The sequence below is a fragment of the Achromobacter xylosoxidans genome (assembly GCF_014490035.1).
GTDB classification, from domain to species: domain Bacteria; phylum Pseudomonadota; class Gammaproteobacteria; order Burkholderiales; family Burkholderiaceae_B; genus Achromobacter; species Achromobacter bronchisepticus_A.
The window spans coordinates 2,193,833-2,307,987 of the sequence record NZ_CP061008.1 but is presented as its reverse complement, the minus strand read 5'-3'; the positions used below and the strand labels follow the sequence as shown (position 1 = coordinate 2,307,987).

The 114,155-nt window shown below is 66.8% G+C and carries 97 protein-coding genes and 4 tRNA genes (2 of these 101 running past the window's edge); 50 read left to right on the top strand and 51 right to left on the bottom strand.

The annotated features are described in order from the left end of the window. The 3 genes from IAG39_RS10855 to efp form a co-directional block, all read left to right on the top strand. Nucleotides 1-1,107, top strand: the 3' portion of a protein-coding gene (locus tag IAG39_RS10855) for a DUF2863 family protein (RefSeq protein ID WP_059372273.1). 96 nt of this gene lie to the left of the window's left edge; the window shows 1,107 of its 1,203 coding nt (coding positions 97-1,203); its start codon lies beyond the left edge, outside the window; it ends in the stop codon at nt 1,105-1,107. Between the two features lie 6 nt (nt 1,108-1,113). Beyond that, nucleotides 1,114-2,226, top strand: coding sequence for an elongation factor P maturation arginine rhamnosyltransferase EarP (gene earP, locus IAG39_RS10850; protein WP_187523971.1), 1,113 nt, complete (start codon nt 1,114-1,116; stop codon nt 2,224-2,226). 135 nt (nt 2,227-2,361) lie between these two features. Continuing rightward, nucleotides 2,362-2,922, top strand: a complete 561-nt coding sequence (gene efp, locus IAG39_RS10845) for an elongation factor P (RefSeq protein ID WP_006225610.1) — start codon at nt 2,362-2,364, stop codon at nt 2,920-2,922. Nucleotides 2,923-2,991: 69 nt separating this feature from the next. Here efp and IAG39_RS10840 read toward each other — a convergent pair whose 3' ends face one another. The 17 genes from IAG39_RS10840 to IAG39_RS10760 form a co-directional block, all read right to left on the bottom strand. Next, a complete protein-coding gene (locus IAG39_RS10840; protein WP_059372268.1) occupies nt 2,992-3,450 on the bottom strand; it encodes a DUF1178 family protein in 459 nt (152 codons plus the stop codon). Between the two features lie 138 nt (nt 3,451-3,588). Further along, nucleotides 3,589-4,293: a DUF2968 domain-containing protein gene (locus IAG39_RS10835; RefSeq protein ID WP_118935222.1), complete on the bottom strand. Its 705-nt coding sequence runs from the start codon at nt 4,291-4,293 to the stop codon at nt 3,589-3,591. 117 nt (nt 4,294-4,410) lie between these two features. Next, nucleotides 4,411-5,820 (bottom strand): sigma 54-interacting transcriptional regulator, encoded by a 1,410-nt coding sequence (locus IAG39_RS10830; RefSeq protein WP_118935224.1) that lies wholly within the window; start codon nt 5,818-5,820, stop codon nt 4,411-4,413. Between the two features lie 49 nt (nt 5,821-5,869). Further along, a complete protein-coding gene (locus tag IAG39_RS10825) occupies nt 5,870-7,912 on the bottom strand; it encodes a pilus assembly protein TadG-related protein (RefSeq protein ID WP_118935226.1) in 2,043 nt (680 codons plus the stop codon). A gap of 102 nt (nt 7,913-8,014) precedes the next feature. Further along, nucleotides 8,015-8,458 (bottom strand): DUF3613 domain-containing protein, encoded by a 444-nt coding sequence (locus IAG39_RS10820; protein WP_059372263.1) that lies wholly within the window; start codon nt 8,456-8,458, stop codon nt 8,015-8,017. A 22-nt stretch (nt 8,459-8,480) separates the two neighbouring features. Further along, nucleotides 8,481-9,350 (bottom strand): tetratricopeptide repeat protein, encoded by an 870-nt coding sequence (locus IAG39_RS10815; protein ID WP_118935263.1) that lies wholly within the window; start codon nt 9,348-9,350, stop codon nt 8,481-8,483. Then, nucleotides 9,350-10,345 carry a type II secretion system F family protein gene (locus tag IAG39_RS10810; RefSeq protein WP_187774096.1) on the bottom strand — a complete coding sequence of 332 codons (996 nt, stop codon included), beginning with the start codon at nt 10,343-10,345 and terminating at the stop codon, nt 9,350-9,352. Before IAG39_RS10810 ends, IAG39_RS10815 begins: the two co-directional genes overlap by 1 nt. Before the next feature lie 12 nt (nt 10,346-10,357). Next, nucleotides 10,358-11,281, bottom strand: coding sequence for a type II secretion system F family protein (locus IAG39_RS10805; protein WP_059372255.1), 924 nt, complete (start codon nt 11,279-11,281; stop codon nt 10,358-10,360). Beyond that, on the bottom strand, nt 11,281-12,642 hold the full coding sequence (locus tag IAG39_RS10800; protein WP_118935012.1) for a CpaF family protein: 1,362 nt from the start codon (nt 12,640-12,642) through the stop codon (nt 11,281-11,283). Before IAG39_RS10800 ends, IAG39_RS10805 begins: the two co-directional genes overlap by 1 nt. Nucleotides 12,643-12,675: 33 nt before the next feature. After that, entirely contained in the window at nt 12,676-14,004 is a 1,329-nt protein-coding gene (locus IAG39_RS10795; RefSeq protein ID WP_059372250.1) for a response regulator, read from the bottom strand. Continuing rightward, nucleotides 14,001-15,362 (bottom strand): type II and III secretion system protein family protein, encoded by a 1,362-nt coding sequence (locus IAG39_RS10790; protein ID WP_118935008.1) that lies wholly within the window; start codon nt 15,360-15,362, stop codon nt 14,001-14,003. Before IAG39_RS10790 ends, IAG39_RS10795 begins: the two co-directional genes overlap by 4 nt. Before the next feature lie 65 nt (nt 15,363-15,427). Further along, nucleotides 15,428-16,387 (bottom strand): Flp pilus assembly protein CpaB, encoded by a 960-nt coding sequence (gene cpaB, locus IAG39_RS10785; protein ID WP_118935006.1) that lies wholly within the window; start codon nt 16,385-16,387, stop codon nt 15,428-15,430. Next, nucleotides 16,384-16,875 carry a TadE/TadG family type IV pilus assembly protein gene (locus tag IAG39_RS10780; RefSeq protein ID WP_059372835.1) on the bottom strand — a complete coding sequence of 164 codons (492 nt, stop codon included), beginning with the start codon at nt 16,873-16,875 and terminating at the stop codon, nt 16,384-16,386. Before IAG39_RS10780 ends, cpaB begins: the two co-directional genes overlap by 4 nt. Before the next feature lies 1 nt (nt 16,876). Beyond that, nucleotides 16,877-17,338, bottom strand: a complete 462-nt coding sequence (locus IAG39_RS10775) for a TadE/TadG family type IV pilus assembly protein (RefSeq protein ID WP_118935004.1) — start codon at nt 17,336-17,338, stop codon at nt 16,877-16,879. After that, complete coding sequence (locus IAG39_RS10770) at nt 17,284-17,805, bottom strand: prepilin peptidase (RefSeq protein ID WP_118935002.1); 522 nt, start codon at nt 17,803-17,805, stop codon at nt 17,284-17,286. Before IAG39_RS10770 ends, IAG39_RS10775 begins: the two co-directional genes overlap by 55 nt. Before the next feature lie 141 nt (nt 17,806-17,946). Beyond that, complete coding sequence (locus tag IAG39_RS10765) at nt 17,947-18,147, bottom strand: Flp family type IVb pilin (protein ID WP_054453678.1); 201 nt, start codon at nt 18,145-18,147, stop codon at nt 17,947-17,949. Between the two features lie 128 nt (nt 18,148-18,275). After that, complete coding sequence (locus IAG39_RS10760) at nt 18,276-19,106, bottom strand: MHYT domain-containing protein (RefSeq protein WP_118935000.1); 831 nt, start codon at nt 19,104-19,106, stop codon at nt 18,276-18,278. A gap of 546 nt (nt 19,107-19,652) precedes the next feature. On the opposite strand from IAG39_RS10760, the gene IAG39_RS10755 reads away from it, so the two are divergent. From IAG39_RS10755 to IAG39_RS10745, 3 genes are all read left to right on the top strand, one after another. After that, nucleotides 19,653-21,314, top strand: coding sequence for a ShlB/FhaC/HecB family hemolysin secretion/activation protein (locus IAG39_RS10755; protein ID WP_118934998.1), 1,662 nt, complete (start codon nt 19,653-19,655; stop codon nt 21,312-21,314). A 348-nt stretch (nt 21,315-21,662) separates the two neighbouring features. Next, complete coding sequence (locus tag IAG39_RS10750) at nt 21,663-23,450, top strand: collagen-like triple helix repeat-containing protein (protein WP_187774095.1); 1,788 nt, start codon at nt 21,663-21,665, stop codon at nt 23,448-23,450. Nucleotides 23,451-23,478: 28 nt separating this feature from the next. Beyond that, entirely contained in the window at nt 23,479-24,024 is a 546-nt protein-coding gene (locus tag IAG39_RS10745; RefSeq protein ID WP_118933831.1) for a MarR family winged helix-turn-helix transcriptional regulator, read from the top strand. Between the two features lie 39 nt (nt 24,025-24,063). Here the strand turns inward: IAG39_RS10745 and IAG39_RS10740 are convergent, their stop codons facing one another. The 7 genes from IAG39_RS10740 to IAG39_RS10710 form a co-directional block, all read right to left on the bottom strand. After that, a complete protein-coding gene (locus IAG39_RS10740) occupies nt 24,064-25,761 on the bottom strand; it encodes an ABC transporter ATP-binding protein (RefSeq protein ID WP_118933832.1) in 1,698 nt (565 codons plus the stop codon). Further along, nucleotides 25,758-27,254, bottom strand: a complete 1,497-nt coding sequence (locus IAG39_RS10735) for an ABC transporter permease (protein ID WP_118933833.1) — start codon at nt 27,252-27,254, stop codon at nt 25,758-25,760. Before IAG39_RS10735 ends, IAG39_RS10740 begins: the two co-directional genes overlap by 4 nt. Nucleotides 27,255-27,259: 5 nt before the next feature. Further along, on the bottom strand, nt 27,260-28,237 hold the full coding sequence (locus IAG39_RS10730; RefSeq protein WP_059372223.1) for an ABC transporter permease: 978 nt from the start codon (nt 28,235-28,237) through the stop codon (nt 27,260-27,262). Further along, on the bottom strand, nt 28,234-30,471 hold the full coding sequence (locus IAG39_RS10725; RefSeq protein WP_118933834.1) for an ABC transporter substrate-binding protein: 2,238 nt from the start codon (nt 30,469-30,471) through the stop codon (nt 28,234-28,236). The genes IAG39_RS10730 and IAG39_RS10725 overlap by 4 nt, the downstream gene beginning before the upstream one ends. Nucleotides 30,472-30,592: 121 nt before the next feature. Further along, nucleotides 30,593-31,249: a thermonuclease family protein gene (locus tag IAG39_RS10720; protein WP_165867919.1), complete on the bottom strand. Its 657-nt coding sequence runs from the start codon at nt 31,247-31,249 to the stop codon at nt 30,593-30,595. Between the two features lie 116 nt (nt 31,250-31,365). Next, nucleotides 31,366-32,370, bottom strand: coding sequence for a magnesium and cobalt transport protein CorA (locus IAG39_RS10715; protein WP_059372212.1), 1,005 nt, complete (start codon nt 32,368-32,370; stop codon nt 31,366-31,368). A gap of 63 nt (nt 32,371-32,433) precedes the next feature. Further along, entirely contained in the window at nt 32,434-34,539 is a 2,106-nt protein-coding gene (locus tag IAG39_RS10710; protein ID WP_118933844.1) for an ATP-dependent helicase, read from the bottom strand. Nucleotides 34,540-34,658: 119 nt separating this feature from the next. On the opposite strand from IAG39_RS10710, the gene IAG39_RS10705 reads away from it, so the two are divergent. Beyond that, nucleotides 34,659-35,555, top strand: a complete 897-nt coding sequence (locus tag IAG39_RS10705) for a DUF72 domain-containing protein (protein ID WP_118933845.1) — start codon at nt 34,659-34,661, stop codon at nt 35,553-35,555. On the opposite strand, the gene IAG39_RS10700 is transcribed toward IAG39_RS10705, so the two are convergent. Next, nucleotides 35,541-37,061: a PLP-dependent aminotransferase family protein gene (locus IAG39_RS10700; RefSeq protein ID WP_353506935.1), complete on the bottom strand. Its 1,521-nt coding sequence runs from the start codon at nt 37,059-37,061 to the stop codon at nt 35,541-35,543. The genes IAG39_RS10705 and IAG39_RS10700 overlap by 15 nt on opposite strands. 95 nt (nt 37,062-37,156) lie before the next feature. On the opposite strand from IAG39_RS10700, the gene IAG39_RS10695 reads away from it, so the two are divergent. The 3 genes from IAG39_RS10695 (at nt 37,157) to IAG39_RS10685 (ending at nt 41,019) form a co-directional block, all read left to right on the top strand. Continuing rightward, complete coding sequence (locus tag IAG39_RS10695) at nt 37,157-38,422, top strand: 4-aminobutyrate--2-oxoglutarate transaminase (RefSeq protein WP_118933836.1); 1,266 nt, start codon at nt 37,157-37,159, stop codon at nt 38,420-38,422. A gap of 124 nt (nt 38,423-38,546) precedes the next feature. After that, nucleotides 38,547-40,016 carry an NAD-dependent succinate-semialdehyde dehydrogenase gene (locus IAG39_RS10690; protein WP_054453045.1) on the top strand — a complete coding sequence of 490 codons (1,470 nt, stop codon included), beginning with the start codon at nt 38,547-38,549 and terminating at the stop codon, nt 40,014-40,016. Nucleotides 40,017-40,164: 148 nt separating this feature from the next. Further along, complete coding sequence (locus tag IAG39_RS10685) at nt 40,165-41,019, top strand: inositol monophosphatase family protein (protein ID WP_059372208.1); 855 nt, start codon at nt 40,165-40,167, stop codon at nt 41,017-41,019. Between the two features lie 161 nt (nt 41,020-41,180). Here the strand turns inward: IAG39_RS10685 and IAG39_RS10680 are convergent, their stop codons facing one another. The 7 genes from IAG39_RS10680 to IAG39_RS10650 form a co-directional block, all read right to left on the bottom strand. Next, entirely contained in the window at nt 41,181-41,999 is an 819-nt protein-coding gene (locus IAG39_RS10680) for an NAD-dependent protein deacetylase (protein WP_118933837.1), read from the bottom strand. Nucleotides 42,000-42,052: 53 nt separating this feature from the next. Next, nucleotides 42,053-43,000: a serine O-acetyltransferase EpsC gene (epsC, locus tag IAG39_RS10675; RefSeq protein ID WP_059372204.1), complete on the bottom strand. Its 948-nt coding sequence runs from the start codon at nt 42,998-43,000 to the stop codon at nt 42,053-42,055. Between the two features lie 174 nt (nt 43,001-43,174). Beyond that, complete coding sequence (gene galE, locus IAG39_RS10670) at nt 43,175-44,224, bottom strand: UDP-glucose 4-epimerase GalE (RefSeq protein WP_059372203.1); 1,050 nt, start codon at nt 44,222-44,224, stop codon at nt 43,175-43,177. 8 nt (nt 44,225-44,232) lie between these two features. Next, nucleotides 44,233-45,900, bottom strand: a complete 1,668-nt coding sequence (gene pgi, locus IAG39_RS10665) for a glucose-6-phosphate isomerase (RefSeq protein WP_059372198.1) — start codon at nt 45,898-45,900, stop codon at nt 44,233-44,235. A 13-nt stretch (nt 45,901-45,913) separates the two neighbouring features. Further along, the gene (locus IAG39_RS10660) at nt 45,914-47,317 is read right to left on the bottom strand and encodes a phosphomannomutase/phosphoglucomutase (RefSeq protein ID WP_059372196.1); all 1,404 of its coding nucleotides are present in this window, start codon (nt 47,315-47,317) and stop codon (nt 45,914-45,916) included. Between the two features lie 20 nt (nt 47,318-47,337). Then, nucleotides 47,338-49,599, bottom strand: a complete 2,262-nt coding sequence (locus tag IAG39_RS10655) for a GNVR domain-containing protein (protein WP_059372194.1) — start codon at nt 49,597-49,599, stop codon at nt 47,338-47,340. A 62-nt stretch (nt 49,600-49,661) separates the two neighbouring features. Further along, complete coding sequence (locus IAG39_RS10650) at nt 49,662-50,798, bottom strand: polysaccharide biosynthesis/export family protein (RefSeq protein WP_059372191.1); 1,137 nt, start codon at nt 50,796-50,798, stop codon at nt 49,662-49,664. A 242-nt stretch (nt 50,799-51,040) separates the two neighbouring features. Between IAG39_RS10650 and IAG39_RS10645 the strand changes: the two genes are divergently transcribed. From IAG39_RS10645 to IAG39_RS10585, 13 genes are all read left to right on the top strand, one after another. Further along, on the top strand, nt 51,041-52,450 hold the full coding sequence (locus tag IAG39_RS10645) for an undecaprenyl-phosphate glucose phosphotransferase (protein WP_059372189.1): 1,410 nt from the start codon (nt 51,041-51,043) through the stop codon (nt 52,448-52,450). 46 nt (nt 52,451-52,496) lie between these two features. Further along, the gene (locus IAG39_RS10640; RefSeq protein ID WP_059372823.1) at nt 52,497-52,949 is read left to right on the top strand and encodes a GDP-mannose mannosyl hydrolase; all 453 of its coding nucleotides are present in this window, start codon (nt 52,497-52,499) and stop codon (nt 52,947-52,949) included. Nucleotides 52,950-52,954: 5 nt separating this feature from the next. After that, complete coding sequence (locus tag IAG39_RS10635) at nt 52,955-54,385, top strand: mannose-1-phosphate guanylyltransferase/mannose-6-phosphate isomerase (RefSeq protein WP_059372188.1); 1,431 nt, start codon at nt 52,955-52,957, stop codon at nt 54,383-54,385. A gap of 76 nt (nt 54,386-54,461) precedes the next feature. Further along, on the top strand, nt 54,462-54,824 hold the full coding sequence (locus IAG39_RS10630) for a VanZ family protein (protein ID WP_059372186.1): 363 nt from the start codon (nt 54,462-54,464) through the stop codon (nt 54,822-54,824). Nucleotides 54,825-54,834: 10 nt separating this feature from the next. Next, nucleotides 54,835-55,944 (top strand): GDP-mannose 4,6-dehydratase, encoded by a 1,110-nt coding sequence (gene gmd, locus IAG39_RS10625; RefSeq protein WP_013395110.1) that lies wholly within the window; start codon nt 54,835-54,837, stop codon nt 55,942-55,944. 6 nt (nt 55,945-55,950) lie between these two features. Next, nucleotides 55,951-56,904 carry a GDP-L-fucose synthase family protein gene (locus IAG39_RS10620; RefSeq protein WP_054453071.1) on the top strand — a complete coding sequence of 318 codons (954 nt, stop codon included), beginning with the start codon at nt 55,951-55,953 and terminating at the stop codon, nt 56,902-56,904. A 38-nt stretch (nt 56,905-56,942) separates the two neighbouring features. Continuing rightward, nucleotides 56,943-58,259, top strand: coding sequence for an oligosaccharide flippase family protein (locus tag IAG39_RS10615; protein WP_118933838.1), 1,317 nt, complete (start codon nt 56,943-56,945; stop codon nt 58,257-58,259). A gap of 20 nt (nt 58,260-58,279) precedes the next feature. Next, the gene (locus IAG39_RS10610; protein ID WP_118933847.1) at nt 58,280-59,182 is read left to right on the top strand and encodes a glycosyltransferase family 2 protein; all 903 of its coding nucleotides are present in this window, start codon (nt 58,280-58,282) and stop codon (nt 59,180-59,182) included. 27 nt (nt 59,183-59,209) lie between these two features. Further along, complete coding sequence (locus IAG39_RS10605; RefSeq protein WP_118933839.1) at nt 59,210-60,505, top strand: O-antigen ligase family protein; 1,296 nt, start codon at nt 59,210-59,212, stop codon at nt 60,503-60,505. Further along, nucleotides 60,498-61,628, top strand: coding sequence for a glycosyltransferase (locus tag IAG39_RS10600; RefSeq protein ID WP_118933840.1), 1,131 nt, complete (start codon nt 60,498-60,500; stop codon nt 61,626-61,628). The genes IAG39_RS10605 and IAG39_RS10600 overlap by 8 nt, the downstream gene beginning before the upstream one ends. A gap of 13 nt (nt 61,629-61,641) precedes the next feature. Continuing rightward, the gene (locus IAG39_RS10595; RefSeq protein ID WP_059372178.1) at nt 61,642-62,529 is read left to right on the top strand and encodes a glycosyltransferase family 2 protein; all 888 of its coding nucleotides are present in this window, start codon (nt 61,642-61,644) and stop codon (nt 62,527-62,529) included. Next, complete coding sequence (locus IAG39_RS10590; protein ID WP_059372172.1) at nt 62,526-63,086, top strand: putative colanic acid biosynthesis acetyltransferase; 561 nt, start codon at nt 62,526-62,528, stop codon at nt 63,084-63,086. The genes IAG39_RS10595 and IAG39_RS10590 overlap by 4 nt, the downstream gene beginning before the upstream one ends. Next, nucleotides 63,083-64,339, top strand: a complete 1,257-nt coding sequence (locus IAG39_RS10585; protein WP_059372821.1) for a glycosyltransferase WbuB — start codon at nt 63,083-63,085, stop codon at nt 64,337-64,339. Before IAG39_RS10590 ends, IAG39_RS10585 begins: the two co-directional genes overlap by 4 nt. A gap of 149 nt (nt 64,340-64,488) precedes the next feature. Here the strand turns inward: IAG39_RS10585 and IAG39_RS10580 are convergent, their stop codons facing one another. From IAG39_RS10580 to IAG39_RS10570, 3 genes are all read right to left on the bottom strand, one after another. After that, complete coding sequence (locus IAG39_RS10580; protein ID WP_059372171.1) at nt 64,489-65,154, bottom strand: response regulator transcription factor; 666 nt, start codon at nt 65,152-65,154, stop codon at nt 64,489-64,491. A 360-nt stretch (nt 65,155-65,514) separates the two neighbouring features. Continuing rightward, entirely contained in the window at nt 65,515-66,267 is a 753-nt protein-coding gene (locus tag IAG39_RS10575; RefSeq protein ID WP_059372168.1) for a response regulator transcription factor, read from the bottom strand. A gap of 564 nt (nt 66,268-66,831) precedes the next feature. After that, entirely contained in the window at nt 66,832-68,436 is a 1,605-nt protein-coding gene (locus IAG39_RS10570; RefSeq protein WP_118933841.1) for a hypothetical protein, read from the bottom strand. Between the two features lie 381 nt (nt 68,437-68,817). On the opposite strand from IAG39_RS10570, the gene IAG39_RS10565 reads away from it, so the two are divergent. The 10 genes from IAG39_RS10565 to IAG39_RS10520 all read left to right on the top strand — a co-directional run bounded on the left by IAG39_RS10565 (nt 68,818) and on the right by IAG39_RS10520 (nt 83,220). Then, nucleotides 68,818-69,483, top strand: coding sequence for a TetR/AcrR family transcriptional regulator (locus IAG39_RS10565; protein ID WP_059372165.1), 666 nt, complete (start codon nt 68,818-68,820; stop codon nt 69,481-69,483). A gap of 47 nt (nt 69,484-69,530) precedes the next feature. Next, a complete protein-coding gene (locus IAG39_RS10560) occupies nt 69,531-71,879 on the top strand; it encodes an acyl-CoA dehydrogenase (RefSeq protein WP_118933842.1) in 2,349 nt (782 codons plus the stop codon). A 29-nt stretch (nt 71,880-71,908) separates the two neighbouring features. Beyond that, nucleotides 71,909-73,204, top strand: a complete 1,296-nt coding sequence (locus tag IAG39_RS10555) for an acetyl-CoA C-acetyltransferase (protein WP_118933843.1) — start codon at nt 71,909-71,911, stop codon at nt 73,202-73,204. After that, complete coding sequence (locus IAG39_RS10550) at nt 73,201-75,159, top strand: 3-hydroxyacyl-CoA dehydrogenase NAD-binding domain-containing protein (RefSeq protein ID WP_187774094.1); 1,959 nt, start codon at nt 73,201-73,203, stop codon at nt 75,157-75,159. The genes IAG39_RS10555 and IAG39_RS10550 overlap by 4 nt, the downstream gene beginning before the upstream one ends. A 77-nt stretch (nt 75,160-75,236) precedes the next feature. After that, complete coding sequence (locus IAG39_RS10545; RefSeq protein ID WP_059372156.1) at nt 75,237-76,559, top strand: OmpP1/FadL family transporter; 1,323 nt, start codon at nt 75,237-75,239, stop codon at nt 76,557-76,559. Nucleotides 76,560-76,626: 67 nt separating this feature from the next. After that, nucleotides 76,627-79,017, top strand: coding sequence for a 3-hydroxyacyl-CoA dehydrogenase/enoyl-CoA hydratase family protein (locus tag IAG39_RS10540; RefSeq protein ID WP_118933700.1), 2,391 nt, complete (start codon nt 76,627-76,629; stop codon nt 79,015-79,017). 141 nt (nt 79,018-79,158) lie between these two features. Then, a complete protein-coding gene (locus tag IAG39_RS10535; RefSeq protein ID WP_059372152.1) occupies nt 79,159-80,358 on the top strand; it encodes an acetyl-CoA C-acyltransferase in 1,200 nt (399 codons plus the stop codon). A gap of 17 nt (nt 80,359-80,375) precedes the next feature. Further along, nucleotides 80,376-80,921: a PaaI family thioesterase gene (locus IAG39_RS10530; RefSeq protein ID WP_059372151.1), complete on the top strand. Its 546-nt coding sequence runs from the start codon at nt 80,376-80,378 to the stop codon at nt 80,919-80,921. Beyond that, complete coding sequence (locus tag IAG39_RS10525; protein ID WP_118933699.1) at nt 80,885-81,475, top strand: chalcone isomerase family protein; 591 nt, start codon at nt 80,885-80,887, stop codon at nt 81,473-81,475. Before IAG39_RS10530 ends, IAG39_RS10525 begins: the two co-directional genes overlap by 37 nt. Before the next feature lie 47 nt (nt 81,476-81,522). After that, the gene (locus tag IAG39_RS10520; protein WP_118933698.1) at nt 81,523-83,220 is read left to right on the top strand and encodes an AMP-binding protein; all 1,698 of its coding nucleotides are present in this window, start codon (nt 81,523-81,525) and stop codon (nt 83,218-83,220) included. A gap of 57 nt (nt 83,221-83,277) precedes the next feature. Here IAG39_RS10520 and IAG39_RS10515 read toward each other — a convergent pair whose 3' ends face one another. Together IAG39_RS10515 and IAG39_RS10510 are read right to left on the bottom strand one after the other, a co-directional pair. Then, nucleotides 83,278-84,846, bottom strand: coding sequence for a sulfatase-like hydrolase/transferase (locus IAG39_RS10515; RefSeq protein WP_118933697.1), 1,569 nt, complete (start codon nt 84,844-84,846; stop codon nt 83,278-83,280). Nucleotides 84,847-84,856: 10 nt separating this feature from the next. Continuing rightward, nucleotides 84,857-85,831 carry a Bug family tripartite tricarboxylate transporter substrate binding protein gene (locus IAG39_RS10510; RefSeq protein WP_118933696.1) on the bottom strand — a complete coding sequence of 325 codons (975 nt, stop codon included), beginning with the start codon at nt 85,829-85,831 and terminating at the stop codon, nt 84,857-84,859. A 166-nt stretch (nt 85,832-85,997) separates the two neighbouring features. Between IAG39_RS10510 and IAG39_RS10505 the strand changes: the two genes are divergently transcribed. The 6 genes from IAG39_RS10505 to IAG39_RS10480 all read left to right on the top strand — a co-directional run bounded on the left by IAG39_RS10505 (nt 85,998) and on the right by IAG39_RS10480 (nt 93,221). After that, on the top strand, nt 85,998-86,522 hold the full coding sequence (locus IAG39_RS10505) for a MarR family winged helix-turn-helix transcriptional regulator (protein WP_059372141.1): 525 nt from the start codon (nt 85,998-86,000) through the stop codon (nt 86,520-86,522). A gap of 321 nt (nt 86,523-86,843) precedes the next feature. After that, nucleotides 86,844-88,889, top strand: a complete 2,046-nt coding sequence (locus IAG39_RS10500) for a TonB-dependent siderophore receptor (RefSeq protein WP_223283453.1) — start codon at nt 86,844-86,846, stop codon at nt 88,887-88,889. A gap of 147 nt (nt 88,890-89,036) precedes the next feature. Then, nucleotides 89,037-90,062: a 2-keto-3-deoxygluconate permease gene (locus IAG39_RS10495; protein ID WP_082400881.1), complete on the top strand. Its 1,026-nt coding sequence runs from the start codon at nt 89,037-89,039 to the stop codon at nt 90,060-90,062. Beyond that, a complete protein-coding gene (dtnK, locus tag IAG39_RS10490; RefSeq protein WP_118933694.1) occupies nt 90,059-91,276 on the top strand; it encodes a D-threonate kinase in 1,218 nt (405 codons plus the stop codon). The genes IAG39_RS10495 and dtnK overlap by 4 nt, the downstream gene beginning before the upstream one ends. After that, on the top strand, nt 91,273-92,325 hold the full coding sequence (gene pdxA, locus IAG39_RS10485) for a 4-hydroxythreonine-4-phosphate dehydrogenase PdxA (protein ID WP_059372138.1): 1,053 nt from the start codon (nt 91,273-91,275) through the stop codon (nt 92,323-92,325). The genes dtnK and pdxA overlap by 4 nt, the downstream gene beginning before the upstream one ends. 5 nt (nt 92,326-92,330) lie before the next feature. Further along, nucleotides 92,331-93,221 (top strand): GntR family transcriptional regulator, encoded by an 891-nt coding sequence (locus tag IAG39_RS10480; protein WP_118933693.1) that lies wholly within the window; start codon nt 92,331-92,333, stop codon nt 93,219-93,221. Nucleotides 93,222-93,296: 75 nt separating this feature from the next. Here the strand turns inward: IAG39_RS10480 and IAG39_RS10475 are convergent, their stop codons facing one another. Next, nucleotides 93,297-93,965, bottom strand: coding sequence for a FadR/GntR family transcriptional regulator (locus IAG39_RS10475; RefSeq protein ID WP_059372134.1), 669 nt, complete (start codon nt 93,963-93,965; stop codon nt 93,297-93,299). Between the two features lie 188 nt (nt 93,966-94,153). Here IAG39_RS10475 and IAG39_RS10470 point away from each other — a divergent pair, with 188 nt between their 5' ends. Both IAG39_RS10470 and IAG39_RS10465 read left to right on the top strand, forming a co-directional pair. Next, the gene (locus tag IAG39_RS10470; RefSeq protein WP_059372132.1) at nt 94,154-95,023 is read left to right on the top strand and encodes a fumarylacetoacetate hydrolase family protein; all 870 of its coding nucleotides are present in this window, start codon (nt 94,154-94,156) and stop codon (nt 95,021-95,023) included. Between the two features lie 59 nt (nt 95,024-95,082). Further along, nucleotides 95,083-96,054, top strand: a complete 972-nt coding sequence (locus tag IAG39_RS10465; RefSeq protein WP_059372131.1) for a tripartite tricarboxylate transporter substrate binding protein — start codon at nt 95,083-95,085, stop codon at nt 96,052-96,054. A gap of 39 nt (nt 96,055-96,093) precedes the next feature. Here IAG39_RS10465 and IAG39_RS10460 read toward each other — a convergent pair whose 3' ends face one another. Genes IAG39_RS10460 through IAG39_RS10440 form a run of 5 tightly spaced genes read right to left on the bottom strand, consistent with a single transcriptional unit; the run spans nt 96,094 to nt 101,080 of the window. Next, entirely contained in the window at nt 96,094-97,590 is a 1,497-nt protein-coding gene (locus IAG39_RS10460; protein ID WP_118933692.1) for a class I adenylate-forming enzyme family protein, read from the bottom strand. Between the two features lie 9 nt (nt 97,591-97,599). Then, nucleotides 97,600-98,334, bottom strand: a complete 735-nt coding sequence (locus tag IAG39_RS10455; RefSeq protein ID WP_118933691.1) for a CoA-transferase subunit beta — start codon at nt 98,332-98,334, stop codon at nt 97,600-97,602. Next, the gene (locus IAG39_RS10450; protein ID WP_059372125.1) at nt 98,327-99,160 is read right to left on the bottom strand and encodes a CoA transferase subunit A; all 834 of its coding nucleotides are present in this window, start codon (nt 99,158-99,160) and stop codon (nt 98,327-98,329) included. Before IAG39_RS10450 ends, IAG39_RS10455 begins: the two co-directional genes overlap by 8 nt. 31 nt (nt 99,161-99,191) lie before the next feature. After that, nucleotides 99,192-99,914, bottom strand: a complete 723-nt coding sequence (locus IAG39_RS10445) for an enoyl-CoA hydratase/isomerase family protein (RefSeq protein WP_118933690.1) — start codon at nt 99,912-99,914, stop codon at nt 99,192-99,194. Further along, nucleotides 99,911-101,080 (bottom strand): CaiB/BaiF CoA transferase family protein, encoded by a 1,170-nt coding sequence (locus IAG39_RS10440; RefSeq protein WP_059372117.1) that lies wholly within the window; start codon nt 101,078-101,080, stop codon nt 99,911-99,913. The genes IAG39_RS10445 and IAG39_RS10440 overlap by 4 nt, the downstream gene beginning before the upstream one ends. A 284-nt stretch (nt 101,081-101,364) precedes the next feature. Here IAG39_RS10440 and IAG39_RS10435 point away from each other — a divergent pair, with 284 nt between their 5' ends. Continuing rightward, entirely contained in the window at nt 101,365-102,333 is a 969-nt protein-coding gene (locus IAG39_RS10435) for a tripartite tricarboxylate transporter substrate binding protein (RefSeq protein WP_118933703.1), read from the top strand. Further along, on the top strand, nt 102,330-103,970 hold the full coding sequence (locus tag IAG39_RS10430) for an FAD/NAD(P)-binding protein (protein WP_118933689.1): 1,641 nt from the start codon (nt 102,330-102,332) through the stop codon (nt 103,968-103,970). The genes IAG39_RS10435 and IAG39_RS10430 overlap by 4 nt, the downstream gene beginning before the upstream one ends. Here the strand turns inward: IAG39_RS10430 and IAG39_RS10425 are convergent. Both IAG39_RS10425 and IAG39_RS10420 read right to left on the bottom strand, forming a co-directional pair. Beyond that, entirely contained in the window at nt 103,879-104,643 is a 765-nt protein-coding gene (locus IAG39_RS10425) for an IclR family transcriptional regulator (RefSeq protein ID WP_118933688.1), read from the bottom strand. The two genes, IAG39_RS10430 and IAG39_RS10425, sit on opposite strands and share 92 nt — an antisense overlap. Before the next feature lie 61 nt (nt 104,644-104,704). Beyond that, nucleotides 104,705-105,331 (bottom strand): cysteine dioxygenase, encoded by a 627-nt coding sequence (locus tag IAG39_RS10420; RefSeq protein ID WP_118933687.1) that lies wholly within the window; start codon nt 105,329-105,331, stop codon nt 104,705-104,707. A gap of 167 nt (nt 105,332-105,498) precedes the next feature. On the opposite strand from IAG39_RS10420, the gene IAG39_RS10415 reads away from it, so the two are divergent. From IAG39_RS10415 to IAG39_RS10400, 4 genes are all read left to right on the top strand, one after another. After that, nucleotides 105,499-106,311, top strand: a complete 813-nt coding sequence (locus tag IAG39_RS10415) for an SIR2 family NAD-dependent protein deacylase (RefSeq protein ID WP_118933686.1) — start codon at nt 105,499-105,501, stop codon at nt 106,309-106,311. 109 nt (nt 106,312-106,420) lie between these two features. Next, nucleotides 106,421-107,023, top strand: a complete 603-nt coding sequence (locus IAG39_RS10410) for a helix-turn-helix domain-containing protein (protein WP_118933702.1) — start codon at nt 106,421-106,423, stop codon at nt 107,021-107,023. A 120-nt stretch (nt 107,024-107,143) separates the two neighbouring features. Next, nucleotides 107,144-107,371: a hypothetical protein gene (locus IAG39_RS10405; RefSeq protein ID WP_054453154.1), complete on the top strand. Its 228-nt coding sequence runs from the start codon at nt 107,144-107,146 to the stop codon at nt 107,369-107,371. Nucleotides 107,372-107,583: 212 nt separating this feature from the next. After that, the gene (locus tag IAG39_RS10400) at nt 107,584-107,814 is read left to right on the top strand and encodes a DUF3079 domain-containing protein (protein WP_118933685.1); all 231 of its coding nucleotides are present in this window, start codon (nt 107,584-107,586) and stop codon (nt 107,812-107,814) included. A 102-nt stretch (nt 107,815-107,916) separates the two neighbouring features. Here the strand turns inward: IAG39_RS10400 and IAG39_RS10395 are convergent. Further along, a tRNA-Arg gene (locus IAG39_RS10395) sits at nt 107,917-107,993 on the bottom strand. Between the two features lie 335 nt (nt 107,994-108,328). On the opposite strand from IAG39_RS10395, the gene IAG39_RS10390 reads away from it, so the two are divergent. From IAG39_RS10390 to IAG39_RS10380, 3 genes are all read left to right on the top strand, one after another. Next, nucleotides 108,329-109,018: a DUF3313 domain-containing protein gene (locus IAG39_RS10390; RefSeq protein ID WP_118933684.1), complete on the top strand. Its 690-nt coding sequence runs from the start codon at nt 108,329-108,331 to the stop codon at nt 109,016-109,018. A gap of 81 nt (nt 109,019-109,099) precedes the next feature. Further along, complete coding sequence (locus IAG39_RS10385; protein WP_118933683.1) at nt 109,100-110,542, top strand: DUF1254 domain-containing protein; 1,443 nt, start codon at nt 109,100-109,102, stop codon at nt 110,540-110,542. A 98-nt stretch (nt 110,543-110,640) separates the two neighbouring features. Next, entirely contained in the window at nt 110,641-111,417 is a 777-nt protein-coding gene (locus IAG39_RS10380) for a hypothetical protein (protein ID WP_059372074.1), read from the top strand. An 80-nt stretch (nt 111,418-111,497) separates the two neighbouring features. On the opposite strand, the gene IAG39_RS10375 is transcribed toward IAG39_RS10380, so the two are convergent. The 5 genes from IAG39_RS10375 to IAG39_RS10355 all read right to left on the bottom strand — a co-directional run. Next, nucleotides 111,498-111,574, bottom strand: a tRNA-Arg gene (locus IAG39_RS10375). A gap of 128 nt (nt 111,575-111,702) precedes the next feature. Continuing rightward, nucleotides 111,703-111,779: transfer RNA gene (locus IAG39_RS10370), tRNA-Arg, on the bottom strand. Between the two features lie 100 nt (nt 111,780-111,879). Then, entirely contained in the window at nt 111,880-112,944 is a 1,065-nt protein-coding gene (mnmH, locus tag IAG39_RS10365) for a tRNA 2-selenouridine(34) synthase MnmH (RefSeq protein WP_118933682.1), read from the bottom strand. A gap of 152 nt (nt 112,945-113,096) precedes the next feature. Continuing rightward, a tRNA-Ser gene (locus IAG39_RS10360) sits at nt 113,097-113,189 on the bottom strand. A gap of 86 nt (nt 113,190-113,275) precedes the next feature. Then, nucleotides 113,276-114,155, bottom strand: partial view of an aspartate kinase gene (locus IAG39_RS10355; protein ID WP_059372055.1) — the 3' portion only. It continues 386 nt past the right edge of the window; 880 of the gene's 1,266 nt are visible here — the last part of the coding sequence; its start codon lies off the right edge, out of view; it ends in the stop codon at nt 113,276-113,278.

Here is a 114,155-nt window from a genome sequence, read left to right as displayed (position 1 = left end):
CTCGAAGACGTGTTCTGGGAGAACCAGCTTGGCGTAGCGATTCCAAAGCTGCTCAAGGCGGGGCAGGACGCCCCCCTGGAAGCGGCCCTGGACCACCTCGCTCAGAACGACGTGGGCGCATACGAGATCCTGATCGAACAGGCCGAAACCCTGTCCGAATCGATGAAGATCGAGAAAAATGGCGTCCACTACGACATTTTGCTGGTCGTGGCCCCCATCGTCGCCTGGACCCGCTACGCCATTCCGACCGGCCCGATCGCCGCCGGCGCGCAACAGGCCCTGCTGGCGCAGCTGCATGGGCATGTCCTGTCCAGCAAGGCCCGCAGCTCGCTGATGCCGGTGTTGGTCAGCGTGGACCAGATGCCCCGCACCTTCTCCGAAACCTGGCAATGGCTGCAGCGCCTGGGCACCCAGGCGCTGGGCGCCGAAACCGCCAAGCCCGCCTTGAACACCGAGACCGAGACGGCCAACATGCTGGCCGACACGCGCTATATCGTGGCGGCCGTCGCGGTACCCGAAGGCGAGCCGATCTTCCGCTGGCAGGAACAGCTGGGCGAAGCCGACGCCAGCCGCGACGCCTGCCAGGAACAATGGGCGGCGCAGGCCCAACCGACCCTGGCCAACCTGCTGCCGGGCTGCGGTTTCGAAGCCCTGCTGCCCGACGCCTACTATGTCAGCAACCGCGAAGCCGACCGGCGGGTGCGCCCCTTGTCCCTGCGAGCGGCGGTCAGCTGGCTCGAAGGCGCGGTCAGCCTGGAGGCCTCCCAGTTGCGGGCGGTAGTGGCCGGCTGCGGCGAAAGCCGCATCGACGAATACCGCATCGGCTTCACGGCGCGCAGCAGCAACGACGTGTACTACGGCTGCGTCTGGCCGCTGTACGGGCGTGAGGAAGACCTGCCGTCCGACGAAGGCCAGCCCGACGTGGTGGACGAGATCGCCGCGCTGCTCAAGGAATACGGCGTCACCGAAGTGCGCCGCATCCCCGGCGTGCTGCCTCCCGAGTACTGTGAAGACTGCGGCGCGCCCTACTTCCCGAATCCGCTGGGCGAATTGGTGCATGCCGAACTGCCCGAGGACGCGGAGGCCTCGCCGGCCAAGTTCCACTAGGCCGCCATGCAAGCGGACATCTTCTGCCGGGTCGTCGACAACTATGGCGACATTGGCGTTTGCTGGCGCCTGGCGCGCCGGCTGGCGCACGGCCGCGGCTGGGATGTGCGCCTGTGGGTCGACGACCTGGCCAGCTTCGCCCGCATCCAGCCCGGGATTGCCACGGACAGCCCGCGCCAGCAACTGGCGGGCATCGACATCGTGCGTTGGTCCGAATCGCCGGATCCGGCGCTGGCCGCGCGGGACGTGGTGATCGAGGCATTCGCTTGCGACCCACCCGAGGCATTCCTGGAAAGCATGCGGCGCGTGCATCCGGCCTGGATCAACCTGGAATACCTGAGCGCCGAATCCTGGGTGGAAAGCTGCCATGGCCTGCCCTCGCAGCGGCCGGACGGACTGATCAAGCACTTTTTCTTTCCCGGCTTCACCCAGGCCACCGGCGGGCTGCTGCGCGAGCCGGGCCTGTCGGCCGAGCGCGACGCCCTGCAGGCATCGCCGCAAGACCAGGAAACCTTCCTGCGGTCGCTGGGCGTGCCTCAGGATCTGCTGTTGCGCCGCCGCGACGGTGCGCGCACCGTGTCCCTGTTTTGCTATCCGACTGCGCCGATCACGGCGCTGGCCGGGGCCCTGGCGGCCGACCCGCGCCCCAGTCTGCTGCTTGCCCCCGAAGGCGTAGCCCCCGGACTGGAAGCCGCCTGCGCGGCGCCGGGCGCGCCGTCGGTGGCCCGCCTGCCCTTCGTGGCGCAGCCCGATTTCGACCGGCTGCTGTGGTGCTGCGACCTGAATTTCGTGCGGGGCGAGGACTCCTTCGTCCGCGCCGCCTGGGCCGCGCGCCCGCTGGTCTGGCAGATCTATCCCCAGGACGAAAACGTGCACCTGGAGAAACTGGAAGCCTGGCTGGCACGCTATCCGGCCCCCGAAACCGCCCAGGCGCTGATCCGGGCCTGGAACCACCCGGAAACGGGCGCAACCGCTGCGGCGCTGTCCGCCGCCCTGGCGCCGGCCGCCTGGGCGGACTGGGCCGCCGCCGCGCGGGCCTGGGACGCCAGCCAGGCCGCGCTGCCGGATCTTGCCGAAAATCTGGCTGATTTTTGCGCAGACTTGGCCAAGAAACGTTAGAATAGAGAGTTTTCCGAGCGCCCTGTATTTGTCGGGCCTCAACTATGACGCCTCCCGGGGTGTGCATGAAGCCGCTGTCTGCGGCGGCTTTTTGCAAGCACGGCGAGTGCACCCATCACCCCCGGAGTTTTATCGATGAAAACCGCTCAGGAATTGCGAGTCGGCAACGTGGTCATGGTCGGCAAGGATCCCCTCGTGGTCCAGAAGGCCGAATACAACAAGTCCGGCCGTAACGCCGCTGTTGTGAAGCTGAAGTTCAAGAACCTGTTGACCGCCTCGGCCAGCGAATCGGTCTACAAGGCCGACGAAAAGTTCGAAGTCGTCCAGCTCGACCGCAAGGAGTGCACCTACTCCTACTTCGGCGACCCGATGTACGTCTTCATGGACGAAGAGTACAACCAGTACGAAATCGAAGCCGAAAGCATGGGCGACGCCCTGAACTACCTGGAAGAAGCGATGCCCGTGGAAGTGGTCTTCTACGACGGCCGCGCCATTTCGGTTGAACTGCCCACGACCCTCGTGCGCGAAATCACCTACACCGAACCCGCCGTGCGTGGCGATACCTCGGGCAAGGTGACCAAGCCCGCCAAGATCAACACCGGCTACGAGCTGAACGTGCCGCTGTTCTGCGCCATCGGCGACAAGATCGAAATCGACACCCGCACGAACGAATACCGCAGCCGCGTCAACAACTGATCCGGCAAGCAGGCAAGAAAAAGCCAGACCTTCGGGTCTGGCTTTTTTTATTGCCGCGGCGCGCTGGCGTTACTGCAGCCGCTCGTCGTCCAGGAAATCCGGCACCGCCATGACGTCGATGCCATCCTCGGCCAGCGATTCGCGTTCTTCCGGCGTGGCCGTGCCGCGGATCGGGCGGTCGTCGGCATCGCCTTCGTGGATGCGGCGCGCCTCTTCGGCGAAGCGCGGTCCGACGTTTTCGGTGTTGCGCAGCAAGGCGCGCACCTGGCGCATGACGACCGCCTGCAATGCGGCCATTTTTTCCGCGTCGGAGGCATTGGCCGGCAGCTGGGGCTGGGCGGCGGGCGCGTGCAGATGGGCGACGTTCAGGCGCGGCGCGGACAGCCGCTTGGTGATGCTGGCCGAACCGCAAACCGGGCACGTGACGAGGCCACGCGCCTGTTGCGCGTCATAGTCTTCGTGCGAACCGAACCAGCCCTCGAAAATGTGGCTGTGTTCGCACTGGAGGTCGAAAACTTTAAGTGCCATGGCGTCTATTTGGGGTGCAACTCCCAGAATACAAGAAAGCGCCGGCGACAGGCGCTTAGCCCCTGCGAGCGCAACACCTATTCCCGGCCGGCCAGCACAAAGCGGGCCCGCAGGCCCGCTTTTGCGCATGCCCGAAGGTCACTTGCCGCGGTTCTGGGCCGCCGGGTTCCCTACTTGCGCCTGCTGCGCCTGCAAGGCGTCGATCTGGCGTTGCAGGTCGCGCAGCTGCTGGCGCACGTCCTTCTGCTGGTCGGCCAGCGCCGTGGCTTCCTGGCGCGACTGCTCCTGGCGCGCAGCGACCTGCTCTTCCTGCTGCAGGCGCACCGCGCGATCGGCCTGCAGGGTGCTCAGTTCGGCGCTGCGGCTGGCCAGCAGCTTCTCGGCGTGCGCGTACTCGGCCTGCATCTTGATGCGCTTGATGTCCACCTCGGCCAGTTCGGCGGATTGGGCGACGAAGGCGCGGTAGGTGGCTTCGGCCTGCTTGTCCGACTTGGTCTTCACCACGCGCCAGAAGTCCTTTTGCTGGAACAAGGCGACGTAATAGGTCAGGTCGTCCGGCTTGAACAGCAGGCTGGCGCCGTAGGTGCCGTTGTAGGCCGTGCGCAGCTCCGACACCTGGCGGCTTTGGATCAGGCTTTGCAGCTCCGACAGCGTGGATGCGGGACGCGCGGCTGGCGGCGGCGCGGGGGGAGTCACGGGCGTGGCAGCCGCCTGCGTGTCCTCGACCTGTTTAACCGTGGCCCGGGGCGCTTCGGATTGTGCGCTGGCGCAAGCGGCCAGGCCGGACAGGGCCGTGCCCAGCAGCGCCATGCGGACGGCGCCACGGATAATCTGGACGTTCATGCCTTCCCCAAAAAAATCGTTGCGGAACTATAGCAATTTATTTCGGCCGGGACAGATACGCTTACATGCGCCGGCCGCGCGACTGTCGCCCCCTACGGGGCATTCCCTATTGCGTGTTCACATCGCCGTCTCGGCAATGCCATCGGCAGGCTCGCCTTGACCTGCTCCCAGCTGCAGCTTGCGCATTTTTTCCCACAACACCTTGCGGCTGATGCCCAGCATGTGGGCGGTATCCTGGCGGCGCCAGCCATTGGCGTCCAGCGCCGCCAGCACGCGTTCGCGTTCGGCGCGCTCGGCGTCGGTGAAAGCGGCGGGCTCGGCCCGCGCGGCGGCCGAAGCGGCGGCCGAAGCGGCGGCCGAGCGCAGCGGCTCGGCCAATTGGTCGAAGATGCGTTCGATGCGCGCCTGGTCCCAGACCTGGCGCTGGCGCCGCACAATCGCGACGCGCTCAGCCACGTTGGACAGTTCACGCACATTGCCCTCGTAGCGCGTGCGCGAGACGCGTTCCAGCAGCCACGGCGGCGGCTCGTCCTCCACGCCCAGGCGTTGCAGCAAGGCGCGGAAGATCGCCGCCTTTTCCTGCGGGCCGCGCTGTTCCAGGTTGGGAATGCGCAGTTCGATCACCGCCAGCCGGTAGTACAGGTCCGCGCGGAACTCGTCTTGCCCCACCAGCACGCGCAAATCCTTGTTGGTCGCGGCGACCAGGCGGAAGTCCACCGGCACTTCCACGGTCGAGCCCAGCCGCGTCACCGTGTTCTGCTCCAGGACCCGCAAGAGCTTGACCTGCTGGTACAGCGGCAGGTCGCCGATTTCGTCCAGGAACAGCGTGCCGCCGTTGGCCTGCTCGAAATACCCCTTGTGCGCGCCGATCGCGCCGGTGAACGCGCCCTTGGCATGGCCGAAGAAATGCGCCTCGAACAGGCCCTCGGGGATGGCGCCGCAGTTGACTGCAACAAAGGGGCCGTCGAACCAGGCGGCCTGCTCATGCAACAGGCGTGCGATGCGTTCCTTGCCCACGCCGGTTTCACCATGGATCAGCACGTTGCTGCGGCAGTCGGCGTACATGTCGGCTTCCGCCAGCAGATCCTGCATGGTCGCGGAAACGGCGATCAGCGGCTGCTCGCGCCGAGGCGCGGCGCGGTTGAGCTGGTTCAGCGTGCCCAGCAGCTCATACAGCAGCTTGCGCAGGTCCGCGGTGGTGAAGGTCAGCGGCAACGTGTAGGAGTATTCCGGCGGGTAGTAGCGCGGATCGCGTCCGCGCGCCTCTGCGGCCACCCAGATGACCGGCAGACCTTGCGCCGCCAGCCAGTCGTAGCCGCTGAAGCGCTTGTCGCCCATCACCGACACCGACACCAGGGCCACGGCCGGCCGCGCCAGGTCACGCGGCGGCGGAAACGCGGTGCCGGCGTCCGCGCGCAGCAGCGACACGTCCATGCCCGCCAGGCAACGTTCGGCGCGGCTGGCAATGTCGGAGGTGCCTTCCCAGACGTACACGTCGAATTCTTCGCGCGCGAAATTCTGGCTCATCGCTTGGACCATGCGGGAATGGAAGAGATAGGGGTCACGGGCTTCATCGTCAATACACCAGGCGGGGTTTGCCGCAATCCACGGAAATCAGCGATACGTCGGTCTGCCCCACGCTCAGGCCCAGCGCATTGAGCAGCTGCTGCAGCACCACGGACAACGAACTCAGCAAGGGATCCAGCAGCACCATGACGACCGACAGCACGCCGCCTACCTGCCCGCTGCCGTTCAAGGCCAGCGTGCCGACCGCGTTGACACGGCACTGCCGGATCGCGTCGGGCACCAGCGCCAGGGCGCAGGTCACATCGCTGAGCGGGGCAAACAAGAGCGAATTCAGGATGCCGCCGACCAGTTGCAGCGTACCGCCCAATACACCCGTCAAGCCGCCCGTCGTCAGGCGCGTGCCGAGCTGGTCCATCGCCGTCTTGGACCACTGCATGTCATTGACGACCTTGGAGATGGTCTTGCCGGCGTTGTTCTTGTCTCCGCCCACCAACTGCGTCGCCAGATCGGTGCGCTGCTTTTCTGTCAGCGGCGTGCCGTTGTTGAACAAGTCCCCCAGGATGCCTCCGATCAGCGCGTCCGTCAGGTTGCCGGCCAGTTTGGAGAGGTCCAGGTTGGTGGCATTGACGGTGGCGGTGGCGTTGGGCGATGGCGGCGCGGTCAGCGTCACCGACACGGGCGCGGAGGAACTGAACACCGGCAACGTGACCCGGGCGCTGAGCGGCAGTATGCCCAGCACGTTCAGTACCTGATAGCGGTCGACGGAGCCGAATGCGCTGGGCTCGCAGCGGTTCGTGAGCGATTGGAAGTTTTTGGATTTGATGTCGGTATTGGACTCCATGCCCGGAAAGCGTCCCAGGCAGACGCTGGCCGCGGCCGACGTCACGTCGATCACCGCCTGGTTTTCGGCCAAGGGGGCCTCGCACAGTTTGCGCAGCGTACCCGTGGATTGCGCCACGTCGATGATGATGGGCAGATCGACCTTGGTGTTCAGGGTGTTGGCCAGCAAGGGCCCGACCAGCGGGATGTTGCTGGTGTTGATGCGCAGATACACGCGGATGCCGGCGCTGACGGCCTGCACGCCCACGCCGCCGACAGCCACTGCAGGCGGCTCGACGATGCGCACCCCCGCATCCAGGCCCAGCAGCGGCACGCTCAGCCCCAGATTGATCAGATTGCTGCCGTTGGCGATGACCAGGCCGGTCTCCAGGATGTTGAGCGCATTGACCTGGGCCTGCAAAGCGGCGCTGGGGTCGCCGCCCACCACGTCCAGATTCAGCACGCCGCCGTCTCCGAACAGCTTCACAGGCAGGTTCAGCGGCATCAGGTCCAACACCGTATTGATGGCTGCGCTCAGCAGCCCGACATCGGCGTTGACGGTTCTCTGCTTGTCGATGAGGCTCAGCGTGGCGTGCAGGAGCTGACCCAGGGTCAGGTTGCTCAGCGCCGTCAATTGCTCGGGCGTACCCACGCCCGCCGCCACCGACAGCGGCAGGCCCAGCGCTTCCAGCAGGCCGGCCGGGGTGATGCCGACATTGGCCAGGCCGGCGGCGTCCAGCACGTCCAGCTGCGTGGGCGAGGCCCCCGCCGTGGCCAGCAGCTGCGACAGCAGGCCGCCGCGTTCCAGGCGCAATAGCCGCGATCCCACCGAGAAGGCTGCCACAGGCTGCGTGTTGGTCGCCACCGCCGCGACCGACGCCGTGACGCCGCCCACGCCGGGGATGAGATTGGCCAGCTGCTTGCGCGCCGCCACCCGCACGGCGTTATAGGCCTGCCCGCCGGCCGCGTCGAAGACGTGCATGCCGGAGGGGTCGGAACGCGTCGGATCCCATACCTTGCATTCCACCGTGAAATCGGCGGCCGTGAACGCGTCCAGGATGTTCGGCACATTGGCCAGCGCGGAAGCCCGGCCGGCGGCGGCGGCCCGGGTGCAATCCGCACTGGAGCCCAGGCTCAGCACCTGGACTGCCGACAGCGCCGCCAGGTCCGCCGCCTTCTGCATTTCGCGCTTCATGTAGAAGCCGTAGCCGAGCTGCAGCACGCCGAGCAGCACCACCCCCACCATCACCGCGAAGACGACGGCGACGGTCATGCTGCCGCGTTGCCGCGACGGCGGGGAAGGATGTGGACGGCCGGCTGACATGCTCTTGCGACTCCATACCCGCACGCGGCGGGGAACAGCAACGCTCCGAACCTATTGGACGTTGGGGATTTCCACATTCCGGTCGAACCACACGGGAATGGGATGCTTGAAGCTCTCCAGGTAGCGGTTCCAGGCCGCCGTGGACACCGGCCCCAGCACGGGCAAGGCATTGCCAGCGCGCCGCCCGTCGGCCTGCGCCGCCAGCAGGCCGCGCGTCACGTCGCCAAAGCCCTCTTGCGCCGCCGGCGCGGCGGCAGGCGCTTGCGGCAGCGGCGTCTGCACCTGCTGCACCACGGCCCGCTCCGGCATGGAGGCCGCGGACGCGGGTTCCGGCGCCGACGCGGCGGCGGGCGCCTGGGCGGGCGGCGCGCTGCTCGCGGCGCCCGACATGCTGCCCGTCAGCGGCGCATTGGATTGCGCCAGGGCGGCCGCGGGCGCCTGCGCCGCAAGCGCGCAGGCCAGGATGAACAAGGCGTGATGGGTCGATGGAGACATGGCAGTCTTCCTTAAAACGGAGTTAGCGCACGATGGGCCCGTTGCCCAGGCCGTCCATCAAGGGGCTCATCAACGGCATGACGGCCTGTTCGCCGCTGGACACCCGGGTGGCAGGCGCAAGGGAAGCGCCCGGCGCCGGGGCCAACTGGCCGCGGATCTCGGCGGCCAGGCGCAGAACCTGTCCGCGCGCCTCTTCGCCCAGCTGCGCCCGCTCCATCAGGCGCTGGGCCTTGAGCGGATCCCCCTCCACCAGCAGCAGCACCGCCAGGTTCGCCAGCACCTTGCCGCTTTCCGGCGTCAATTCGGCCGCCTGCCCCAAGGGCACGCGCGCGCCCGCCGGATCGCCCGCGCGCAGACGCGCATAGCCCAGGTCGCCCAGGATGCGCGCGTCCATGGGCGCCAGCTTGGCCGCCCGCGAGAAGTAATCGGCCGCCTGATCGAACTGCCCGCGCGAACCGGCGATCAGGCCCAGGCCATGCCAGCCCTCGGCCGCCTGGTCGGTGGCGGTCAGCGCGCGATAGGCCTGTTCGCTCAGCGCCGCCTGCCCGGTCTGGCGCAGCGCCTCGGCGCGCAGCACGGCCACGCGCGCGTCATTGCCGTACTTCTGCTGATAGCCGTCGATGTAGGCGAGCGACGCGAAATAGCGTTCCTGGCGTTGCGACTCGACGATCATGGACAGCATCATCTCGGGTTCCTTGGGCCGGCTCTTGCTCTGGGCCTCGTCTTCTTTCTGCCGCAGCAGCGCCTGTTCCTGCTGTTGTTGCTGGATCAGTTGCCAGGCGAATTCCGCGTTGTTGGTCTTGCATCCGCTCAAACCCGCGCCCGCCGCCAGCACCGTGGCGACGAGCGCCCAGCGCCATGCGCGCGAGCTGTTTTCCGTTGCGCCGTTCATTACATCCCCCCCATGCGCGACAAGCCGCGCAACACCGCGATAAAACCGGCCCCGCCCGTCACGATCAACAGCGCGGGCAATAGCGTCACGATCATGACCCCGGTCATCTTGACCGTGGTCTTGCCCACCTTCTCCTTCAGCTCCAGGCGCCGCTTGTCGCGCAGGCGTTCGCCGAAGCGGTTCAAGGGCTCCTGCACCGCGCCGCCGTGCTGGTCCACCTGCGCGATCAGGCGGCAAATGGCGGACAGGTCGTCGTTGTCGAAACCCGTGGCCATCCTGGCCAGCGATTGTTCGCGCGTGCGGCCACGCACATAGAGCTCGGACGCCAGCCGCAATTCGAATGACAGCACCGGCAGCACCTGGCCGAACTCCTTGACCAGCACCTGCAGGCTCTGGTCGATCGACAGGCCCACGCCCTGCAACAGGCGCAGCAGGTCGATCAGCAAGGGCAGCTCATCGGCCGCCTGCCGGCGGCGGCGCGCCAGGCGCCGCTGCACGATCCATTTGGGCAGCATGTAGCCGACCGCGAAGGCCACGAAGGCCGCGACCAAGGCGCCCAGCGGCATATCCGGCAGATGCTTGTGCCAGTCCAGCACGACCGCCGCCACGGGCAGCAGAATCGCCAGGCCGAACCGGATCAGGACGAAGCGCGAGCGCGCGGTGCCGGGGTCGGCATAGCCAGCCATGTCCACCAGCTTGCGGTCCTCGGCGGCCAACAGGGCGTCGGCCAGCCGGCCCTCGCTCAGGCGCTTGCCGAACGTGTCGGCCGCCCGCGCGGCGGCCGCCAGCCTACCCTGCCCGCCTTCGTTGCGCGCGGCCGCCGGCGCCTTCGCGCCGTCGCGCGCGGCCAGCGCCTGATCCACCACCTGACGGCTGCGGCCCTGGCTGCGCAGGCGCCGCGCCATGCCCAGGCCCAGCACCACCAGGCCGGCCGCCACCAGCATCAGCGCCATCGCCAGCACGGTGGAAGCGTTCCAGGATTGCAGGATGTGCATGCGCCCCCCCGGTCAGATGGCCTTGGCCATGCGATAGAGCCAATAGCAGCCGCCGATCTGCAGGCAGACCGCGGTCAGCAGCATCCTGAAGCCTTGCGGGTCTTGCCACAGCCCCATGAACAGGTTGTTGTTGGCGACGATGATGAAGCCCGCGATGCCCACGGGCAGCAAGGCCAGGATCCAGGCCGACAAGCGGACCTCGGCCGAGCTGGCGGTCAGTTCATTGCGCGCCTGCGCCACGTCGCGCATGAAGGCCGCCATGCGTTCCAGCACCTGGTCGCTGCGGCCGCCAAACCGCAGGGCCAGCGACACCACCGCCGCCACCATGTACAGCTCCTTCAACCCATACAGGCGCGACACGTGCGCCAAGGCCGCATCCAGCTCCTTGGAGCGGCTCAGGCTGGCCGCCGTCTCCACCACTTCGCGCAAGGGCTCGTCGGCTGCTGCGGCGGCGGTCTGGAAGGCGGCGCCCATGCTGTTGCCGATGGTAAGCAGGCGCACGATGTTGTCCAGGAACGCAGGCAGCTGCGAGATCATGCGCCGCTGGCGCTTGTCGGCCCGCAGCCACAGCAGGAAGTAGGCGAACACGGCCAGCAGCAGGAAGCTCACTGCGCCGGAAAGCGCCCCCAGGAAGATCCACGCCAGCGCCGCGCCGACCACGACGGGAAGCGCGATGCGCACATACAAGCCCGCGCTTTGCCGCAGGCCGGCCAGGCGCAGCAAGCGGTCCCAGCCGGAAAACCCGCTGCGGAACTGACGCGAGCTCTCGGCGAACGGCGCGTCGGCGGCGGCCGCGTCGCGGCCCCGCTGCAACTGGCTTTCCAGAAAGGCGGAGCTGGCCGCCCGGCGGGCGCTGCGGTCAGCGTGGCGCCACAGCAGCGCCGCCGCGATGGCCAGCACCGCGGCCAGGCTTGCAAGGACCAGGGCTTCGGGCATCAGCGCCTCCTGCTCCAGAATCCGCCGCTCCCGCCATCGCGGTCGTCCGGCGGGTTGTCGTTGGCGCGCGCCTCGTTGCGCAGCTTGGCCAGCTTGGGCGTGTGAGGATGGATGCCCAGCCAGTTCCAGCGATCCTTCTCCTCGCCGTCCGGCGTCGCATAGGATTCGTGGCGATAGAGTTCCTGCGTGGAGATCACGTTGTCGCCCATGCCAGTGATCTCGGTCACCGACAGCACACGGCGCTTGCCGTTGGACAGGCGGCCGATCTGCACGATGAAGTCCAGCGCGCTGGCGATCTGCCTGCGCAAGCTGTCCTCGCTGCCCTGGAAGCCGGCGAATCCGGCCAGCATCTCGATCCGATACAGGCATTCGCGCGGGGAGTTCGCGTGGATGGTCGCCATGGAACCCTCGTGCCCGGTGTTCATGGCCTGCAGCATGTCCATGACCTCGGCGCCGCGCACTTCGCCCACCACCACGCGGTCCGGCCGCATGCGCAGGCTGTTGCGGATCAGCTCGCGGATGCTGACCGCGCCGCTGCCGTCAAAACCGCCCTGGCGTGACTCCAGCCGCACCACGTGAGGATGGTTGAGCGACAGTTCGGCGGTGTCCTCGACCGTTACCACACGCTCCGTTTCCGGGATGAAGAACGCCAGCGCGTTCAGCAGCGAGGTCTTGCCCGAGCTGGTGCCGCCGGACACCAGGATATTGCAGCGGTTCTTCACCGCCTCGTTCAGCAGCCGGTAGATCTCTTCGTCGAAGCTGCCCAGGGTCAGCAGATCCGCGGGTTTGAGCGGATCCTGGCGGAACTTGCGGATCGACACCATGGGGCCGTCCACCGCCAACGGTTCGATCACCACGTTCAGGCGGCCGCCGTCGGGCAGGCGCGCGTCCACCATGGGGCTGGACTCGTCGAGCCGCCGGCCGATCGGGGCCAGGATGCGGCGCACGATGCGCAGCACGTGCTGGTTGTCGGTGAAGCGCAGCGTCTCGCGGGCCAGCACGCCGCGCCGCGAAACGAAGACATTGTCATAGCCGTTGATCAGGATATCCTCCACGGCCGGGTCCGCCAGCAGATCCTCCAGGGGACCCAGGCCGGCCAGTTCCTTGGTCAGCGCTTCGGCAATGGCGCGCATTTCCCCTTCGTTGATCGGCACCCGGCGCAGGCGCACGAAGCTCGCGACCTCGATGTCCACGAATTCCTGGATCGCCGACCTGGCCCAGCGGCCGAACTCCGCGCCCAGTTCTTCGATGCGGGACAGCAGGTGCTCGTAGGCCGCCGTCTTCACTTCCTGGTAGCGGTCCGACGCCGAAAAGCCTTTGTCGCCATCGCCGCCGAACTCTATCGTCGCTGTCATGATCATGTCGGATCCCGTAGCCGTCCGTCTGTCTGTCCGTCAACCGACCACCATGCGGCGGTGCACGCCGGGCAGCCAGGTGGCCAGCCAGCCTGCCCGCCCGCCAGGCGCGTTCTCTTCGGCGCACAGGCGTTCCGCCAGCGCCTGCACCGCCCGCACGTAGACATCGCGTTCGGCCTCTTCGTGCAGCAGATGGCCACGGTTCGTGCACACCATCAGCGGCAGCGTGCGGTCCGGCAGCGTGCCCACCAGTTCCAGCTGGAAGCGTTCGGCGATCTGCTGCGCCGTCATGCCGTAGCGTTCGTCATAACGGTTGACGATCAGGCCCAGGCTGCGCCGGTCCACGTGCTGTTGTTCCAGCTCCTGCAGCACGCCGGCCAGCGACACCAGCGCGCCGACGCTCTGGTCGGTCACGATCCAATTCAGCTGCGAGGCGCGCGCCAACCCCGACACGAATTCAGGGTTGCTGAAACCGCCCGCATCGGCCACCACGACCGAGAAGTGCTGGCGCATGCGCTCGAACACCAGCAGCGAATCCGACTGCGACACGTCGCGCATCTGGCCCAGATCGCGCGGCAGCGACAGCACGCTCAAGCCGTTGGCCGTATGCGCCATGGCCGACCCCAGCAGCGTCGAGTCGAGGCGGCGCAGGTTGCGGGCCGCCTCGGCGAAATCGAAGTCGCCGCCGATGTTCAGGTAGAGCTGGCAATCGCCTATGGGCCAGCCCAGGTCCATCAACGCAACGCGGCTGGACAGGGGTAGCGGTTCGCCGGCGGGCTTGGGCGTCTTGGCGCCGCTCGTGGCTGCGCGCTGGCCGTGCGCGAACTTCAAGCGGTCCTGCACCATCCCCGCCATATGCACGGCCAAGGTGCTGGTCCCCACGCCGGGCCGCGCGCCCAGCAGCACGACGCTGCGGCGCGTGCCGTCCATGCGGCCGTCGGATGGCCGGTCGAGCAGGCGCAGCACCACCTCCTTGATCTCCTGCGGCGCCACCGAAGGATCGACGAAATCGCTGACGCCTGCCCGCAAGGCGGCGATCGCCCCCTCCGGCTGGCTCAGGAAGCCGACCGCCACGCGCGGCAACGTCGGCGCGATGCGGGCCAGCAAGCGCGCCAGTTCGGCGGACTTGAACAGTTTGCCGGGTTCGTCGTCGCTCAGTGTGAAGTCCAGGAACACCACCTGCGGCGCAATCTCCGTCAGGCGCCGCGCCAATTCCTCGATGCGCGGCGCTTCCTGGGTCAGCATCCCCAGGTCGCCCAAGGCCTGTCCCAACTGTGCGGCAACCGCGTTGCCCTGGGAGCAGAACAGGAACCGCGTGCCGTTTTGCAGGCCCACCCATTCGCTGGCATGTGTCTTCATATTGCTCACCGTGAAAAGCCCGGCATCTGCTGGCCGCCCACCGGGCCGGTCAGGTAATAGCCCCAAGCATTGAACGCCGTATCCGTTTGCTCCTGCTTGGCTCCCGGCAGCGGCAGGGCCACGCCGCGCGCGATGGGGCGCACCAGGCGCGGCGTCACGACGATGACCAGCTCGGTGTCCTCTTGGGAATAGTCGACGCTGCGGAAAAAGGAGCCGATGATGGGCAGGTCGCCCAGCATGGGCACCTTGTTGACCATGGCCTTGGTCTGGCGCGATACCAGGCCGCTGATCACGAAGCTTTCGCCATCGCCCAGTTCCACCGTGGTGTCGGCGCGGCGCGTGCGCAGGGCGGGAATGATGGTGCTGGTATCCGCGCTGGTATTGATGGCGATGCCGTTGGTGTAGTCGAGTTCGCTGGCCTCGGGCGCGACCTTCAGTGAGATGCGGTCGCGCGACAGCACCGTGGGCGTGACGGTCAGGCCGATGCCAAAGGGCTTGAAGGTCACGTTGACCGTGCCCAGGCCGCCGGCCTGCGGAATCGGCAATTCGCCGCCAGCCAGGAAGCTGGCGCTCTGCCCCGTCAAGGCCACCAGGGTCGGCTCGGCCAGGACACGGGCCATGCCGTTGGTTTGCAGCAGCCGCAGCCGCGCCGAAAAATTGTTGGAGTCGTAAAACAGCGAAAAGCCGGATGCCAGCGCGCCGCCCAGGCTGGCCGGCATGGTGGAGCTGCCGCCGCTCCAGGGGCCGTTGCTGGCCGTGAAGCTGATGCCGGCCGCCTTCATCACCGAACGCGACACTTCCACGACCTTCACTTCCACCTGCACCACCCCGCCGCTGCCGGCGGTGGACATGTCCACCACGTTTTTTTCCCCGCCGACGGCGGATGCCGCCATGGTGGCCGACGCGATCTGCCCCAGCTGCGATTCGGCGTGTCCCGACACCACGGCATGGCCGTCGGCGATGTCCACGTTGGCGCCGCCGCCCAGGCCGCGGCTCGCCAAGGCGCCCTGCACGCTGCCGCCGACGCGGACGTTCCATATCTGCGGAGTCGCATTGTTGCCGATCCATACCTGCAGTTGCGTGGTGCCGGCTTTCTTGCCATAGAGCAGCACCGAGCCCGCGCGCTTGCCGGAGGCGGGCAATACCTTCACGTCCGCCACATCCGGGTCGCCGATGGCGATGCGCGTGGGCGCGCCGCCATCCAGCATGAGAGTCTGCTGCCCCTTCACCGCCATCGAGATGTCGCGGACCGGCGCGCTCGCTCCGGCCGCGGGCGCCGCGATCTGAGCCAGGCTGAGACCTGCGTGCGCCATCGCCGCCGCAGCCGACAGCAGGCAGATCATGGTGGTGCGCTGATGTTTCTTCATAGTGCTGGACCCGATGATGGAATAAGTCCGGCTGCGGTCAGCGCCTGGTCCGCCCGCAGCCCCGTTCAATAGCGCACGCGCTCGGATTTCTCTCCTCGGATGATTTCCACTGTCCGGCCGCCGCCGGAACCCTGGGGCCGGCTGGCGGCGCGGGTGGCGGGCGCCAACGCCGCGGCCGTCGTGCCGTCCAGTTGCACCAGGCTCTCGCCGGCGTAGGCGCGGTTCGGTCCCGTCAGCAGCGACTCGCGCTGCGCGGGGGTCAGGTCGGTGCGCACCGGCAGCACCGTGCCGCGCCGGGCGAACAACTGCGCATCGGGCATGCTGTCGTCGCCCACCGGGCGCAAGGCCAACTGCAGGCGGCCGGCGCGGCTGGCCAGCATCAGCTCATTGACGCGTTCGACCGGCACGGCCAGCACCGCGGTGCGCGCCGGCTGACCAGGACCGCCTTGCTGCAGCGCCGACTTTTCATCCGGGCCTTCCACCGTAGCCCTGCCATACGCCAGCACGCGCACCTGCGACTGCAGCAGGCGGGCCTGGCCGACGGCAACTTCAGCGCTTTTTTCGATCATGAAGAACACGTCCACCATGTCGCCAGGGACGATACGATTGCCGCCGCCGATCACTTCGTCCACCGCGATGGCGACGGCGCGCTCGCCCGGCTTGAGCTGGCGCGCCAGGCCTTGCGTCAGCAGGCTGGGCAAAATCGGATCGCCTGCGGCGATGTCGACCTTCGTCACCGCGCCCTCCAGCGGCGCGACGTCGGCAAACCCTCCGGACAGCGCGACCTGCCACTGCGCCACCGTCAGCATTCTTGCGCCGTCGATGCGCGAACCGGCCGGGATCGGCTCTCGGGCCACCACCACCGGATGGAGTTTGAGCGGTTCCGCGGGCGCCGCCGCGACAGGCGCAGGCGTCACGCTGGGCGGAGGACTCGCGGGCGCCGAGGCCAGCCGCCAGGCCACGAAGGCCAGCACCAGGCCCGCCACCAGCAACATGCCCGCGATGATCTTGCTCAGACTGCTCATGGTGTCCCCTGCGATATCTGCACGACAGCCTGCGAATGCAATCTGTTGGGTATCCAGTTCCGGTTCGCGCCCGGCAATGCCGTGATCAGCCCCCGCACGGTCTCCAATAGCGGCCAGGACTGCGTGTTGTAGGTCATGGCGACAGTGGCGCAATCGGCCGGCCTGCCGCCTGCCCCCGTCCAGGCACAGGGCGCGCGCGTGGCGCTGCACAGCACCGCGGAGCCGGCCGAAAACGTACCCATCGCCGCCAGACAGGCCGCCGCAGGCACATCGGCCTGACCACTGAAGCGGGCATAGACGGCCGCGCGCGCGCCATCGGCCGCGGCGGCGGCCAACTGCTGCTGCATCCAGAACAGCGCGCCGAACCCGACCACGCCGCAAATAAAGAGCAGCAGCAGGGTGAGCGTCAACGAAAACTCCAACGCCGCGATGCCGCGCTGGCGCTTGCGTGGCGCCTGGCTCCCAGGGCGTTGCGCATGGGCTCGCATCTCAGCCTCCCCCGCCCAAGGCATTGCCCAGATGCACCGTGGCGCGCGCGCTCAGCACGCTGGAGGCCGGCATCAGCGCCGCCTGCAGGAGCGGCACCGAAGGGATGAGCGGATGGGCGCCATATGCGTAGGACACGTAGACTTCGATCTGATCCTGCGCCAGGGGCATGCCGCTGCAGGCGCCGCCGGCCGCGCTGCTGAGCGCGCCCGCGCTGCCGCAGACCGCCACCTGGACCGGCGCGGCGGACATCGTGCTGATCCACTCCGCCTGGTACAGCGCCGAATCGCGGCCGGCGTTGGCCCGCGCCGTCAGCGACGCGGAACCCGCCTGCCACTGCAGCACCTTGCGGGCGCCATCCTGTGCGGCCAAGGTCACGGAATGCTGCGCGGCGACCACCAGGGAATACGTCAGGATCCCGTAAAACACCAGGAAGAACACCACGAATACCAAGGCGAACTCCACGGAATAAGAACCGCGATGCCGGCGGCGAGCCCCAGATACGCGGCATAGGGAATCTGGCGCGCCCGGTTGCTCAACGCCCAGACCCGGGACACCGCCAGATACAGCAGGCCATGCAAGCCGGCCAGCACGCTGGCCAGCGCCAGCGTCGCCATCAGCGGCGCGAAGCCCAGCAGCAGTCCGAGCACGGCAATGGCCTTGATATCCCCCGCCCCCATGAGACGCCTGCGCCACAGCGGCAGGAACGGCGCCGCGGCCAAAAAACCGGCCAGCGCCATCAACCATCCCGACCATCGCGGCGGATAGGCCCAGCCGGGCGCCAGCAAGGCTGCCAGCAGCCATAGCAATTGGCCCGCAAGTCCCGCGATGATCAGCCGGTTGGGGACGCGGCGATAGCGCAGATCGGCGTGGATCAGCGCCAGAATCCAGCATGCGAACAACAGCCACCACAGCACTACCCCTGGATACAAGGCTGGACCTTCTGAAAAAACGGATACGACGATGGGCGCGCCCGATAGGCGCGGACTCCTTCAATCAAGTGATGCCATGTTGCGGGTACGCGCCGCGGCGGCCGGGAACACGCCGCCGCCACGGCGCGGACGGGTTGCGGCTCAGGTCGGAGGCGGGGTAGTGGTACCGGTCTTGGCGTTGTCCAGCTTGGTGCCAAGTTCCTCGAACATGCCCTTCAAGGACCCGGTAAACGCCCCCACCGCGACAATGAGGGCTACCGCCACCATTCCCGCGATCAGCCCGTACTCCAGGGCGGTGATGCCGTCTTCGTCATTCCAGAACTGCGCAAGTGTCGCTTTCATGTCGAGCTCCATGGGTCTCGATTGATGACTGGGGCCGCTCTTCAATGTTCTTCAAGAAGCAGAGCCCCCTAAAGCCTGGAACCGCCCGCTCGCCGCTGTGATTCCCGCGGCGCGCGTCCAGGGTCCAGCTAACCCGGCCCCGGCGTGGCTCCGGGCAATCTGTCCGTAGCCGCGCCAGGGGCCGATTCAATGATCGAGTCGATGCGCTGCGCCGTGCGCGCGCGAAAGCGTTCGGAAGCGCGCTGCAAGTGCCAGCGCATGAGGAACAAGGTGACGATCGAGAGCGCGAAAGCGATGTAAGGCAGCTTGGCGCCGCCGATATGCAGGCCGACGGCGTCGTTCTGTGTTGTGCAGATGACCGCGCCGGCTGCGGCGCCGGTGTAATGCATGCCGCAAACCGCGATGGCCATCAACACCGCCGCGCCGATGCGCTGGCGTTCATTCTGGGTATTGAAGGCAAGCCACAGGGCCGCGGTAGCCGCGATGACGGCGATCAGCACCGACAAAACAACCAGCGGCAGGTTCCAGAGCAATACCGCCGGCATGCGCGCCGCGCTCATGCCGACATAATGCATGGAGGCCACGCCAAACCCCGCGGCGCAGCCACCGACCAGGCATCGGAGAAAGGTAAAGCGTTCACGGCCGACATACCAGAACGCCCAGCCGGAAAACCCTGAGGCAACCACGAAACTGAGTATCGTCAGGCCGACCTGGTAACCCACTTCGAATGGCAGGTTCTGCGCCAGCATGCCGATGAAATGCATGCTCCAGATACCCACGCCGCCCATCGCGACCGCGCCGATGACGATATAGCCGATGCGGATTTCGCCGTCCTGGGTTTCTGCCCGGATACCGGCCGCAGCCAGCAGGGCCACATACGAACCCAACGCGGCAATCAGGAACGAAAGCGCGACCAGACCGCCGTTGAAGGAAAGCGGAACGACATCGCCCGGGCTCATGGATGCCCCGCTTGTGGCGAGCCATGGCGGCAATACGCGGCCGCCAGGCAGTTGCAGCAATTCTTGCGGTAATCCCCAGCCATCTTCACCTCCGGGCGGGCCCACACATTTTGCGTATTTTTGATACGTATCTTTAGTTTATATATTGCCAAATCATACACATCAGGGTTTTCACTGAATTTCGCTATATTGCGACATAAGATGTGTAACGAACACTCCTAAGTTTTCGAAAACATTATTAAAACCTGCTGAACGGCGGTTATCTTGGCCTGAAAATAGTTTCCGCAACCCAAGAATATTTCGAAATAATATCAATGCGATGAGTCCGGGGAGGCGGAATTTGAAATTATTTGTCATTCTGCCGGTAATGCTGGCACCATATGCGCACCGGCAAATGCAACTTTTTCCTAACACTGTTGCAGGCCTTTTCCATCCGATACTCAACCGGGATCGGCTATCCGTTCAGAAACGCCAGCGGAAATGAGAGACGAAAAAGGCAAGAGACGCATGTTTCCGGCGAGTCCGCTTTGCCTCGCCCTCTTGTGCATGATGGCGGCCGGCTCTCAGGCCAGGGCGGAAGGCCCGCTACGCGGCAATCCGGTGGACGCCATGCCGCGGCTGGAGCGTCCGCCCTCGGCGACGCAACCCCCGCCCTACGTCCAGACGGCAACGCCGGAACAACTGGCCTTGCAGGCCCGGCTGGCTCAACGCATCGTGCCGCGCAATTTCGACGTCAGCGGCGTGCGCGCCATTCCATTCGAGGAAGTATCCGGACTGCTCAGCCCGCTCGCGGGCAAGGAAATCAGCCTGGGCGAACTGGTCCAGGAAGTCGACAAGATCACGCAGCTCTACCGCGACAAGGGCTTCCCGCTTTCCTTCGCGCTGCTGCAGAACCAGACCTTCGCCAACGGCCTGGTGGTGGTGACGGTGGTCGAGGGCTACATCGCCAACGTGCGGATCGAAGGCGACATCGGCAATGCGCAGGACCGGCTTGAAGCGCTGGCCGCGCCGATGCAGGAAGAACGGCCGCTCAAGCAGGCCACGCTGGAACGTCAGTTGAACCTGATGCGCACCGTGCCCGGCGTCAAATTCACGCCCAGCCTGGATTTGCCCCGCCGCGCGGACGGCGCGACCGAACTGGTGCTGGCGGCCAGCCGCCAGCCCGTCAGTCTGACGGGCGGCATCGCGGATCTGGGCACCGGCATGCAGCCCATCGTGAACCTGGCGACCAACAGCCTGACGCCCCTGGGCGAGCAAGTGAAGCTGACTGCCTCGGTGCCCTTCAATACCGATGACGTGAAGTACGTATCGGGCGAAATCCGGGTGCCGATTGGTGCGGACGGCCTGGCGATCAAGATCGACGGTTATCACTACGATGCCCGGCCCCAGGACGACGCAATCGAAATGCTGGGCTTCGAACGCCGCGTGAAGAACGACCGCATCGGCGTCGGCGTGAGCTATCCGTTCCTGTTGAACAACACCCGATCGCTGACTGGAACCCTGGGCGTATACGCGGCCAATTCGAAGGACCGTTACGAGGCCCGCAGTACCGACCGCTGGCTGCAGCAGGATGCGCAGGTGCGCGCGGCGACCGCCGAAATGCGCTACATCCAGGTGTCCGAGACCAAGGCCACCGACGTTACGCTGAGCGTGGCCAAGGGTTTTGACGCCGCCGGTGCGAAAAAGGATATATCGACCAACTACGGTTATTCCGCCACCCCGCTGCTGGACCTGGATTTCACCCGCTACAACCTGAACGCCAGGCAGACCTTCGTGCTGCCCGCCCAGATCGGCCTGGTTTTCTCGGGCGCGGCGCAATACTCCAGCAACATCCTGCCCTCTTCCGAACAGATCTCGTACGGCAGCTGGCGCTACGCCATGGGATATCCGCAGGGCGAGCAAAGCGGCGACAAGGGCGTCGGCGCATCGGCGGAAATCAATCGCCGCTTCGGCGTGGGCTGGGAATACCTGTCCAGCGTGCAGCCCTATGCCTTGGTCGACTACGCGCGCACTTGGTACAACAACAAGGACCTGCAGACCCTGAACCAGCGGCACCTGTCTTCCGTGGCCCTGGGCTTGCGCTTTACCGACGACAAATACTATCTGTTCGATTTCAACGTGGCCAAGCCAGTGGGATCGGCCACCGTGAACGACAACCGCAACGTGCGCTTCAACGCCAACTATTCGCTGTTCTACGACGCGTTCTAGGCGCCCTGGACGACGCGCCCGGCAAGCAGATGAACGCCCGCTACGACGGGCGTTTTTTCTTGGGCGACGCCGCCGGCGTTACGTAACGTCCGACGTAACGTTACGTCGGATGGACGGCTTTCCGTAACATTCGCAGGCTCCTGGCGATCGTAAAAATGCGGATTTTCCAGATTTAAGGAAAACCCTTAATTTCCTGGATACCCTATTGATAACAAAGCGATTTAATTCATCAAGAATTACCGGAACTGGCGTTTTGAAGCGGGTCTGAAAAATCTTGGCATGGTTTGTGCATGAGGAAGCGTATCGGGTTGTTTCGACGCCTGACTCTTCCAACCAAAGGAGCTCGCCATGCATACCCATTCCGACACGCGCCGCCTGCAACGCGCCCTGACCGCCACCGTCCTGGCCACCGCACTGGTGAGTGCCCTGGCCGCCTGCGGCGGCGGCGGCGGCGGAAAGAAAACCGCGGGTCTGCCCGGAACGGACATTCCGACCAACCCTGGCGGTGGCGGCCTTGATCCCGGCGGCGGCCTCAATCCTGGCGGCGGCACCAACCCCGGTGGCGGCACCAACCCTGGCGGCGGCACCAACCCTGGCGGTGGCACCAATCCTGGCGGTGGCACCAACCCCGGCGGCGGCACCGATCCTGGCGGCGGCACCAACCCGCCGCGCGTGAGCGGCCTGCTGGAAACCACGCTGGGCAATACCGGCGCAGCGCTCGACAACACCCTGCCCCTCAATCTGGACACAACCTTGAGCGGCGTGGGCAAGGCGCTGGATCCCACAATCAAACCGGTAGCCGACACCGTCGTCGGCCTGACCCAGCAGATTGGCGCGACCACCGGTCTGGGGCAGCCGACTGACGGCGTCGTCCGGCAGGTGGGAGGCCTGGTCAGCGACCTGGGCACCAACGTCAAGGGATCGGGACTGCCCGGCGGTTTGGGCGCCGGCGTGGGCGGTCTGGTGGACGGCTTGGGCAAGACCGTCGCCAGCACCGGCGGCCTGCTGAACGCGAACCCCAACAATCCGAATCCGCTGACGACCGTGCTGGGCAATGCCACCGGCGCGGTGGGCGCCTTGACCGGGGCGCTGTCGGGCCAGGGCGGCCTGCTGCAGCCCATCACCCAGGTGGTGGGCGGCGTGACCGGCGGCGTGCTTGGCGGCCCCACCACTCCGCTGCTCGAGCCTGCGCTCGGCAATGTCGGCAAGACGGTCGACAACGTGTTGCCACTGGGCCTGCAGCCCATGCTGGCGGGCGTGGGCGGCGCGCTCGATCCCACCGCCAGTCCCTTGGCCGGCAAGGTCACGGGACTGACGCAGCAAGTGGGCGATGCGACCAAACTCGGTGCGCCGGTGGCCGGCCTGTTGACCAGCCTGGGCGGCACGGTCACCAATCTGGGCGGCGCGTTGCCGGGCGGCACGCCGGGCTTGAACGGCGTGCTGCAAGGACTGGGCGGCGCGGTCGCCAGCGCGGGCGGCCTGCTGCATGCCACGCCGGGCAACGCCAATCCGCTGGGTTCGACGCTGGCCAACGCCACGGGCGCGGTCGCCTCGCTCACCGGCGGTCTGGGCCTGGGCGGGGTGACGGGCGGCTTGACCGGCGGCGCAAACGGCACGGGCGGCCTGCTGGCGCCCGTGACGGGTCTGCTGGGCGGCGTGACCGGGGCCGTAGGCGGCGCGACTGGCGGCGCCAACGGCGGTCTGCTGGCTCCGGTGACGGGCCTGCTGGGCGGCGTGACGGGCGCCGTCGGCGGCACGGCGGGAGGCGCTGCTGGCGGCGGCTTGCTGGGCGGACTGGTCGGTGGATTGACGGGGGCCGGCGGCGCCGCTGCCGGAGCCGGCGCCTCGGCCGGCACGAACGGCGGCGGCCTGCTGGGCGGGCTGGTGGGTGGCGTGAATGTTGCGGCCGGCGCTGGCGCCGGGGCGAGCGCAGGCGCCCCTGCCGGCGCGCCCGCCGCTACAGGAGGATCGGGCGGCACGAGCGGCGGCGCCGCCAACGGCGGACTGCTCGGTGGCCTGCTGGGCGGGGTGACAGGCAGCCTGACGGGCGGCACGGCGGCGGGCGGATCTTCCGGCGGGACCGCCAACGGCGGCTTGCTGGGCGGACTGCTCGGCGGCCTGGCCGGCAAGAAGTGATCCATCGCAACCGCCAGGAACCCACATCATGCTGCAACAACAGACCTACTTTCACCACGAGCATGTGACCGGCATGGCTGAATCAGCAGGAAGCAACCGGCGGTCCGGCATGCTGGACGAAATCGTCCTGCTGCTGGGGCGGCAGTTCGCCGCCTACAACGCGGCATGCCAGTCGGCCCTGGCGGAAAAGCTGGGCATTCCCCTGGCGGACCTGAAGGCGCTGGAGCTGGTCATGGAGTTCGATGCCCTTCCAACCGGCCATCTGGCCCAGTTGATGGGCATCAGCTCCGGCGGCGCGACGGCCTTGATCAACCGGCTGGAAGCGGCCGGTTATGTCCAGCGCGGCCGCCACCCGCTGGACCGCCGGATGATCGTGATCCGGCCGGTCGAGGAGTCGTGCCAGGCGCTGGCGCAGGAACGGCAGTGGATCGCCGAAGCCATCGCGACCACGGCACGCGGTTATGACACCGCGGAACTGGAAGCGGTGCACGCCTTCCTGACGCGTTGCGGCCGCAGCCTGAAGCGCGACACGCTGGCGTGGCTGGAAAGAGGCAGCGCACACCAACCCGTGTAACCATGCGGCGGGGGCCCGGCCCCCGCCGCATGAGCCGGATCAGACCGCTTCGGAGGGCCCGAAGTGCAGACGCGGCACCGCAGCCAGCAGCCTGCGCGTCATGTCCTGGCGCGGTTCGTGCAGCACCGCATCGGCCTGGCCCAATTCGATGATGCGTCCGCCGTCCATGACGGCGATGCGGTCCGCCAGATACTCGACCACGCCGAAGTTGTGCGTGATGAACAGATAGGCAATGCCCAGCTCAAGCTGTAATTCACGCAGCAGGTCCAGGATCTGGGCTTGCACGGAGACATCCAGCGCCGACGTGGGCTCATCGCAGATCAGCACTTTGGGTTCGACCGCCAGCGCCCGCGCAATGGCGATCCGCTGGCGCTGGCCGCCCGAGAATTCGTGCGGATAGCGCGCCAGGGTATTGGACGGCAGGCCCACGCGTTCGATCAGCCTTGCGGCATGCGCGCGGCGCGATTCCTTGTCCATGCCGGCACGCAGGGACGCCAGCCCCTCATCCAGGATGTCGCCTACCCGCATGCGCGGATCGAGCGAGGCATACGGGTCCTGGAAGACGATCTGGATGTCCTGCCTCAGCCGCTGCAGCGTGCGCCGGTCCGCCGACAGCACGTCCTGCCCCTGCAGCATGGCCCGGCCCGATACGCGCGCGCCGTCGATCAATCGCAGCAACGCCTTGCCCGTGGTGGTCTTGCCGCAGCCGGACTCGCCCAGCAGGGCCAGCGTTTCGCCGGCCTTCAGCGTGAAGGTCACGCCGTCCACGGCCTTGACCCAGGATGCGACGCGGCGCAGCGGCCCCTTGCGCACGGGGTAATGGACCTTCAGGTCCTGCACGTCCAGCACCACGCCGGCATCGCGCGCCTGGGCGTCGGCGGCCACCCGGGCCGCGTCTCGCGCCATGGCCTCGCGGCCGCTTTCCGTGAGCGGCGTACCGCGCTTTTCGAACGTGGGGATCGCTTCGAACAGCTGCCGCGCATAGGGGTGCTTCGGCGCGCGGAAGAACTCCCCGGCGTCGGCGCTTTCGACGATCTCGCCGCCGCGCATCAGCGCCACGTGGTGGGCGACGTTCTTCACCACCGCCAGGTCGTGGGTGATCAGCAGCACCGCCATGCCCATTTCCCGCTGGATGTCGGCCAGCAGATCCAGCACCTGCGCCTGCACCGTGACGTCCAGCGCCGTGGTGGGCTCGTCCGCGATGAGCAGCAAGGGCTCGGCCGCCAGCGCGATGGCGATCATGACGCGCTGCTTCTGCCCGCCCGAGAACTGGAACGGATAGTCGTCGATGCGCCGCTCGGGCTCGGGAATGCCCACCCGCCGCAGCCAGTCCACGGCGCGGGCGCGCGCCGCCGCGCCGCGCAAAGGCGTATGGGCGATCAGCGTTTCGATGATCTGGTCGCCCACCCGCATGACCGGGTTCAGGCTGGTGGACGGTTCCTGGAAGATGATGCCGATGCGCCCGCCGCGCACGCCGCGCATGGCGCTTTCCGGCAGGCGGTTGAGGTCTTCTCCGTCCAGGTCGATCTGTCCGCCCACGATGCGGCCGGCGTCGGGCAGCAGGCGCAGCAGCGCCAGCGCCGTCATGCTCTTGCCGCAACCCGATTCGCCGACCAGCGCGAAAGTCTGCCGTCTGGAGATCGCCAGCTGCAGCCGCTTGACCGCATGCGTCATGCCGCTTTCGCCGGCGATATCGACGTCCAGGCCATGCACTTCGAGCAAGGGAGCCTGGCTCATGGCGCATCTCCCGGGCGGGACTGGCGCGTATCGGTCGCCAGGGCCGTGCGCGGCGCGCGGCCGAACAGGCCGAGGCGCGCCATGCGGCCGGGCTTGTAGCGGCGCGTGCGCGGATCAAAGGCATCGCGCACCGCGTCGGCAAACAAATTGGCCGCCAGCACCAGCGCCAGCATGAACAGGAATGCGGTCAAGAGGTTCCACCAGATCATCGGGTCGCGGGACATTTCCAGACGGGCGCCATCGATCATGGAGCCGAAGGAGTTCATGCTGGGATCCACGCCTATGCCCAGATAGGACAGCACCGCCTCGTACAAGACCAGGCCGGAAAATTCCAGCACCACGGTGATCAGGACCAGGTGCGCCACGTTGGGCAGCAGATGGCGGGTCATGATGCGCCAGTGGGAAACGCCGAAGGCCCGCGCCGCCTGCACGTATTCCAGCTCGCGCAGCTTGAGGGTTTCGGCGCGCAGCAGGCGGCACAGCCCGGCCCAGCCGGTAAAGCCCAGGATCATGCAGAGCAGGAACAGCCGCAGGTCGGCGCGCGCGGCTGATGTGTCGAACAGGTCGGCATGGTTGTCGATGTACACCTGCATCATCAACGCGCAGGCGGCCACCAGCAGCACGCCCGGAATCGAGGTGATGGTGGTGTAGAGGTACTGGATGCCGTCGTCGACCTTGCCTTTGAAATAGCCGGCGGCGATGCCGAAGACGATGGCCGGCGGCAGCATGGCGATGGTGGTGAGGCTGCCGATGACCAGCGCGGTGCGGATGCTCTTCAGGGCCTGCCACAGCACGTCGTTGCCGATGCGGTCGGTGCCCAGCGCGTGATAGCCGCTGGACAGGCCGGCCAGGGCGCCAGCCGTCAGGCACAGCAGCGTGAAGGTGACGGCCATGGCGCGCCAGGGTACGTCCGAAGCCGCCTCGTCGGCGGCCCTTGCGGCGCGCCGCCGGGCCAGGCCTGCGTACATCAGCCCGATCACGGCGGCGGACACCGCCAGCCCTGCGGCCAAGCCCAGCCCGAGCCGCTTGGCGACATCGCCCAGGTGGTCGCGGTCGGCGTCTTCCAGATGCACGCCCGCTCCCCGCAGCCGGGGAAAGTCGCGCACCGGCTTGTCGTTGACGAGCATGGTTTCCTTGGTGAACTGCCGTATCGCCAAAGGCTCGGAATAGGTCTTTTCCGGCGTGGTCAGCACGGAACCCGTGAGCAGTCCGTCCAGCGCCGAGCGCACCGCAGGCGCATAGGCCGGCGGCGCGTCGGCCGCGGCGCCGGGGGCCGGCGGCAGCAGCGGCCGGTAATGCACCGAGTCCAGCAGGCCCACCACCACGAACGCGGCCAGAATCACCGCCGAGCACATGGCCGGCGTGTCGCGCGCCACGCGCGCCCAGGTCGCGCGCAGGTTCGGGCTGCGGCGCACATGCCATACATAGGCCAGCGCGCCCAGCGCCATGAGCCACAGCGCGATATCGGTCCAGAGGAAGACGAACTTGGGCATGGCGGCTACTCGAATCGGACGCGGGGGTCGGCCAGCGTGTAGGAAATGTCGGCCAGGATCAGCCCCACGATGTAGAGGGCGGCGCCCAGGAACACCATGGCGCGCACGATGGAGAAGTCCTGCGCGTTGATGGCGTCGATGGTGTAGCTGCCCAGGCCGGGAATGCCGAAGAAGGACTCCGCGATCAGGCTGCCCATGAACAGCAGCGGCAACGCGGCCACCGTGCTGGTCAGGATGGGCAACATGGCGTTGCGCAGCACGTGCCGGAACAGCACGACGCGTTCAGCCAGGCCCTTGGAACGCGCGGTGCGCACATAGTCCTTGCCGATCTCCTCCAGGAACAGGGTGCGGTAGAAGCGCGCCTCCGGCCCCAGCCGCGACACGATCGCGACCAGCACCGGCAGCGCCAGGAACTTGACCACGTCCAGCCCACCCGAAAAGCCCGAGAACGGCACCAGCCGCAACAGCTTCGCAAAGACCCATTGGCCGGCGATGATGTAGAACAGGCTGGAGATGGACAGCAGCAGCACGCAGACCACCACGCCCCAGAAGTCGAGCCGCGTGGCGCGGAAATACACCAGCGTCAGGGAAAAGACGATGCTGACGAAGAGCCCCAGGAAGAAGGTGGGCACCGCCAGCGCCAGGCTGGGCCCCATGCGCGTCTTGATCTCGCGGCCGATGTCGCGCCCGCCGTCGGACGCGCCGAAGTCCATGACCAGCAAGGGCACCGAACGCTGGTAGAACACCGTGTCGGTCAGTTGCGCCGCGCCTTGAGCCTTGGCATTGAAGAACAGCGGCTTGTCGTAGCCGCGCTCGACCTTCCATTTCTCCACGGCTTCCTGGTTGGCGCGCTGCCCACCGATGGCCAGCCGCGCCATGTCGTCGGGCGTGTTCACGGCGAAGAACAGGATGAAGGTGAAGAGATTCACGCCGATCAGGATCAGCACGCCGTACAGCAACCGGCGGATCACATAGCCGATCATGATTGATGCTCCTTGCCCAGGGCCGGCGCGAATGCCGTCTGGCGTTCACGCCGCTTCAGCGCCACATATGACGGCCATATCGCCAGCGCCAGCAATAGCGCGAACAGGCCTATCGGCCACCACCTCGGATAATTCCACTCGTCGATCTTCTGCTGCCGCAGGACCGGGTCTATCTTCATGTACTGCAGCGTATTGCGCACCATCTGGGTCGGCTTGGCATTGCCGACCCACTGCTGGTACGCGCCGCCCGACATCGGGAAGTAGCCGAACATCCAGGGCGCGTCGCGCTGCACGATGGCGGTCATCTTGGCGATGAGCTGTTCCTTTTCGGGGCCATCGTCCAGGAACTTCATCTGCTCGAAGAGGCGGTCATATTCGGGGCTGGCGTAGTTGGCCGCGTTCTCGCCGCCGCCCTTGGCCTTGGCGTTGGGACCGTAAAGCAGGAACAGGAAGTTCTCGGCGTCGGGGTAGTCGGCGTTCCAGCCCCACAGGAAGATCTGCGCGGACCCTCGCATCATCTTGTCCTGGAAGCGGTTGTAGTCGGTGGCGCGCACGTCCAGCTGCACGCCGATCTTGGCCATCTGGCGCCGCATCCAGTCGAACTGCGGATTGGAGCCGCCGCCCTGCATCGAGTCGTAATAGAGCACCAGCGGCGCCCCGGTCTGGGCGTTGCGGCCGTCTGGGTAGCCGGCCTCGGCCAGCAGGCGGCGGGCAACGTCCACGGACTTGCGCACGGGCTTGCCGTCGACCAGGTTGTAGACCACCGGGTTCACGCCTTCGGGCGGCTCGCGGTAGCCGAGCACGCCCGGCGGCACCGGGCCGTAAGCCACCGATGCCTGGCTGTTTTCGAACACCGCGACGTACTCTTCCCAGTCGAAGGCGATGCTGATGGCCTGGCGCAGCTTGCGGTTCCTTTCTTCCTGTTCCGGCGTGTCGCCCTTGCCCACCACCGGGTCCAGCCAGTTGAAGCCCATGTACCAGTTGGCGGTCTCGACGGTCGTGGGCAGCTTGATGCCGTGTTCGTTGTACAGGCGCGCCTTGTCCTGGCTGTCGCCCGCCGCGACCAGCATGGCCACGCCGTACTCGCCGCGCTCGATCTGCGGCACGTCGTAATAGCCCTGCAGGAACTTGCCGGTCAGAGGGATGGCTTCCTTTTCGACGCTGAATTCCGCGCGGTCGATGAAGGGCGTGGGCTTGCCGCAGTCGGCCAGCAACCCCGCGGCCGCGTCGCCGGGCTCGCCTTCGCAGGGATAGGGTTCGCCGTGGAAGTTGGGGTTGCGGCCCAGCACGTGGCGGCGGTTCTGCAGCGACTCCACCAGCATGTAGGGGCCGGTGCCGACCGGCCACGTATTGAACGACAGGTCGTGCGCCGCCATGCCGGGCTGGCTGTAGAAGCGGTCCGCTTCCCAGGGGATGGGCGCGGTGAACGTCATGGCCAGCCAGTACTTGAACTGCGGGTACTTGCCGTTGACGCGGATGCGCAGCGTATGCGGATCCAGCGCCTGCACGCCCGTAAAGCCGTCGGCCTCGCGCAGATCCAGCCAGGGCGGCGCGCCGGCGCCGCCCGGCATGTCTTGCCGCAGCGCCTGGTCGCGCTGGCGCAGCCGGTCGGCATACTCCTTCAGGCCCGTCACGTGCTCGGTCATGAGGCTGGAGATCGGCGACACCACGCGCGGGCTGACCAGGCGCCGGAACGCGTAGACGTAATCATCGGCCGTCAGTTCGCGCGTGCCGGTGCGCGGGAAATCGGGAATGTAGAACTTGTCGTCCAGTTCGCCTGGCGCCAGCGGGAAGTAGTCGTAGCTGCCGTCGGTCTTGCGGGCGAATGCCGGATGCGGCGCAAAGCGCGCCCCCGGCCGGATCTTGATGTCGTAGATGCTTTGCGCGATCTGCTCGCCGGGCGTGTCGGCGGGCAACGTGTTGCCCTGCGCGTCCAGGTAGACGGGCGGGTCGATCGACGCCGCCGCGCGCGGCACCAGTTCGTAGGGCCGCTTCAGGTAGTGGTAGCCGTACAGCGTCTCATAGATGTTGTACGTATAAGGGGTCTCGTCGCCGGAATAAGAGCTGGCCGGATCCAGGTACTTCGGAGAGCGTTTGACGAAGGCGGAAAACAGCGTGTTCTGGCTTTCGGCGCCGGACGGATAGGGGCTGTTGATGGGGCTTTCTTGCGAGCAGCCCGCCAACGCCAGCGACAGCAGCATGGCCGCCGCCCAGAGCCGCTTCAATGCACGCATGGAAACCTTCCCTTCGAATCGTTGCGACAGAGGATAGCAAACACGGGCCGGGGACCATACCCAGGCATCCCCCAGGGCTGGCGGCGCTTGGGCGCGGCGTTCCGGGCCGGCCCGCGCGGGTTCAGCCGCACTGGCGCTGCCGCCAGCAGTCGTAGCGCCACTTCCAGGGTTGCATGGCGCCGGGCTGCGCCCACAGGCCGCGCCCGGCCGCCTTGGCCTGGCGCTGCAGGTCCGGCATGGCCTTGTCGCGCAGGTAGTCCCCCTGGCGCGCCGTATAGGCCCAGGCGTAACCGGCCTCCACTTGCAGGCGGTTGGCCGAGCGGCCGTCATCCAGGATCAGGGCGCAGACTTCCCGGCCGTACTGATCCTTCTCGTAGCATTGCGCGGTGAGCGTCTTGCCTGCGACCAGACCGGCCAGGTTCTTGCGCGAGGCCTCGGCATAAGGCTGTCCGGGTTGATCGGACCCGTGGCCCTCTTCGGGAGCATCGATGCTGTCCATGCGGATGCGGTGCTGGCCGTCGGGCGCGCGCAGGGTCACGGTATCGCCGTCGGCCACGTTCACGATCGTGCCGGTGAGCGTGTAGCTGCCCTGCGGGACGCCGCCAGCCAGCGTCGCGCCGGGCCGGCCCTGTGTGGAAGGGGCCGGACGTTCGGTGCGCCCATCTCTTTCCGAAGGCTGCAGCCAGTTGACGATGGCGCCCGCCGCCGCGAGGATCACGGCGACGATCAGGGCGGTCAGCTTGCTGCCGCCGCGTAAGGGAGATTTGCCGCGCACCAGCCGGGCTCCAGGTAGGAAAACGCAGGCAGTTTGCCATAAAGGCGGGACGTGGAGTCGCGCCCGGCCGGCGGGTTACGCGCGCTGGCCGCCGGCGGCCCTGCGCGCTGCCCCCCCTCCTACAGCCAGCCGGACTTGCGGAAGCGCCAATACAGGACCGAACAGATCGACACGATGACGCCCAGCGTGATCGGATAGCCCCAGGGCGATTTCAGTTCGGGCATGAACTCGAAGTTCATGCCGTAGATGCCGGCAATGGCCGTGGGCACCGCCAGGATGGCGGCCCAGGACGCCAGCTTGCGCGTGGTGTCGTTCTGCGCGGCCTGGCCTATCATCAGGCTGGCTTCAAAGGCGAAGGCCAGGGATTCGCGCAGCGAGTTGAAAAGCTCATCCACGCGCAGCACGCGGTCGGCGACCTCGCCGAAATACGGACGGGCATGCTCGTCCACCGCCGACATCTCGACCCGCGCCAGGCGGCGGCAGATCTCGGCCAGCGGCGACACCACGGTATGGATGCGCAGCAAGTCGCGGCGCTGCCGGTACAGCCTGCGGATGTCGGAGTCCTTGGCGCCGCGGATCAGCAGCTTCTGTTCGGCGCCCTCGACCACGGACTCGATCTTGCCGGCGGCCGCCACATAACGGTCCACCAGCCAGTCCAGCAGCTCGGAAGCCACATAGTCGCTGCCGCGCTTGAGCAGGTCGGGCGAGGCTTCCAGACGTTCGCGCAAGGGGCTATGGCCGGCGGTCGCGCCGCGCCGCACCGTGACCAGGAAGCCGTCGCCGATCAGGAACTGGGTCTCACCGAAGATGGGGCGCTCGGCCTCGACCTCGACCGTGATGGCGACGATGAGGATCATGTTGCCGTAGTCGATGATCTTCGGCCGCCGGTGGGCTTCCAGCATTTCTTCCTGGTTCTTGTCGCAGGCGCCGAGTTCGCTGGCGACCTTGGCCAGCACTTCCGGGCGCGGATTGCGCAGGCCGATCCACAGCATGCCGTGGTCCTGGCTGACGTACTGGGCGACCTGGTCGATGGGAACCTCGCGCTCCCGCCGTCCGTTCACGTAGGCGATCGATGCGACGACCTCTCGTTTCGAGTCGTCGGCGGCCTGTTCTTCAGTAGACATAAACACCCTTGGTCAATGCGATCCCGACCGGACAGCTTGTGTATCGGCCGATGATAGCCCAGCCTACGAGAACAGGTTGCGCACCCGCTTGGCCACATCCACGCTGGGCGCCTGCGGCTCCTTGAGCGCTGCGCGCCCGGCGGGCAGATCCGGCAGCTTGGGCAAGTGATCGAACAGCGGCAGAATCGCATTGGTGATGTAGCGCGTGCGCGAACCGTAGACGTGCCGGTCGCCCATGCCGGTCTGCTGGTGCACGTAGAAGCGCTGCGGCACGATGAGCTGCAGCCGTTCCTTGGCGCGCGTCATCGCCACATACAGCAGGCGGCGCTCTTCCTCGATTTCCTCGGCCGTGCCGGTGCTCATGTCCGACGGGATGCAGCCGTCCACCACGTTCAGGACGTAGACCGCCTTCCATTCCTGGCCCTTGGCGGAATGGATGGTGGACAGGATCATGTAGTCCTCGTCGCGATGCGGCGCGCCGGACTCGTCGCTGGTGGCGTCCGGCGGATCCAGCGTCAGCTCGGTAAGAAAGCGTTCGCGCGTGCCGTAGCCCGCGGCGATGCGCACCAGCTGGTCCAGGTCCGCGCGGCGCACGCGCGCATCGTCGTACAGCCGTTCCAGTTGCGCGCCATACCAGCGCAGGGCCAGGTCCACGTCGGCGGGCCATTTCAGCGCGGGATCGCACAAGGCCGCATAGGTATCGGCGAAAGCGCCCCACTCTTCCTGCGCCGCCGCGCCCGGCTTGAATTCACGCAACGCGCGCAGCGGTTCGGCGGAGGCGGACATGGCGTCCATCAGCTTGCCGGCCGTGGCGGGTCCGATGCCCGGCAGCAACTGTGCCACGCGAAAGCCCGCCATGCGGCCGCGCGGATTCTCCGCCCAGCGCAATATCGACAACAGGTCCTTCACGTGCGCGGCCTCCAGGAAGCGCAGGCCGCCGAACTTCACGAAGGGAATGTTGCGCCGGGTCAGCTCCAGTTCCAGCGCGGCGCTGTGGCTGGCGGTGCGGAACAGCGCCGCCTGTGACTTGAGCGTGGCCCCGCCCTCGCGCTGCGCCAGCACCTGGTCGGCCACCCAGCGCGCCTGGCCGGCTTCGTCGCTGACCGTCACCAGTTCAGGCAACTGGGACGACTGGCGGTCGGTCCACAGGTCCTTGGCGTAGCGCTCCGTGGCCAGGCCGATCACGGCATTGGAGGCGTTCAGGATGGGTTGGGTCGAACGGTAGTTGCGGTCCAGCGTGATGACCCGGGCCGGATTGGGAAACTGGTTCGGAAAATCCAGAATGTTGCGCACCGTGGCCGCGCGGAACGAATAGATGGATTGGGCATCGTCGCCCACCACCGTCAAACCGCGGCCGTCGGGTTTCATCGCCAGCAGGATGGCGGACTGCAGACGGTTGGTGTCCTGGTATTCGTCCACCAGCACGTGGTCGAAGCGCGCCCCCACGTCGGCCGCGATGCCGGGATCGCCCATCATCTCGGCCCAGTACAGCAGCAGGTCGTCGTAGTCCAGCACCTGCTGGTCCTGCTTGGCCGCGACGTAGGCGCGGAACAGGTTCTTGAGTTCGTCTTCCCATTGGGCGCACCAGGGGAAGGAGGTCTTCAGCACGTCGGCCACCGGCGTCTGGCTGTTGACCACGCGCGAATAGATGGCCAGGCAGGTGCCCTTGAGCGGAAAGCGCGACTTGGTGGACGACAGGCCCAACTCGTGGCGCACCATGCCCATCAGGTCCTCGGCGTCGCCGCGGTCATGGATGGTGAAGGCTTCGGACAGGCCGATGCGTTGCGCGCAATCGCGCAGCAGGCGCGCGCCGATGGCGTGGAAGGTGCCGGCCCAGGGCAGCGACGGCGCCTGCTGCGTGGCGCGCAGCCGCATCACCCGCTGCAGCACCGAGCCCACGCGCCGCTCCATTTCCAGCGCCGCGCGGCGCGAGAAGGTCAACAGCAGCATGCGCTGGGGATCGGCGCCGTTCAGGATCAGGTGCGCGACCCGGTGGGCCAGCGTATTGGTCTTGCCCGAGCCGGCCCCGGCGATCACCAGCAGGGGACCGTCGTCCCCCGGCGCGCCGGCCACGCCAAACTCGGCGGCCTCGCGTTGGGCGGGATTGAGATCGGCCAGGGGATCGGGACGTTCGGCGGACGGGTTGGACGTATCGGTTTGGTCGGACATGGGACGGGGCCGCAGCATGGCGGCCGCTGAAAACGGCGAGCCCGGACATTGCCGGACCACGAATGAACACTGTATATTTATACAGAATTTTTTCGATAAAGTCTGATTTGCCTGTGGCCATGCGCCTCTTGAGCGGCACCGCCTCCTGGACCGACCCCACCCTGCTGGCCTGCGGCCGCTTCTACCCGCCCGAGGTCCGCAGCGCCGAAGCGCGGCTGCGCTTCTATGCTTCGCGCTTTCCCATGGCGGAGGTCGATTCCAGCTATTACGCCATGCCCACGGCCGAAAACGCCTACTTGTGGGCGCAGCGCACGCCGGACGATTTCGTCTTCAACATCAAGGCCTTCCGGCTGTTCACCGGCCATCAGACGCCGCTGTCCGCACTGCCCGCGGACATCCGGCGCGAACTCCCTGACTGGCCGGAACCCGTCATCTACCACGACCGCATGCCCGCCGACCTGCGCGACGAACTCTGGCGCCGCTACCAGCTTGCGCTGGAGCCCTTGCGCATGGCCGGCAAGCTGGGCGCGGTGCATTTCCAGTTTCCGCCCTGGATCCGGCGCGATGCGCGCGGCCGGGCGCGGGTGGCCGACTGCGCGCGCCGCATGGAAGAACACCTGGTGTCGGTGGAATTCCGCCACCGCAGCTGGTTCGATTCGCCCGCCGCCACCGCGGACACCCTGGCCTTCGAACGCGATCTCGAGGTGGTCCATACGGTGGTCGACAGTCCGCAAGGGTTCGACAACACCGTCCCCGCGGTCTGGGAATGCACCCATCCGGAACTGACGCTGCTGCGCCTGCATGGGCGCAACACGGCCACCTGGAACGTGTCCGGCGCCGCGTCCTCGGGCCGCTTCCAATACGAATACTCGGAACAGGAACTGGCCGAGCTGGCCGAGCGCTTCTCACGCCTGGCGGCGCAAAGCGCCCAGGCGCACGCGGTGTTCAACACCAACTTCGAAGACCAGGGCATGCGCAACGCCGCGGCCTTCGCGGCAGCGCTAGCGCCCGCCTGACGCGGCCACGGGCTGCGCCGCGGCGGACGCGCGCGCCACTTCGTTCAGGCTGTCCAGCAACACCTCGAACTTGCGCGCGATGTCATGCTCGGGCACGCAGGCGTAGCCCAGCAGCAGGCCAGGCCGGCGGCCTTCGTCGTTGACGTAGTAGCGCGACAGCGCGCGCGTCAGCACGCCCTTGCTGCGCGCCACATCCACCACGCGCAGGTCGTCCATGTCCTGCGGCAGCGTCAGCACCAGGTGCAGCCCCGCCATGCTGGCGTCGCGATGCAGCCAATCCGGCCCCAGCCGGCGTTCGATCAGATTGACCAGCATGGCGCGGCGCCGTCCGTACAGCATGCGCATGCGGCGGATGTGGGCGGCGTAGTGACCTTCCGAGATGAACGTGGCCAGGGCCGCGTGCGTCATCAGGTGGCCTTCGCGGTAGAGCTCCGCGTGCGCCGCCTGGAACGCGGCGGTCAAGGTCTTGGGCAGCACCAGATAGCCCACGCGCAGGCCCGGATACAAGGTCTTGCTGAAGGTGCCCATATAGATCACGGGCGCGTCCGGTTCCAGCCCCAGCAGCGAAGCGATGGGCCGGCCGGAGAAGCGGAATTCGCTGTCGTAGTCGTCTTCGATGATCCAGCTGCCGCTTTGCCGCGCCACCGCCAGCAGCTGGCGCCGGCGCGTCAGCGACATGACCGGCCCCAGCGGATACTGGTGCGAGGGCGTGACGAAGATGAAGCGCGGCGGCGTGCCGACGGTTTCCGGCAGGCGCATGCCTTCCTCGTCCACCGGCAGATGCACGGTGTGCAGGCCGTTGGCCTGCAGGATGGTGCGCGCCCCCCAGTAGCCCGGATCCTCGACCCAGGCGGTCTCGCCAGCCTCGCCCAGGATGCGGGTGGTCAGGTCGATGGCCTGATGCGAACCTTCGGTGATGATGATCTGCTCGGGATCGCAATCGATCGAGCGGGTCAGCGCCAGATGCTGGGCCAGCGCCTCGCGCAGGGCCGGCAGCCCGCCGCCGTAGGCGTAGGTCAGCAGGTCGGGCGAGGGATTGCGCCACAAGGCGCTGAAGATGCGGCCGAACTTCTTGTGCGGGAATTCGGTCAGGTCGGGCACGCCGGGCATGAAGGCGCCCCACTGGTAGGGCGAGGCCGAGACGCCATCGACGATGGCGGCGCCACGCGGCGACAGCGCCGGGCGCGGCTGCGCGGGCGGCGGCTGGCGCTTGCGCCGGCCGCTGGCCAGGTAGGAATCCGGCACCGAGGCGTTGACGAAGGTGCCGTTGCCCTGGCGGCTGCGGGTGTAGCCTTCAGCCAGCAGCTGGCTGTAGACGTGAACCACCGTGTTGCGGGCGATGCCGAGCTCGGCCGCCAGGTCGCGCGACGCGGGCAGGCGCGAGTCCGCGGCAATGGCTCCATCCAGGATGGCTTCACGGATGCCGCGGTACAGCCGCTTGTTCATGGGCTCGCTGGAGCCGTCCGCCAGCCGCAGCTGCAGCAAGTCACCGACTATGGACCGCAATTGGTTCTACCCGATTTATAAAAGTGGTTCCCACAAATGGGGCCATCGTAGCATTAAATAAGGTTTTCCCGCCCATCATGCTCTCTGAGGCTGAGATGAAGAATCAGGACCTGAATACCCGCCGTTCCCTGGCCACGCCGCGTGGCGTCGGCGTCATGTGCGACTTCTACGCGGTGCGCGCCGAAAACGCCACCCTGTGGGATGCCAATGGCAAGGAATACATCGATTTCGCAGGCGGCATCGCCGTCCTGAACACGGGCCACCTGCACCCGAAGATCAAGGCCGCGGTCGCCGCGCAGCTGGACAACTTCACGCACACGGCCTACCAGATCGTGCCGTACGAAGGCTATGTCTCGCTGGCCGAGCGCATCAACCGCCTCGCCCCCATCGACGGCCTGAAGAAGAGCGCCTTCTTCACCACCGGCGTCGAAGCCGTCGAAAACGCCATCAAGATCGCGCGCTCGGCCACCGGCCGCTCGGGCGTCATCGCCTTCTCGGGCTCGTTCCATGGCCGCACCATGCTGGGCATGGCGCTGACCGGCAAGGTCGCCCCGTACAAGCTGTCGTTCGGCCCGATGCCGGGCGACATTTATCACGTGCCCTTCCCCAACGCCACCCAGTCCATCACCGTGGCGGACTCGCTCAAGGGGCTGGACCTGCTGTTCAAGTGCGACATCGATCCCAAGCGCGTCGCGGCCATCATTCTCGAACCTGTCCAGGGCGAAGGCGGCTTCAACATCACCCCGCCTGAACTGATGACGGCGCTGCGCAAGATCTGCGACGAGCACGGCATCCTGCTGATCGCCGACGAAGTCCAGACCGGCTTCGGCCGCACCGGCAAGCTGTTCGCCATGGAACACCACTCGGTCCAGGCCGACCTGATCACCATGGCCAAGAGCCTGGGCGGCGGCTTCCCGATCTCGGGCGTGGTCGGCCGCGCCGACGTCATGGACGCACCCGCCGCCGGCGGCCTGGGCGGCACCTATGCCGGCAACCCGCTGGCGGTCGCCGCGGCGCATGCCGTGCTGGACGTGATCGCCGAGGAAAAGCTGTGCGAACGCGCCGTCGCCCTGGGCGACAAGCTGCGCGCGCATCTGGAAGGCCTGCGCGCCAAGGTGCCGGGCATCGCCGACGTGCGCGGCCTGGGCTCCATGGTCGCTCTGGAACTGAACGATCCCGCCACCGGCAAGCCGGACGCCGAAGCGGTCAAGCGCGTGCAAGCCCGTGCCATCGAAAAGGGTCTGATTTTGCTAAGCTGCGGTGTGTACGGCAACGTCCTGCGCTTCCTGTACCCCTTGACCATCCCCGACGCCCAGTTCGATCGCGCACTGGCCATCCTGTCCGAGGCGCTCGCCGCCTGACGCACAGGACCTGAACTACCGGTATTCCGGCGGGCAGGCACAAGTTTTGCGGGCGTAGCGGATCAGCCGCCACGCCCGCAAGCCGTTTCCTGGCCCACCGCATCCCTTCAAGGAGACTCCAATAATGACCGCACTGACCCATCCCCTGGCGCGCCCCGATCTGCTGCGCGACGCCTGCTACATCGACGGCAAGTGGGTAGCCGCCGGCAACGGCCCGTCCATCCCCGTGGACAATCCCTCCACCGGCAAGACCATCGTGTCGGTGCCCAAGCTGGGCCGCAAGGAAGCCGAACAGGCCATCGCCAGCGCCGAGGCCGCCCTGCCCGCCTGGAGCGCCAAGACTGGCAAGGAACGCGCCGCCATCCTGCTGAAGTGGGCCCAGCTCATGATGCAGAACCAGCAGGACCTGGCCGCCATCATGACGTCCGAGCAGGGCAAGCCCGTGACCGAAGCCGCCGGCGAAATCGCCTACGCCGCCTCGTTCCTGGAGTGGTTCGGCGAAGAAGCCAAGCGCATCGACGGCGACATCCTGCAAAGCCCCAAGGCCGGCCAGCGCCTGATGGCGCTCAAGCAGCCCATCGGCGTCACCGCCGCGATCACGCCGTGGAACTTCCCCGCCGCCATGATCACCCGCAAGGTCGGCCCGGCCCTGGCCGCCGGCTGCACCATGGTGGTCAAGCCCGCCCAGCAGACCCCGCTGACCGCACTGGCGCTAGCCGTGCTGGCTGAAGAAGCCGGCGTGCCCGCAGGCGTGTTCCACGTCATCACCGGCAGCTCGCGCGAAATCGGCGCGGCCCTGTGCGAAAGCGACGTGGTGCGCAAGCTGAGCTTCACCGGCTCCACCGAAGTCGGCCGCACGCTGATGGAGCAATGCGCGCCCACCATCAAGAAGCTGTCGCTGGAACTGGGCGGCAATGCGCCCTTCATCGTGTTCGACGACGCTGACCTGGACCGCGCGGTCGACGGCATCCTGGCTTCCAAGTACCGCAATGCGGGCCAGACCTGCGTCTGCGCCAACCGCATCTACGTGCAGGCCGGCGTGTACGAAGAAATCGCCAAGCGCCTGGTCGCCAAGGTCGAGGCCATGAAGGTCGGCGACGGCTTCGCCGACGGCGTGACCCAGGGTCCGCTGATCGACAGCAGCGCCGTGGAAAAGGTGCAGGAGCACATCGCCGACGCCACCGCGCACGGCGCCAAGGTGATCGCCGGCGGCAAGCCCCACGCGCTGGGCGGCACCTTCTTCGAACCGACCGTGGTGCGCGACGTGACCCAGTCCATGCGCTTCGCGACCGAGGAAACCTTCGGCCCGGTGGCCCCGCTGTTCCGCTTCGAAACCGAAGCGGAAGTCATCGGCATGGCCAACGACACCATCTTCGGCCTGGCCGCCTACTTCTTCACCCGCGACTACGCCCGCATCTGGCGCGTGTCCGAGGCCCTGGAGTACGGCATCGTCGGCATCAACACCGGCATCATCTCCAATGAAGTCGGTCCGTTCGGCGGCGTCAAGCAATCCGGCCTGGGCCGCGAAGGCTCGAAGTACGGCATCGAAGAGTACCTGGAAATCAAGTACCTCTGCGTGGACCTGGGCGCCTGACGGCCCCTGGCGCACTGCGGCCCCCGCCGGTTTCTGCCGGCGGGGGCCACTTGCATTTGCCCGGCGTGCTGGCGGGAGTCCGATATGTTGCATCGCGGCCTGCGCCGGGCATGGTAGATTTGCGCGTTCCCTGACCGAACGAGTCCGTATGAGCAGAACCTTCACCCGCGAGGACACCCGCCGGCTTGCCGCTATCCTGGCCGAAACCGCGCAGACGGAAGTCATGCCGCGCTTTCGCAATCTGCCGGAAGGCGCGGTGCGCGGCAAAAGCTCCGCCCGCGACCTGGTGACCGACGCGGACGAAGCCGCCGAGCGCCTGATCGCCGCGCGCCTGGCCAAACTGCATCCGGGCGCCGTGCTGATCGGGGAAGAAGCCTCGGCCCGCAATCCCGCGCTGCTGAACATGCTGGTCGACGCCGACCTGGCCTTCCTGATCGATCCCATCGACGGCACCCGCAACTACGTCGCGGGCCTGCCTCTCTTCGGCATGATGATCGCCGCCTGCCATCGCGGCGACGTGATCGCGGGCGTCATCTACGACCCGGTCAGCCGCGACAGCGCGCTCGCCGTGCGCGGCGAAGGCGCCTGGATGGAATATGAAAACGGCAAGCAGGCCCAGCTCGCGGTGGCCAGCCCCGCGCCGCCCGAAGACATGGACGGCCTGATCTCGACCGGCGCCCTGCCCGAACCGATGCGCACCACCGTCAACAGCAACCTGTCGCGCCTGGGCAGCACCGCCTCGCTGCGTTGCGCCGCGCATGAGTACCGCATGCTGGCCGCCGGGCACTGCCACATCGCGTTCTACAACCAGTTGACTGCCTGGGACCACGCTGCCGGCTGGCTGCTGCACCGCGAGGCCGGCGGCTACGCGGCCCACTTCGACGGTTCGCCCTACAAGCCCACGCATCGCACCGGCGGCCTGCTGTATGCGCCGGACGCCGGCAGCTGGCACGCGGCCCGCAAGGCGCTAATGGGGGACATGGCGGACGCCGCCGAGACTTGACAAACGCTGCCCGAAAAAGGTCGAAAACTCGGGGTTATCCCTAGGAGTTATCCCCAGTTCCTGTGGACAACCCTATGGAAAGGTCTGTAACAGCGGAAAAAAACCTTTGCAGGGCAAGCACTTGCTTAGACCGGTCAAAAACCGGCCGGCCCTAGGGCGTGTTACAGCGCGTCCAGCGCCACGGCGCAGGGCAGTTCCACTTTCAGGGTCAGCATGCTGTCGGCGCGGGTGCGCCCCAGGTTGATGGCGGCTATCGGCATGCCGTTGCGCGACGCGGCGCTGACGAAGCGGTAGCCGGAATACACCATCAACGATGACCCCACCACCAGCACCGCGTCCGCGTTCATGAGGCCGGCATTGGCGTGGTCCACGCGCTCGCGCGGCACGGTTTCGCCAAAAAAAACCACGTCCGGTTTGACGATGCCGCGACAGCGCGGACAGGGCGGGACCTGAAATTGCGCAAAGTCCTCGCCTTCCAGGTCGGCGTCGCCGTCAGGCGCGTCCGAGGCTTCCAGCAGCGTCCATTCCGGATTGCCGTCCTGCAGCGCCTCTTGCCAGGCCTGGCGGCCGCCGCGCCAATCGCAGGCCATGCAACGCACCTCGTCCAGCCGGCCGTGCAGGTCCACGACGTCGCGGCTGCCGGCGGCCTCGTGCAGGCCATCGACGTTCTGCGTCACCAGCACCGAAACGCGGCCGCGCGATTCCAGCCGCGCCAGCGCCCGGTGCGAGGCATTGGGCTGCACCTGGCCGAAACGGCGCCAGCCCACCATGCTGCGCGCCCAATAGCGCGCCCGCGCCAGTTCGCCGCCCATGAAGGTCTGCAGCGTCATGGGCGGCTTGCGCTTCCATTCGCCTTCGGTGTCACGGTAGTCGGGGATGCCGGAGTCGGTGCTGACGCCCGCTCCCGTCAGCACGAACAGCCGCGGGTGGCGGTCGACAAAGCCGCGCAGCGCGGCCAGATCAGAGACTCGAGTGTCCATCCAGGCTCCTCAGGGCCGGCCGCTGCGCAAGGAGGGCAGCGGCCTCAAGCTGCTCAGCCGCCCAGGCCGCAGTCGGGCATGTCGCTGACCAGGCTGGCCTGGGTCACGTTGCTGCCCGGCGGCACGCTGCGGGTCAGCCAGACGTTGCCGCCGATGGTCGAACCCTTGCCGATGGTGACGCGGCCGAGAATCGTCGCGCCAGCGTAGATCACCACGTCGTCCTCGATCAAGGGGTGGCGCGCCAGGCCCTTTTTGAGTTCGCCGTTTTCGCCGGGCGGGAAGCGCTTGGCGCCCAGCGTGACCATTTGATAGAGGCGCACGCGGTCGCCGATGATGGCGGTCTCGCCGATCACGACGCCGGTGCCGTGGTCGATGAAGAAGCTGCGGCCGATGGTGGCGCCCGGGTGGATGTCGATGCCCGTATCCGCATGCGCGATTTCCGCCACGATGCGCGCCAGCATCGGCGCGCCCAGGCGATACAGCACATTGGCCAGACGGTGGTGGATCATCGCCGCCACGCCCGGATAGCACAGCAGGACCTCGTCCACGTTGTGCGCGGCCGGGTCGCCCTGATAGGCCGCGGTCACGTCCAGGTCCAGCGCGGCGCGCACGCGCGGCAGCTCGGCGCCGAACTGGCGCACGATCTCGATGGCGCGCTGGCGCGCATCCGCGGGCCCGGTCTGTTCGGGCCGGCCCACGTACTGCAGTTCCAGACAGACCTGGTGCAGCAGCGCGTCGAGCGCCGCGCCGATGGTATGGCCGACGTAAAAGTCCTCGACCTCCTCGCGCAGGTCGATCGGACCCAGGCGCATCGGGAACAAGGCGCCACAGAGGTCCTTGACGATCTGGCGCAGGCTTTCCTGCGACGGGAATTCGCGCAGGCCGGCGTCTTCGCGCAGGCGGCCGCGGGGACCGCGCCAGGCCACGCGCGCTTCGCGCAGGCCGGAGACGATGCTGTCCAGGTTCCAGTGGGCCGGCGCGCTGTAGGTCGGCCCGCTCATGACTGCGGCTCCTGCAGGAAGCCGGTAGAGGGATTGAATTCAAACATGGGTGCGCCTCGTTGACGGTGCACGGCCGCGGCGGCCAGGCCGCCGGGCAATGCTGCTTCGCAATATTTCCGTCAACTGTAACCGCTCGCGCCGGTTTCGCGGAATCCATCCGATACGGCGCAGGGGTTATGTCCCTGTGTCCTGTTCGTAGCCCTGTGGGTTGCCCTGCTGCCAGCGCCAGCCGTCCGCACACATCGCGTCCACGTCATGCGTGCTGCGCCAGCCGAACAAAGATGCCGCCAGCGCAGGATCGGTCCACATTTTCTCGACGTCGCCGGGACGCCTGGCTTGCGGGCGCACGGGAATCCGGCAGCCGTTGACCCGCTCGAACGCATGCACCAGCTCCAGCACGCTGGTGCCCTGCCCCGTGCCCAGATTGATCGCCACGAACCCGGGATGGCGCTCCGAATAGGCCAGCGCCTGCACATGCCCCTGCGCCAGGTCCATCACGTGCAGGTAGTCGCGCACGCCCGTGCCGTCGGCCGTCTCGTAATCGTCGCCGAACACCCGCAGGAACGGCTGGCGCCCCACCGCCACCTGGGTGATGTAGGGGAACAGATTGTTCGGAATGTCGCGCGGACTTTCCCCGATCTGGCCGCTCGGATGCGCCCCGATGGGATTGAAGTAGCGCAACGTCACCGCGCTGAACGCGGGATCGGCCGCGCAAACGTCACGCAGCGCTTCCTCCACCATCAGCTTGGTGCGGCCGTAGGGGTTGGTCGGCGCCAGCGGATGCGCCTCGGTGAGCGGCAGGAAGTGGGGCTCGCCGTAGACAGTGGCCGAAGAACTGAACACCATGCGCGCCACGCCCGCCTCGCGCATGGCGCGCAATAGCGTCACGGAGCCACCGACGTTGTTGTCGTAGTACTTGAGCGGATCGGCCACCGACTCGCCCACCGCCTTGCTGCCGGCCAGATGCAGCACCGCCTGCACCGGCGCGCCGCGCGCCGCCGATTCGGCCAGCACCGATTCGACCAGGCCGGGGCTGCGGATGTCCCCTTCCACCAGCGGGATCTCCACGCCGCACAGGCGCTCGACGCGGCGCACGGCCTCGCGGCTGCCGTTGCTGAAGTTATCCAGCACCAGCGGCCGCTGGCCCGCCGCCAGCATCGCCACCAGCGTGTGCGTGCCGATGTAGCCCGCGCCGCCCGTCACCAATACATGCAGGTCCTGCATGGTCTCCCTCACAGATGCGCCGCCACGCCCGGCACCCAGGCATGGCGCGGCCGCGGCGCCTGCGCATGGCTGCGGTAGCGGTCGATCCAGTACGAGGTGGACGCGTCATGGCCCCAGTCCACCACGCCGGCCGACACCGGCACCGCCAGCTCCCGCTCGATGCCGGTGGCCAGGCGCTTGCCCAGCTCCACGCCCCACTGGTCGAAGGGATTGATGCCCCAGACCACGCTCTGCACAAATACCTTGTGCTCGTACAGCGCCAGCAGCGCGCCCAGGCCGCGCGGATCCAGCTGGCGCAGCACGATCAGGGTCGAAGGCCGCCCGCCCGGATGCACCATGTGCTGCGCCAGGCTCAGCGCGCGCTCCTGGTCGTCGATGTGCGCCACATCCATCAGCGCCTGCTCCAGGCACTTGCCGCGCAGCAGCGCCTGGCGCTGCGCCAGGCAGTTGGCCAACAGCATGCGGTGCGCATCCGGACTGTCCGCGTGGCCTTGCAGGCTGGCGATGAAGTCCACCGGCGCGCCCTCTTCGCTCTGATGCAGCCATTGGAAGAAGGTGTGCTGCCCGTCGGTGCCAGGCATGCCCCAGATGATGGGAGCCGTCGGCACCCCGACCGCCGCGCCATCGCCCGCGACCCGTTTGCCCAGCGATTCCATTTCCAGCTGCTGCAGATAGGTGACCAGGTGCAGCAGCCGCGCGCTATAGGCCGCGATGTTCAGCGAGTTCTGGCCCAGCACGCTGCAGTTGACCAGGCCCGCCAACGCGAGCTGGATGGGCGCGTTCGACGCGAACGGCGCCTGCTGGAAATGCTGGTCCATGGCTTCGGCGCCCGCCCGCATGCCGATCAGCACGTCAGCGCCCACCGTCAGCGCGATCGACAGGCCGGCCACCGACCAGACCGAATAGCGCCCGCCGACCCAGTCGCACATCTTGAATATCTGGCTGGACGGCACGCCCAGCGCGCGCGCCGCCGACACGTTGGCGGTGACAGCGGCCAGGTGCTCGGACACGTCGGCCACGCCGCCCTGCTTGAGCCAGGCGATGGCCGCGCGCGCGTTGTGCAGCGTCTCGGCGGTGGTGAAGGACTTGGAAGACACCACCACCAGGCAGCGGCGCGGATCCAGCCCGGCCACCGCATCATGGAACGCGTGTCCGTCGATGTTGGACACGAAGCGGATCTGCCGGCGCTGCTGCGCCCCGCCAAACGCCTGGACCGCCAGGCGCGGCCCCCAATCGCTGCCGCCGATGCCGATATGCAGCACCGTGTTGAAGTCGGCCGTCTGGTCCACCCGGCGCACGAAGTCCGTCATGCGCGAATGCTCGCAGACGGAGTCCGCATCCTGGCCGTCGGGCTGTTCCCGCGTGCGCCCGGCGCGCAGCGCCGTATGCCATGCCGGCTTGCCTTCGGTCCAGTTGACCGGTTCGCCCGCGAACAAAGCCTGGCGCGCATCCGCCACGCCACGCGCCTGCAGCAGCGACATGGCCGCGGCTTCCAGCGCCGGCGACTGCCGCTGCATGCTCAGGTCCACGCACAGACCCGCCGCCTCGATGACCTTCAGCGCCGCGCCGTCCAATTCCGCGCCGTGCGCGGCCTGCGCGAACGCCTGCCACTCCGGGCTGTCCGCCAGGCCCGAATTCGCCCTTAGCGCCTCAACCGCATACTTGGCCTTTCCCATCGCGTGATGCTCCTTAAAACGGTAAACGAACATGAGGGGCAATGCGTCGGAACGCGTTGCGGAAATCCTCCTCGATACGGGCCAATGCGGCCACCGTGTCCCCTTCGAAACGCAATACCACCGTCGGCGTGGTGTTGGACGGACGCGCCAGGCCGAAGCCGTCGGCGTAGTCCACCCGGATGCCGTCCAGATCGTTGATGGACTGCGCGCCGGGAAACTGTCCCTGCGCGCGCAGCGCTTCCACCAGGTCGAACTGCTCGCCTTCGGCGGTTTCCAGCTTGATTTCGGGTGTGGCGCAGGACTGCGGCAGGCTTTCCAGCAGGGCCGAGGGGTCCGGCGCGCCGGACAGAATCTCCAGCAGCCGGGCGGCGGCGTAGATGCCGTCGTCAAAGCCGTACCAGCGCTCCTTGAAAAAAATGTGGCCGCTCATCTCGCCAGCCAGCAACGCGCCGGTTTCGCGCATCTTGGCCTTGATCAGCGAGTGCCCCGTCTTCCACATGGTGGCCTTGCCGCCCGCCTCGGTAATGGCGCGCGCCACGTGGCGGCTGCACTTGACGTCATAGAGGATCTCGGCGCCCGGATTGCGCGACAGCACGTCGCGCGCGAACAGGATCAGCTGGCGATCGGGCCAGATGATCTGCCCCGTCTTGGTCACCACGCCGAGCCGGTCGCCGTCGCCGTCGAACGCCAGGCCGACCTCGCAGTCGGAGTAGCGCAGGCAATAGATCAGATCCTGCAGGTTCTGCGGATCGGCCGGATCCGGATGATGGCCCGGGAACGAACCGTCGACCTCGCAGAACAGCTCGACCACTTCGCAGCCCAGGGCGCGGAACAGCGCCGGCGCCGCGGCGCCGGCCACGCCATTGCCGCAATCGATCGCAATCTTCATCGGACGCGCCATGCGGATGTCGCCCATCAGGCGCGCGGTGTAGCACGGCATGATCTGCATTTGCGTGCGCCCGCCCGATGCGCTGGCCGACTCTATCGGCAAGCGCATCGCATCGCGCAGCGCGGTGATGCCCTCGCCATACAGCGAAGCGCCGTCCAGCACGATCTTGAAGCCGTTGTGCGCGGGCGGGTTGTGGCTGCCCGTGACCGCGATGCCCGCGCCCGTGTCCATCAGGCGCGTCGCAAAGTACACCATCGGCGTGGTCGCCATGCCGATGTCGATGACGTGCATGCCCGCCGAGCGCAGGCCCGCCTGCAAGGCGGCCGCCAGTTCGACGCTGCTCAGCCTGCCATCCCTCCCCACCACGATGGACCGCGCCCCCTGTTCGCGGGCCTGGGTCCCCGCCGCCATCCCCAGGCTGTGCGCGAACCTCGCATCGATTTCATCCGGCACCGTGCCGCGTATGTCGTAAGCCTTGAAAACCGCATCCAGAATTTGCGGCGTGTCCCAGCCAAAAGTTCCGTGCATGCCAGTTTCTCCGGGTGGCGTTATTTAGGGCCGTTCTGTTTGAAATCGCCGTAATACGCCGCACGGGAGTAGCGGTAACTGCCGTACTTGGACCGGAAGCCGAAGCGTTCCGGCATGAGCTTGAGACCGTTGAAGAGCACGCCGTCCACCGGCGCGCCCGCCTGGATCAGGCGCTTGGCCGTCTCGCGGATTTCGCCCACGGTGTTCATGCCCGAGCGCACCACCACCATCACTGCGGCCGCATGCGTGCCGACCACGGCGGCGTCCGGAGACGACAGCACGGGCGCCGTGTCCAGGATCACCATGTCGTACTGCGAGGCCAGTTCACGCAGGGTTTCGCCGAACACCGGCGACGCCAGCAGCTCCGACGGGTCGAAGGTCACCGCGCCGGTAGCGATGAAGTCCACGCCCTCGGACACGCTGTGCTTGCGGACCTGGGTCAGCGGTATCGTGCCCGACAGCACTTCGAACAGGCCGTCTTCCTTGGGCACGCCGAAATAGCGGTTGAGCTGGCCCTTGCGGAAGTCAGCGTCGATCAGCAGCACGCGCTTGCCCACGCCGCCCTGGATGAAAGCGAAGTTGGCCGACAGGAACGACTTCCCCACGCCTGCCACCGGCCCGGTGAACATGACCATGTTGTTGGCCGACTGGCGCAGCGACGCCTGCAACACGTTGCGGAACGACCTCAGGCTTTCGATGGGCGGCGCGTTGCCCTGGCTCTGGGCCAGCAGCGCCGGCACGCTGGCGTTCTTGCGCCGGCTGCGCCGCCACAGCTTGTCCTGCATGTCGCTGTACGGAATGGCGGCCAACACGGGCAGGCCGGTATGGCGTTCGACGTCGTCGGGTTCGGACAGGCCGCCGAACAGCGCATTGCGCACAAACGCGCACAGCATGCCGAAGATCAGGCCGAAGGCGGTCGCCACGCCGATGATGATGGCGGCCTTGGGACGCACCGGCTTGTCCGGCTGCACCGCCGAATCCAGGATGCGCACGTTGCCCACCTTGCCGGCGCGGATCAGGCGCAGCTGCTGGGCGTTGTTGAGCAATGCCGTGTAGAGCTCGGTGTTGACGCGCACGTCGCGCACCAGGCGCACCACGTCCTGCTCCAGGTCGGGCAGTTGGCGGATGTTGTTGCCGATGCGGTTCACGTCCCCGGTCAGCCCGGCGATCTGGCGGTCCAGCGCCACGATGCTGGGGTGGGTCGGCGCGAAGCGGGTAATCATTTCCTGGCGCTTGGAGCGCAGTTCCATCACCTTGGTCTGCGCGTCCACCGATTGCGCCAGGATCAGCTTGGCTTCTTCGCTCAGGTCGATGGTGCCGCGCTTGTTGCGCAGCGAGTTGTACTTGGTCTCGGCGGCGTCCAGCTCGCCCTTGAGCACCGGCAGCTGCTGTTCAAGGAATACCAGCGACTTCTCGGCCTGCGCCGACTTGCGGTTCACGTTCTGCTGCACGTATTCCTGGCCGATCTGGTTGAGCACGGCAGTCGTCAGCGCCGGATCATTGCCTTCCAGCGTGACGCCGATCACCCCCGACGTGCGGCCGCGCTCGAAAATGCCCAGGCGCGCCTGCACGTCCTCGATGGCCGCCAGGCGCGAACTGCGCGACACCGTGAACTCGGTGCCAGGGCGTCCCGTCAGCGCGTCGATATGCACGTCCATCGCGCCGCCCCCAGGCAGCCGGAAATGCTCGGGCTTGCCCACGGTGCCGTTGAAGGTGGCGCCCGTGAACTTGTCGCTCAACGTATAGCGCCCTTCACCTAGCGTGGTCACGCGAAAGGGCTTGCCCAGCCATTCGTTGGGCACGTCCAGCTGCGAGATCGCGATGGCTTCGCCGCCCCATGCATAGCCGCCGCGCGGCAGGCTCGACGGGTACGGCAGGCTTTCGTAGCGCTGCGCCAGCCACTCGCCGATCACGGGGAAATAGCGCGGCTTGGCCTGGATGTACAGCAGGAACTTGTCGACGGCGGGTCCGACCACCATGCGCGAGCGCAGCACTTCCATTTCGCCCGAGGTCTCCGCCTTGGTATCGAACATGGAAGATACGTCGCCGAGCAGGCTGCGGCTCTGCCCCTGCGGCATTTCCTCTTCCACCTGCACGATGATGTCGGCCGAGTACACCTTGGGCGTGATCATCACATAGGTAAGCGCCCCCAGTAATGCAAGCAGAGTGATCGCGATGATCATCCACCGGTTGGAAAAGATGGCGTCCACATGGGACGACAACGGAGTTTCCTGCTGACGAGCCGGCACGGACGGCTCGAACGATTCGATGGGCAACGACATGCAGCTCTCCAAGAGAAGACGCCGCCGCGGTCGCGGCGTCCCCAGGCGTGGTTTAAGGCGGACTAATCTATGGACTTCACGGTCTGTACGGTCTGGGCGCTCGGGAACAGGTTGCTGATGAAGCGGTTCCACCGCACCAGGGCCGCCGTATCCACGAACACCACGTCTTTGGGTTGCAACTCGAACTTCTCCGCCACCGCAAGAGTCTGCGGCGAGCCGGCGTTCAGGTGGAACACCAGCGGCGTCGCTTGCTCAGTGCTGCGCACAACGAATATTTGCGACGGATTCGAGGTCAGCTGGTTCGGTCCTCCGGCCAAGCCCAGCGCTTCGGTCAACGACATGCGTCCGTCACGCATCACTGCCGCGGTGGGCAAGGTCACCTCGCCCATCACGAACACCTTGCTGTCGTCGCGCGGCGTGACCCTGACGATGTCGCCCGACTTCAGCAGCACCTGATTCAGGTCTTGGCCACGCTCGATCAGCGCAGGCACGTTCACGCGAGTACGGCGTCCGTCACGGATCACGTAGACCGCGCTGCGATCGCCCGTGGGCAGAATGCCTCCGGCCCTGTTGACGGCTTCCAACAGGGTCATCGGGATATCGTTGATCGCGATTGCGCCCGGCGTCTTCACTTCGCCATCCACGTAAACACGCTTGCTGCGATATCCCAGAACGCGTACGGTGATCTGCGGATCCTGGATGTACTTGCTTGAACTATTCACTATGAGATTGCGCGCCTGAAGTTCCGTCAACCCGGCCACTTTCAGCAATCCCGCATAGGGAAATTGGATATATCCAGTGGATGAAACCGTATAGCCCGGAATGCCCGAGGCGGTGTCTCCAATGGCTAGTTCCGTTACCCCTGTCCCGATGGCGTAGGTTTGCGTCGGAAGAACGAGTTCGGGGTGATCCCACACCACGATCGAGAGGATGTCTCCGGGCCCGATCAGGTACGGCCCGGACTTGCCATAGAGCTTGTCGACCCCTTCGTTGTCGAGCAATGCCTGGCGCGCGCGCTGGTCTTCAAGCACCAGCGAGGGCGTGATTTCCTTGATTACCGCCTTGGAGTTCGGATCCAACGGATCCGCAAGCTGATTGGCGTCAAAGGTCATACCGGGAGACAAGGCGCAAGCGCCCAGCGAGGACACGAGCGCGATAGCTGCTATGCCTCGGCTCAACGTTCCGAAAAATGTCGTCATGGCAAATCCACTTGTGAATGACTTCGTTGCTTGGAGTGAGCCCGATGCGTAACGGGTTGCGACATTCCACTCTCTTTTCCTAGGCCCGCACATTCGACGGATGTCCTAAGCCTTCTCCTACATCGTTTGGAGGTTTCGGGTGCGTTGCGCACTCAATAAGATTTTGTCGGTAGCCACAAGCTTTGCGGCGGTGCACAGTTTTTGCCTTCCGCACGGCGGCTCCCCACGAACAGGAGTGCGCGATGGACCCGTCCCAAACGGACACGTCGTCTAGATTCAGCGGAGCAAGCTATCTCTATCGCTTGCTCGATGCCGCGATCGTGATCACCTGCGGCCTGACTGCCACCGGCTTGAAATTCTCGGACGATGCCTTGGCGGATCCTCCGCAGATCCATCTGTTCCTTGTGTACCTGTGCGGCCTGGGCGTGGTGGCCATCTTCCCGGCCTTCCGCCTCTATGTATCGTGGCGCGGCCGCCTGCTGACCGACCTGGTCGTGCGCAGCCTGGCGGCCTGGGCGCTGGTGTTCGCGCTGGGCATCTGCATCAGTTTTCTCATGCACCAGACCGCGGCGATATCCCGCGTATGGGCGGCTACGTGGTTTGGCATGTCGGCGCTGACGCTGGCCGGCCTACGGATTGCGGTCTACGCGGTGCTGGGCGCGGCGCGCGACCGCGGGATGGACCGCAAGCGCGTGCTGCTGGTGGGCTTCGGCGCGCTGGGCCATGACCTTTGGCGCCGCGTCGAGCAATACCGCGGCGCGGGCTACGAAGTGGCCGGCATCTACGCCGAGCCCCATGAGAACCTGCCGCCGCAAGTCCGCCGCCTGCATGAGCTGGACGGACTGCATGGCTTCGTGCATGAGCACAACGTCCGCGAGATCTGGATCGTGCTGCCGATGGAAGCGGGCCAGGAACTGCGCGAAGTCCTCTATCACCTGCGCAATGACCTGGTGGATATCCGCTGGATTCCCGATGTCATGTCGATCCAGCTGCTGGGACACCGCATCGGCGAATTTCTGGGCCTGCCCGCCATACAGCTCAACAGCCTGCCCGCTGCCGGCGTGCGCGGCTGGGCCAAGGAAATCTTCGACCGCAGCTTCGCCTTCTGCGCGCTGATCGGGCTGTCGCCCGTGATGCTGACGGTGGCGATCCTGGTGAAGGCGACTTCGCGCGGCCCCGTGTTCTTCACCCAGCCGCGGCTGGGCGTGGACGGCAAGGTCTTCCATGTCTACAAGTTCCGCACCATGACGGTGCATCAGGAGCATGGCGTGGTCACCCAGGCCACCCGCAACGATGCCCGCGTCACGCGCATCGGCGGCTTCCTCAGGCGCACCAGCCTGGACGAACTGCCGCAGTTCCTGAATGTGCTCATGGGCGACATGTCGGTGGTGGGACCGCGTCCGCACGCCCTGGAGCACAACGAAATGTACAAGGACCTGGTGCAACGCTACATGATGCGCCACCGCGTCAAGCCGGGCATCACGGGCTGGGCGCAGGTCAACGGCCTGCGCGGACAGACGGACACGCTGCGCAAGATGAGCGATCGCGTCGAGTACGACATCTATTACATCCAGCACTGGACGTTCAGGATGGACCTGCAGATCATCGCCCGCACGGCGTTGTCGGGATGGACGGGCCGCAATGTCTACTAAACCTTTGGGATGGCCCGAGCAACGCAAGGCCGCGGTCCGCGACGGCGTGCTGGCGCAGGCGGAGTTCCGCCAGGCGGTCGAGATGTTGCCGCTGGTTTCCATCGACCTGCTGCTGCGCGACGCCGCGGGCCGCTACCTGACCGGCCTGCGGGCCAATCCCCCGGCCCAGGGCGCCTGGTTCGTGCCGGGCGGGCGGATCCGCAAGAACGAAACCCTGCACGCGGCGCTGCGCCGCATCGCCCGCGACGAGCTGGGCATCCCGGTCAGCGAGCTGGCCTGGACCCCGCGCGGCGTGTACGAGCACTTTTACGGCACCAATTTTGCGGGTGAAGCCGGACGCTCCACCCATTACGTCGTCCTCGCCTATGAGGCCGAGCTTTCTTTGGACATTTCCAGCCTGCCCCAGGCCCAGCACCGCAGCTACCGCTGGCTGCCCGCCCGTGCCCTCGCCGCCGATCCCGGCGTGCACCCCTACACCCAGGCCTACTTCAAGGAGTGAGCGCCATGACCAATCCCCCTCCCCCGTACCGGGCAGTCATACTTTGCGGCGGTTCAGGCTCGCGCCTGTGGCCGCTGTCGCGCGAACTGCTGCCCAAGCAGTTCATCCGTTTGACCGATGACCGCAGCCTGTTGCAGAACACCCTGCTGCGGCTGGGGTCGGCTGGCGCCGAGGCCCGGCCCATCCTGGTCTGCAACGACGCGCACCGCTATATCGCGGCGGAGCAGGCGCTGGAACTGGGCATCAAGGACGTGGAAGTGATCCTGGAGCCCTTCGCGCGCAACACGGCGCCGGCCATCGCCGCGGCCACCCTGCGCGCCATGCGCGACGGCGAGGACCCGGTCATGCTGATCATGCCGTCGGACCACGTGCTGGAAGACGGCGAGGTGCTGCAGGCCGCCTTCGCCGCGGCCTATCAGGCCGCCCTGCAGGGTGCGCTGGTGACGTTCGGCATCAATCCCACCGCGCCGCTCAGCGGCTACGGCTACATCCAGGCGGACGAGCCCGGCGTGATGGCGCCCGCGCGCCGCGTGCGCCGCTTCGTTGAAAAACCCTCTCCCGAGGTCGCGCAGCGTTTCATCGAAGATGGCGGCTATTACTGGAACAGCGGCATGTTCGCCTTCCAAGCCTCGGTGTTCCTGTCGGAAATGGCGCGCCTGGCGCCCAAGATGCTGGAGCAGGTGCAGGCGGCCGTGGCCATCGGGCATGGCGAGAACTCGCTGTTCCACCTGGACGGCCCGTCCTTCGAAGCGTGCCCCAGCGATTCCATGGACTACGCCATCATGGAACGCACGGACAGCGCCGTGGTCATCCCGCTGGCCGCCTCGTGGAGCGATGTGGGCGCCTGGGACGCGGTCTGGGGCATCGCCCAGAAGACGGTGGAAGGCAACTCCACCACCGGCGACGTCATGGTGGAGGATTCGCGCAACTGCCTGATCCACTCCACCAGCCGGCTGGTGGCCTCGGTGGGCCTGGACGACATCGTCGTGATCGAAACCGCCGACGCCGTGCTGGTGGCGCACAAGTCGCGCTCGCAGGACGTCAAGCGGCTGGTCGAGATCTTCAAGACGCAGCACCGCTCGGAACTGAACCATCACCGCGAAGTGCAGCGGCCCTGGGGATCCTACGACTCGGTAGGCCAGGGTCCGCGCTACCAGGTCAAGCGCATCACGGTGAAGCCCGGCGCGCGCCTGTCCTCGCAGATGCACCATCACCGCGCGGAGCACTGGATCGTGGTCTCGGGCACGGCGCGCATCTACAACGGCGACAAGCAGTACCTGCTGACCGAGAACCAGTCGACCTACATCCCGCTGGGCGAGATCCACAGCCTGGAGAACCCGGGAAAGATCCCGCTGGAGATCATCGAGGTGCAATCGGGCGCTTACCTGGGTGAAGACGACATCGTCAGATTCCAGGACATGTATGGCCGGGTATGAAAAGAAGGAGCCCCCACGCCGCACGCGCTCCGCACGCTTGCTGCCACCCGAAGGGGCGCCCTTTTTCAGGCCAGGCATGGCGCGGCTCTGCCTGCCATTGGCGGGGCTGTTCTTCGCCGTGCTGGTAACAGTGGGCAACCTGCCGGGCCTGGCCGCCGAGATGTCGGACGCGTTTGGCGACAAGCGTCTGCATCTTGCGGCTTACGCCTTCCTGACCACGTTGATCTATTTCTCGGTCAACCGTCGCCCGGCGCTGACGGCCCTGGTGGCGATCGCAATGCTGGGTGCGCTGGATGAAGCAATCCAGTCCCTTTTTCCCTATCGACAGGCTGAACTATTAGACCTTTTGGCCGATATCTCCGCGGCTGGTGCAACAGTAATCTCATTGCACATTGGTACCGCAGCCTTCGGCTCCTTTCGTGCAGTCATTAAGTCTTAAGGATACAACCATGCCAAAACGGGCACTGATTACCGGCGTTACTGGCCAAGACGGGGCCTATCTGGCGGAGTTTCTGCTGGCCAAGGGCTATGAGGTCCACGGCATCAAGCGGCGTGCTTCGCTGTTCAATACCGCGCGGATCGACCATCTGTACCAGGATCCGCATGACCAGCCCCGCAATTTCGTGCTGCATCACGGCGATATGACCGACTCTTGCAGCCTGATCCGCATCGTGCAGTCGGTGCAGCCCGACGAGATCTACAACCTGGCCGCCCAGAGCCATGTCGGCGTCTCGTTCGAGGAGCCCGAGTACACGGCCAACGCCGACGGCCTGGGCACCCTGCGCCTCCTGGAAGCCATCCGCATCCTGAAGCTGGAGAACAAGGCCCGCTTCTACCAGGCGTCCACCTCCGAGCTGTATGGCCTGGTGCAGGAGACGCCGCAAAAGGAAACCACGCCGTTCTATCCGCGCAGCCCGTACGCGGCGGCCAAGCTGTACGCCTACTGGATCAGCGTGAACTACCGCGAAGCCTATGGCATGTATGCCTGCAACGGCATCCTGTTCAACCACGAATCGCCCAAGCGCGGCGAGACCTTCGTCACGCGCAAGATCACCCGCGGCCTGGCCCGCATCGTGCTCGGCCTGCAGGAATGCCTGTACCTGGGCAATCTTTCCGCCCTGCGCGACTGGGGCCATGCCCGCGACTACGTCGAAATGCAGTGGCTGATGCTGCAGCAGGACACGCCCGAGGACTACGTCATCGCCACCGGCATGCAATACAGCGTGCGCGAGTTCATCAATACCGCCGCGCGCGAGCTGGGCATCCTGCTGGCCTGGGAAGGCGAAGGGCTGGAAGAGACAGCCACCGTGCTGTTCTCGCCGGTCCATGACATCAAGCCGGGCCAGGTGATCGTCCGGGTGGACCCGCGCTACTTCCGCCCGACCGAAGTGGAAACCCTGCTGGGCGATCCGACCAAGGCGCGCGAAAAGCTGGGATGGTCGCCACGCACCTCCTTCGCGCAACTGGTCAAGGAAATGGTCGAGAGCGATCTGCGCGACGCGCGGCGCGATGCGCTGGTGGAGCAGAACGGCTACGAAATCTACGCCTACAAGGAGTAGCACGACATGACGAACCTGGAGCAACGCGTCTTCGTCGCCGGCCACCGCGGCATGGTAGGCGCCGCGATCACCCGCGAGCTGCAGCGCCGCGGGTACCGCAACGTGCTGACCCGCGGCCGGGAGGAGCTGGATCTGGAAAACCAGAATCAGGTCAACCGCTTCTTCTCGACCACGCCGGTCGACGTGGTGTACCTGGCCGCCGCCAAGGTCGGCGGCATCCTGGCCAACCAGACGCATCCGGTGGAGTTCCTGTACAAGAACCTGATGATCCAGTGCAACGTGATCCGCGCCGCGTATGCCGCCGGGGTGCGCAAGCTGCTGTTTCTGGGTTCGTCATGCATCTATCCGCGCGAAGCCCCCCAGCCCATCCGCGAGGACGCCTTGCTGACGGGGCCGCTGGAGGCGACCAACGAGCCCTACGCCATCGCCAAGATCGCGGGCCTGAAGCTGTGCGAGGCCTATCAGCGCGAGTTCGGCGCGCGTTTCATCTGCGCCATGCCGACCAATCTGTATGGCCAGCATGACAACTACGACCTGCAAAGCAGCCACGTGCTGCCCGCGCTGATCCGCAAATTCCACGAAGGCCGGGAATCCGGCCAGGAAAGCGTGAGCATCTGGGGTACCGGCGCGCCGCTGCGCGAATTCCTGTATGTGGACGACCTGGCCCAGGCCTGCGTCATGCTGATGGAGCATCCGCAGGCGGAAGGCATCTACAACATCGGCGCCGGGCAGGACATCTCGATCGCCGACCTGGCCAGGCTGGTGGCCCGCGTGGTCGGCTACGAGGGCAACATCGTTTACGACAGCAGCAAGCCCGACGGCACGCCGCGCAAGCTGATGGACTCGGCCCGCATGCAGGCGCTGGGCTGGAAACCGGAGATCTCGCTGACGCATGGCATCACGCTGGCCTACGGCCACTTCCTGCGTGAACGCACCCAGCATGCGCTGCCCGTGGCCTGACGGCCTCGCCAGAACCCATATGCCCACAGGCCCCAGCCATGCTCGGATTCCTCAGGAAACATATCGCCGGCAATGCCTCCTTCTGGGGGCTGGTGGAGTATGGCATCGGGCCGGTCGCGGCGCTGGTGGCCCTGCCCATCCTGTTCCGGCAGCTGGGGACCGTGGGCTTCGGCCAGTACTCCATGATCATCGCCCTGGCCGGCTTCGGCAATGCCGCCAACCTGGGCGCGGCGGTGACGGCGACCAAGCTGGTGTCCGAGCGCATGCACGAGCCCGGCGGCGCCTATCGCGCAGCCGGCGTAAGCATGTCGCTGATCGGCTGCGCGCTCGGGGTCGTGACCCTGGCCGCAGTATTGCTGTGGGCAGTGGTGGGCCTGGGCTGGCCGGCGGCGACCTTCGGCGGCGTGGCGGTGACGATGCTGGCCATGCCCGCGCTGGCCATCTACCTGACGCAGCAATATGACCAGCTGTTCTCCGGCTGCCTGAAGGGGCGCGAAGACTTCCGCGCCACGGCGCTGTGCGAAGTCTTCAGCCGCACCGGCACGATGGGACTGGCTTGCGCCACGGCCTGGCTGACGGCGTCGCCCACCTGGACCGGCCTGGCGCAGGCGCTGGGACTCCTGATCGCGGGCAGCGTGAAGATGCGCGTGTTCGCGCGCACCTATGGCCGCATCCTGGTGCGCCCGGTGCGCGACCGCAGCGCCATGATGGACGCCTTCCGGTTCTCCCGCTGGTCCTGGCTGAACAGCCTGAGCGCCCTGGCCTTCGGCTCGGTGGACCGGGTGCTGGTCGGCAGCCTCATGGGTCCGGCCGCGCTGGCCATCTATACGGTCGGCGTGCAGGTCGGCCAGATCATCCATACCGCCTCGGTCGCCATCTTCCAGAAGGCCATGCCGCGCGTCACCCGCCTGTCGGTTTCGCCCCCCTATCCCGGCGCCGTCGAACGCGAGATCCGCCGCATGATGCTGTGGAACCTGGCGCTGTCGGCCAGCGCCACGCTGGCGGTGCTGGCGGTCAGCCATCCGCTTCTGAACCTGCTGTTGGGAGACAACGTCGCCAGCGGCCATCTGGGCACCTTCCAGTTGCTGATCGTGGCCTCGGGACTGCTGTCCTTGAACGCCGCGGCGCACTTTTCCCTGCTGGGCCTGGGCAATTCGCGTGCCGTCGCCATCCTGAACGGCCTGGGCGGCCTGGCGATGCTGTGCGTCATGGCAGGACTGGTACACGCGGCGGGCGAACACGCCGCGGCATGGGGCCGCTTGGCCTACGCGGCGATCACGCTGGCCGGCGTGGCTCTCGCCATCCGTCAATCCCGCCCAGATTTTCCGGGCGCCTTGCCTGCGGCCACCCGTTAACTCATATGCTGAGGTCCTACATGCGCAAGCGTCATAACGAGTACTCACGTCAGCTCATCGACTTCGTCCGCGAGTTGCGGCCGCCGGCGCCCATCGCCGGCAGCCTGTTGCCGAAAGTGACCATCGTGACCCCCTCGTTCAACCAGGCCCGCTTCCTGGAACGCACCATCCTGTCCGTGCTGAACCAGGGCTATCCGCGGCTGGAGTACATCATCATCGACGGCGGCTCCAGCGACGGCAGCGTGGACATCATCCGCAAGTATGAGCGCTACCTGACGTACTGGGAAAGCACGCCGGACCGCGGCCAGTCGCATGCCATCAACAAGGGCTTCGAACGCGCCACCGGCGACTATGTGGGCTGGCAGAATTCCGACGACCTGTACTTCCCCGGCGCCTTGCGCAAGCTGGGCGCGGCCGCCTCCAAGGGGCGCGCGCCCATCGTCAGCGGCAACCTGTTCGTGGCCGACGCCGACAACCGGATCTTCCGCAAGATCCATTACACGCCGGTCAACCGCGGCACGCTGACGGTGGTGAAGGCGTCCATCCCGAACCAGTCGGCGATCTTTCGCCGCGACCTGTTGCAGAAGTACGGGCTCTTGCAGGAGAGCATGCGCTACTGCATGGACCTGGAGCTGTGGAGCCGGCTGCTGCGCGAAGGCAAGAACCTGATCGTGCCTGACGCCATGGGCGTTTACACCGCCCACGACGAAACCAAGACGGCGCTGATGCAGGACGTGCTGCTCGAGGAACGCGAACAGATCGTCACCCGCATCCGCCGCACGGAGCCGGGCCTGGGCAAGCTGTTCGAACTGTCGTGCCGCGCGTCCAAGGTGGCCGCCCACGCACGCCAGGGAGACCTGTCCTATCTGTTCGAAAAACTGACCACCAAGATTTTCGGACGCGACGACTGGGCTTCGCACTAGCGTCTTTCCACACAGAGAAGAGCCGCAATGACCACGCACCGCCGCCTATCCACCCTGCATCTGCTGGGCATGTTCGCCTTCACGGCGCTGGCCTTGAACGACGACCACTTCGTCCTGGGCGTCGGCAGCTTCAAGCTGTCGCCCTTCGATTTCCTGTTCGTCGCCATGCTGGTGGTCAAGATGTTGAGGCTCGCGGATCCCGCGGCCTATGCGCTGCCCCGCGGCATGCTGGGCATGCTGCTGGGTATCCAGACCGTGTCGGTGATCTATCTGATCCTGGTGTCGCTGCATCATCCGGGCATCGAGACCGGCGACGTGGCGCGGGACCTGCGCATCGTGTTCTATTTCTTGTGCACGCCCTTTCTTTGCTACAAGGATATCGACAGCCCGGCCGCCTACGCGGTGCTGCAGAAGTACATCGTGGCGGCCTGCCTGGCCGTGGCCACGCTGATGCTGGCCGAACAGCTGCAAGGCTTCAGCGTGGCGAATCCGCTGCGCAACGTGCGGCTGGGCGTATGGGCCATCCCGTTCGGCGTGGTGTCGCTGCTGTACTTCCGGCGCACGCTCAACGTTTCCGGACCCAAGGCCTACGCGCTGACGGTCTATATGCTGCTGGCCCTCGTGTTTTCGCTGAACCGCAGCCAATACCTGCAGCTGGCGATCTCGGTGTTCATCGCCGTGCTATTGGGCGCGGGCCCCGAGATCCGGCGCCGCGCCGTGCTGGTCTTTGCGCCGGCGGCAGTCGCCGGGGTGCTGGTCTTCGCCGCGATCGGCTACCTGGACGTGCTCACCAATCGCATCTTCAGCGTCGAGCGCCTGGACGAGGACTCCAGCTATGGCGCACGCGTCCAGGAGATGCAGGGACAAATGGACTTCTTCGCGGAGAGTCCGGTGTTCGGCAAGGGCGCGGGCTTTCGCAGCTGGGTCATGGGCGAGAACGGCTTCGAGCTGAGTACCTTCGCCCACAATTCCTGGGCCTTCTACCTGATGAAGTTCGGCGTGGTCGGCACCTTCATGATCATGCTGCCGCCCGTGCTCATTCTGCTGCTCACGCTGTTCCGACGATATGCGCATCCGGGCCTGGAGCTGCACCGGCGCTACCTGCTGGCCACCGCGCCTATCTATATCTTCATCGACTCGCTTTCCGGCGGCCTGGCGTACGCGCCCAAGACCGCCTTCACCGGGTTCCTGCTGTGCTATTGCCTGTCGCTCATGCGCAATGCCCAGATCATGCCCGTGCCAGAACAAAGAACGACATCCGCCCCCAGCCACCGCCCGGACGTTGCGCGCCGGACGCCAACTAGAGTGATCCCACATGCCTGATGTCTTGTTTGTCGCGCCAGACCTGCACGGCGGCGTAGGAAGATGTGTCGCCTTCATCGTGGATGCCTTGCCGGAACAAGGGGTGGATTCCGCCTTGTTCCTGCTGCGCTCGCGTATCCGCGAGTATCCCGTATCCAATCCGAAGGTAACCCGGGCGCTCCCCGTCAACGAATCTCCGACCGCGCTGCGGCTGATGCTGCCCGTGGCCTTTTTCAAACTGCTCATGCAGATCCGGCGCGACAAGCCCGCCATCGTCTGCTCGCACGGCCTCTTGTGCAACATGCTGGTGGTGGCGGCCAAGAAGCTGCTGCGCGGCAAGTTCGCCACCGTCGCCTTCGAACACAGCAGCCCGGCCATCCATTACGGAGCCTCGCGCATGCGGCGCCTGAAATGCTGGCTGGTCAGCCAGACCTACCGGCGTCACGATGCGGTGGTGGGCGTATCGCGCGGCGTCAAGGAAGACCTGGTCAGCATGTTCCCGCCGCTGCGCGGCAAGGTCCACACCATCTACAACGGCGTGCCGCTGGAAAATGTACGTGCGCAAGGCAGCCGCGGCGGCGACGAATCCGCGCAAGCCGAGCCTTACCATGTCGTGGCCGTGGGCCGGCTCGAAGCGGTGAAGGACTATGCGACGCTGATCGACGCGGCCGCCCTGCTGGACGACCCCGGCATCCGCTTCACCATCCTGGGCGAAGGATCCGAGCACGCCGCCCTGCAAAAGCGCATCGATGAGCGCGGCTCGCGCAGCCCGGTCACCTTGGCCGGCCATATCGACAACCCGTTCCCGGTGATTGCGGGCGCCGGCGCATTCGCCCTGACCTCCCTGCGCGAGAGCTTCGGCAATGTGCTGGTGGAGGCGCTGTGCCTGGGGGTGCCGGTGATATCCACCGACTGTCCCCATGGCCCGGCTGAAATCCTGGATTCCGGCCGCTACGGCCTGCTGGTTCCTGTGGGCGACGCCGCGGCCCTGGCCGAGGCGGTGCGCCGCCTGGCCTATGACGCGGAGACGCGTGAACGGTTTGCCGAGCAAGGCCCGGAACGCGCCGACGCCTTTTCCCTGGAACGGCACTGCCGCAACGTCATCGCCCTCTTCCGCCCGCTGATGCAGCGCGGCACGCCCTGAACAGGACAGCATCATGCAGAAGATACCGGTATCGGTCGTCGTCATGACGAAGAACGAGGAACGCAACATCAACAAGTGCCTGAAGGCGCTGGTCGAATTCGACGAAGTATTCGTGGTGGACTCCAACAGCACCGACGCGACCTGCGCCATGGCGACGGCGCTGGGCGCCAAGGTCTCCAACTTCCAGTGGAACGGCAAGTACCCCAAGAAGAAGCAGTGGTGCCTGGAACAGCTGCCGTTCTCGCATCCGGTGGTGCTGTACGTGGACGCGGACGAGGAGATGACGCCCGCTCTGGCCGCCGAGATACGCGAAGCCCTGCCGCGCTTCGCGGCGGGCGCGGGCGGCGCCTTCGTGCCGTTCGATTACGTGTTCTGCGGCAAGAAGCTGGAACACGGGCACCGCGTCTACAAGCTGGCCCTGTTGGCGCGCGACCGCTCGCGCTTCCTGGACTATGACGACCTGGACGTGGCGCACATGTGGGAGGTCGAAGGCCACTACCAGCCGCAAGTCGAAGGCGAGACCTTCGCCTTGCGCCAGCGCATGGTGCACAACGACCATGATTCGCTGTTCCATTACTTCGACAAGCACAACCGCTATTCCGACTGGGAAGCGAACCTGCGCACCAAAGGCCTGATGAACGATCCGCGCGAGGCCAACGTGGGCGCGCGCGCCCTGCTCAAGCGCATCTTCCAGGCCATGCCGTTCAAGGCGCCCATCTCGTTCCTGCATTCCTATGTGTTCCGCCTGGGCTTCCTTGACGGCAAGGCGGGCTACGACTACGCGGTGGCGCGCGCCATGTACTACTGGCAGATCCGCATCAAGACCGAGGAAATCCAGAAGGCGCGGCAGGCCAGCGCCGCCGCCGCGCGCGACGACGCCGTGGCGGGAGCCGCCAAATGAGCGCCCTGCAACAGCTCGACCGTTTTGCGCTGGCGCCCGGCCAGCGCGGCCGCTCCGCCCTGACGGTGCAGCTCTGGTGGACGGTGCAGGCGACGCTGTTCCGCTGGTCGCCGCAGGTCGCCTATGGCTTTCGCCGCTGGCTGCTGCGCTGCTTCGGCGCGCGGGTCGGCCGCAAGGTCCTGATCCGGCCCACCGCCACCGTGACCTATCCCTGGAAGGTCGAAATCGGCGACTACGCCTGGATCGGCGACGACGCGGTCATCTACAGCCTGGGACCCATCCATATCGGCGCCCACGCCGTGGTGTCGCAACGCAGCTACCTGTGCGCCGCCGACCACGATGCGGGGCAACCCGATTTCCCCTTGCGCGAACGCGCCGTGCGCATCGAGGACGGCGCGTGGGTGGCGACCGACGTGTTCATCGGCCCCGGCGTGACCGTCGGACGTGAAGCCGTGATCGGCGCGCGCAGCTCGGTATTCCGCAACATGCCGCCCGCCATGGTGTGCCACGGCAACCCATGCCGCCCGGTACGCCCGCGCCAGGCTGGCCCGGCATGAAAATCCTCATCTACGGCATCAACTACGCGCCTGAACTCACAGGTATCGGCAAATACAGCGCCGAACTGGCCGAATGGCTGGCTGCGCGCGGCCACGACGTCAGCGTGGTGACGGCCCCGCCCTACTATCCGCAGTGGCAGGTGCACGATGGCTATCGCGCCGGCCGCTACCGCAAGGAAGTCCTGCGCGGCGTCACCGTACGCCGCGCGCCGCTCTGGGTTCCCGAACGGCCGGGCGGCCTCAAGCGCCTGATCCACCTGGCCAGCTTCGCCCTGTCCAGCCTGCCCTCGCTGTTGCGCGCGGCCGCGGGACGGCCGGACATCATCCTGGTGGTGGAACCCGCGCTATTCTGCGCACCCGCCGCCTGGCTGGCGGCGCGGCTTTGCGGCGCCCGCGCCTGGCTGCACATCCAAGACTATGAAGTGGACGCCGCGTTCGAGCTGGGGCTGCTCAAGGGCGCCGGCCTGCGCGCCATGGTGCTCAGGGCCGAACGCTGGCTGATGCGCCGCTTCGACCGCGTGTCCACCATTTCCAACCGCATGCTGGACCTGGCGCGGGCCAAGGGCGTGGACCCGGGCCGCGCCGTGCTGCTGCCCAACTGGATCGACGTCGATGCGATCGCGCCGCGCGCCGGCGGCGGCGACTACCGCGCCGAGCTGGGCATTCCTCACGACGCCATCGTTGCGCTTTATTCAGGCAACATGGGCGGCAAGCAGGGCTTGCAGACGCTGGCCGACGTGGCCCGCAGACTCAGCCGCGAGACGCGCCTGTGGTTCGTCTTCTGCGGCCAGGGACCCGAACGCGCGCCGCTGCAGCAGCAATGCGAGGGCCTGGCCCGCGTCGTCTTCCTGGACCTGCAGCCGGCCGAACGCCTGGGCGAACTGCTCAACACCGCCGACATCCATCTGCTGCCGCAACGCGCCGGCGCCGCCGACCTGGTGATGCCGTCCAAGCTGACCGGCATGCTGGCCAGCGGCCGGCCCGTGGTGTGCGGCGCCGCGCCCGGCACCGAGCTGGCCGGCGTGGTCGCGCGCTGCGGCCTGCTGACGCCGCCGGAAGACGGCGCCGCCATGGCCGAGGCGGTGCGCAAGCTCAGCTACAACGCGCAGATCCGCGAAACCCTGGGCGCCGCGGCGCGCCAGTACGCGCAGACGCATCTGCACGTCGACAGCGTGCTGGCTGCGGCGGAACAGGAATTCGAAGCGCTGGTTGCGGCCAAGGGCAAGCATGCGGCCCGCGGCGCGGGCGTTTGAACGGCCGAACGACCGCACAAGCCTTTCGCATCTGCCGCGTGCAAGCCGTCAACGCTGCGACGCGTTCAATTTTCCTTGGGCGGTTGGCGATGGGTTACGCGCGCTCGAGACCAACGCTCTTGCATCGGATCTCTCGCGCCTAACCCATCCTACGCATCGGGATCATGCTTGGCGGCCGTTGCGCCGTTGCCGCTTCTGACCAGTCCCATCTGCACGGCGATATAGGCCGCCTCGGCCTGGTTGCGCGCGTTCAGTTTCCAGTACAGCGTGCGCGCATGGCTCTTCACCGTGGCCACCGATATGCCGACCTGCTGGCCGATCTCGCGCATGGTCTTGCCCTGCACCAGCAACTGCAGGATCTCTTCCTGCCGTTGGGTCAGTTCCCTCAGCTCCTGGGTTGGCGGATGCGAGGCGCCCTGAGGTCGGGCCGCGGGCTGCGGATAGCATTCGCCGCCCGCCATGACGAGGCTGACCGCGGCCGCCAGCGCATCGGGGCTGGAGGCCTTGGGCATGTAGCCCGCGACGCCCGCCCGCGCGCACGCCGCCATGACGCCCGGGTCCAGTACCGAATAAAGCACCAGCACCAGCCGCGGCATGAAGAACGCCATCGATTGGGACAGGAGCCCGACGTCCTGCTCGGCCAGGCCGCTGCAACCCATCACCAGCAGCTCCACTGGGCGATTGATCGAACTGGACATGGTGAGCAATTGGGCTGGCGAGATGGCCAGAATATCGTCGGTGTTCCGCGCACGCTCCAGCACATGCTGGATCGCGACACGGAGCAGAGCGTAGTCTTCGATCAGTACGGTTGTCATCCCGGGGGGAACCTTGTGACGCATGGCCCATACACGGTTCCCATGACGCTGGCGCATCATTGCTGCAACGGCAGGCTGCTGGCGTCACCGACCTCACGGGAATCTCGTCCGCGGCACGGAATCGCGATGGCGAGGCGGAGTGGTTCGCCCTCTCGATCCAGTCTTGCGGACACAACCCATGCTATCAGCGGCTACGTTCGCTGAATCTCGTTCAGGAGGATGATTGGTGGAGGAATGCAGCAGCACTGCGACCGCGGATACTGCTGTGTAAGAATTAGCCATGACGGCTATGCGCATACCCGGCAGCAATGGAACGCTTGCGTTCCAGGCTGCCGGGCAGGCAGCGCAACCACGGCCGCGCTACCCGAGCTTGCGCCCATAGAGCTGCCCGGCGTCCACATCCCTGCCATTGGGCTCATGCCATTCCAAGGTCGCGCCACGCTGCAGCGCTGCGTACACGGCTTCGCCCTTGTTCTTGACATGCAAGCGCTGGTAAAGCGTGCATGCATGCGTCTTGGCCGTTGCCACCGAAATGTTCAACATCCTGCTGACGGTCTTGATCGGATAACCGCGCGCCAGCAACACCAGCACCTCGTATTGCCGCGGCGTGATCTGCAGCAGCTGCGCGCCGGCGCTGACGGGCATGGAACCCTTGCTGGCGGCGGCATCGTCGGCTTCCCGGGCCGGCAAGGCGCAGACCGTTTGCGCGGGAGCCTGCAACGCCTGTTCGCTGGGGAAGCACTGCCCGCCCGCCATGACCAGGCGGATGGCCGCTTCAAGGATCTCCACCGAGGCCGTCTTCATCAGGCAGCCGTAGACGCTTGCCCCGGGCAGGCCCTGCACCGGCATGGGCAGGGGCATGACGTCCGTCAGAAGCAGGATCCGCTTGGGCGTGAGCACGCGCTGGATTTCATGCAGCGCGCTCCATGCTTCGTCGGTATCCACCGGCAATCCGTAGATCAACAGGTCGGCGCCCGCGTGCACGCCGTCCGCCTTGGAGATGTCAGCCAAACCCATCCCCTCGATTTCCCACACATCATCCAACTTGCTCAGAATCTGCCACAACCCCAACCGCAGGAGCGGATGGGCTTCAATCAGGACCATCTTGGCCATGGTGTCCTCCCGGTTTTTCGACGGGCCTAGAAGGGATCTTCGCTGTGCTGAAGACTATTTTTTTTCCAACCCCGCGGTGCGAGTCCGCAATATTCCGGAATATCTAATGAAGCTGAACCGGAGCATTTGGGCTGGGAGACTTTGGTAGCCAACATAACGGATGGCATGGACCCATCTTATGGTTCGAAATTGTCAAAATCAAGACGTTTCGGCTCGATATAATCCGACAAAAACAGAAATCATTCGTTAGCCTTAATCATCATCGTAAATCCGGACGAGACGCGCATCTCATCCATTCCGGCGCTAGGGTTTTCACCAGGAATTCCCCATGAGGAGCTTGCGCTTTCCCTATGGAAGATGCAGGACGGACGTGGCTTCCAGGCTAAGGCAGGCCGATGTTACAGCCGTAAAAAAGCCGCGCCGCGGCATCCGCCGGGCGCGGCCTGGAAGTTCCGGAACCAGGACAATAACTGTCTATATGTTTCCGCGGACACATCAAGCCCGTGCGTCTTTCTCGTAATCGAAATATAGGTAACATTTTTATTTTTGCGTTTCCGGAACGATTTACTCCATATAGGCGAAGTCAAATACCGTATGCCCGCCCTGATGATGCCAATGGTGCATCGAAGCATGGCGTTTTCTCAGGAAACTTGCGTAGTGGATTTCGCCGTCCGTTTCCACGTAGGTGGATGGCGTTAGTTCCTCGATCCGGTTCAGCGACACGCCCTTGCCGTAGTGGCAGAAGCCCTGGTACTGAGCACAGCGGATCACCTCTCCGCCAGGCGACACAACGATTCCGGCGTTGCGCGCCCGCATCGGGTTGCGCACGATGGGGTTGCAGGCATGCGGCGTCCACTCGGTCGAGCGCGGCGAATCCGAAAAGAAAGCGAATAATTCGTCGCAATGGCTTTGACCGTCGGTCCGGTCAATATTAGTTAATAACCACCAGTATTCGCCGTGCTTGAAAATAATGGTATCGACGGCGGATATATTCGTCATCAAATTTACATCAAGCTCCCACTTAAGCGGAAAATCGGTGCATTTCCAGAGTTCAATACTACGATTTCCGCAAGTCTCCGGCACCATGTAGGTGACGCCTTCGTGCTCGAATATATAGGGAAATGACAGGTGGTAGGGCAGGTTCAAGGCCGTCCCCAACAGGCGGAAAGCCCCGTCGGAGTAGGTCGCGACCGAGATCGTGCCCTTGCGGGAAGTAAAATCGTAATCCTCGAAAAATATATACGGCTTTTTATCCTGGGTATATACGAACGGATCCGCAAAAAATCTGCCCTTGGGTGGCTGCAACACCATGGCCTCGGATACCACCGCCTGCTGCCGCGCAGAGGGAAACATGCCGATCCGCCAGCGCACATTGCGTTTCATGACGCGGCGCACAATCAAATCCGACATTAACCAGGCCTGACGCGCAATATATGCGGCGCTATCCCATTCCACCGGATCATCGCGCCGCAAGCCGCTCATGATCTGCATGCTCGGCGGCGCAACGCCTTGCTTGACGCGCGCCAGCGTCTGCAGCGCGTCGTACACCATGAAATTCCCCAGGCTGAACGCGCGCGCCTGATTCTTCAACCAGAACACTTCGGTGTTGAAACTGCGCTGGTCCAGCAGTTCGTCCTGGTCCTCTCGCGGTCCGACGCGCCAGAGTTTCACCGTGGTGTGATCTTCGCGCTGATAGACCTCCCAGAAGCCGGCATAGCGGCTGGTCGCCACCGCAATATCCGAATAGCTCAGCTGCCATACCCCCAGCCGCGTCCAGCCCGCCATTTGTTCACGCGTGGCCGGCGATGCGCCCAGCGTGATGACCAGGTCCAGGCCCAGCGCCGCGACCTGCCCCTGCATCTCGTCCGCGGACATGCCAGGCGCCAGCGACAGGACAGCGGCCGTATCCTGCGGCACGCTTTCCCGCATGTCGCGGCACGCAAGCGCCTGCCGCTGCTTTGCCGGCAACAGCCGCGCTTCCAGACGCGACAGGGCGCCAAACAGGGCGCGCACGCCCAGGCGGGGCGCTTTCTCGCCGCCCTCCTCGCTTATCACCAGCAAAGCAGCGACTTCAAAATCCTGGCTATGCCTGAGCCAATCCACCATCTCATGCATCCAACCGGGTTGCTCGTACCCGTCAACCAGCAGTCCCACTCTGTAGGTTTTCATTTCTCCTGCTCCTGTGCCAGGGCTGATCGGCCTTCCGTCCGGTAGGGCGAACGGGCTAGCCATTGCGTATTCAGGGGCGCGACAGAATCAACTCCTCGCGCTGATACTGCGGGGTTTTGCGCCTCCGTTCCAGACCACATTCATCCTAGGTCGGCAGTCCGAGGACGAATGGCTCAGGATCATGCGCAAACACTAGGAAATCGTTACTCCCTCCGCATGAGATTTGTCATCCCTCTGGCGGAGGCTGGCGAAAATCCGGTCGGTCCTGAACGCTGGAATCGCGCGCCGGTAGTGGTAAACCCTATTGGGGATAGCCGAGGCTCGCGTCTCAACCATCTCTCACGCATAATTGTTTTTAAACAAACGTTTGAATTCAACCTTATGCAAGAAATCAGACCATCCCTCACCCGTGAGTCCATCCTGGACACCGCCGAGGCCTTGTTTGCCCAGCAGGGACACGATGGCACCTCGATGCGCCAGATCACCGCGGCCGCCGGCGTCAATCTGGCGTCGGTCAACTACCACTTCGGCTCCAAGGAGTCACTCGTGCAGGCGGTGCTCAAACGCCGCCTGGAAGTGCTGAACCGCGAGCGCTTGCGACTTTTGGATGAACTGGAGACGCAAGCCGAAGGCAGGCCCCTGAAGCCGTCGCAGATCGTGGATGCCTTCTTCGGCACGTTGCTGCGCCTGGCGGCGGATCCCGCGCAGGCGGGCAGCACCTTCCTGCCGCTGCTAGAACGCACCATGACCGACCCCTCCGATTTCATCCGCGCGCTGTTCGCGGAGGAGTACGCGGACGTGCTGGAGCGCTACCGCAACGCGCTGTTCGCGGCCCTGCCCGACGTACCCCGCGCGGAAATCATGTGGCGCTTCCAGTTCATGCTGGGCGCCACCTCGTACGCCATCATCGGCACCGACCTGTTGCGCTCGGTCACGGGCTGGACCATAGACGACGCCGAGCAACCGGATAACCCCAACCTGCTGCTGCCGCGCCTGATGAGCTTTCTGCTCGGCGGCCTGCGCTCGCCCCTGCCGCACGTGCCCTGAGCGCCACGCGCCCGCAGACGGAACAGAACCTCCACGGAGACAAGAAAATGCACGCAGTCATCTACGCTCTGGTCATCGTCGCGCTCCTGGCGGCGGTCTTGCTGGGCGTGCGTCCGATCCGCCGCGCCCTGTTGTCGGCGCCGATCTTCAATCTGTACCGCAAGGTGCTGCCGCAGATGTCGGACACCGAGCGCGATGCGCTGGAGGCCGGTACGGTGTGGTGGGAAGGCGAGCTGTTCCGCGGCCGGCCCGACTGGAGCCGCCTGCTGGCCTATCCCCGCCCGCGCCTGAGCGATGACGAGCAGCGTTTCCTCGACGTCCAGGCCGAAGAGGCCTGCCGCATGGTCAATGACTGGCATGTCACCCAGGAAAGCCACGACCTGCCGGCAGAGGTCTGGAGCTACCTGAAGACCCAGGGTTTCCTGGGCATGATCATTCCCAAGCAATATGGGGGCCTGGGGTTCTCGGCCTATGCCCATTCCGAAATCGTGACCAAGCTGTCCACGCGCTCGTCGGCGCTGGCGGTCTCGGTCATGGTGCCCAACTCGCTCGGCCCGGCCGAGCTGCTGCTGCATTACGGCACCGACGAGCAGAAGAACCACTACCTGCCGCGCCTGGCGCGCGGCGAGGAAGTACCCGCCTTCGCGCTGACCAGCCCCTGGGCCGGCTCCGACGCCGCGGCCATCCCCGACAGCGGCATCGTCTGCAAGGGCGAATGGCAAGGCCGCGAAGTGATAGGCATGAGGGTCACCTGGGACAAGCGCTACATCACCCTGGCGCCTGTATGCACCCTGCTGGGCCTGGCGTTCCGCCTGTACGATCCCGACGGCCTGCTGGGCGGCGCGAAAGACCTGGGCATCACCTGCGCGCTGGTGCCGCACGACCATCCGGGCGTGGACACCGGCCGCCGCCATTTCCCGCTGAACGCCATGTTCATGAATGGCCCCACGCGCGGCGCGGACGTCTTCATGCCGCTGGATTTCATCATCGGCGGCCCGGCCATGGCGGGCCAGGGCTGGCGCATGCTGATGGAATGCCTGGCGGCGGGACGCTCGATCTCGCTGCCCTCTTCCAACACCGGCATGTCCAAGCTGACGACGCGGGCGGTGGGTGGCTATGCGCGCGTGCGCAGCCAGTTCCGCACGCCCGTCGGCAAGTTCGAAGGCGTGGAGGAAGCGCTGGCGCGCATCGGCGGCAACACCTACATGATGGACGCCGCGCGCAGCATGACGGCGGGCGCCGTGGACCTGGGCGAGAAACCCTCGGTCGTGTCCGCCATCGTCAAGTACCACGTGACCGAACGGGCGCGCCAGGTCGTCAACGACGGCATGGACGTCATCGGCGGCAAGGGCATCTGCCTGGGGCCGTCCAACTTCCTGGGCCGCGCCTACCAGCAGATTCCGATCGGCATCACGGTGGAAGGGGCCAACATCCTCACGCGCAGCCTGATCATCTTCGGCCAGGGCGCGATCCGCTGCCATCCCTACGTGCTGGCTGAAATGCAGGCCGCGCAATCGCCCGACCGCAAGCGCGGCCTGGATGATTTCGACCGCGCCTTCTGGGGCCACGTGGGCTTCGTCGCAAAGAACAAGCTGCGCGCCCTGGGCACCGCCCTCACCGGCGCGCGTTTCGTCGGCGTCAACGCCGACGTCGCGCCGGAAATGAAGCGCTACTACCAATTGCTCAGCCGCTACAGCGCCGCCTTCGCGCTGCTGGCCGACACCTCGATGCTGGTGCTGGGCGGCAGCCTCAAGCGCCGCGAGCGCCTGTCGGCGCGCCTGGGCGACGTGCTGTCGCAGATGTACCTGATCAGCGCCACGCTCAAGCGCTTCGAAGACGAAGGCCGCCAGGCGGCCGACGCGCCGCTGGCGCACTGGTCCATCCAGGATGCGTTGTACAAGCTGCAGGAAGCCATCGAAGGCGTGCTGGAAAACTACCCCAACCGTTTCGTCGCCTGGAGCCTGCGCCGCCTGGTCTTGCCTTGGGGCCGCACGCAAGCCCTGCCCTCGGACCAGCTGGGCCAGGACGTTGCGCGGCTGCTGATCAACCCAAGCGCGACGCGCGACCGCCTGACCGCCGGCTGCCACCTGCCCGCGACCGAGGCCGAACCGGTGGGCGCAATCGAGCTGGCGCTGGCCGCCACGCTGGACGCCGAGCCCATCGAAGCCAAGATCCGCGAACTTGAAAAGCGCGGCGCGCTTGACGGCAATCCGCAGGCCAACGTGCGCGACATCGCCGATGCCGCCTTCGCCATCGGCGGCATCACCGCCGAAGAATACGCAGTGGTGAAACGCCGCAACCGCTTGCGCGACACGGTGGTGAAAGTGGATGATTTCGCCTTTGACTTGCGCGCCGCGGACCAGGGCAGCCCCGCAGCCGAACGCAGGGCCGCCTGAACGCAGGGCCGCCTGAAAGGAGAAATCGGATGGCATTCAAACCGGTTTACGTCGTCGACGGCACCCGCACGCCTTTCCTGAAGGCGCGCACCGGCCCGGGTCCCTTCTCCGCCGGCGATCTGGCCGTGCAGGCGGGCCGCGCGCTGCTGCTGCGCCAGCCTTATGCGCCCACCGACCTGGACGAGGTCATCGTGGGCTGCGCCGCGCCTTCGCCTGACGAAGTGAACATCGGCCGAGTGATCGCGCTGCGCCTGGGCTGCGGCAACAAGGTGCCGGGCTGGACCGTCATGCGCAATTGCGCCTCGGGCATGCAGGCGCTGGATTCCGCAGTGGCCAACATCCAGTCCGGCCGTTCGGAACTGGTGCTGGCCGGCGGCACGGACGCGCTGTCGCGCGCGCCGGTGCTGTATTCGGACGAGATGGTGCGTTGGCTGGCCAGCTGGTATGCCGCGCGCGGCGCAGGCGCCAAGCTCGCGGCGCTGGGCCGCTTCCGGCTGCGCAACCTCGCCCCCGTCATCGGTCTGCTCAAGGGCCTGACCGATCCAGTGGTCGGCCTGTCCATGGGGCAGACCGCCGAGAACGTCGCCACCCGCTTCGGCATCGACCGCGCCGCCATGGACGCCTATGCGGCGCAAAGCCACGCGCGCGCGCTGGCGGCCCGCGCGGTCGGCGCGCTGGGCGAGATCTCGCCGCTGATCGACACGCAGGGCAAGCTGTACCCCGACGACGACGGCGTGCGCGATGATTCCACGCCCGAGAAGCTCGCCAAGCTCAAGCCCGTTTTCGACAAGCCCTGGGGCAACATCACCGCGGGCAACAGCTCGCAAGTGACCGACGGCGCCGCCATGCTGGTCCTCGCTTCCGAGGAAGCGGTGCGCAAATGGAACCTGCGGCCGCTGGGCCGCATCGTCGACAGCCAATGGGCCGGCCTCGATCCCGCGCAGATGGGCCTGGGGCCGGTGCACGCGGCCACGCCGATCATGCAGCGCCACGGCCTGGGCCTCAATGACCTGGACTTGTGGGAAATCAACGAGGCCTTCGCCGCCCAGGTGTTAGGCTGCCTGGCGGCCTGGCGCGACGATGCCTATTGCCAGGAGCACTTCGGCACGCCGGCCTGGGGCGACCTCGACCCGGCCCGGCTCAACGTCGACGGCGGCGCGATCGCCATCGGCCATCCCGTGGGCGCTTCCGGCGCCCGCATCGTGCTGCACCTGCTGGCGGCCCTGAAGCGCCGCGGCGCCAGGCGCGGCATGGCGGCCATCTGCATCGGCGGCGGCCAAGGCGGCGCGATGCTGGTCGAAACCCTGGACGAGGATCGCTCATGACGACTATCGACACGCTGGCGCACTGGCGCCTGGAGCGCGATGCCGACGGCCTGGCCTGGCTGACCTTCGACCGCGCCGGCAGCGCGGTCAACGCCTTGTCCGCCGACGCCATGAGCGAACTTGCGGTGGTGCTGGACGCGCTGGACGCGGCCCCGCCCACGGGCCTGGTCATCCGCTCCGGCAAGGCCACGGGCTTCGTCGTGGGCGCCGACGTCAACGAGTTCGCCAGCCTGGACACGCCCGAACAGGCGCGCGCGCTGGTGGCACGCGGCTGGGACCTGTTCAACCGCCTGGCCGCGGTGCGCTACCCCACGCTGGCCCTGATCCAGGGCCACTGCCTGGGTGGCGGCCTCGAACTGGCGCTGGCCTGCCGCTACCGCCTGGTGGCGGACCAACCGGGGACTTCACTGGCCTTGCCCGAGGTCATGCTCGGCATCTTTCCCGGCTGGGGCGGCATGCTGCGCCTGCCGCGGCTGATCGGCGCGCCTGCCGCGCTGGACATGATGCTGACCGGCCGCGGCGCCGACGCGCGCCGCGCCGCCGCGCTGGGCCTGGCGGACGCGCGCGTGCCGCCTCGCCTGCTGCTGGCGGCCGCGCGCCAGACCGTGCTGTCGCGCAAGGCGCCCCGGCGCGCGCGCGGCTTCGGGGCCTGGGCCAACCGCTGGCCGCTCAAGGCCATCGTCGCCAACCGCGCCCGTAAGCAGATCGCGGCCAAGGATCCCCTGGGCCACTATCCGGCCGCGCCCGCCATCGTCGAGATCTGGGAAAAGCACGGCGGCAACGCCTTGCAGGCGCCCGCGCTGATCGAGCGCATCATTTCCTCCGACACCGCCCGCAATCTGCTGCGGGTGTTCCGCCTGCAGGAACGGCTGAAGGCCAACGGCAAGCAGGCCGGCATTGTGCCCGCGCGCCACGTGCACGTGGTCGGCGCCGGCGTGATGGGCGGCGACATCGCGGCTTGGTGTGCGCTCAAGGGCATGACGGTCACCTTGCAGGACCAGGACATGGCGCGCATCGCGCCCGCCATCAAGCGCGCTGCCCAGCTGTTCTCGCGCCGCCTGAAGGATCCGCGGCTCGCGCGCGCGGCGTTCGACCGCCTGGTGCCGGATCCCGCAGGCGGCGGCGTGCCGCTGGCCGACATCGTCATCGAAGCCATCAGCGAACAGCCCGAAGCCAAACGCGCGCTCTACCGCTCGCTGGAGCCGCGCATGAAGGCCGATGCGCTGCTCGCCACCAACACCTCCAGCCTGTCGCTGGAAACCTTGCGCGCGGACCTGGCGCAGCCCCAACGGCTGGTCGGCATCCACTTCTTCAATCCCGTGGCCAAGATGCCGCTGGTGGAGGTCGTGCACGCCGACGGCGACGCGGGCGAGACGCAGGCCCGAGCCTGCGCCTTCGTCGGCCAGATCGACAAGCTGGCGCTGCCGGTCAAGAGCGCACCGGGCTTCCTGGTCAACGCCGTGCTGGCGCCCTACATGCTGCAGGCCATGCGCGGCGTGGACGAAGGCCTGGCGCCCGAAGCCGTGGACGCGGCCATGGTGGCATTCGGCATGCCGATGGGGCCGTTGGAGCTGGCCGATACCGTGGGGCTGGACATCGCTCGCGCGGCAGGCGCGGAACTTGCTGGCGGCGCCGAGCCGCCGCGCTGCCTGGCCGAGCGCCTGGCGCGCGGCGACCTGGGCAAGAAGAGCGGCCGCGGCTTCTACGTCTGGCGCGACGGCAAGCCGGTCAAGGGCGCCAGCCAATCCGGCGCGCCCGCCGGCCTGGCGCAGCGCCTGATACAACCGCTGATCGACGCCACGCGCCAGCGCGTGGACGCAGGCATCGTCGCCGACGCCGACCTGGCCGACGCGGGCGTGATTTTCGGAACGGGGTTCGCGCCATTCACGGGCGGCCCCTTGCATTACCAAAGCAGTAACGCGTTGCAAAGTATAAGACCGGCTGAGGCCGATTAGGACCTGTACACCCTAAACCGGAACGACAAGACCGGCAGTGCCATAGAGACATCTATCCATCACGAGGAGGCAGTACCATGAGCAGACGTTCATTGTCCCTGAGCACCTTGTCGGCCCTCGTGGTCGGCCTGGGCGCATCCACGGCAACGCACTCGGCCGGCTTTCAGCTCCTGGAGCAGAACGCCAGCGGCCTGGGCAACGCCTATGCAGGCTCTGCGGCGAATCCGGAGAACGCCAGCATCATCTATTACAACCCGGCCGGCATGACCTACCTGCCCGGCTTCAATGTGTCCGGCGGCGTCAACCTGATCAAGCCGTCGTTCAAGTTTTCCGACAACGGCGACAGCCGCAATCCCAGCATTCCCGGCCTGCCGGGCACCGGCCTGGGCGGATCGCGTCCGACCGGCGGCAACGGCGGCGACGCCGGCAACCTGGGCGTGGTGCCCAATATGTACGCCTCCTGGCAGTTGAACGAGCAGTGGTTCATCGGCCTGGGCGTAGGCGCCCCGTTCGGCCTCATGACCGAATACGACGACGGCTGGGTGGGCCAGTACCACTCCAACAAATTCGAGATCAAGACGATCAACGTCAACCCCTCGATCGCCTACAAGGTCAACGAAAAGTTCTCCATGGGCTTTGGCGTGAACTGGCAGCACATCGACGCCAACTACAAGAAGAAGGCCGTACTGCCGGTTCCCGGCATGCCCCTGGGCACCACCGGCGACGCCGACCTGAACCTCAAGGGCGACGCCTGGGGCTGGAACGTGGGCTTCATGCTGCAACCCACGGACGACACCCGCATCGGCCTGTCCTACCGTTCGCAGATCAAGCACACGGCCAAGGGCGACACCGACATCACCAGCATCTATCCGCGCGGCAATTCGGTGTCGTTCGACGCCAAGGCGTCCGTGACCCTGCCCGACACCCTGATCCTGAGCGCGGCGCACCAGCTGAACGAACGCTGGGAGCTGCTGGGCGACATCTCGTGGACGGGCTGGAGCAGCATTCCCGACCTGAAGATCCGCAACTCGGGCGTCGGCGCACGCGACGACGACCTGCCGCTGAACTTCCGCGACAGCTGGCGCGTCGCCCTGGGCGCCAACTACAAGTTCGCGCCCAACTGGAAGTGGAAAGTCGGCGTCGCCTTCGACCAATCGCCCGTGTACAAGGAAGCCGACCGTCCGACCTCGCTGCCGGACAATGACCGCTACTGGCTCTCGACCGGTATTCAGTGGCAGGCCACCAAGGACACCACGCTGGACGTAGGCTATACCTATCTCTACCTGCGCAAGACGGACATCGACACCACGTCCGGCAACCAGCTGACCAAGGGCCGCGTGGCGGGCACCTATGACAGCAATGCCCACATCCTGGGCGTACAACTGTCGTCCCGCTTCTAACCCGCACCGGATGGCGGCCCGGCCCGGTCCGGCCGGCCCCGCCTTCCGCTCTTTTCAGGAGACTGCCTTGAGCAAGTTCGTCGTCAAACACGTCGCCGTCCTGGGGGCCGGCGTCATGGGCGCGCAGATCGCCGCCCATCTGGCCAATGCCGGCGTGCCCGTCACGCTGTTCGACCTGGCCGCCGCCGAAGGCGACCGCAACGGCACGGTCAAGAAGGCGATCGCCGGCCTGAAGAAGCTGGAGCCCGCGCCCCTGGCCGGCGCCGCGCGCCTGGCGTACATCACGCCCGCCAACTACGACGACGACCTGGAACAGCTGCGCGGCTGCGACCTGGTCATCGAGGCCATCGCCGAACGCATGGACTGGAAGACCGCGCTGTACGAGCGCATCGCGCCGCACGTGGCCCCTGGCGCCATCATCGCCTCCAATACCTCGGGCCTGTCGATCGACGCGCTGGCCAATGCCCTGCCGGCGGGCCTGCGCGACCGTTTCTGCGGCATCCACTTTTTCAATCCGCCCCGCTACATGCGGCTGGTGGAGATCATCGCCACCTCGCACACCCAGCCCGTCGTGCTGGACCAGCTTGAAACCTGGCTGACCTCGACCCTGGGCAAGGGCGTGATCCGCGCGCTGGACACGCCCAACTTCGTGGCCAACCGCATCGGCGTGTTCTCGATCCTGGCGGCCATGCACCACACGGCCCGCCTAGGCCTGGCATTCGATGAGGTCGACGCCCTGACCGGCCCGAAGATCGGCCGTCCCAAGAGCGCCACCTACCGCACCGCCGACGTGGTCGGCCTAGACACGCTGGCCCACGTGGTCGGCACCATGGACAAGAATCTGCCGGACGACCCCTGGCACCGCTACTTCAAGCTGCCCGAGTGGCTCTCCGCCCTGATCGCCAAGGGCGCATTGGGGCAGAAGACCGGCGCCGGCGTCTACCGCAAGCAAGGCCGCGAAATCCTGGTGCTGGACCTGAAAGCGCAGGACTACGTGCCCAGCGCGGGCAAGCTGGCCGACGAAGTCGCCGCCCTGCTCAAGGAGCGCGACCCGGGCAAGCGCTTCGCCGCGCTGCGCGCAAGCAGCCATCCCCAGGCCCAGTTCCTCTGGAGCCTGTTCCGCGACATCTTCCACTACAGCGCCGTGCAGCTCGAACACGTGGCCGACAACGCGCGCGACCTGGACCTGGCCATGCGCTGGGGCTTCGGCTGGGCCCAAGGCCCGTTCGAAACCTGGCAGGCCGCCGGCTGGCAGGCCATCGCCGCCGCGGTGGCCGAGGACATCGCCGCCGGCCAGGCCATGAGCGACACGCCGCTGCCGGCATGGGCGCTGGAGCCCGGCCGCAACGGCGTGCATGCGCCCGAAGGCTCCTACTCCGCGCGCACCGGCCAGCTGCGCGCGCGCTCGACGCTGCCGGTGTACCGCCGCCAGCTGTTCCCCGAGCGCGTATTCGGCGAAAGCGCCAGCGCGCGCGGCGTCACGATCTGGGAAAACGAAGGCGTACGCCTGTGGAACCTGCCGCAGATCGACGCCGGCGTGGCCATCCTGTCCGTCACCTCGAAGAACCACACCCTGGGCGCGGAAGTGCTCGACGGCATCCTGCAGGCGGTGGCGCGCGCCGAGCGCGAATACGACGGCCTGGTCATCTGGCACGACGCGCCCTTCGCCGTGGGCGCCAACCTGCAACAAGTTTCCGAGGCCTGCGCCGCGGGACTATGGGACATGCTGGAAGCCACGGTTGAAAAGTTCCAGCGCACCTCGCAGTCGTTCAAGTACGCGCAGATTCCCACCGTGGCGGCCGTGCAGGGCATGGCGCTGGGCGGCGGCTGCGAATTCCTGATGCACGCCTCCCACCGGGTGCTGGCGCTGGAAAGCTATGTCGGGCTGGTCGAGGCCGGCGTCGGGCTGATTCCGGCTGGTGGCGGCAGCAAGGAATTCGCCGGCCGCGCCGCCGCGCTGGCCGCCAGGACCGCCACGCCGGGCGAGGTCTTCCCCTATCTGCAGCCGGTGTTCCAGACCATTGCCACGGCACAGGTCGCCAAGAGCGCGCTGGAAGCCATCGCCACGGGTTTCGCCCGCGAACACGACATCGTCGTGTTCCATCCGGACGAGCTGCTGTATGTCGCCATCGGCCAGGCGCGCGCCGCGGCCGAGGCCGGCTACACGCCGCCTCCCCGCCTGCGCGACATTCCGGTCGCGGGCCGCAACGGCATTGCCAACTTCGAAATGGTGCTGGTCAACATGCGCGAAGGCGGCATGATCAGCGCGCACGACTACCGCGTGGCGCGCAGCGCCGCCGTGGCCCTGTGCGGCGGCGAGGTCGACACCGGCGCCAAGGTGGACGAGGAATGGCTGCTGGCCGTGGAGCGCAAGGAGTTCGTGGCGCTGCTGCGCACGCCCGAGACGCAAGCCCGCATCCGCCACACCCTCGACACCGGCAAGCCCCTGAGGAACTAGGCCCACCCCCCGCAGCGCCTGCGGCGCTTCCCCCTTCAAGGGGGCGCCGACTGCGGACCGGCGAAGCCGGATCCGCGCGGCCCCGACAGGGCAAGCCAGCGGACAGCAACGGCCAGCGCCATGGACACACAAGGAATCACTATGAGCAAGCAGATTCAAGACGCCTACATCGTCGCCGCCACGCGCCTGCCGGTAGGCAAGCGCAACGGCGCCTACATCACCACCCGCCCCGACGACATGCTGGCCGCCGCGCTCAATGGCGCGCTGGCGCAGGTCCCGGGCCTGGACGCCGCGCGCATCGACGACGTCATCGCCGGCTGCGCCATGCCGGAAGCCGAGCAAGGCATGAACGTGGCCCGCATCGGCCTGTTGCTCGCCGGTCTGCCGCAAAGCGTGGCTGGTGTCACCGTGAACCGCTTCTGCGCATCCGGCCTGCAGGCAGTGGCCGATGCCGCGGCCCGCATCCGCACCGGCGAGGCCGACATCATGATCGGCGCCGGCACCGAATCCATGAGCGCCATGCCGCAGATCATGGGCAACAAGGTGTCGATGAACCCGGCCATCTTCGAGCACCAGGAAAACATCGGCATGGCCTTCGGCATGGGCCTGACCGGCGAGAAGGTCGCCGAACGCTGGAAGGTCTCGCGCGAGGACCAGGACGCCTTCGCCCTGGCCTCGCACCAGAAGGCTTGCGCGGCCATCGCCGCCGGCCACTTCCGCGCCGAGATCACGCCCTATGAAACGGTGTCGCGCCAGCCCGGCGACGCCAGCGGCACGGTGCGCACCGCGCGCCGCCTGGTCGAGACGGACGAAGGCCCCCGGCCGGACAGCAGCGCCGAGGCGCTGGCCCGCCTGAAGCCCGTATTCGCCGTGCGCGGCAGCGTCACGGCCGGCAACAGTTCGCAGATGTCCGATGGCGCCGCCGCCGTGATCCTGGTGTCCGACCGCATCCTGCGCGAATTCAATCTGAGTCCGCTGGCGCGCTTTGCCGGCTTCGCCGTGGCCGGCGTGCCGCCCGAAGTCATGGGCATCGGCCCGGTCGCAGCCATCCCCAAGGTGCTGCAACGCGCCGGCATCGGTCAGGACGCGCTGGACTGGATCGAACTGAACGAGGCGTTCGCCGCCCAATCGCTGGCGGTGATCCGCGAACTGAAGCTGGATCCCTCCAAGGTGAATCCGCTGGGAGGCGCGATCGCGCTGGGCCACCCGCTGGGCGCCACGGGCGCGATCCGCACGGCCACCCTCACCCACGGCCTGCGCCGCACCGGCGGCAAGTACGGCCTGGTGACCATGTGCATCGGCACCGGCATGGGCGCGGCCGGCCTGTTCGAGGCGATGTAGGCGGAGCGGCGCGGGACATGAAGCCCTATTGGTTCAAGAACTTGTCGCCGACATGGCGGGCACGCCTGATGCGGGTGGGCTTCAATCTGCATCCGGCGTTCCGCGCCACCGGCGGCAAAGTGGTGCATGTGTCCGCGGACTTCCACCATATCCGCATCAAGCTGCCGCTGCTGCGGCGCACGCGCAATATCGTCGGCTCGATGTACGGCGGCTCGCTGTTCGCGGTGACCGACGGCGCCCACCCCACGATGCTGATGTCCGCGCTGGGTGCGGACCACATCGTGTGGGACAAGGCGGCCACCATACGCTACCGCAAGCCGGCGTACGCCACGCTGTATGTGGACTTCCGGCTCCCGCCCGACGAGATCGCGGAAATCCGCGCGATCCTCGCGCGCGACCATGAAACCACCCGGACTTATACGGTGGAACTCAAGGACCGCGACGGCGTGGTCTACGCCGTCGTGGAACGCACGATCTATATCGCAGACAAGAAGTTCTACAAGCAGAAGAACACTGGAGGAGAATCATGCGTCGCATCCCCGGAGGGCGAATCGCCGCCCTGAGCCTCATGCTTGCCGCCTGCCTGGCCGGCGCCCCCGCGCAGTCCGCCGACATCGAAGTGGCCGGCGTGCGCGTGCCGGACAGCCTGTCGGAAGGCGGCCGCGCCCTGGTGCTCAACGGCGCCGGCGTGCGCACCAAGTTCGTGGTCAAGGTCTACGTGGCCGCGTTGTACACCGCCGCGCAAAGCGGCGACGCGGCCGCGCTGGTCAATAGCGGCGAACCGCGCCGCATGCGCCTCTTGCTGCTGCGCAACGTCGACAGCAAAAGCCTGGACGAAGCCCTGCAGGACGGATTGCGCGACAATACGTCCGCGCAGGAGCTGGCCGAGTTGAAGGCGCCGGCCGCCCGCCTGTCCGCCCTGATGGCGGAAATCGGCGCGGTGCGCGAAGGCGACGTGGTCGACCTGGATTTCGACGCCCGCGGCGTCGCGGTCACCGATAACGGCAAACTGCGCGGACGCATCGACAGCCCCGCGTTTGCGCGCGCCCTGCTGCGGGTCTGGCTGGGCGACAAACCCGCGCAAGCCTCCCTGAAAAAAGCCCTGCTGGGCGGCTAGGGCCCAAGGCTCTCTTGCTGTACAGGCCCCACACGGAAATCCGGCACATGGAACGAATCTGGCAGAAAAGCTATCCCGCGGGCGTACCCGCGGACATCGAGATGGACGGCGTGACCACGCTGGTATCGGTGGTGCGCGACAGTTGCGAGCGCTACGCCGGCAAGACCTCGTACATCAGCATGGGCAAGTCGCTCAGCTATGCCGAGCTCGACCGCTTGACGCGCGACTTCGCGGCCTGGCTGCACGCCAACGGCCTGGGCCCCGGCGACCGCGTCGCGCTCATGATGCCCAACCTGCTGCAGTACCCCGTATGCCTGTTCGGCGCCTTGCGCGCCGGCTGCGTGGTGGTCAACTGCAACCCGCTCTATACCCCGCATGAACTCCAGCACCAGCTGGCCGATTCAGGCGCGCGCGTCATCGTGGTCGCCGACAACTTCGCCGCCACCGTGCAAAAGGCCCTGGAAGGCACCGCGATAGAACGGGTGGTGGTGACGTCCATCGGCGAGCTGCTGGGGCCGTTCAAGGGCCGCCTGGTGGATTTCGTGGTCCGCCGCGTCAAGCGCATGGTGCCCCCGTGGTCCCTGCCCGGCGCCTTGCGGCTGGGTGCTGCGCTGCGCGCCGGAAGCAGCGCGCCCTTTGACGAAGTGAAGCTGGACCAGCGCGACCTGGCCTGCCTGCAATACACCGGCGGCACCACCGGCGTGGCCAAGGCCGCCATGCTCACCCACGGCAACCTGGTCGCCAACCTGAGCCAGGCCTATGCCTGGGTCCGGCCGCTGGTGACCGAAGGCGAGGAATGCATCGTGACGGCGCTGCCGCTGTATCACATCTTCGCGCTGACGGCGAACTGCCTGACCTTCATGAAGATGGGCGCCAGCAACCTGCTCATCATCAACCCGCGCGACATTCCCGGGCTGGTCAAGGAAATGCGCAAGGTACCGTTCTCGGCCTTCACGGGCGTAAATACGCTGTTCAACGCCTTGCTCAACAACCCGGATTTCGCGCGCCTGGATTTCTCGCGGCTGCGCCTGACCATGGGCGGCGGCATGGCGGTGCAGCGCTCGGTGGCCGACCGCTGGCGCGCCGTCACCGGCCGCTCGCTGGCGCAGGCCTATGGCCTGACCGAGACCTCGCCCGCGGTCACGATCAATCCGCTGGATGTGCAGGAGTTCACCGGCTCGATCGGCCTGCCCGTGCCATCCACCGACATTTCCATCCGCGACGACGCGGGCCGGGAACTGGGCGTGGGCGAGACCGGCGAGATCTGCGTACGCGGCCCCCAGGTCACGCAGGGCTACTGGCAGCGGCCCGACGAAACCGCGCTGGTGCTGTATGCGGACGGATTCCTGCGTACCGGAGACGTGGGCTACGTGGACGAAAAGGGCTACGTGTTCCTGGTGGACCGCAAGAAGGACATGATCCTGGTGTCCGGCTTCAACGTCTATCCCAACGAGGTCGAGGACGTGGCCGCCCTGCATCCCGGCGTGCGCGAAGTGGCGGCGGTGGGCGTGCCCGACGAGCGCTCGGGCGAGGCCGTGAAGCTGTATGTGATCCGCAAGGACCCGGCGCTGGACGCCGAGACCCTGATCGCGCATTGCCGCAAGCAGCTGACGGGCTACAAGGTGCCGCGCTACATCGAGTTCCGCGACGACCTGCCGCGCACCAACGTCGGCAAGATCCTGCGCCGCGAGCTGAAACCGGCGGCGCAGGAAGCCGCGCAGGCGCAAGCCCGGCAGCCGGGTTAAGCCTGAAGATCCGCCGGCCCGCAGCGGACGCGGGCCGGCGGCTGTCTCCGGGTCCAGCTACCACTGCCCGAAATACACTCCTGCCCGCTTGTGGGCGTTGGTCCCCTTCTCCACGGCCTCGTCGCTGATGGTGGTGCGGCGCTTGCCGCGCAGCATCCATTCCAGCAGCCGCTGGCGCAGCGCCTGGCGCGTTTGCGCATGCGCGCTGCTTGCGCCCAGGTCCTGGAACTCCTCGGGATCGGCGTGCAGGTCGAAGAGCTGCTCGCGCTCGTCCAGCCAGTACACGTAGCGCCAGCGGTCCGTGCGCACCGACCACGCGCGCGCGTTCTGCGGCGTCTTGCCGCACAACAGGCGAGCCTGGCGGAAGCTGTAGTCCAGCTCCGAGTACACGCAATCGCGCCAGGGCGTGGCGGCATCGCGGCCGTGCAGCAAGGCCTGCAATTCGCGGCCCTCCAGCCGATGGCCGGGACCGGACTTGCCCAGCGCGCGCAGCACCGTGGGCGCCAGGTCCACGCTTTCCACCATGTCGTCCAGCGCGCGGCCGCGCGTGGCGTCGGCCGCGGCCGACGGGTCCATGACGATGAAGGGTACGCGCTGCACAGTGTCGTAGAACAGTTCCTTTTCGCCCAGCCAATGGTCGCCAAGGAAATCGCCGTGGTCCGCGGTGAACACGATGAGCGTGTTCTTCATCAGGCCCGCGCCTTCCATGTAGTCGAACAGCCGGCCCAGATGATCGTCCAGTTGCCGGATCAGGCCCTGGTAGGCCGGGCGCACCACGCGCACGCACTCGTCCGAGGAAAAGCTGACGCTCTCTTCGTGCTGCCGGTAGGCCGCCACCACCGGATGCGCGTTCTCCAGTTCTTCCCGGTTGCGCCGCACCGGCAGGCATTGGTCCGGGGTGTAGCGCTTGTGGTAGGGATCCGGCGCCATGTAGGGCCAATGCGGCTTCACATAGCTCAGGTGCAGCACCCAGGGCTGGCTGCCGCGCCGCTTCATGAAATCCAGCGCCTGGTCCGTCATGTAGGCGGTCTCGGAATGCGGCTCGGCCACGCGCGCGGGCAAGTGCGCATTGCGCATGTTCCAGCCGCTGACCGCCTGGCCCGCTGCGTCCACCGCGGCGATCACGTAATCGGTCCAGGGGTCTGCGCTGTCGTAGCCGTGGCGCCGAAGAAAGGCGGGATAGCCGCTTTCGTCGCCCGGCGTGTGGTGGCCGTCGTAGCGGTCCAGTTCGGTGAAGCCGCCGCGTCCTAGCAGCGCGCCCAGCTCCGAGGAACCATCGATCGACAGCCGCTCCATGCCGGCCTTGTCGGGGATGATGTGGGTCTTGCCGGCCAGCGCCAGTTCGCGGCCCTGCCCCGCCAGGTATTCGCCCAGCGTGATTTCGTTGACCGACAGCGGCACGCGGTTCCAGGTGGCGCCATGGCTGGAGGGATAGCGGCCGGTGTAGTAGCTCATGCGCGAAGGTCCGCACACGCCCGAGTTCACGAAGGCGCGGTCAAAGCGCACGCCGTGCGCCGCCAGTGCATCCAGGCTGGGCGTCTGCAGGTAGGGATGGCCATAACAGCTCAGGTGGTCCGCCCGCAACTGGTCGGCCATGATGAACAGCACGTTCTGTACATCGCTCATCGCCGCCCTCCTATTGCGTGGCCGTGAAGCCGGATGCGCGCACCACGGGCTCCCACTGCTTGCGGTAGGCGGCCAGGGCGTCGGCCGTGCCGCGCGCGTCCAGCGACACCGGCTCCAGGTACGCGGCACGCACGGCCTCCTGCATGGCGGGCTCGCGCAACACCGCCGCGATTTCCGCGCCCAGTCTGTCGGCCTTGGACTGCGGCATCGCTGCCGGCGCGAAGAAGGCGTTCCAGCCGTCGGCCGCGAGGTTCACCCCGCCTTCCTTGAAGGTGGGCACGTCCTTGAGTTCGGTATCGCGCGCCTCGCCAGACACGGCGAGGATGCGGATCTTGCCGGCGCGGTGCTGCGGCAGCAACGTATCCAGCGTGTCTATGCCTTGCGGCAGGATGCCGCCTATCAGCTCGGAGATCAGCGGACTCGATCCGCGGTAGCCCACGACTTCGGGCTCCAGGCCGATTTCGCGCCCCAGCATCAGCGCGAAGAAGTGCGGCAGGCTGCCGGTGGCCGGCACGCCCACGGCGAACTGCTTCGGGTTCGCCTTCAGCCACTGCCGCAGGCCGGCCAGGTCCTGGATCGGCGAATTCGCCGCCACCGCCATCGCGAACTTGTAGCTGCTGACCAGCGACACGGGCTTGAAGTCGCGCTGCGCGTCATAGCCGGGTTGGGCATAGACCAGCGGCGCCACCACCATCACGGCCGGGTTCGCCAGCATCAGCACGTTCTGGCCGGCCGGCGCCGCATGCAGGGCTTGCGCCGCGATGCGGCCGCCCGCTCCGGTCCTGTTTTCGACCACCACGGGTACGCCCACCCGGTCCTTGAGCCGGTCCGCGACCAGCCGCGCAATGCGGTCCGAACTACCGCCTGGCGGATAGCCCACCACCACCGTCAAGGTCCCGTCCAGCGGGGCCTGCTGCGCACCGGCCAGCGGCGCGGCCCCCGCAAGTATTGCCGCCGCGGCAGCGCCCGATATCCATTTACGCATGGTCAACTCCTGGAGACAGCGGCCCGCTGTCGATGATGGTTGTCACTGCCTGGCCGATACCCAAATAGGGAAATTGAATTTAGCAACGCGCATATTTGTTGATCTAATCCAGGACTTCCCATAACGATATGCAGCGCGAACTGCAACGCCACCAGGAGGAAAAGCCATGCCGACCGATCCCGCGTCCGGACAACGCCAGCTTTCGGACATGCTGATGTACCGGCTGTACCAGGCATGGTCGCAATCGAATCCGGTATTCCTGCGCCTGTGCGAAGGACGCTTCGGCATCACGCGGCGCGAATGGCGAGTGCTGGCCTGTGCCATCGAGGGCGGCATCATGAGTTCGGCTGAACTGGCGGCCGCTGCAAAACTGGATCTGGCGCGTACCTCGCGCACCCTGGGCGCGCTATGCGAAAAAGGCTGGCTGCGCCGCCTGCACGACAGCGCCGACCGCCGCGTGGTGCGTGTGGAAGCCACGGTAGAAGGCTGCACCCTGTACGACGCCTTGCTGCCCGAAGTCTCGCACCTGAACGACCTGCTGGTGCAGGACCTGAGCGCCGACGAGGTCGCCTTGCTGCGCGACCTTCTGGGCCGCATCGAACAGCGCGGCCGCCGCATGGCCGAGGGCAACATCGTCTCGGAAAAGGCCAGCCGACGCGACGGCGGCACCCGCAGGCCGCGCCACGCCTGAGCCGTTCTGTCGCGCCTCGCCAACAGGCGCGCGGCTCCCGCGCCCCTGCCCCAAACGTCGCCAAGCCACTGATAGGACGGCGCTTTTCGTCGTTGGCCTTACCGCCCGGCAAGCTTTGCACGGCTTTTTTACATCTGCGGGCCGCGGATTTCCTGACATTCTCGATGCAGTAAATTAATAATAGTTATCGTTGTCATTTGCATCCATAATCGGCCGAATTCAGGCCGAGGGGGAAATCCGTTGAAACACCACCCTGATCCCGCCGCCCGGCGCGCGCGGCCGCTGGTCCTGTTGCCTGTCGCCGCCGCGCTTGCCGCCTGCATGGGCGGCGCAGCGCAGGCCCAGCCCGCCGCATCCGGCGAGCCGGCCACCATCCTGCCCGCCGTGCAGGTCACCGGCACCGGCGAAACCGCGACCGGCCCGGTAGAAGGCTATGTCGCCACGCGCAGCGCCACCGCGACCAAGACCGACACGCCCTTGTCCGAAACGCCGCAGGCCATCACCGTGATCCCGCGTGAACAGATCGTGGACCAGGGCGCGCAGAACATCCAGGACACCATGAACTACGCGGCAGGCGTGCGCCCCAACGCCTATGGCGTGGACAACCGCGCCGACTACGTGCGCATCCGCGGCGTGGAGCCGGTGCAGTACCTGGACGGCCTGCGCCAGTATTTCAGTTTCAACAACCCGCGCACCGAGGTCTATGCGATGGAGCGCGTGGAAGTGCTGCGCGGCCCCTCCTCCATGCTGTACGGACAGGGCAGCACGGGCGGCATCGTCAACCTGGTCAGCAAGCGCCCGCTGGAGGAAACGCAACGCGAAATCGGCGTGGTGCTGGGCAACCACAACCGGCGCGAGATCCAGGCCGACCTCACGGGCCCGGCCAGCGAGGACGGCCAATGGCTGTACCGCGTCATCGCCGTGGGACGCGACAGCGATACCCAAGTTCAATACGCGCCGGACGACCGGCTGATGCTGGCGCCGTCCCTCACCTGGCGCCCCAGCGCGGCCACCTCGCTGACGCTGCAGGCCACCTGGCAGAAGGACCGCGCGGGCACCACGCAGTCCTTCCTGCCGTGGAGCGGCTCGGTGCAGGAAAATCCCAACGGCCGCATCCCCACCCGGCGCTTCGCCAGCGAGCCCGGTTTCGACGCCTATGACACCGAGCAGTTCAGCGTGGGCTGGCTGTTCGAGCATCAATTCAACGACACCTGGAAAGTGCGCCAGAACTTCCGCAATACGGTCAGCAGCGTCGACTACAAGACGCTCTATCCCAACGTCTACGGCGCGCGCCGCGGCGATTCCTACATCGATCCGGAACAGACCACCGTCGACCGGATTTTCTATGTCAACAAGCCGCGCATGCGCACGCTGCTGGCGGACCAGAACCTGGAAGGCAAGCTGAACTGGGGCCGCACGGAACACACGGTGATCTTCGGCATGGACTATTCGCGCTACCGCGAGACCAGCCAGACGGCCAGCGGCGCGGGTTCGCCGTTGAACCTGTACCACCCCGTATACGGCAACGCGCCCGAGTACGAACTGTCGGACACCCCCAAGATCAATCAGCAGCAGATCGGCTTCTACGCGCAGGACCAGATCAAGTTCGACAAGAACTGGATCTTCCTCGCCGGCATCCGCCGCGACCGCGCCGACAGCACCACCGAAGGCCAGGACCGGGAAACCGACATGGCCACCACCAAGCGCTTCGGCCTGATGTATGCCGCGGACAACGGCTGGTCGCCCTATCTCAGCTACAGCGAGTCGTTCACGCCCATCGCCGGCGCCGACTTCTACAACCAGCGCTGGAAACCCATGCGCGGCAAGCAGGTGGAGGCCGGCATCAAGTACATGCCGAAGGACGCCGACATCGAATTCACCGCGGCCGCCTACGACCTGCGCGAGAAGAACCGCCAGACCAACGACCCGGACAATCCGAACAACCAGATCCAGGCCGGCAAGACCCGCACGCGCGGCGTGGAGCTGGAGCTGCGCGGCCGCGTCACCAAGGAACTGGACGTCATCGCCAACTACATCTACACCGACCTGGACCCGCAGCTTGAGGCCCAGCCCAAGCACATGGCCTCCATGTGGGGCAAGTACCGCTTCGCGCTGGCCGGCCAGCCCGGCTTCGCGGTGGGCGCGGGCGTGCGCTACCTGTCGGCCTTCCGCGACGGCGGCGCTCCGGAAACGCCGGCGGTCACGCTGTTCGACGCCATGCTCAGCTACGACAACGGTCCCTGGCGCTATGCGCTGAACGTGAACAACATCGCGGACCGCACTTATGAGGTGGTCTGCCTGGATCGCGGCGACTGCTTCTATGGCGCACGCCGCACCGTCATGCTGAGCGGCGCCTACCGCTTCTAAAATCGGAACTGCCTCCGGGTCCGGCAACCTGTACGTACATGCTGTACGTACAGGTGTACACTACGGTTTTTCATCCCTGATCAACCGTGTGACAGACGCGCGCTCGAACGTCTGCAACCCATAAAAACCGTCTTGGAGACTCCGATAGTGTCGACCGAAACTTCCCGCTCGCCCTTTTTTGGCACGATGCAGAAAATCCCCGGAGGATTGATGCTGGTGCCGCTGATCCTGGGTTCCTTGATCGGCACCTTCGCTCCCGACGCGTTGGCGATCGGCGGCTTCACCACGGCGCTGTTCAAGAACAGCGCCCTGCCCCTGATCGCGCTGCTGATCTTCGCCACCGGCACGCAGGTCAATGCGCGCACCGGTGGCCCGATCCTGGCCACCGCCGGCACCATCCTGTTGATGAAGACCCTGGTGCCCGCCACCCTCATCATCATTCTGGGCAGCTACGTCGGCCTGGACGGCGTGCTGGGCGTGTCCATCCTGGCGCTGCTGGCCGCCTTCGACAACAGCAACGGCGGCCTGTGGCTGGCCTATACCGGCCAGTACGGCGATGCCCGCGACCGCGGCGCCTATGTGGCCAGCGCGGTCAATGACGGCCCCTTCTTCAGCCTGCTGTTCCTGGGCGCCTCGGGCCTGGCCGACATCCCCATGATCGCCCTGGTGGCGGCGCTGGTGCCGTTCCTGCTCGGCGTGGTGGTCGGCAACCTGGACCCCAAGTGGCGCGACGTGCTCAAGCCCGTGCCCAACATCGTCATCCCGTTCTTCGCCTTCGCCCTGGGCACCGGCATCAACCTGGGCGCCGTGGTTTCCGGCGGCGTCAGCGGCCTGATCCTGGGCCTGATCATCAGCCCCATCACCGGCGGCCTGGTCTATCTGGGCTATCGCTACATCCTGCGCCGCGGCGGCAAGAGCGGCCTGGGCTTCGCCGCTGGCACCACCGCCGGCAACGCCATTGCCACCCCTGCAGTGGTAGCGGCCGCCGATCCCAACTTCCAGCAATACGTGTCGACCGCCACCGCCCAGGTCGCCGCCTGCGTGCTGATCAGCTCGATCCTGGCGCCCATGCTGGCCTCGTATTTCCTCAAGCGCGCGGGCGAGCTCAAGTCCGAGGACGCCGACCCCACGGTCGCCCCCGCCCTGCGTGAAGCGCGTGGAGAGGCGCTTTGAATCCCGCCATCGCCATCGTCGCCGATGACCTGACCGGTTCGGGCGACACGGCGGTGCAGTTCGTGCGCGCCGGCTGGAACACCCATCTGTCCATCGGCGGCGCCGACGAGGCGCTGTCGGGTTCCGGCGCCGCCGGCGTGGAAGTGCTGGCGGTCACGACCAACAGCCGTCCCCTGTCGGCCGCCGACGCGGCCGAGGCCGTCTGGCAGAACGTGCGCCGCCTGCGTGCGGCCGGCGTCACGCGCCTGTACAAGAAGGTGGACTCCACCTTGCGCGGCGCTTTCAAGGCCGAGATCGACGCGGCGCGCGAGGCTTGGGGTCCGGACACCATTGCGGTGATCTGTCCGGCCTTCCCGGCCACCGGCCGCACCGTCGAACAAGGCGTGCTCTACGTCAACGGCAAGCCGGTCACCGAGACCTCGGCGGCCACAGATCCGGTCACGCCCGTGACCGAAAGCCATATCCCCACCCTGCTGGGTTGCGCCCATGTGGCGGCGCAGCAAGACGACACGCCGCAAGCGCTGGCGGCCCGCATCCGCGCGGCCGGCAGCACCGTGGTGGTCGACGCGGCTACCGAAGCCGACCTGGAGCGCCTGGCGCGCGCCATCGGCTTGTTGGGTGTGCACGCCCTGCCCGTGGGCGCGGGCGGCCTGGCCGTGCCGCTGGCTCGGGTTTGGGCCGGCGCCGACCAGACCGCGCCGGTCGTGGTGGTGGTGACCTCGCAGCACAGCGCGGCGCGCGCGCAAGCCGCCGCCCTGCAAGCCTCGGGCGCCGACACCTGGACACCCTCGCTGGCTCAATTGGCCGACGACGCCGCATGGCAGGCCTGGAGCCAGCCGCTGCTGCAAGCGCATGGCCAATCGCCGGCGCAAGCCGGCACGGTGCTGCTGCTGGCGCCCGAAGGCCAGCTGGACGGCCTGGATTCCGAGACCGTCGCGGAACGCCTGGGCGGCCTGGCCGCGCAATTGATCGCCAGCGCCAACGCCGCCGGCGTGGTCGCCACGGGCGGTGACGGCGCGCGCAGCGTGCTGGTGGCGCTGGGCGCCCGCGGCATTGCGCTGGTGGATGAAGTGATGGGCGGCGTGCCCCTGGGCACGCTGACCGGAGGCACGGCCGCCGGCCTGCCCGTGGTGACCAAGGCCGGCGGCTTTGGCACCGAAGATGTACTGGTTCGCGCGGTGCGCGCGATCCGCGACAGGAGATTCAAGCGATGACACAACCCCAACCGGGCAAGCTGCCCCTGCTGGCCGTAACCCTGGGCGACGTGGCGGGCATCGGGCCGGAAATCACGGCCAAGATGCTGATGGGCCATGACGAACTGCGCCAGAAGGCCCGCCTGCTGGTGGTCGGCGACGTGGACGTGATGGCCAACGCCGTGCGCAGCCTGGGCGGCGACCCCGCCATCGTGCGCAAGCTGGACCGCGCCGCCGACTGCGCCAACACGCCCGGCACCATCGAAGTGCTGCAGGCAGGCCCGTCGCTGGCCCACGTGAAGCTGGGCGAGATCAGCGCGGACGCGGGCGACGGCTCGGTGCGCTTTGTCACCACGGCCTGCGCCCTGGCGCGCGCCGGCGAGGTTGACGGCATCGTCACCGCCCCGCTGAACAAGGCCGCCATGCACGCGGCCGGCCACAAGTGGCCCGGGCATACCGAACTGCTGGCGCACGAGTTCGGCGTCAAGACCTTCTCGCTGGTGCTGTCGGCCGGCGACCTCTACATTTTCCACGCCACCACCCACGTGTCGCTGCGCCAGGCCATCGAAGACCTGACCCCGGCGCGCATGCGCGCGGTGCTGCGCCTGGCCGGTTCCTTCGCCAAGGCGCTGGGCCGCGGCGACCAGCCGGTGGCGGTGTCGGGCCTGAATCCGCATGCCGGCGAAAACGGCATCTTCGGCACCGAAGACGCCGACATCCTGGCGCCCGCGGTGGCCGAAGCCAATGCCGCCGGCATCCTGGCCGCGGGCCCGATTCCGGCCGACGCGCTGTTCCCGCAAGCCGTGCGCGGCAAGTGGAAGTTCGTGATCGCCTGTTACCACGACCAGGGCCACGCGCCCTTCAAGGCGGTCTACGGCGACGACGGCGTCAACATCACCGTGGGCCTGCCGGTCGTGCGCGTGTCCGTGGACCACGGCACCGCCTTCGACATCGCCGGCCGCGGCATCGCCCGCGAAGACAGCCTGATCCTGGCCGCCGAGCGCGCCGCGCATCTGGCCCCGGGCTGGACGCATGTGTGGGAAACTGCGCGGGCACAAACCGGAGGTTGATTCCCATGGCGCCCACCACGCACGACGCATTGCCCGTACTTGATCGCTCCGGCGATATCCCGCTGCACGCCCAGGTGGCGACCCTGCTGCGCGGATACATCCGCACGAACAAGCTCGCGGCCGGCGCCGTGCTGCCCAGCGAGGCCGCGCTGTGCGAACGCTTCGGCGTGGCGCGCAGCGTGGTGCGCCAGGCGCTGGCGGCCCTGGCCACCGAAGGCCTGATCCAGCGCGAAACCGGGCGTCCTGCCACCGTGGCGGCGCCCCAGGAACACCGCCGGCTGGTGCAGCGATCCACCGGCCTGTACGAGCAGTTCGCGCAGTCCGGCGTGGCCTTGCAAACCCGCGTGCTGGCGTTCGCGCGCGCCGAGCCGCCCGCCGATGTGGCGACCTTCTTCGGCACCACGCAATTGCTGATGCTGGAACGCCTGCGCCATGTGGCCGATGCGCCGCTGGCCTATGTGCGCACATGGCTGCCCGCCGGCGCGGTACCCGGCCTGCGCGCCGAAGACCTCGCCGACGCATCCCTGCACGGCGTGCTGACACGGCGCTTCGGCCTGCGCCCCGGCGCCGGGCGCAACCAGATCCGGGCGGTGGCGGCCGACAAGACGCTGGCGGAACTGCTGGACACGCAAGCCGGCACGCCGTTGCTCATGCTGCAAGGCCAAGGCATGGACCAGCATGGCCGCCCCCTGGAGTGGTTCACCACCTGGCACCGCGCCGAGCAACTGGTGTTCGACGTGGACGTCAGCATGGGCCATGAAAGCGTGCAGCCACGGCTGCAGACGCCCGACGCGCCCGCAGAGCCCTCGCCCGAGGGCCACGACCCGCTGGCGCGCGCCCAAGCCCTGGTGGCCGAGCTTTCCGCCGAACTGGCCAGGCTGCGCGCGCAGCCCTGAGGCGGGCTTCCCGCGGCGGCCGGTCTTGCACCCGTCATGCCCCGGCCGCGCCGCAGCCTGCGGACGCGGCAGCCCCTAGCCCAGCAGGTTGTCCCTCACGTGCAGCAGATGCCGCCGCACGGCCTCCATGGCCCGTTCCGCGTCCCGGTCATGCAGCGCATCAACGATCTCGCGATGCTCCACCTGATAGGCCTGGCGCCGCTCGGGCGTCAGGCTCCTGCGCTTCAAGGCGCCCCAGGTCGCTTGCGAGCGCGCCGCCGTCATCAGCGCGAACACTTTTTCGATGAAGAGATTGTGCGTGGCCGTCGCCATCAATTCGTGCAATTTGGCGTCCCAGATCTCGAACGCTTCGAAGCTGTCGGCGGCCTCTGCGCGCGCACAGGCGTCCTGCATCGCGGCGAAATCGGCAGGGCTGCCATGCTGCACCACCAGGGCCGCGATGGCCGGCTCCAGCACCAGCCGCGCCGCCATCAGTTCGGCCGGGCTGGTGGACAGCACTTCGGTGCGTAGCAGCCCTTCCGTTTGCGCCAGCGCCGAGGATGGATTGGCGTAGGTGCCGCTGCCCACGCGCTGCGAAATCAGGCCTTCGTTCTTCAAGTCGGCCAGGGTGCGGCGCACCGTTGAACGGCTGATGCCGAATTGTTCGCTCAGGGCGCGTTCCGTGGGCAGGCGATGGCCAGCAGGCCAGGCGCCGGATTGCAGATTCTCGATGATGACCGCGCGCAAGGCGGAAGCTTTGTCCATGGACCGTCCCAGAATAGCTAGCGGCCAGATGATACCAAAACAGACCAATAAACCAAGAAAAACCTGGAGATTCCGTTAGGAAAGTTGGTTTATTTGGTATATCCTCTCCCGAAATTGGGCCTTGATATTCGCCCAATTGGTATTTTTTGGTATTAAACAAGAGCGGCCGGACCGCTCAGGGAGCAAGCATGAAGATTGCAGTATTCCGGATCCAGGGCGAGCGCCGCATCGGCGTGGTGTCCGACGACGGTGGCAGCGTGACCGCCCTGGACTTCCCGCGCGAACTCGCGGCCGCAGGCGCGCTGACCGCCGTGGAATGGCTGGCCGAGGGCCGCGCCCTGCCGGCCAAGGTCGGCTCGTCCTACCGCTGGGACCAGGTCGAGCATGAGGCGCCCCTGCCAGCGCAGCGGCGCAACCTGTTCTGCGTGGGCCGCAACTACCACGCCCATGCCAAGGAACTGCGCGACTCCGTCTTCAAGGACAACGACGCCAATCCCGAATCCTGGCCCATCGTGTTCACCAAGGTGCCGCAGACCGTGGTCGGCCCCTGGGCCGACGTGCATCTGCCCGTGGGCGTCTCCGACAAGATCGACTACGAAGCCGAGCTGGCGGTGGTGATCGGCAAGGGCGGCCGCAACATTTCCCGCGCCGAGGCCATGAGCCACGTGATCGGCTACACGGTGGTCAACGACGTTACCGCGCGCGACGTGCAGATGCGCCACCAGCAGTGGGACCTGGGCAAGTCCTTCGACACCTTCTGCCCCATGGGCCCCTGGCTGGTGACGGCCGACGAGCTGGACGGCCAGAAGACGCGCGTGCGCTGCTGGGTCAACGGCGAGCTGCGCCAGGACGGCAACACCGAAGACCTGATCTTCGACATCCCCACGCTGATCGAAACCTGCTCGCGCGGCATCACGCTGTATCCGGGCGACGTCATCGCCACCGGCACGCCGGCCGGCGTCGGCCAGGGCCTGAACCCGCCGCAATTCCTCAAGCACGGCGACGTGGTGCGGGTGGAGATCGACGGCATCGGCCACATAGAAAACCGCTTCGTCTGAGGACAAGCCCCGGAATGAACACGGGGCGGCTCGGCAATAAGAAGCACAAGGAGTGAGACATGAATCTGCGTTGCTACCGGGCGGCCGCGGCTGCCTTGCTATGGCTGGGAGCCGCGAATGCGCTGGCCGCCGGCTACCCTGAACGCCCCGTGACCATGGTGGTGCCCTTCCCGCCTGGCGGCGTCGCCGACACGATCGCGCGGCCGCTGGCCCAGGCCATGGGCGACAAGCTGGGCCAGGCCGTCGTCATCGAAAACAAGGGCGGCGCGGGCGGCGCCATCGGCATCGGCCAGGCCGGCCGCGCCAAGCCCGACGGCTATACGCTGCTGATGAGCCTGTCGTCGATTTCCATCCTGCCCGCAGCCGACCGCCTGCTGGAACGCAAGCCGGCCTATCAGCTGGACCAGTTCGTGCCGATCGCGCGCATCACCGCCGATCCGACCGTGCTGGTGGTGCGCGCCGACGCGCCGTACAAGACGCTGCAGGAATTCGTCGACGCGGCGAAGAAGCAGTCCGGCAAGTTCAGCTACGGCTCTTCCGGCATCTACGGCACCATGCACGTGCCGATGGAAATGCTGCAGAACGCGGCTGGCATCAAGATGATGCACGTGCCCTTCACCGGCGCCGGCCCCGCGGTGCAGGCGCTGGTGGGCGGCCAGGTCGATGCCCTTGCCACCGGGCCGTCCAGCGTCATGCAGCTGATCCAGGCGGGGCGCGTCAAGGCGCTGGCGCATTGGGGCGACGGCAAGCTCGACAGCCTGCCGGACGTGCCGTCCTTCAAATCGCAAGGCTATGACATCAGCTTCGTGCAGTGGTCGGGCGTATTCGCCCTGGCCGGCACGCCGCCGGCCGTCGTGGAGAAGCTGCGCCAGGCAGTCAAGGACGTCGCCACCAACCCCGAGGTCCAGGCCCGCATCGCCGGCACCGGCAGTCCGGTGCAATACCTGGACGCGCCAGCCTTCGACGAGTACTGGAAGAAGGACTCGGCCTCGCTGGAGGTCGCGGTCAACCGGATCGGCAAGGTCGAATAGCCCAACGGGACGCCCGGAATTCCGGGGCGTCCCCCCGGTTCATGAACGCAGGCTGGCGGGCGCTAGCTGCCGCGCCAGCGCCTTGCGGTCGACCTTGCCCACCGCGTTCTCGGGCAGGCGCTCGATCCACAACACCTCGCGCGGCACGTAGATGCGGCCCAGGCGCGCCAGCACCTCCGCCTGTATGCCGGACGCATCCGGCGCGGCCGCGCCCGCGCGCTGCACGAAGATCACCGGCACTTCGCCCAGGTCCTCGTCGGGCGCGCCCACCACGCAGCAGGCGGCCACGCCCGGCAGGCCCGTCACCACCCCCTCGATCAGCGCTGGCGAGATGTTCTCGCCGCCGCGGATGATCACGTCCTTGATGCGGCCGGTGATGCTCAGATAGCCCTGCTCGTCGAAACGCCCCAGGTCCCCAGTGCGCAACAGCTGCGGCGCGCCGGTGTCGGCGCTGTCCACGCCCACATAGCCCAGCATCAGGCTGTCGCCCGCGATGCAGATCTCGCCTTCGCCGCCCGGCGCGGCCTCGCTGCCGTCCGGCAGGCGCAAGGTCACGCTCTGGCCGGCCAGCACGGTACCCACAGACCCCACGCGGCGCGCGGCAGGCGGGTTCATGGTCGAGGTGCAAGTGGCTTCCGACAGGCCATAGGACACCACCAGCGGGCAGCCCAGGAAGGCTTCGATGCGCCGGTGCAGCGCTTCGGTGATCGGCGCCGAGCCGCAGCGCGCAAAGCGCAACGCAGCCAGGCTGGCCGGATCGAACTCCAGTTCCAGCATGCGCGCGTACATGGTCGGCACGCCCGTGATCAGGCTGGGCCGGAACTCACGCAGCAAGCCCGGCATGTCTTCGGCCCGGAAGCGCCCCGCCAGCGCCACGCAGGCCCCCGCCAGCAGCGGCGCGAAAATCTGGTTGTTGAGCGCATTGGTGTGATGCAGCGGCATCACGTGCAAGAGCCGGTCTGCCGGCGTCAAGCCGGTGTGCGCCAGCACCCCGCGCGCGTTGTTCGCCAGCCCGCGGTGGCTCAACAGCACGCCCTTGGGATTGCCGGTGCTGCCGGAGGTGAACAGCAGCAGGCCCGCGTCGCCGGGCGCGGCCTCGCCGCTGCCCGTCCAGTCCAGCGGGCCTTGGGCCACGGCAGCGGCGTCCAGCAGGCATTGCGGCGCCAAGCCGCTGGCACGGGCCGTCGCCGCGTTCGCCGCATCGTGCAGTATCCAGCCCAGCCCCACCGCCGCCACGCGCCTGGCAGTCTCGGCATCCGACAGGCGCGGCTCCAACGGACATGGGCAGGCGCCCGCCGCCATCACGCCCAGGATCGCCAGCACCTGGGCCTGCGACCGCTCCATCGCGATGGCCACATGACTGCCGCGCCGCACCCCGGCGGCGCGCAGGCCGCCCGCGATGCGCCCGACCTCCTGGCGCAGGCCGGCATACGTCAGCATGCCGTCCGCGGTCAGGATAGCCGGCCGTTCGGCCCATTGCGGCAGGGCCCACAGGCGCGCGAAGGCAGCCACCAAGGTGGCGTCGACAAGCGTCATGGCAAGCTCCTAGCGCAGCGCGACGGCAGCGTCGCGTTCAAACTGCCCATCGGGATCCAGCTCGCGCAAGGCGCGCATCTCGGCCGCCGTCGGCAGCGCGGACGGCTCGGCGCCGCTGGCGTCGAATTCGAAACCCGTGCGCTCGCGCACTTCAGACAGGCTGGATTCCGGGTGCCATGACTGCAAAGCCAGCCGTCCGTCGCGCTTGACGAACACGGCGATCGGCGTGACCACGCCATGGAATCCGCCCCAGGACGTCATGAAGTCCAGCTTGGGCACGAAGGTGCGCCGCGAGTGCTCGGTGCGCCAGGTGCAGGCGCGCCTGGCGGTGGGCAGCATCACCGCGCCGCCCCCGCCGCCCGGCAAGCGCACCTTGGGTTCGTGCCAGTCGCCGATGCAGGAATTGTTGGCGCAGCCTTCGCCGTCGATCTGCGCCGCGCCCAGGAAGGTCAGGTCCATGCGGCCGCGCGTGCACAGATCGTAGAAGTCTTCGTTGGAGAAGATCGACGCGGTGCGCTCGGCCAGCACCGGATCGGAACTGGAGATCGGCACATGCGAGGGCAGCGGGTTCACGCCGCCGGCGACGTTGATGTAGACGAAGTCCCAATCGTAGGCGCGCTTGGCCAGCAGGCAGGCCAGCATCGGCAGGGTGGAATTCACGCCGCTGAAAGTGATCTCGTCCGGCCGGATGAAGCGCGCCAGATTGGTGACGATGTACGAAAAGCCCGACCATTGCTCAGCCATGCTGCACCTCCCGCGCTTCGGGCGCCGCAGCCAGGTGCGCCTGCAGATCGCTGTGTTTGTCCATGTACGCTTCCACCGCCGGATAATCGATGGCGTAGTCCGGCCAGCAGGATCCCGGCCATGCGCCCTGCGGCGCGACGGCATAGGCCTGCACCATGAAGAACGGCACCAGCGTGGATTCCGGATTGGCCTCGAACACCGCGCTGTCGACCACCTTCTCGGCCACCACCAGCACGCTGCCCGCGGCGCGCGACATGATGCGGTCCCAATGCGCCGTGCCGTGCACGCGCACATTGCCCAGCGCGTCCACCTCCGAAGCATGAATCACGGCGAAGTCCGGCCGGATCGCCGGCACCACCCAGGTCTTCTGCCCGCTGCCATACGGATCGTCCAGGCACTTCCAGCCGTTCAGCTCCGGCAGGCCGCTACCATGCAGGCCGCCGCAAGGCTGGAACGGCACGCCAAACGCCGCCGCCCGCAGGCCGGCCGTGAGGCTGGCGCAGGCGTGTTCTTCCAGCTCGATCTCGCGCCGCTCGACCGCCTTGCGGTACCAGGGCGCCAGGCCGAAGTTCCCTTCCATGGCGACGATGCCCGCGCGCACGCGGCGCAGCACGCCCGCGCGGCACAGGATGTCCACGTCGTAGCCCGGCGACTGCTTGACCAGTTCCAGGTCGCGCCGGCCCTGCCGGATCAGTTCGCGCACGAAGGCGAACGGTCCGCGGTGCAGGAAGCTGCCGCCCAATGCGATCGACGCGCCGTTGGGCACCAGCGCCGCCAGCTCCGCCAGCGAGCACTGCTTGTTCTTCTGATTGAAACCCGATGCCATGATGTCTCCTTCCCTGCGTGTTCTTCTTCGATCAACGCGCCTGCAGATAGGCCGCTACCCGGTCCTTCAGGCCCGGCAGTGCGGCAGAACGCACCAGGCGGGCAAGATCGATATCCGGCGCCTCCGAGGACAGCGCCGCATACAGCTGGACGCGGCTCGCGCAGCTGAGAGCAGATGCGGCGTCCAGCGCCTCGCGCTCGACGGCCGGCCAGTCCTGCACGTCGGCAAGGCGGCTCGCGAAGCCGTCGCGCAAGGCTTCTTCTGCGCTGAATGTGGCCGCCTGCTCCAGCACCGCGCGCGCCCGCTCGGCGCCGACCAAGGCTGCGTAACGGCGCGTCCCCAACACCAGGCCAAACTTCAGCCCAGGCATGCGGAACGTGGCGTCGGACGCGCTGACCCGCCACTTGCAAGCGCCGAACAAGTCCACGCCCGCGCCGAAGTTACGGCCATGCGCCAGCCCCAGCGTGAGGCACGGCGAGGCCGCCAGCCGCTGCAGCAGCATCTCGATGCGCACGAAGCGCAGCAGCAGATCGCCTTCGCTCTGCTCCTGCCAGCCGCCGAAGTCGAAGCCCGCGCTGAAGTTCCTGCCCTCGCCCTTCAAGACGATGAGCTGGGCGCCGCCAGCCTCGGCCGCATCCAATGCGGCAATCAGCTCCTCCACCAGCGGCGCCGACAGCGCATTCATCTTGTCGGGCCGCGCCAGCGTCAACACGTGCGCCGCGCCCTGTTTGTCGATGTGCAGGACCTCGCTCATGCCGCCGTCCCCTTCCTGGCGGCGCGCAGCGCGCCCAGCACTTCATCGTTGTGTTCGCCCAGGGCGGGCGGACGGCGGCGCAAGGCCGTGGTCTGGCCGTCGAAGCGCACCGGCAGGCCGAACGTGCGCGTGCGCACGCCGTTGGGCAGGTCCACGGGCTGCACCCAGCCCATGTGCTCAACCTGCGGGTCGGCCAGCACCTCTGAATAGGTGTTGATGGGCGCGCACGGCACGCCGGCCGCACGGAAACGCGCCAGCCAGGTCTGCGCGTCCTCGGCTTCGAAGATCGCTTCCAGGATCTCGCGCAGCGCTGTCTGGTTGCGGGCGCGGGCGCTGGTGTCGGTGAAGCGCGGGTCGGCCAACAGATCCTCGCGGCCTACCGTTGCGCATACGCCCTTCCACAAGGCCTGGTTGCCCGCCGCCATGCCGAAGTAGCCGCCCTTGCAGCGGAACGCCTGGTAGGGCGCATTGCGCGGATGGGCCGATCCCAGCTTGACGGGATCCTTGCCGCTGCCGAAGAACTCCGAAGTCTGCAGAGCCGCGATGCCCAGGGTGGCGCCCAGCATGGGTACGTCGATATGCGTACCCTGCCCGCTGGCCTGGGCCGCGCGCAAGGCCGACGCAATGGCGAAGGCGCCGTACAGGCCGGCCGAAAAGTCCGCCACCGGCACGCCGCACTTCACGGGTTCGCCGCCCGCTTCGCCGGTCACGCTCATGATGCCGCTCATGGCCTGGATGGTCAGGTCGAAGCCGCCTTCCTGCGAACGGGGCCCCGACTGGCCGTAGGCCGAGATCGAGCAATAGACCAGTCTGGGATTGGCCTCGCGCAGCTGCGCATAGCCCAGGCCCAGGCGGTCCATCACGCCCGGCCGGTTGTTCTCGATCAGCACGTCGGCGGACAGCGCGAGTTCGCGCGCCAGAGCCAGGTCGCCGGGGTCCTTCAGGTTCAACGTCACCGAACGCTTGTTGCGGTTGAGGGACGCGAAGTTCTCGCTGTAGCCGTCGGAAATGGGCGGCCAGCTGCGCAGCGTATCGCCGCCTTCGGGGTTCTCGATCTTGATCACGTCGGCGCCCATGTCCGCCAACAGCATGCCGCAAAAAGGCCCCGCCGCAACATTGCAAATCTCCAGCACCGTGATGCCGGCCAGCGCCGAACTGGGTGTCATGTCTGACCTCTCGTTATGAAAATTCAATATTTGGGACAAAGAAAACATTATAAGAGTTGGCCTTCAAGACTGGCATCATCCAGCCCATCTCTAGCGTTTGTTTGCGATTTTTAGCGCGAATCCTAGTGCATTCCCTAAGTAGCGTGCTTAATTGTTGACCAGCATAGCACCGTGTGGAATTCTAAGTAAACCATTTATTGAAACTCGAGTCCTATATTTTAGGATTTTTATAAAGGGCCGCGACGCGGCATATGACGGCCCGCACCGACACCAAGGAGACTTCCATGAAGAAAATGTGGCGCATTGCCCTGACAGGCATGGTGCTGGCTTTGGCAGGCGGCGCGGCCGCGGCCGACAACTGGCCCGCGAAACCCGTGCGCATGGTGGTCCCCTTCCCGCCCGGCGGCGCGACGGACGCGGCCGCGCGCATCTACGCGCAGCACCTGGGCGACTACCTGGGGCAGAGCGTGGTGGTGGAAAACAAGGCGGGTGCGGGCGGCGAAATCGGCGCTGAGTATGTGGCCAAGTCGGCCGCCGACGGCTACACCCTGCTGATGGGCGCCGTGGGTAGCCACGCGATCCACGCGGCCATGCCGGACAAGCCCGGCTACGACTTCGGCACCGCCTTCGTCGGCGTGTCCATGGCGACCAGCATGCCCATGGCCGTGGCGGTGAACAGCAACAAGATTCCCGCGAAGAACGTGCAGGAGCTGATCGCCCTGGCCAAGAGCAAGCCCGGCACCATCACCTTCGGCTCGGCCGGCCCCGGCACGTCCCAACACATGGCGGGCGAACTCTTCCAGGTCGTGACCGGCACGCGGCTCATGCATGTGCCGTACCGTGGCAGCGGGCCCGCCATCACCGATCTGCTGGGCGGCCAGATCGACATGGTGATCGAAACGCTGCCGGCGCTGCTGCCGCAGGTCGCAACCGGCAAGATCCGTCTGCTCGGCGTCACCACCGCCACGCGCGCCACGGCGCTGCCAGACCTCCCCACGCTCGCCGAGCAGGGCGTAAAGGACTACTCGGTCGCGACCACCTACGCGCTGCTGGCTCCCGCGGGCACGCCGCCCGCCGTGGTGGACAAGCTCTCGGCCGGCATGCAGAAGGCGGCTGCCATGGCTTCCGTGCAGCAAGCCGCGCAGAAGCTGGGCGCCGACGCCGTGGCCACCACTCCTGCCGACACCAGCCGCGTGCTCAAACAGGAAGTCGCCCGCTGGGCCGACGTCGTGCGTTTGTCGGCGGCCAAATGACGGCGCCCGGCACGACACCGCCCGCGGCGGACCTGGCCATCGTCGGCGGCGGCTCGGTGGCCGTCAGCTTCCTGTATCAATTCCTGCTGTCCCTGGAACCGGGCGGCGGCCGGGCGCTGACGATCGCGCTGTTCGAGCCGCAGGCCGAGCCGGGAGCGGGCGAGGCCTACCAGGAGGATCTGCCCAGCAACCTGCTCAATATCCCCGCCGGCAACATGTCGGCGCGGGCCGACCACAGGATGGATTTCGTGGACTGGCTGCGCGTCCAGGATCCCGCCTGGCTGCGCGCGCAAGGCGCGGACTCGATAGCGCCGGCGGACTTCCTGCCGCGGCCATTGTTCGGCGCCTACATGCGCGCAGTCTATGCGCGAGCTTGCGAACTCGCGCGCGCACAGTGCGTCACGCTCACACACGTGCGCAGCCGTGTCCGCCGCGTGGCGCCGCTGCCTGGCTGCGGCGCGCGGGTCGAACCGGAATCGGGTCAGCCCTGCCTGGCGCGTTACGCCGTGCTGTGCAACGGCAACCTGCCCTCGCAGGCCTTTCCGGAATTGCGCGATGCGCCCGGCTACTTCAACAGCCCTTACCCGGTCCAGGCGCTGACGCGCGGTATCGCCGCCGACGCCCCGGTCTGCATCATCGGCACCAGCCTGAGCGCCGTGGACGCCATCGCAGCCTTGCGGCAAGCGGCGCATCGCGGCCCCATCCTGTGCGCGTCGCGCAATGGCCGGCTGCCGTCGGTGCGCAGTCCGCACAATCGCGCTCCGGACGCACTGCGCCGCTTGAGTCCGGAGGGCGTTGCGCGCCTGGCCGCCGCGCACGGCGGGACCCTCTCGCTCGAGGCCATTGCCGCGGCGCTGCGGGAAGAAGTGCAGGCGCTGGACGGCAGTCTGGCAGCCGCAGACGTGTTCGGGCTGGAGGGCGAGGCCCGCGCCGCGCTGGACGACGAGATACGGCGGTCCGAACAGGCCGCGCGCCCCTGGCAGGCGGTGGCGGCCGCAACCAATGCCGCCGTGGACCTGATCTGGCATCTCATGCCGGACGCCGAACGCGGCCGCTTCCAGTCGCAATGGCGTTCGCTATGGATGGCGCGGCGCGCCACCTTTCCGATGCGCAACGCGCTGAAGCTGCAAGCCCTGCTCCAGAATGGCCAGTTGCAGGTCAGCGGCGGTTATCTGGACAGCCGCCACGACAGCGCCAGCGGCCTGTTCCACACGCGCTTGCGCGACGCGGCGGGCGCAGTGTCCACCCACGCCAGCCGCTATCTGATCAACGCCACCAGCTTCTCGGTGGACACCGCAAGCACGCAAGATCCGCTGGTGTCCGCGCTATTGCGCGAGGGCCATGCGCAGCCCGATCCCCATGGCGGCCTGGCGCTGGACTATGCCACGGGATGCCTCAAGAACGCCGCAGGCGGGATCGAGCCGGATATCTCGGTGCTGGGCAGCTTGGCGGGCGGCACGTATTTCTGGACCACGTCCATGGACGTGAATGCGCGGCTGGCTCGCGGCCAGGCGCAGCGCATCGGCGCCGCGCTGGCGCGGTCCGCTACTGATCCAGATAGCCCCGGCGATAGCCCATCCCTTGCGAGATGGACTGGGCACAGGCAGCCACGTCCGGCGCCAGCTGCTTCATCCTAGCGGCGCTCAGGCGGTCCAGCGGGCCGGAGATGCCTATCGCGGCCACGGGCTGGTCCAGACTGTTGAACAAGGTCACGGCCAGCCCGCCCACGCCTTCGCGCCATTCGCCCCGGTTGACCGCGTAGCCGGTGCGGGCGATCTTGCGCAGTTCGTCCTTCAAAAGCGGCATGGACACGATGGTCGAGGACGTGTGGCGCACGAGCTTGTCGGCATAGCGCTCGACGTAGCCTTCCGCCTGGTAGGCGAGCAAGGCCTTGCCGGTGGCGACGGCATAGGCCGGCGCCCGTCCGCCCACCATGGAATAGGCGCGTATGGGCTGGGGGCTGTCGATCTTGTCCACGTAGACCACGTCGAAGCCGTCGAGCACCGACAGGTGCACGGTTTCGCCGGTCTGGTCGGCCAGCGTGCGCATGTAGGGCGCGGCCAGCTTGCGCACGTCCAGCTGGGCCAGCTGACGCGCCGCCAGCTCGAACAGCCGTACCGCGCCGCGATAGCCGCCGCCGTCATCGTCCTTGGTCACGTAGCCCGCATGGATCAGCGTCTGCAAGGTGCGGTGCGTGTTGCTGCGGGTCAGCCCGACGCGGGCGGCGAGCGCATCGATGGTGCGCGGCGGATTATCCACGTCGGTCACCGCCTCCAGCACCATCAGACCTTTGAGCAGCGTCTTGTCCATTGTTTATTTTCCTAATATTTAGGACAAGAAAATAGCATGGGACGCCGCGCGCGAACAGACCCTAGCGTGCGCCCCCGGCAATGGCCGCGCGCACGGCTTCCGAGCGGTCCCACAGGTTGGGCAGGCTGGGCGATGAATAGCCGGACACGAAAGGCTTGGCCTGCCCCGTCGCCGGGTCATATACGTGGCGCGACACGGCGCCGATGTTGCCGCCGTAGAGATGCACGCTGATCGATACGCGGTCGGCGTGGGCGTTGGACACGCGGTGGATGTCGCCTTCGGCCGGCGACAGGCGCTCCACGTCGCCCGGCTGCAAGGTGGTCGGGGCGCCCGCCGGAGTAACGCTGCCGTCCTCGCCGCGAACATAGCGCTGGTTGACCTCCGCCCCGCGCAGCATGCCCACATAACCCCAGACCTCGTGATCATGCACCGGCGTGAACTGGCCCGGCCCCCACACGAAACTCACCAGCGAAAAGCGTTCCAGCGGATCGCAGTGCAGCAGATATTGCTGGTAGTACTGAGGATGGGGCGCGGTACAGGCCTCGGGCAGCCAATCGTCATGGCGCACCAGGTCTGTGAATGCGGCCTGCAGCTCCGGCGTCTGCGCCAGACCCGTGGGCGTGGCCAGCCGGGTCGCGGCGGCGATGAAGCGGCGCAGCCTGTCCAGGCCGCCTTGAGATTCGGGCATTGCGTCTCTCCGTGAACTCTGGAAATCCCAGATTGAAAAAACAGTATCCACGATTCAGGATGGACACGCATCCTTGCCCCTGCTTCCGCCCGGGTAATCGCGCCTGGCTTTTCTTGACAGGCCCAGGCCCGCGCGTGCAGCGTATCGGACTGGCTTCAAGATTGAAAATGAAAAACACGCATCACGATATTCCCCCCGCGCTGGCGCAGACGCTGCGCCAGGCGCGGCGCGTCGTCGTCTTCACGGGCGCCGGCGTCTCCGCCGAAAGCGGCATCGCCACCTTCCGAGATGCGCTGACAGGCCTGTGGTCGCGCTTCGACGCACAGGCTCTCGCCACGCCCGAAGCGTTCCGCTCCCACCCCGACCTCGTTTGGGGCTGGTACGAATGGCGCCGCGCGCAGGCCCTGCGCGCCGCGCCGAACGCCGCGCATCGCGCCATCGCGGAACTGGCGCGACACGTGCCCGAGCTGCTCGTGGTCACGCAGAACGTCGACGATCTGCATGAACGTGCCGGCAGCCTCCATGTCGCGCACCTGCACGGCAGCCTGCACGCGCCGCGCTGCTCGGCCTGCGGCGCCGCCCATGCCTTTGCGCAGGCGTTCCCCGACGAACCCGGGCAAGGAAGGCGCATCGATCCGCCAGCGTGCACGCATTGCGGCGCGCCGGTACGGCCCGGCGTCGTGTGGTTCGGAGAAAGCCTGCCGCATGATGAGTGGGACAAAGCCATGCGGGCCGTCGAGCAATGCGACCTGCTGCTGAGCATAGGCACATCGGCGCTGGTCTACCCCGCGGCAGAACTGCCGCAACGCGCGCTGCGCCACGGCGCAACCCTGGCGCAGATCAATCCGGCCGCCACGCCGCTGGACGCGCACGCACACCACAACGTACGCGGCGCGGCCGCAGCGATCATGCCCAGGTTGCTTGCGGACGCGGGCTTCGGCCCCACCGATTACAGCCCTGCGCGCAGTGAAGATTCGTGAAGATGTCGGGGTCTGATGTGGCGCACAATCATCGACTCAAGTCAGGCGAGGGGAAACCCCAAATCCCACCACCCGCACCCCGGGATACATTGGCGGGATAGGTTTGGCCGTGGAGATTATCATTCCGTTTTCCTGGAGACTTCCCGACGTCTTTGTGCGCTCGCCGGACGGTGTCTTGCACCGTGTGGTGCGCCACGCCACGACCGCGGAAACCATCGCCCAACTCGAGAGCATGCCCAGCAACTATCACCTGGACTGCGAGTGCATGCTCGACAACGGCGAAGCCCTGCACTGGATCGGCGACAACCAATATCGCCAATTGAATGGCGGCGCCATTTTCACCGCCGAAGCCGCCACCACCACGCCTCGGGCCGATTCCCGCAAGAGCGCTGCCGCCAAGAGCAGCCTGCACGACCCCCGCAGAAAATCCGCCCCGCGCAGAACACCCGCGCAGGGGCAGAGTCATTTACCATTAGCTGTCGTCAATCTAAAAACCGGCAACGACTGGAGCCTGATACGCGCCTGGCGCGAGCATCTCAATATCAGCACCGCTGATATGGCTGCACGGCTAGGAGTGGACCACTCCATCTATATCGAACTGGAACGGCCGCGCCCGCGGCCCAGGCAGGTTATCCTGGACCGCGTATCCGAAGCCCTGGGCGTCACTCCCGACCAGCTCGACGATTCATTGTTTGGAGGGCACCTTCATTAGCCTGACGCGGGAACATCAAGCTTCCCGCCCTGGCATACTGAAATGCCCGAACGACTTTGGCGCCGTATATCCAATGGCCCGCGCATGGAGGTATCGCATATGCTCGGCACCGCAAGACGATTGACCGACGTCCTCGCCACCGCGCCGGACGGCACGCTCTACCGCATTGAACGCTTCGTCTCGGACCCCGACGCGTATTCCGCGCTGGGTACCTCGCGCTTCGATCCGAAGACGCATTGCGTATGCCGCACCAGCACAGGCGAAAAAGTCGCGTGGCTGGGCGGACAGACCTACCAGCTGCTCAAGAGCGGCACCTCCTTAACGGCGGTGGACCGACGACGCCACTAGGCGCACGGGGCCGCCGCGCCTGGCCGGGCGGCGCTCTCTCCTCCCGCATTCCTCAAAGCCGCGGCCCGACGCGCGACACTGCGCGCGTCGGGCCGCGGGCGTGGCGCTTGCGCCAGATCAAGGAATTCCGCGCGCGCCCGGCAGTACGCTGGACACATATCTGAAAAGAATGGCGCTGCCGTCGCGGCGCCCTCCGTCAGCAGGCATCCAGCATGGCCAAGAAGTTTCCCTTGCACCCGAAGCACCCCGAACGCATATGCTGGGGCTGCGACCGCTATTGCGCCACCGACTCGATGGCCTGCGGCAACGGCTCCGGCCGCACCATGCACCCCGCAGAGACGCTGGGAGACGATTGGTACACGGTCGGAGACTGGGGATTCGACGACGAAGATGACAAGACCCCGGACCAGGTCCGAACCGCGGAGCCAGCCCCGACGCACTGAAGCGCGACGTACCGGCGCAATCCGCGCCGCAAAACAAAAAGGCCTTCGATCGAAGATCAAAGGCCTTTCCGTTTTCTTTCGATTTCATCCAAGCAAGAAGCTTGGCGCGCCCGGCAGGATTCGAACCTACGACCCCCTGGTTCGTAGCCAGGTACTCTATCCAGCTGAGCTACGGGCGCTCCGAAAGAGGCGTGTTTATACCATGAAAAATAAAGGGTGCGCAAATCAGGCCGCCCGAAGCCCGCACCCGCGCTGCGCCCGAATCGCGGCCCCGGGACAGGTGCCCCGCCTCGGTCACGCGATTCCTTCCACAAAACGCGCACAAAGGGAATAGTTCAGAAAACCCGGTTCACTCGTCCGCGTTGCGAAATTTCACGCTTGGAAAAATAATTGGTTTCCTGTGCATATAGGTCAAAAAATGCGCCCACGAGCGGAAAGCAGCTCTTGCACGGGACCTCTCGCCGACGCCTGCAGTCGGGGCTCTCCTGCCCCCTGTCTGTCAGAAGGAACTTGCATGGACATCAAGAATTCCTCGGGCGCGCTTGTTCTGAGCCTCGCTGCCGCGATCCTGGCCACAGGCTGTTCCACCGCTCCCAAAACGACAGAGTCCGGCTTTCTGCCGGATTACTCGATGCTGCACCAGGCCCCCGCCCCCGATGGCGGGACCCGCCTGGTCTACCTGAATCCCGACTTCAACCCATCGCGCTATACGGCAGTCTGGCTCGATCCCATCGAGTATTACCCGGAACCTCGGCCAACCGCGGACGTTTCCATGGAAACCCTCACGGAGATACGCGTAGCGGTCGACGAAACGCTGCGGCGCAAGGTCGGCGAACAGGTGAGGCTGGTCGATCGCGCCGGGCCTGGCGTCGCCCATATACGCATCGCCATCACCGCGGTGGGAACCTCGGAGCAGGCGCTGCGGGCCTATCAATACATCCCCGTCGCGTTGGTAATGACCGAAGCCCGCGCCGCCCTGGAAGGAGGCATGGCGCGCAACGCCAGCGTCGCCATCGAGTCCCGGGTCACGGACAGCATGTCGGACGAATTGCTATATGCGTCCGTGCGGGGCGGCACGGGGGAGAAAGTCGCCAACGCCACCCAAGGCGCGGGCGGCGTTCGCCTGTCCAAGCTGCAACCCCTGATCGATGAATGGACCGCCGGCGCGGCCCGGGAAATCGGCAAGTACGTCCGACCACGCTAGAGCAAGGCATCACGCGGCACGGCCTGGCCTGTGCCGCGGCACTTCGTGCTTTTCAACCCATGAGTCCGTTGGAGTGATCCCATGAAGCTAACACGCCGCACATTGAACGCAGGTGGCCTTGCTCTGCTCGCCACCAGCGCCCTGGGCGCAGTCGCCCGGGCCGCCGATGGCCTGATCGCCGATCTGCCCGAAGGCGACGAGCAGTTCGGCTTGGCAACCGATGTCTACATCTACGCCTACCCCCTGGTGACCATGGAGATGACCAGAAGAGTCATCACCAACGTCGCGGAACCCAAGGGCACGCGGGCGCCAATGGGGAATCTCATCAAGCTGCGCCAGTACCCCGACGCCAAGTTCCGCGACGTGACCGCGCCTAACGCCGACACGCTCTACACCACTTCTTTCTTTGATGTCGGCGACGAGCCCTGGGTCGTCAGCCTGCCCGACATGAACGGACGCTATGCCCTGTTTCCGATGCTGGACGGCTGGACGACGGTGTTCGACGTGCCCGGCAAGCGCACCACCGGCACGGGAGCGCAAACCTTCATGGTCAGCGGCCCCGGATGGGAGGGCTCGATTCCGCAAGGCATGGTCCAGTACAAATCCCCCACCAGCATCGTCTGGCTGCTGGGCCGCATCTACTGCACCGGCACGCCGGAAGACTATGCGCAAGTGCACAAGCTGCAGGACGAAGTGAAGCTCTGTCCCTTGAGCGCTTGGGGCAAGGACTGGACCCCGCCCGCGGGCAAGGTCGACCCCGCCATAGACATGAAGACCGCGGTACGCGAGCAGGTCAACAACATGGACGCGGTCGAGTACTTCACCTTGTTCGCGCAGTTGCTCAAGCGCAATCCGCCCAACGCCGCCGACGCAGCCATCGTCGCGAAGATGGCCGCGATAGGCATCGTGCCGGGGCAGGACTTCGACAAGAGCCAGCTCGACCCCGACATCGCGAAGCGGGTCCCGCAGGTGGGCTTCGGACGCATCATGACGCACTTCAAGTCCAGCGGCGGCGACATCCAGGACGTCGATGGCTGGGGCTACACGACCAAGACGGGCATCTACGGCACCAACTACGTCCAGCGCGCCCTGATCACCGCGATCGGACTGGGCGCCAACCGCCCGCAGGACGCCATTTATCCCACTTCCCTGAAGTCAGACACCGGCGCCGTCAGACGCACCTACAACGGCTCGGAGAAGTACGTGCTGACCTTCAAGAAAGGGCTTACGCCGCCAGTCTCCGGCTTCTGGTCGCTGACGATGTATGACGCGCGCTACTTCTTCGTCGACAACCCGCTGAACCGCTACTCGATCAGCGCGCGCCAGCCCCTGAAGGCCAAGCCCGACGGCTCGATCGACCTGCTCATACAGCATGAATCGCCCGGCGCCGACATGGAGTCGAACTGGCTGCCTGCGCCCAAGGGCCCATTCATCCTGATGATGCGTCTTTACTGGCCCAACGAAAGCAACCCGTCCATCATCGACGGCTCCTGGACCATCCCTCCGGTAAGGCGGGTCACCTGACACCTGGGTTGCGTCGCACCGGCCCCTGGCCGGCTTTGCGCTCACCGCAGGCGTGATGGATGCGCTTCGTCACGCCTGCAGTTTGGGGAGGGTTTGCAATGAAAAAGAAAATCACGGGCTGCCTGGTCTGCGGGCTGCTGCAAGCCGGGACCGCGCTGGGCGCCGAAGCGGAGCCTGCTCCCGCAGCGGGGACCCTGCCTTCGAACGAATGGCAATTCTCGGTCACGCCCTACTTCTGGGCTGCCGGCCTGTCCGGCAAGACATCCCAATCACGGTCGCCCGTCATCGATATCCACGCGGGCTTCGACAAATTGTTCGACAACCTCGACTTCGGCGCCATGCTCATCGGCGATGCGCGCAAAGGACGCTACAGCGTGTTCGGCGACCTGATCTACACCAAGATCGGCACGCAGGGAGATACGCCGCGCGGCATCCTGGCCTCCAGCGCGGACGTGAAAGCCTCCACGTTCGCGGGACTGCTCGGGGTCGGTTATTCCTTGCTGGAAAACTCACCGCATCAACTCGACGTTGTCGCAGGCCTGCGCGTCTGGTCGGTCGACACCGACATCACGCTCAAGGGCGCGCACCTGGATGGCAGAACGCGCAGCGACGGCGCCACGTGGGTCGACGGCCTGGTGGGCGTGCGCGGAAACTACATGCTGAGTTCGAAGTACTACATCACCGGCTGGGGCCTGATCGGCGCGGGCGGCGCCGAAGCGGATTGGGATGTGGGCCTGGGCCTCGGCTACAACTTCAGCAAGAATGTCTCGGCGGCGATAGGCTATCGCGCACTGGGCGTGGACTACAGCAGCGGCGGCTTCAAGTTCGACGCGGTGCTGCAAGGACCCATGGCGGGCCTGACGATCCGCTTCTAGATGGCGGCGCAAAACAAAAAGGCCTTCGATCGAAGATCAAAGGCCTTTCCATTTTCTTTGCTGTATTGGCCAAGTGAACTTGGCGCGCCCGGCAGGATTCGAACCTACGACCCCCTGGTTCGTAGCCAGGTACTCTATCCAGCTGAGCTACGGGCGCTCCGGCAAAGAGGCAAAATTATATCAGAAAAATCTTGCCGTTTTTACTGCTCTTGCTATTCAAACGAGACGTTCAATCACATCGTTTCACCCGACACCGGCCGATTAAAACCAATGCGGAATCAAACTTGGCGCGCCCGGCAGGATTCGAACCTACGACCCCCTGGTTCGTAGCCAGGTACTCTATCCAGCTGAGCTACGGGCGCATTTGCGTTTGAAAGCAAGCCTTGAATAATAGCGTTATTTCGCGAAGCGTGCAAGTGAAGCACTGATTCATGCGATCACAGCATTCACGATGAAGAATGCTCAGGCCGCGCCATCGCTCGCACCCAGCCTCGCCAGCAACGCCCTCGCCTGCTCCACCACGTCGCCGTCATTGGGCCTGAATTCCAAGCGCAGCGCTTGCGGCAGTTGCGTGAAGTGCGCATGGCAGCTGCGCGCGTAGGCCGGATCGTAGTGCCGGTCTATGAGCTCCTGCGCCAGCTCGGCGCGCGCGCCGCTGTCGACCAAGGCCAGCCAGCCGTTCACGCGCTCGCGGCTGTGCAGGCCTATCATGCGTTGCAACTGCGCCTTGAGCGATTCGGGATCGTCGAACAGATGCGCGTAATCCTGCCGCAGAAAGGCAGCGCGATCCTCGCGGCTGGAGCGGACCTCGACACACGGACTGGCGTGCACAGCAGCCAATAACGCGGCGGGCAAGGCGACCGCGCCGATCTTGCGGCTCTCCGCCTCAACGAACACAGGCCGCGACGCGTCGAACGCGCGCAGGCGCTGCGCCAGCCGCGTGTCGAAGCCCTTTTGCGAGGGCTGCGCGACACCGGCCCAGGCGCCCAGCAATGACCCGCGATGCGCGGCCAGTCGCTCCAGGTCCAGCGTCTGCGCGCCGGCCTGCTCCAACGCGCTCAACAAGCGCGTCTTGCCGCTGCCGGTGGGCCCGGCCAGCACGATGTAGCGCAAACCCGCCGGCAGGCTATCCAGCGCGTCCAGCGTGGCCTGGCGATAGGTCTTGTAGCCGCCGTCCAGTTGCCGCGCGCGCCACCCTATCATGTTGAACATCGTCGTCATGGAGCCGGAGCGCGTGCCGCCGCGCCAGCAATAGATCAACGGCCGCCAACCCTGGCGCCGGTCGGCGAAGGTCGTGTCCAGATGCGCTGCGATGTTGCGCGCCACCAGCGCCGCGCCGACGCGCGAAGCCTCGAAGGGCGAGACCTGCTTGTACAGCGTGCCCACCACCACGCGCTCTTCATTGCTCAGCACAGGCGCGTTGATCGCGCCGGGAATGTGGTCATCGGCGAATTCGAGCGGCGTGCGCACGTCGATGACTTCATCGAAGTCTCGCAGCCGGTCAAGGGGAGCAAGCAGGTGCTTCAAGGGATCTGCGCCACAAAGGGAATCGGGAATTTTCTCATGCGACGCAGGCTCGCTCACGAGCGCGCTTGGCGCCCATGAAAAAACCCGCAATCACTTGCGTGATTGCGGGTTTTTTATCTCCGGTGCTGACCGAAGCCAGATCGGAGAGAATCTGGCGGAGATGGTGGGATTCGAACCCACGATGCAGTTTTTAGCCACATACTCCCTTAGCAGGGGAGCCCCTTCAGCCTCTCGGGCACATCTCCGAAGAGAACGAGATTCTAGCACGACTTTTTTCACTCTTGCCCGTTATCGAGCACTTATTGAAAAAAAATCGTGCCAGAGTCTTGAATCAGGCCTTTTCGGCAGGCGCCTGGTCCAGGCCGAAGGCCTTGTGCAGCGCGCGCACGCCCAGTTCCATGTACTTGTCGTCGATGATCACCGAGGTCTTGATCTCGCTGGTGCTGATCATCTGGATGTTGATGCCTTCTTGCGAAAGCGTCTGGAACATCAGGCTGGCCACGCCCACGTGCGAGCGCATGCCGATGCCGACGATGGAGACCTTGGCGACCTTCTCGTCGGTGGACAGTTCACGCGCGCCCACGGCGGGGATGACTTCGCGCTTGAGCAGATCGACGGCGCGGGCGAACTCGTTGCGGTTGACCGTGAACGAGAAGTCGGTCGTGCCAGCCACGGACTGGTTCTGCACGATCATGTCGACGTCGATGTTGGCGGCGGCGACCGGACCCAGGATGGAGAAGGCGATGCCGGGCTTGTCCGGAACGGCCAGCAAGGTGATTTTGGCTTCGTCGCGGCTGAAGGCGATGCCGGAGACAACGGCGGCTTCCATTTTTTCGTCTTCCTCAAAAGTAATCAGCGTGCCCGAGACCATTTCTTCTGCGAGCGGGATAAGCGGGTCGGTCAGCGAGGACAGGACCCGGACCGGCACACGGTATTTGCCGGCGAATTCAACCGAACGGATCTGCAGGACCTTGGAGCCCAGCGATGCCATTTCCAGCATTTCCTCGAAGGAAACGACGGCCATGCGACGCGCTTCGGGCACCACGCGCGGATCGGTCGTATAGACGCCGTCCACGTCGGTGTAGATCAGGCACTCGTCGGCCTTGATGGCGGCCGCCACGGCCACGGCCGAGGTATCGGAACCGCCGCGGCCCAGCGTGGTGATGTGGCCTTCCGGGTCGACGCCCTGGAAGCCCGTAACAATGACCACG

What these genes read in the sequence shown, in the direction of transcription:
- gmd (WP_013395110.1), top strand. Translation starts at nt 54,835, where the DNA reads ATGCCAAAACGGGCACTGATTACCGGCGTTACTGGCCAAGACGGGGCC.
- IAG39_RS10765 (WP_054453678.1), bottom strand. Translation starts at nt 18,147, where the DNA reads ATGAAAGCGACACTTGCGCAGTTCTGGAATGACGAAGACGGCATCACC.
- IAG39_RS10605 (WP_118933839.1), top strand. Translation starts at nt 59,210, where the DNA reads ATGACCACGCACCGCCGCCTATCCACCCTGCATCTGCTGGGCATGTTC.
- IAG39_RS10830 (WP_118935224.1), bottom strand. Translation starts at nt 5,820, where the DNA reads ATGAGCCAGAATTTCGCGCGCGAAGAATTCGACGTGTACGTCTGGGAA.
- IAG39_RS10760 (WP_118935000.1), bottom strand. Translation starts at nt 19,106, where the DNA reads ATGAGCCCGGGCGATGTCGTTCCGCTTTCCTTCAACGGCGGTCTGGTC.
- IAG39_RS10550 (WP_187774094.1), top strand. Translation starts at nt 73,201, where the DNA reads ATGACGACTATCGACACGCTGGCGCACTGGCGCCTGGAGCGCGATGCC.
- IAG39_RS10695 (WP_118933836.1), top strand. Translation starts at nt 37,157, where the DNA reads ATGAAGAATCAGGACCTGAATACCCGCCGTTCCCTGGCCACGCCGCGT.
- IAG39_RS10575 (WP_059372168.1), bottom strand. Translation starts at nt 66,267, where the DNA reads ATGGCCAAGATGGTCCTGATTGAAGCCCATCCGCTCCTGCGGTTGGGG.
- IAG39_RS10615 (WP_118933838.1), top strand. Translation starts at nt 56,943, where the DNA reads ATGCTCGGATTCCTCAGGAAACATATCGCCGGCAATGCCTCCTTCTGG.
- IAG39_RS10505 (WP_059372141.1), top strand. Translation starts at nt 85,998, where the DNA reads ATGCCGACCGATCCCGCGTCCGGACAACGCCAGCTTTCGGACATGCTG.
- IAG39_RS10680 (WP_118933837.1), bottom strand. Translation starts at nt 41,999, where the DNA reads ATGGACACTCGAGTCTCTGATCTGGCCGCGCTGCGCGGCTTTGTCGAC.
- IAG39_RS10820 (WP_059372263.1), bottom strand. Translation starts at nt 8,458, where the DNA reads ATGTCTCCATCGACCCATCACGCCTTGTTCATCCTGGCCTGCGCGCTT.
- IAG39_RS10525 (WP_118933699.1), top strand. Translation starts at nt 80,885, where the DNA reads ATGCGTCGCATCCCCGGAGGGCGAATCGCCGCCCTGAGCCTCATGCTT.
- IAG39_RS10560 (WP_118933842.1), top strand. Translation starts at nt 69,531, where the DNA reads ATGCACGCAGTCATCTACGCTCTGGTCATCGTCGCGCTCCTGGCGGCG.
- IAG39_RS10400 (WP_118933685.1), top strand. Translation starts at nt 107,584, where the DNA reads ATGGCCAAGAAGTTTCCCTTGCACCCGAAGCACCCCGAACGCATATGC.
- IAG39_RS10715 (WP_059372212.1), bottom strand. Translation starts at nt 32,370, where the DNA reads ATGTCTACTGAAGAACAGGCCGCCGACGACTCGAAACGAGAGGTCGTC.
- IAG39_RS10465 (WP_059372131.1), top strand. Translation starts at nt 95,083, where the DNA reads ATGAATCTGCGTTGCTACCGGGCGGCCGCGGCTGCCTTGCTATGGCTG.
- pdxA (WP_059372138.1), top strand. Translation starts at nt 91,273, where the DNA reads ATGACACAACCCCAACCGGGCAAGCTGCCCCTGCTGGCCGTAACCCTG.
- epsC (WP_059372204.1), bottom strand. Translation starts at nt 43,000, where the DNA reads ATGAGCGGGCCGACCTACAGCGCGCCGGCCCACTGGAACCTGGACAGC.
- earP (WP_187523971.1), top strand. Translation starts at nt 1,114, where the DNA reads ATGCAAGCGGACATCTTCTGCCGGGTCGTCGACAACTATGGCGACATT.
- IAG39_RS10530 (WP_059372151.1), top strand. Translation starts at nt 80,376, where the DNA reads ATGAAGCCCTATTGGTTCAAGAACTTGTCGCCGACATGGCGGGCACGC.
- IAG39_RS10810 (WP_187774096.1), bottom strand. Translation starts at nt 10,345, where the DNA reads ATGCACATCCTGCAATCCTGGAACGCTTCCACCGTGCTGGCGATGGCG.
- IAG39_RS10385 (WP_118933683.1), top strand. Translation starts at nt 109,100, where the DNA reads ATGAAGCTAACACGCCGCACATTGAACGCAGGTGGCCTTGCTCTGCTC.
- IAG39_RS10475 (WP_059372134.1), bottom strand. Translation starts at nt 93,965, where the DNA reads ATGGACAAAGCTTCCGCCTTGCGCGCGGTCATCATCGAGAATCTGCAA.
- IAG39_RS10480 (WP_118933693.1), top strand. Translation starts at nt 92,331, where the DNA reads ATGGCGCCCACCACGCACGACGCATTGCCCGTACTTGATCGCTCCGGC.
- IAG39_RS10425 (WP_118933688.1), bottom strand. Translation starts at nt 104,643, where the DNA reads ATGGACAAGACGCTGCTCAAAGGTCTGATGGTGCTGGAGGCGGTGACC.
- IAG39_RS10420 (WP_118933687.1), bottom strand. Translation starts at nt 105,331, where the DNA reads ATGCCCGAATCTCAAGGCGGCCTGGACAGGCTGCGCCGCTTCATCGCC.
- IAG39_RS10590 (WP_059372172.1), top strand. Translation starts at nt 62,526, where the DNA reads ATGAGCGCCCTGCAACAGCTCGACCGTTTTGCGCTGGCGCCCGGCCAG.
- IAG39_RS10745 (WP_118933831.1), top strand. Translation starts at nt 23,479, where the DNA reads ATGCTGCAACAACAGACCTACTTTCACCACGAGCATGTGACCGGCATG.
- IAG39_RS10415 (WP_118933686.1), top strand. Translation starts at nt 105,499, where the DNA reads ATGAAAAACACGCATCACGATATTCCCCCCGCGCTGGCGCAGACGCTG.
- IAG39_RS10805 (WP_059372255.1), bottom strand. Translation starts at nt 11,281, where the DNA reads ATGCCCGAAGCCCTGGTCCTTGCAAGCCTGGCCGCGGTGCTGGCCATC.
- pgi (WP_059372198.1), bottom strand. Translation starts at nt 45,900, where the DNA reads ATGGGAAAGGCCAAGTATGCGGTTGAGGCGCTAAGGGCGAATTCGGGC.
- IAG39_RS10610 (WP_118933847.1), top strand. Translation starts at nt 58,280, where the DNA reads ATGCGCAAGCGTCATAACGAGTACTCACGTCAGCTCATCGACTTCGTC.
- IAG39_RS10565 (WP_059372165.1), top strand. Translation starts at nt 68,818, where the DNA reads ATGCAAGAAATCAGACCATCCCTCACCCGTGAGTCCATCCTGGACACC.
- IAG39_RS10535 (WP_059372152.1), top strand. Translation starts at nt 79,159, where the DNA reads ATGAGCAAGCAGATTCAAGACGCCTACATCGTCGCCGCCACGCGCCTG.
- efp (WP_006225610.1), top strand. Translation starts at nt 2,362, where the DNA reads ATGAAAACCGCTCAGGAATTGCGAGTCGGCAACGTGGTCATGGTCGGC.
- IAG39_RS10430 (WP_118933689.1), top strand. Translation starts at nt 102,330, where the DNA reads ATGACGGCGCCCGGCACGACACCGCCCGCGGCGGACCTGGCCATCGTC.
- IAG39_RS10825 (WP_118935226.1), bottom strand. Translation starts at nt 7,912, where the DNA reads ATGACCGTCGCCGTCGTCTTCGCGGTGATGGTGGGGGTGGTGCTGCTC.
- IAG39_RS10555 (WP_118933843.1), top strand. Translation starts at nt 71,909, where the DNA reads ATGGCATTCAAACCGGTTTACGTCGTCGACGGCACCCGCACGCCTTTC.
- IAG39_RS10435 (WP_118933703.1), top strand. Translation starts at nt 101,365, where the DNA reads ATGAAGAAAATGTGGCGCATTGCCCTGACAGGCATGGTGCTGGCTTTG.
- IAG39_RS10755 (WP_118934998.1), top strand. Translation starts at nt 19,653, where the DNA reads ATGATGGCGGCCGGCTCTCAGGCCAGGGCGGAAGGCCCGCTACGCGGC.
- IAG39_RS10655 (WP_059372194.1), bottom strand. Translation starts at nt 49,599, where the DNA reads ATGTCGTTGCCCATCGAATCGTTCGAGCCGTCCGTGCCGGCTCGTCAG.
- IAG39_RS10460 (WP_118933692.1), bottom strand. Translation starts at nt 97,590, where the DNA reads ATGACGCTTGTCGACGCCACCTTGGTGGCTGCCTTCGCGCGCCTGTGG.
- IAG39_RS10685 (WP_059372208.1), top strand. Translation starts at nt 40,165, where the DNA reads ATGAGCAGAACCTTCACCCGCGAGGACACCCGCCGGCTTGCCGCTATC.
- IAG39_RS10635 (WP_059372188.1), top strand. Translation starts at nt 52,955, where the DNA reads ATGACCAATCCCCCTCCCCCGTACCGGGCAGTCATACTTTGCGGCGGT.
- IAG39_RS10660 (WP_059372196.1), bottom strand. Translation starts at nt 47,317, where the DNA reads ATGCACGGAACTTTTGGCTGGGACACGCCGCAAATTCTGGATGCGGTT.
- IAG39_RS10515 (WP_118933697.1), bottom strand. Translation starts at nt 84,846, where the DNA reads ATGAGCGATGTACAGAACGTGCTGTTCATCATGGCCGACCAGTTGCGG.
- IAG39_RS10645 (WP_059372189.1), top strand. Translation starts at nt 51,041, where the DNA reads ATGGACCCGTCCCAAACGGACACGTCGTCTAGATTCAGCGGAGCAAGC.
- IAG39_RS10630 (WP_059372186.1), top strand. Translation starts at nt 54,462, where the DNA reads ATGGCGCGGCTCTGCCTGCCATTGGCGGGGCTGTTCTTCGCCGTGCTG.
- IAG39_RS10455 (WP_118933691.1), bottom strand. Translation starts at nt 98,334, where the DNA reads ATGGCTGAGCAATGGTCGGGCTTTTCGTACATCGTCACCAATCTGGCG.
- IAG39_RS10690 (WP_054453045.1), top strand. Translation starts at nt 38,547, where the DNA reads ATGACCGCACTGACCCATCCCCTGGCGCGCCCCGATCTGCTGCGCGAC.
- IAG39_RS10580 (WP_059372171.1), bottom strand. Translation starts at nt 65,154, where the DNA reads ATGACAACCGTACTGATCGAAGACTACGCTCTGCTCCGTGTCGCGATC.
- IAG39_RS10600 (WP_118933840.1), top strand. Translation starts at nt 60,498, where the DNA reads ATGCCTGATGTCTTGTTTGTCGCGCCAGACCTGCACGGCGGCGTAGGA.
- IAG39_RS10450 (WP_059372125.1), bottom strand. Translation starts at nt 99,160, where the DNA reads ATGGCATCGGGTTTCAATCAGAAGAACAAGCAGTGCTCGCTGGCGGAG.
- IAG39_RS10790 (WP_118935008.1), bottom strand. Translation starts at nt 15,362, where the DNA reads ATGAAGAAACATCAGCGCACCACCATGATCTGCCTGCTGTCGGCTGCG.
- IAG39_RS10390 (WP_118933684.1), top strand. Translation starts at nt 108,329, where the DNA reads ATGGACATCAAGAATTCCTCGGGCGCGCTTGTTCTGAGCCTCGCTGCC.
- IAG39_RS10750 (WP_187774095.1), top strand. Translation starts at nt 21,663, where the DNA reads ATGCATACCCATTCCGACACGCGCCGCCTGCAACGCGCCCTGACCGCC.
- IAG39_RS10800 (WP_118935012.1), bottom strand. Translation starts at nt 12,642, where the DNA reads ATGATCATGACAGCGACGATAGAGTTCGGCGGCGATGGCGACAAAGGC.
- IAG39_RS10440 (WP_059372117.1), bottom strand. Translation starts at nt 101,080, where the DNA reads ATGACACCCAGTTCGGCGCTGGCCGGCATCACGGTGCTGGAGATTTGC.
- IAG39_RS10835 (WP_118935222.1), bottom strand. Translation starts at nt 4,293, where the DNA reads ATGAACGTCCAGATTATCCGTGGCGCCGTCCGCATGGCGCTGCTGGGC.
- IAG39_RS10520 (WP_118933698.1), top strand. Translation starts at nt 81,523, where the DNA reads ATGGAACGAATCTGGCAGAAAAGCTATCCCGCGGGCGTACCCGCGGAC.
- IAG39_RS10585 (WP_059372821.1), top strand. Translation starts at nt 63,083, where the DNA reads ATGAAAATCCTCATCTACGGCATCAACTACGCGCCTGAACTCACAGGT.
- IAG39_RS10780 (WP_059372835.1), bottom strand. Translation starts at nt 16,875, where the DNA reads ATGCGAGCCCATGCGCAACGCCCTGGGAGCCAGGCGCCACGCAAGCGC.
- galE (WP_059372203.1), bottom strand. Translation starts at nt 44,224, where the DNA reads ATGCAGGACCTGCATGTATTGGTGACGGGCGGCGCGGGCTACATCGGC.
- IAG39_RS10740 (WP_118933832.1), bottom strand. Translation starts at nt 25,761, where the DNA reads ATGAGCCAGGCTCCCTTGCTCGAAGTGCATGGCCTGGACGTCGATATC.
- IAG39_RS10445 (WP_118933690.1), bottom strand. Translation starts at nt 99,914, where the DNA reads ATGAGCGAGGTCCTGCACATCGACAAACAGGGCGCGGCGCACGTGTTG.
- IAG39_RS10470 (WP_059372132.1), top strand. Translation starts at nt 94,154, where the DNA reads ATGAAGATTGCAGTATTCCGGATCCAGGGCGAGCGCCGCATCGGCGTG.
- IAG39_RS10500 (WP_223283453.1), top strand. Translation starts at nt 86,844, where the DNA reads ATGGGCGGCGCAGCGCAGGCCCAGCCCGCCGCATCCGGCGAGCCGGCC.
- IAG39_RS10735 (WP_118933833.1), bottom strand. Translation starts at nt 27,254, where the DNA reads ATGCCCAAGTTCGTCTTCCTCTGGACCGATATCGCGCTGTGGCTCATG.
- IAG39_RS10705 (WP_118933845.1), top strand. Translation starts at nt 34,659, where the DNA reads ATGCGCCTCTTGAGCGGCACCGCCTCCTGGACCGACCCCACCCTGCTG.
- cpaB (WP_118935006.1), bottom strand. Translation starts at nt 16,387, where the DNA reads ATGAGCAGTCTGAGCAAGATCATCGCGGGCATGTTGCTGGTGGCGGGC.
- IAG39_RS10510 (WP_118933696.1), bottom strand. Translation starts at nt 85,831, where the DNA reads ATGCGTAAATGGATATCGGGCGCTGCCGCGGCGGCAATACTTGCGGGG.
- IAG39_RS10730 (WP_059372223.1), bottom strand. Translation starts at nt 28,237, where the DNA reads ATGATCGGCTATGTGATCCGCCGGTTGCTGTACGGCGTGCTGATCCTG.
- IAG39_RS10595 (WP_059372178.1), top strand. Translation starts at nt 61,642, where the DNA reads ATGCAGAAGATACCGGTATCGGTCGTCGTCATGACGAAGAACGAGGAA.
- IAG39_RS10545 (WP_059372156.1), top strand. Translation starts at nt 75,237, where the DNA reads ATGAGCAGACGTTCATTGTCCCTGAGCACCTTGTCGGCCCTCGTGGTC.
- IAG39_RS10815 (WP_118935263.1), bottom strand. Translation starts at nt 9,350, where the DNA reads ATGAACGGCGCAACGGAAAACAGCTCGCGCGCATGGCGCTGGGCGCTC.
- IAG39_RS10710 (WP_118933844.1), bottom strand. Translation starts at nt 34,539, where the DNA reads ATGTCCGACCAAACCGATACGTCCAACCCGTCCGCCGAACGTCCCGAT.
- IAG39_RS10620 (WP_054453071.1), top strand. Translation starts at nt 55,951, where the DNA reads ATGACGAACCTGGAGCAACGCGTCTTCGTCGCCGGCCACCGCGGCATG.
- IAG39_RS10840 (WP_059372268.1), bottom strand. Translation starts at nt 3,450, where the DNA reads ATGGCACTTAAAGTTTTCGACCTCCAGTGCGAACACAGCCACATTTTC.
- IAG39_RS10725 (WP_118933834.1), bottom strand. Translation starts at nt 30,471, where the DNA reads ATGCGTGCATTGAAGCGGCTCTGGGCGGCGGCCATGCTGCTGTCGCTG.
- IAG39_RS10650 (WP_059372191.1), bottom strand. Translation starts at nt 50,798, where the DNA reads ATGACGACATTTTTCGGAACGTTGAGCCGAGGCATAGCAGCTATCGCG.
- IAG39_RS10380 (WP_059372074.1), top strand. Translation starts at nt 110,641, where the DNA reads ATGAAAAAGAAAATCACGGGCTGCCTGGTCTGCGGGCTGCTGCAAGCC.
- IAG39_RS10570 (WP_118933841.1), bottom strand. Translation starts at nt 68,436, where the DNA reads ATGAAAACCTACAGAGTGGGACTGCTGGTTGACGGGTACGAGCAACCC.